Source organism: Caballeronia sp. 11_S32 (assembly GCF_056930355.1).
Map to the genome: position 1 here is coordinate 281,672 of NZ_JBXOWH010000003.1, position 115,343 is coordinate 397,014.

100 protein-coding genes, 1 tRNA gene and 2 riboswitches (2 of these 103 running past the window's edge) are annotated in these 115,343 nt (G+C 63.4%); of the genes, 33 read left to right on the top strand and 68 right to left on the bottom strand.

Going from position 1 to position 115,343, the window contains the following annotated elements; all coding sequences use genetic code 11:
- The 5 genes from fliN to fliR form a co-directional block, all read left to right on the top strand.
- Positions 1-272 carry the 3' portion of a flagellar motor switch protein FliN gene (gene fliN, locus AC1Z32_RS12910; RefSeq protein ID WP_062601642.1) on the top strand. It extends 163 nt beyond the left edge of the window, so only the last 272 of its 435 coding nucleotides appear in the window; its start codon lies beyond the left edge, outside the window; the stop codon is at positions 270-272.
- Positions 269-769, top strand: coding sequence for a flagellar biosynthetic protein FliO (gene fliO / locus AC1Z32_RS12915; RefSeq protein ID WP_483479042.1), 501 nt, complete (start codon positions 269-271; stop codon positions 767-769). Before fliN ends, fliO begins: the two co-directional genes overlap by 4 nt.
- Positions 770-1,019: 250 nt before the next feature.
- The gene (fliP, locus tag AC1Z32_RS12920) at positions 1,020-1,790 is read left to right on the top strand and encodes a flagellar type III secretion system pore protein FliP (RefSeq protein WP_483479043.1); all 771 of its coding nucleotides are present in this window, start codon (positions 1,020-1,022) and stop codon (positions 1,788-1,790) included.
- Positions 1,791-1,800: 10 nt separating this feature from the next.
- Positions 1,801-2,070, top strand: coding sequence for a flagellar biosynthesis protein FliQ (gene fliQ / locus AC1Z32_RS12925; RefSeq protein WP_008352562.1), 270 nt, complete (start codon positions 1,801-1,803; stop codon positions 2,068-2,070).
- A 10-nt stretch (positions 2,071-2,080) separates the two neighbouring features.
- The gene (gene fliR, locus AC1Z32_RS12930) at positions 2,081-2,878 is read left to right on the top strand and encodes a flagellar biosynthetic protein FliR (RefSeq protein WP_483479044.1); all 798 of its coding nucleotides are present in this window, start codon (positions 2,081-2,083) and stop codon (positions 2,876-2,878) included.
- A gap of 715 nt (positions 2,879-3,593) precedes the next feature.
- Here fliR and flgL read toward each other — a convergent pair.
- The 13 genes from flgL to flgB all read right to left on the bottom strand — a co-directional run bounded on the left by flgL (position 3,594) and on the right by flgB (position 16,249).
- Positions 3,594-4,829 carry a flagellar hook-associated protein FlgL gene (flgL, locus tag AC1Z32_RS12935; RefSeq protein WP_483479045.1) on the bottom strand — a complete coding sequence of 412 codons (1,236 nt, stop codon included), beginning with the start codon at positions 4,827-4,829 and terminating at the stop codon, positions 3,594-3,596.
- Between the two features lie 11 nt (positions 4,830-4,840).
- Positions 4,841-6,784: a flagellar hook-associated protein FlgK gene (flgK, locus tag AC1Z32_RS12940; protein WP_483479046.1), complete on the bottom strand. Its 1,944-nt coding sequence runs from the start codon at positions 6,782-6,784 to the stop codon at positions 4,841-4,843.
- A 177-nt stretch (positions 6,785-6,961) separates the two neighbouring features.
- The gene (locus AC1Z32_RS12945; protein WP_483479047.1) at positions 6,962-7,141 is read right to left on the bottom strand and encodes a hypothetical protein; all 180 of its coding nucleotides are present in this window, start codon (positions 7,139-7,141) and stop codon (positions 6,962-6,964) included.
- Between the two features lie 584 nt (positions 7,142-7,725).
- On the bottom strand, positions 7,726-8,478 hold the full coding sequence (locus AC1Z32_RS12950; protein WP_483479048.1) for a flagellar brake protein: 753 nt from the start codon (positions 8,476-8,478) through the stop codon (positions 7,726-7,728).
- A gap of 309 nt (positions 8,479-8,787) precedes the next feature.
- Complete coding sequence (flgJ, locus tag AC1Z32_RS12955) at positions 8,788-9,837, bottom strand: flagellar assembly peptidoglycan hydrolase FlgJ (RefSeq protein ID WP_483479049.1); 1,050 nt, start codon at positions 9,835-9,837, stop codon at positions 8,788-8,790.
- 13 nt (positions 9,838-9,850) lie between these two features.
- Positions 9,851-10,978 (bottom strand): flagellar basal body P-ring protein FlgI, encoded by a 1,128-nt coding sequence (locus AC1Z32_RS12960; RefSeq protein ID WP_483479050.1) that lies wholly within the window; start codon positions 10,976-10,978, stop codon positions 9,851-9,853.
- A 2-nt stretch (positions 10,979-10,980) separates the two neighbouring features.
- Positions 10,981-11,664, bottom strand: a complete 684-nt coding sequence (locus AC1Z32_RS12965) for a flagellar basal body L-ring protein FlgH (RefSeq protein WP_483479051.1) — start codon at positions 11,662-11,664, stop codon at positions 10,981-10,983.
- Positions 11,665-11,690: 26 nt separating this feature from the next.
- Positions 11,691-12,479 (bottom strand): flagellar basal-body rod protein FlgG, encoded by a 789-nt coding sequence (gene flgG, locus AC1Z32_RS12970; protein WP_483479052.1) that lies wholly within the window; start codon positions 12,477-12,479, stop codon positions 11,691-11,693.
- 35 nt (positions 12,480-12,514) lie between these two features.
- Positions 12,515-13,267: a flagellar basal-body rod protein FlgF gene (gene flgF / locus AC1Z32_RS12975; RefSeq protein ID WP_062601631.1), complete on the bottom strand. Its 753-nt coding sequence runs from the start codon at positions 13,265-13,267 to the stop codon at positions 12,515-12,517.
- Between the two features lie 49 nt (positions 13,268-13,316).
- Positions 13,317-14,534 carry a flagellar hook protein FlgE gene (gene flgE / locus AC1Z32_RS12980; RefSeq protein ID WP_062601630.1) on the bottom strand — a complete coding sequence of 406 codons (1,218 nt, stop codon included), beginning with the start codon at positions 14,532-14,534 and terminating at the stop codon, positions 13,317-13,319.
- 46 nt (positions 14,535-14,580) lie between these two features.
- Positions 14,581-15,240 (bottom strand): flagellar hook assembly protein FlgD, encoded by a 660-nt coding sequence (locus AC1Z32_RS12985; protein WP_483481617.1) that lies wholly within the window; start codon positions 15,238-15,240, stop codon positions 14,581-14,583.
- An 89-nt stretch (positions 15,241-15,329) separates the two neighbouring features.
- A complete protein-coding gene (flgC, locus tag AC1Z32_RS12990) occupies positions 15,330-15,755 on the bottom strand; it encodes a flagellar basal body rod protein FlgC (RefSeq protein ID WP_483479053.1) in 426 nt (141 codons plus the stop codon).
- Positions 15,756-15,769: 14 nt separating this feature from the next.
- The gene (gene flgB, locus AC1Z32_RS12995) at positions 15,770-16,249 is read right to left on the bottom strand and encodes a flagellar basal body rod protein FlgB (protein ID WP_483479054.1); all 480 of its coding nucleotides are present in this window, start codon (positions 16,247-16,249) and stop codon (positions 15,770-15,772) included.
- 237 nt (positions 16,250-16,486) lie between these two features.
- On the opposite strand from flgB, the gene flgA reads away from it, so the two are divergent.
- From flgA to flhA, 5 genes are all read left to right on the top strand, one after another.
- Entirely contained in the window at positions 16,487-17,797 is a 1,311-nt protein-coding gene (gene flgA / locus AC1Z32_RS13000; RefSeq protein ID WP_483479055.1) for a flagellar basal body P-ring formation chaperone FlgA, read from the top strand.
- A 179-nt stretch (positions 17,798-17,976) separates the two neighbouring features.
- Positions 17,977-18,300, top strand: a complete 324-nt coding sequence (gene flgM, locus AC1Z32_RS13005; protein ID WP_483479056.1) for a flagellar biosynthesis anti-sigma factor FlgM — start codon at positions 17,977-17,979, stop codon at positions 18,298-18,300.
- Between the two features lie 102 nt (positions 18,301-18,402).
- Positions 18,403-18,837 carry a flagella synthesis protein FlgN gene (locus AC1Z32_RS13010; RefSeq protein ID WP_483479057.1) on the top strand — a complete coding sequence of 145 codons (435 nt, stop codon included), beginning with the start codon at positions 18,403-18,405 and terminating at the stop codon, positions 18,835-18,837.
- Between the two features lie 212 nt (positions 18,838-19,049).
- Positions 19,050-20,258 carry a flagellar biosynthesis protein FlhB gene (flhB, locus tag AC1Z32_RS13015; protein WP_483479058.1) on the top strand — a complete coding sequence of 403 codons (1,209 nt, stop codon included), beginning with the start codon at positions 19,050-19,052 and terminating at the stop codon, positions 20,256-20,258.
- The gene (flhA, locus tag AC1Z32_RS13020) at positions 20,255-22,360 is read left to right on the top strand and encodes a flagellar biosynthesis protein FlhA (protein ID WP_483479059.1); all 2,106 of its coding nucleotides are present in this window, start codon (positions 20,255-20,257) and stop codon (positions 22,358-22,360) included. Before flhB ends, flhA begins: the two co-directional genes overlap by 4 nt.
- Here the strand turns inward: flhA and AC1Z32_RS13025 are convergent, their stop codons facing one another.
- The 7 genes from AC1Z32_RS13025 to AC1Z32_RS13055 all read right to left on the bottom strand — a co-directional run bounded on the left by AC1Z32_RS13025 (position 22,361) and on the right by AC1Z32_RS13055 (position 32,287).
- Complete coding sequence (locus AC1Z32_RS13025; protein WP_483479060.1) at positions 22,361-23,191, bottom strand: DUF7946 domain-containing protein; 831 nt, start codon at positions 23,189-23,191, stop codon at positions 22,361-22,363. It lies immediately after the preceding gene.
- 158 nt (positions 23,192-23,349) lie between these two features.
- Complete coding sequence (locus AC1Z32_RS13030) at positions 23,350-24,738, bottom strand: L-serine ammonia-lyase (RefSeq protein WP_483479061.1); 1,389 nt, start codon at positions 24,736-24,738, stop codon at positions 23,350-23,352.
- Between the two features lie 70 nt (positions 24,739-24,808).
- A complete protein-coding gene (locus AC1Z32_RS13035; protein WP_483479062.1) occupies positions 24,809-25,909 on the bottom strand; it encodes an alginate lyase family protein in 1,101 nt (366 codons plus the stop codon).
- Between the two features lie 113 nt (positions 25,910-26,022).
- Entirely contained in the window at positions 26,023-28,950 is a 2,928-nt protein-coding gene (gene gcvP / locus AC1Z32_RS13040; protein ID WP_483479063.1) for an aminomethyl-transferring glycine dehydrogenase, read from the bottom strand.
- A gap of 64 nt (positions 28,951-29,014) precedes the next feature.
- Positions 29,015-29,395 carry a glycine cleavage system protein GcvH gene (gcvH, locus tag AC1Z32_RS13045; RefSeq protein WP_483479064.1) on the bottom strand — a complete coding sequence of 127 codons (381 nt, stop codon included), beginning with the start codon at positions 29,393-29,395 and terminating at the stop codon, positions 29,015-29,017.
- Positions 29,396-29,458: 63 nt separating this feature from the next.
- On the bottom strand, positions 29,459-30,583 hold the full coding sequence (gene gcvT, locus AC1Z32_RS13050; RefSeq protein WP_483479065.1) for a glycine cleavage system aminomethyltransferase GcvT: 1,125 nt from the start codon (positions 30,581-30,583) through the stop codon (positions 29,459-29,461).
- 116 nt (positions 30,584-30,699) lie between these two features.
- Positions 30,700-30,832: riboswitch (glycine riboswitch) on the bottom strand.
- Positions 30,833-30,843: 11 nt separating this feature from the next.
- A riboswitch (glycine riboswitch) is annotated at positions 30,844-30,954 on the bottom strand.
- Between the two features lie 289 nt (positions 30,955-31,243).
- Entirely contained in the window at positions 31,244-32,287 is a 1,044-nt protein-coding gene (locus AC1Z32_RS13055) for an oxidoreductase (protein ID WP_483479066.1), read from the bottom strand.
- Between the two features lie 141 nt (positions 32,288-32,428).
- On the opposite strand from AC1Z32_RS13055, the gene AC1Z32_RS13060 reads away from it, so the two are divergent.
- Positions 32,429-34,516, top strand: coding sequence for a UvrD-helicase domain-containing protein (locus AC1Z32_RS13060; protein WP_483479067.1), 2,088 nt, complete (start codon positions 32,429-32,431; stop codon positions 34,514-34,516).
- 69 nt (positions 34,517-34,585) lie between these two features.
- On the opposite strand, the gene AC1Z32_RS13065 is transcribed toward AC1Z32_RS13060, so the two are convergent.
- Positions 34,586-35,503 carry a c-type cytochrome gene (locus tag AC1Z32_RS13065; RefSeq protein ID WP_483479068.1) on the bottom strand — a complete coding sequence of 306 codons (918 nt, stop codon included), beginning with the start codon at positions 35,501-35,503 and terminating at the stop codon, positions 34,586-34,588.
- A 314-nt stretch (positions 35,504-35,817) separates the two neighbouring features.
- On the opposite strand from AC1Z32_RS13065, the gene AC1Z32_RS13070 reads away from it, so the two are divergent.
- Positions 35,818-35,893, top strand: a tRNA-Arg gene (locus AC1Z32_RS13070).
- A gap of 267 nt (positions 35,894-36,160) precedes the next feature.
- Here AC1Z32_RS13070 and AC1Z32_RS13075 read toward each other — a convergent pair.
- Complete coding sequence (locus AC1Z32_RS13075; protein WP_483479069.1) at positions 36,161-37,189, bottom strand: Rieske 2Fe-2S domain-containing protein; 1,029 nt, start codon at positions 37,187-37,189, stop codon at positions 36,161-36,163.
- Positions 37,190-37,380: 191 nt separating this feature from the next.
- Here AC1Z32_RS13075 and AC1Z32_RS13080 point away from each other — a divergent pair, with 191 nt between their 5' ends.
- Positions 37,381-38,475: a diguanylate cyclase domain-containing protein gene (locus tag AC1Z32_RS13080; protein ID WP_483479070.1), complete on the top strand. Its 1,095-nt coding sequence runs from the start codon at positions 37,381-37,383 to the stop codon at positions 38,473-38,475.
- Between the two features lie 4 nt (positions 38,476-38,479).
- On the opposite strand, the gene AC1Z32_RS13085 is transcribed toward AC1Z32_RS13080, so the two are convergent.
- The 3 genes from AC1Z32_RS13085 to flhF are packed head-to-tail and all read right to left on the bottom strand — an operon-like array spanning position 38,480 to position 41,912.
- Positions 38,480-39,211 carry an RNA polymerase sigma factor FliA gene (locus AC1Z32_RS13085; protein ID WP_483479071.1) on the bottom strand — a complete coding sequence of 244 codons (732 nt, stop codon included), beginning with the start codon at positions 39,209-39,211 and terminating at the stop codon, positions 38,480-38,482.
- A gap of 18 nt (positions 39,212-39,229) precedes the next feature.
- Positions 39,230-40,132, bottom strand: a complete 903-nt coding sequence (locus AC1Z32_RS13090; protein ID WP_483479072.1) for a MinD/ParA family ATP-binding protein — start codon at positions 40,130-40,132, stop codon at positions 39,230-39,232.
- Positions 40,125-41,912 (bottom strand): flagellar biosynthesis GTPase FlhF, encoded by a 1,788-nt coding sequence (gene flhF, locus AC1Z32_RS13095; RefSeq protein ID WP_483479073.1) that lies wholly within the window; start codon positions 41,910-41,912, stop codon positions 40,125-40,127. Before flhF ends, AC1Z32_RS13090 begins: the two co-directional genes overlap by 8 nt.
- Positions 41,913-42,209: 297 nt before the next feature.
- Between flhF and AC1Z32_RS13100 the strand changes: the two genes are divergently transcribed.
- The 4 genes from AC1Z32_RS13100 (at position 42,210) to AC1Z32_RS13115 (ending at position 45,905) form a co-directional block, all read left to right on the top strand.
- Positions 42,210-43,916 (top strand): thiamine pyrophosphate-binding protein, encoded by a 1,707-nt coding sequence (locus AC1Z32_RS13100; RefSeq protein WP_483479074.1) that lies wholly within the window; start codon positions 42,210-42,212, stop codon positions 43,914-43,916.
- 79 nt (positions 43,917-43,995) lie between these two features.
- The gene (locus tag AC1Z32_RS13105; RefSeq protein ID WP_061146233.1) at positions 43,996-44,259 is read left to right on the top strand and encodes a PepSY domain-containing protein; all 264 of its coding nucleotides are present in this window, start codon (positions 43,996-43,998) and stop codon (positions 44,257-44,259) included.
- 18 nt (positions 44,260-44,277) lie between these two features.
- On the top strand, positions 44,278-44,805 hold the full coding sequence (locus tag AC1Z32_RS13110) for a cytochrome b/b6 domain-containing protein (protein WP_483481618.1): 528 nt from the start codon (positions 44,278-44,280) through the stop codon (positions 44,803-44,805).
- A 221-nt stretch (positions 44,806-45,026) separates the two neighbouring features.
- A complete protein-coding gene (locus tag AC1Z32_RS13115) occupies positions 45,027-45,905 on the top strand; it encodes an NYN domain-containing protein (RefSeq protein WP_483479075.1) in 879 nt (292 codons plus the stop codon).
- Between the two features lie 64 nt (positions 45,906-45,969).
- On the opposite strand, the gene AC1Z32_RS13120 is transcribed toward AC1Z32_RS13115, so the two are convergent.
- From AC1Z32_RS13120 to hemE, 4 genes are all read right to left on the bottom strand, one after another.
- A complete protein-coding gene (locus tag AC1Z32_RS13120; RefSeq protein WP_483479076.1) occupies positions 45,970-47,118 on the bottom strand; it encodes a branched-chain amino acid ABC transporter substrate-binding protein in 1,149 nt (382 codons plus the stop codon).
- 100 nt (positions 47,119-47,218) lie between these two features.
- Positions 47,219-51,154, bottom strand: coding sequence for a trifunctional transcriptional regulator/proline dehydrogenase/L-glutamate gamma-semialdehyde dehydrogenase (gene putA, locus AC1Z32_RS13125; RefSeq protein ID WP_483479077.1), 3,936 nt, complete (start codon positions 51,152-51,154; stop codon positions 47,219-47,221).
- A gap of 463 nt (positions 51,155-51,617) precedes the next feature.
- Positions 51,618-53,870 carry a primosomal protein N' gene (locus AC1Z32_RS13130; RefSeq protein WP_483479078.1) on the bottom strand — a complete coding sequence of 751 codons (2,253 nt, stop codon included), beginning with the start codon at positions 53,868-53,870 and terminating at the stop codon, positions 51,618-51,620.
- A 460-nt stretch (positions 53,871-54,330) separates the two neighbouring features.
- A complete protein-coding gene (gene hemE, locus AC1Z32_RS13135; protein ID WP_483479079.1) occupies positions 54,331-55,428 on the bottom strand; it encodes a uroporphyrinogen decarboxylase in 1,098 nt (365 codons plus the stop codon).
- Between the two features lie 183 nt (positions 55,429-55,611).
- On the opposite strand from hemE, the gene AC1Z32_RS13140 reads away from it, so the two are divergent.
- The gene (locus AC1Z32_RS13140; RefSeq protein WP_483479080.1) at positions 55,612-56,451 is read left to right on the top strand and encodes a transporter substrate-binding domain-containing protein; all 840 of its coding nucleotides are present in this window, start codon (positions 55,612-55,614) and stop codon (positions 56,449-56,451) included.
- A gap of 3 nt (positions 56,452-56,454) precedes the next feature.
- On the opposite strand, the gene AC1Z32_RS13145 is transcribed toward AC1Z32_RS13140, so the two are convergent.
- The 27 genes from AC1Z32_RS13145 to AC1Z32_RS13275 all read right to left on the bottom strand — a co-directional run bounded on the left by AC1Z32_RS13145 (position 56,455) and on the right by AC1Z32_RS13275 (position 87,303).
- Positions 56,455-57,402 (bottom strand): alpha/beta hydrolase, encoded by a 948-nt coding sequence (locus tag AC1Z32_RS13145; protein WP_483479081.1) that lies wholly within the window; start codon positions 57,400-57,402, stop codon positions 56,455-56,457.
- A 620-nt stretch (positions 57,403-58,022) separates the two neighbouring features.
- The gene (locus AC1Z32_RS13150; protein WP_483479082.1) at positions 58,023-59,753 is read right to left on the bottom strand and encodes an AMP-binding protein; all 1,731 of its coding nucleotides are present in this window, start codon (positions 59,751-59,753) and stop codon (positions 58,023-58,025) included.
- Between the two features lie 278 nt (positions 59,754-60,031).
- Positions 60,032-60,457: a F0F1 ATP synthase subunit epsilon gene (locus tag AC1Z32_RS13155; protein ID WP_483479083.1), complete on the bottom strand. Its 426-nt coding sequence runs from the start codon at positions 60,455-60,457 to the stop codon at positions 60,032-60,034.
- Between the two features lie 82 nt (positions 60,458-60,539).
- Complete coding sequence (atpD, locus tag AC1Z32_RS13160) at positions 60,540-61,934, bottom strand: F0F1 ATP synthase subunit beta (RefSeq protein ID WP_483479084.1); 1,395 nt, start codon at positions 61,932-61,934, stop codon at positions 60,540-60,542.
- A gap of 38 nt (positions 61,935-61,972) precedes the next feature.
- A complete protein-coding gene (atpG, locus tag AC1Z32_RS13165; protein ID WP_483479085.1) occupies positions 61,973-62,857 on the bottom strand; it encodes a F0F1 ATP synthase subunit gamma in 885 nt (294 codons plus the stop codon).
- 74 nt (positions 62,858-62,931) lie between these two features.
- Positions 62,932-64,473, bottom strand: a complete 1,542-nt coding sequence (atpA, locus tag AC1Z32_RS13170; RefSeq protein WP_483479086.1) for a F0F1 ATP synthase subunit alpha — start codon at positions 64,471-64,473, stop codon at positions 62,932-62,934.
- Positions 64,474-64,530: 57 nt separating this feature from the next.
- Entirely contained in the window at positions 64,531-65,073 is a 543-nt protein-coding gene (locus tag AC1Z32_RS13175) for a F0F1 ATP synthase subunit delta (protein WP_483479087.1), read from the bottom strand.
- Positions 65,074-65,075: 2 nt separating this feature from the next.
- The gene (locus AC1Z32_RS13180) at positions 65,076-65,546 is read right to left on the bottom strand and encodes a F0F1 ATP synthase subunit B (RefSeq protein WP_483479088.1); all 471 of its coding nucleotides are present in this window, start codon (positions 65,544-65,546) and stop codon (positions 65,076-65,078) included.
- A 134-nt stretch (positions 65,547-65,680) separates the two neighbouring features.
- Positions 65,681-65,950: a F0F1 ATP synthase subunit C gene (gene atpE / locus AC1Z32_RS13185; RefSeq protein ID WP_007180033.1), complete on the bottom strand. Its 270-nt coding sequence runs from the start codon at positions 65,948-65,950 to the stop codon at positions 65,681-65,683.
- An 89-nt stretch (positions 65,951-66,039) separates the two neighbouring features.
- The gene (atpB, locus tag AC1Z32_RS13190; protein WP_483479089.1) at positions 66,040-66,891 is read right to left on the bottom strand and encodes a F0F1 ATP synthase subunit A; all 852 of its coding nucleotides are present in this window, start codon (positions 66,889-66,891) and stop codon (positions 66,040-66,042) included.
- 176 nt (positions 66,892-67,067) lie between these two features.
- Positions 67,068-67,601, bottom strand: coding sequence for an ATP synthase subunit I (locus AC1Z32_RS13195; RefSeq protein ID WP_062601597.1), 534 nt, complete (start codon positions 67,599-67,601; stop codon positions 67,068-67,070).
- Between the two features lie 223 nt (positions 67,602-67,824).
- Positions 67,825-68,961 carry an SLC13 family permease gene (locus tag AC1Z32_RS13200; protein WP_483479090.1) on the bottom strand — a complete coding sequence of 379 codons (1,137 nt, stop codon included), beginning with the start codon at positions 68,959-68,961 and terminating at the stop codon, positions 67,825-67,827.
- Between the two features lie 12 nt (positions 68,962-68,973).
- Entirely contained in the window at positions 68,974-69,876 is a 903-nt protein-coding gene (locus AC1Z32_RS13205; protein ID WP_483479091.1) for a ParB/RepB/Spo0J family partition protein, read from the bottom strand.
- Positions 69,877-69,921: 45 nt separating this feature from the next.
- Positions 69,922-70,701, bottom strand: a complete 780-nt coding sequence (locus AC1Z32_RS13210; protein WP_483479092.1) for a ParA family protein — start codon at positions 70,699-70,701, stop codon at positions 69,922-69,924.
- Positions 70,702-70,778: 77 nt separating this feature from the next.
- Positions 70,779-71,444: a 16S rRNA (guanine(527)-N(7))-methyltransferase RsmG gene (gene rsmG / locus AC1Z32_RS13215; protein WP_483479093.1), complete on the bottom strand. Its 666-nt coding sequence runs from the start codon at positions 71,442-71,444 to the stop codon at positions 70,779-70,781.
- Positions 71,441-73,405 (bottom strand): tRNA uridine-5-carboxymethylaminomethyl(34) synthesis enzyme MnmG, encoded by a 1,965-nt coding sequence (gene mnmG, locus AC1Z32_RS13220; RefSeq protein WP_483479094.1) that lies wholly within the window; start codon positions 73,403-73,405, stop codon positions 71,441-71,443. Before mnmG ends, rsmG begins: the two co-directional genes overlap by 4 nt.
- A gap of 158 nt (positions 73,406-73,563) precedes the next feature.
- Positions 73,564-74,331 (bottom strand): ABC transporter ATP-binding protein, encoded by a 768-nt coding sequence (locus tag AC1Z32_RS13225; protein ID WP_483481619.1) that lies wholly within the window; start codon positions 74,329-74,331, stop codon positions 73,564-73,566.
- A complete protein-coding gene (locus tag AC1Z32_RS13230) occupies positions 74,331-76,115 on the bottom strand; it encodes a branched-chain amino acid ABC transporter ATP-binding protein/permease (protein ID WP_483479095.1) in 1,785 nt (594 codons plus the stop codon). The genes AC1Z32_RS13225 and AC1Z32_RS13230 overlap by 1 nt, the downstream gene beginning before the upstream one ends.
- Positions 76,116-76,119: 4 nt before the next feature.
- Positions 76,120-77,175 carry a branched-chain amino acid ABC transporter permease gene (locus AC1Z32_RS13235; protein WP_483479096.1) on the bottom strand — a complete coding sequence of 352 codons (1,056 nt, stop codon included), beginning with the start codon at positions 77,173-77,175 and terminating at the stop codon, positions 76,120-76,122.
- 147 nt (positions 77,176-77,322) lie between these two features.
- Positions 77,323-78,495 (bottom strand): ABC transporter substrate-binding protein, encoded by a 1,173-nt coding sequence (locus tag AC1Z32_RS13240; protein WP_483479097.1) that lies wholly within the window; start codon positions 78,493-78,495, stop codon positions 77,323-77,325.
- A gap of 280 nt (positions 78,496-78,775) precedes the next feature.
- Positions 78,776-79,942: an ABC transporter substrate-binding protein gene (locus tag AC1Z32_RS13245; RefSeq protein ID WP_483479098.1), complete on the bottom strand. Its 1,167-nt coding sequence runs from the start codon at positions 79,940-79,942 to the stop codon at positions 78,776-78,778.
- Positions 79,943-80,462: 520 nt separating this feature from the next.
- Complete coding sequence (locus tag AC1Z32_RS13250; RefSeq protein ID WP_483481620.1) at positions 80,463-81,434, bottom strand: branched-chain amino acid ABC transporter permease; 972 nt, start codon at positions 81,432-81,434, stop codon at positions 80,463-80,465.
- Positions 81,434-82,318, bottom strand: coding sequence for a branched-chain amino acid ABC transporter permease (locus AC1Z32_RS13255; protein ID WP_483479099.1), 885 nt, complete (start codon positions 82,316-82,318; stop codon positions 81,434-81,436). The genes AC1Z32_RS13250 and AC1Z32_RS13255 overlap by 1 nt, the downstream gene beginning before the upstream one ends.
- Positions 82,319-82,423: 105 nt before the next feature.
- Positions 82,424-83,644 (bottom strand): ABC transporter substrate-binding protein, encoded by a 1,221-nt coding sequence (locus AC1Z32_RS13260; protein WP_483479100.1) that lies wholly within the window; start codon positions 83,642-83,644, stop codon positions 82,424-82,426.
- Positions 83,645-83,719: 75 nt separating this feature from the next.
- Positions 83,720-84,481: an ABC transporter ATP-binding protein gene (locus AC1Z32_RS13265; RefSeq protein ID WP_483479101.1), complete on the bottom strand. Its 762-nt coding sequence runs from the start codon at positions 84,479-84,481 to the stop codon at positions 83,720-83,722.
- Entirely contained in the window at positions 84,478-85,257 is a 780-nt protein-coding gene (locus tag AC1Z32_RS13270) for an ABC transporter ATP-binding protein (RefSeq protein ID WP_483479102.1), read from the bottom strand. The genes AC1Z32_RS13265 and AC1Z32_RS13270 overlap by 4 nt, the downstream gene beginning before the upstream one ends.
- 369 nt (positions 85,258-85,626) lie before the next feature.
- A complete protein-coding gene (locus tag AC1Z32_RS13275) occupies positions 85,627-87,303 on the bottom strand; it encodes a GMC family oxidoreductase (RefSeq protein ID WP_483479103.1) in 1,677 nt (558 codons plus the stop codon).
- Positions 87,304-87,436: 133 nt separating this feature from the next.
- On the opposite strand from AC1Z32_RS13275, the gene AC1Z32_RS13280 reads away from it, so the two are divergent.
- On the top strand, positions 87,437-88,339 hold the full coding sequence (locus AC1Z32_RS13280) for a LysR family transcriptional regulator (RefSeq protein WP_483479104.1): 903 nt from the start codon (positions 87,437-87,439) through the stop codon (positions 88,337-88,339).
- A 108-nt stretch (positions 88,340-88,447) separates the two neighbouring features.
- Positions 88,448-88,978 carry a class IV adenylate cyclase gene (locus tag AC1Z32_RS13285; RefSeq protein WP_483479105.1) on the top strand — a complete coding sequence of 177 codons (531 nt, stop codon included), beginning with the start codon at positions 88,448-88,450 and terminating at the stop codon, positions 88,976-88,978.
- Here the strand turns inward: AC1Z32_RS13285 and AC1Z32_RS13290 are convergent.
- Together AC1Z32_RS13290 and AC1Z32_RS13295 are read right to left on the bottom strand one after the other, a co-directional pair.
- Positions 88,936-89,439, bottom strand: a complete 504-nt coding sequence (locus AC1Z32_RS13290; RefSeq protein WP_483479106.1) for an Lrp/AsnC family transcriptional regulator — start codon at positions 89,437-89,439, stop codon at positions 88,936-88,938. The genes AC1Z32_RS13285 and AC1Z32_RS13290 overlap by 43 nt on opposite strands.
- Before the next feature lie 249 nt (positions 89,440-89,688).
- Positions 89,689-89,919 (bottom strand): DUF3717 domain-containing protein, encoded by a 231-nt coding sequence (locus tag AC1Z32_RS13295; protein ID WP_483479107.1) that lies wholly within the window; start codon positions 89,917-89,919, stop codon positions 89,689-89,691.
- Between the two features lie 172 nt (positions 89,920-90,091).
- Here AC1Z32_RS13295 and AC1Z32_RS13300 point away from each other — a divergent pair, with 172 nt between their 5' ends.
- Positions 90,092-90,778 (top strand): response regulator transcription factor, encoded by a 687-nt coding sequence (locus tag AC1Z32_RS13300; protein ID WP_008352418.1) that lies wholly within the window; start codon positions 90,092-90,094, stop codon positions 90,776-90,778.
- A gap of 80 nt (positions 90,779-90,858) precedes the next feature.
- Positions 90,859-92,313 carry a sensor histidine kinase gene (locus AC1Z32_RS13305; RefSeq protein WP_483481621.1) on the top strand — a complete coding sequence of 485 codons (1,455 nt, stop codon included), beginning with the start codon at positions 90,859-90,861 and terminating at the stop codon, positions 92,311-92,313.
- 52 nt (positions 92,314-92,365) lie between these two features.
- On the opposite strand, the gene AC1Z32_RS13310 is transcribed toward AC1Z32_RS13305, so the two are convergent.
- From AC1Z32_RS13310 to AC1Z32_RS13345, 8 genes are all read right to left on the bottom strand, one after another.
- Positions 92,366-92,827 (bottom strand): SET domain-containing protein, encoded by a 462-nt coding sequence (locus AC1Z32_RS13310; protein WP_483479108.1) that lies wholly within the window; start codon positions 92,825-92,827, stop codon positions 92,366-92,368.
- Between the two features lie 180 nt (positions 92,828-93,007).
- Positions 93,008-94,120 carry an NADH:flavin oxidoreductase/NADH oxidase gene (locus AC1Z32_RS13315; RefSeq protein ID WP_483479109.1) on the bottom strand — a complete coding sequence of 371 codons (1,113 nt, stop codon included), beginning with the start codon at positions 94,118-94,120 and terminating at the stop codon, positions 93,008-93,010.
- 106 nt (positions 94,121-94,226) lie between these two features.
- A complete protein-coding gene (locus AC1Z32_RS13320; protein WP_483479110.1) occupies positions 94,227-94,949 on the bottom strand; it encodes a glutamine amidotransferase in 723 nt (240 codons plus the stop codon).
- A 155-nt stretch (positions 94,950-95,104) separates the two neighbouring features.
- Positions 95,105-95,749 (bottom strand): MarR family winged helix-turn-helix transcriptional regulator, encoded by a 645-nt coding sequence (locus tag AC1Z32_RS13325; protein ID WP_062601574.1) that lies wholly within the window; start codon positions 95,747-95,749, stop codon positions 95,105-95,107.
- A 726-nt stretch (positions 95,750-96,475) separates the two neighbouring features.
- The gene (locus AC1Z32_RS13330; RefSeq protein WP_483479111.1) at positions 96,476-97,588 is read right to left on the bottom strand and encodes a YbdK family carboxylate-amine ligase; all 1,113 of its coding nucleotides are present in this window, start codon (positions 97,586-97,588) and stop codon (positions 96,476-96,478) included.
- A 42-nt stretch (positions 97,589-97,630) separates the two neighbouring features.
- Entirely contained in the window at positions 97,631-98,833 is a 1,203-nt protein-coding gene (locus AC1Z32_RS13335) for a cation:proton antiporter (protein WP_483479112.1), read from the bottom strand.
- 826 nt (positions 98,834-99,659) lie between these two features.
- On the bottom strand, positions 99,660-101,462 hold the full coding sequence (mnmC, locus tag AC1Z32_RS13340) for a bifunctional tRNA (5-methylaminomethyl-2-thiouridine)(34)-methyltransferase MnmC2/FAD-dependent 5-carboxymethylaminomethyl-2-thiouridine(34) oxidoreductase MnmC1 (protein WP_483479113.1): 1,803 nt from the start codon (positions 101,460-101,462) through the stop codon (positions 99,660-99,662).
- Between the two features lie 51 nt (positions 101,463-101,513).
- A complete protein-coding gene (locus tag AC1Z32_RS13345) occupies positions 101,514-102,548 on the bottom strand; it encodes a VTT domain-containing protein (protein WP_483481622.1) in 1,035 nt (344 codons plus the stop codon).
- A gap of 297 nt (positions 102,549-102,845) precedes the next feature.
- Between AC1Z32_RS13345 and AC1Z32_RS13350 the strand changes: the two genes are divergently transcribed.
- On the top strand, positions 102,846-103,124 hold the full coding sequence (locus AC1Z32_RS13350; protein WP_008352404.1) for an HU family DNA-binding protein: 279 nt from the start codon (positions 102,846-102,848) through the stop codon (positions 103,122-103,124).
- Between the two features lie 170 nt (positions 103,125-103,294).
- Here AC1Z32_RS13350 and AC1Z32_RS13355 read toward each other — a convergent pair whose 3' ends face one another.
- Together AC1Z32_RS13355 and AC1Z32_RS13360 are read right to left on the bottom strand one after the other, a co-directional pair.
- Positions 103,295-104,563, bottom strand: a complete 1,269-nt coding sequence (locus AC1Z32_RS13355; RefSeq protein ID WP_483479114.1) for a GTP-binding protein — start codon at positions 104,561-104,563, stop codon at positions 103,295-103,297.
- Positions 104,564-104,697: 134 nt separating this feature from the next.
- A complete protein-coding gene (locus AC1Z32_RS13360) occupies positions 104,698-105,141 on the bottom strand; it encodes a lytic transglycosylase domain-containing protein (RefSeq protein WP_483479115.1) in 444 nt (147 codons plus the stop codon).
- A gap of 605 nt (positions 105,142-105,746) precedes the next feature.
- Between AC1Z32_RS13360 and gspD the strand changes: the two genes are divergently transcribed.
- From gspD to gspL, 10 genes are all read left to right on the top strand, one after another.
- Positions 105,747-108,137 carry a type II secretion system secretin GspD gene (gene gspD / locus AC1Z32_RS13365; RefSeq protein WP_483479116.1) on the top strand — a complete coding sequence of 797 codons (2,391 nt, stop codon included), beginning with the start codon at positions 105,747-105,749 and terminating at the stop codon, positions 108,135-108,137.
- A complete protein-coding gene (gene gspE, locus AC1Z32_RS13370) occupies positions 108,134-109,621 on the top strand; it encodes a type II secretion system ATPase GspE (RefSeq protein WP_483479117.1) in 1,488 nt (495 codons plus the stop codon). The genes gspD and gspE overlap by 4 nt, the downstream gene beginning before the upstream one ends.
- A 4-nt stretch (positions 109,622-109,625) precedes the next feature.
- A complete protein-coding gene (gene gspF, locus AC1Z32_RS13375) occupies positions 109,626-110,843 on the top strand; it encodes a type II secretion system inner membrane protein GspF (RefSeq protein ID WP_483479118.1) in 1,218 nt (405 codons plus the stop codon).
- Positions 110,843-111,256, top strand: a complete 414-nt coding sequence (locus AC1Z32_RS13380) for a type II secretion system protein N (RefSeq protein WP_483479119.1) — start codon at positions 110,843-110,845, stop codon at positions 111,254-111,256. Before gspF ends, AC1Z32_RS13380 begins: the two co-directional genes overlap by 1 nt.
- A 153-nt stretch (positions 111,257-111,409) precedes the next feature.
- The gene (gene gspG, locus AC1Z32_RS13385; RefSeq protein WP_483479120.1) at positions 111,410-111,880 is read left to right on the top strand and encodes a type II secretion system major pseudopilin GspG; all 471 of its coding nucleotides are present in this window, start codon (positions 111,410-111,412) and stop codon (positions 111,878-111,880) included.
- A gap of 14 nt (positions 111,881-111,894) precedes the next feature.
- A complete protein-coding gene (locus AC1Z32_RS13390) occupies positions 111,895-112,383 on the top strand; it encodes a GspH/FimT family pseudopilin (protein WP_483479121.1) in 489 nt (162 codons plus the stop codon).
- Positions 112,383-112,772, top strand: coding sequence for a type II secretion system minor pseudopilin GspI (gene gspI / locus AC1Z32_RS13395; RefSeq protein ID WP_483479122.1), 390 nt, complete (start codon positions 112,383-112,385; stop codon positions 112,770-112,772). Before AC1Z32_RS13390 ends, gspI begins: the two co-directional genes overlap by 1 nt.
- Positions 112,750-113,436 carry a PulJ/GspJ family protein gene (locus AC1Z32_RS13400; protein WP_483479123.1) on the top strand — a complete coding sequence of 229 codons (687 nt, stop codon included), beginning with the start codon at positions 112,750-112,752 and terminating at the stop codon, positions 113,434-113,436. Before gspI ends, AC1Z32_RS13400 begins: the two co-directional genes overlap by 23 nt.
- The gene (gene gspK, locus AC1Z32_RS13405; RefSeq protein ID WP_483479124.1) at positions 113,433-114,551 is read left to right on the top strand and encodes a type II secretion system minor pseudopilin GspK; all 1,119 of its coding nucleotides are present in this window, start codon (positions 113,433-113,435) and stop codon (positions 114,549-114,551) included. The genes AC1Z32_RS13400 and gspK overlap by 4 nt, the downstream gene beginning before the upstream one ends.
- Before the next feature lie 36 nt (positions 114,552-114,587).
- Positions 114,588-115,343 carry the 5' portion of a type II secretion system protein GspL gene (gene gspL / locus AC1Z32_RS13410; RefSeq protein ID WP_483479125.1) on the top strand. 591 nt of this gene lie beyond the right edge of the window, so the window shows 756 of its 1,347 coding nt (coding positions 1-756); it begins with the start codon at positions 114,588-114,590; its stop codon lies off the right edge, out of view.

A 115,343-nucleotide genomic window follows, 5' to 3' on the forward strand; every position in this document is an offset into this window, starting at 1 on the left:
CGTCGACGCGCAACGACATCGACATGATTCTCGACATCCCCGTGCAGATGACGGTGGAGCTCGGGCGTACGAAGATCGCGATCCGCAACCTGTTGCAGCTCGCGCAAGGCTCGGTCGTGGAACTCGACGGCCTCGCGGGCGAGCCGATGGACGTGCTCGTCAACGGCTGTCTCATCGCGCAGGGCGAAGTGGTCGTCGTCAACGACAAGTTCGGCATTCGCCTGACCGACATCATCACGCCGTCGGAACGTATCCGGAAGTTGAATCGATGAAACGCTTCGCCGCCTTGTTGTTTGCTATGCCGCTTCTTGCGCGCGCCGCAGACATGAACGCCGTGAATCACGCCGCGCAGATCGCATCGGGCGTCGGCGCGGGAACGGCGGTGCCGTCGCTCGGCTTCGGCGCGGTGCTGCAGACGCTCGTCGGGCTCGTCGTCGTGATCGGCTTCGTGTTCGGCTGCGCATGGCTCGCGCGCAAGTTCGGCCTTCAGGGCGGCAAGAGGAGCGGCCTCGTCAAGGTAGTGGGCGGCGCATCGCTCGGCAATAAGGAGCGCGTCGCGGTCGTCGAAGTGGGCGATACGTGGCTCGTGCTCGGCGCGGGTCCCGGCAATGTGCGATTGCTGCACACGATGCCCGCCGGTTCGGCGGAAGCCGAAGGCGTCCGTGTTGCGGCGTCATCGTCGGCCGGCAGCTTCGGCGCGCGGTTTCGCGATGCCCTCGCCGGCGAAGCGAACAAGCGTCTTCAGAAGTTCGTGTCGCCGAGCAAGTAAGGCTCTTTTTTCGATGAAGACATCGGGCGTGATCCGCGAGGGTCACGCCCGATGCTCGTTTACAGCGGCTGTTTAGCAATAGAACGAGTTAGCCGGAGTTTCGCCCTCTTTTCGCGCCATCGTTCGATATCGAGGTGGCCGACAATTCAGCCTATCGAAAGAGGCGGGTTCTCATGGTTATCACGTTCGTCGTTCTTCAAGGTCAGCGCATTCTCGATGCTCTCGCGGGCATCGTCGGCGGGAGCAAGTAATGCAGGTCAGTCGCAATATCGTGCGCGGTTTCAAGCTCGCGCTGCCGGTCGTGATCGCCCTGGCGCCGTTTGCGGCGTTCGCGCAGAGCACGGCGGGCCTTCCCGCTTTCAACACGAGCCCCGGCCCGAACGGCGGCACGACGTACTCGCTCAGCGTGCAGACGATGCTGCTGCTGACGATGCTCTCGTTCCTTCCCGCGATGGTCCTGATGATGACGAGCTTCACGCGCATCATCATCGTGCTGTCGCTGTTGCGCCAGGCGCTCGGCACGACGAGCACGCCGCCGAATCAGGTGCTTGTGGGTCTCGCGCTGTTCCTCTCGTTCTTCGTGATGTCGCCCGTTCTCGACCGCGCCTACAACGACGCGTACAAGCCCTTCTCCGAAGGCCAGATCGCGATGGATCAGGCCATGACGCGCGGCGTTGCGCCGTTCAAGCAGTTCATGCTGAAGCAGACGCGCGAAGCGGATCTCGCGCTGTTCGCGCGTATCTCGCATGCCGCGCCGATGAACGGCCCCGAGGACGTGCCGCTTTCGCTGCTGGTGCCTTCGTTCATCACGAGCGAGTTGAAGACGGGCTTTCAGATCGGCTTCACGATCTTCATTCCGTTTCTCATCATCGACATGGTGGTGGCGAGCGTGCTGATGTCGATGGGCATGATGATGGTTTCGCCCACGACGATCGCGCTGCCTTTCAAGCTGATGCTGTTCGTGCTCGTCGATGGCTGGCAGTTGCTGATCGGCTCGCTCGCGCAGAGCTTCGTTTCCTGAGGATTTGAAAATGACGCCGGAATCCGTCATGACGATGGCGCATCAGGCGATGTATGTCGCCTTGCTGCTCGCCGCGCCGCTCTTGCTGGTCGCGCTCGTGGTTGGTCTCGTGGTGAGCCTGTTCCAGGCGGCCACGCAGATCAACGAGTCGACGTTGTCGTTCATCCCGAAGCTGATCGCGGTGGCGGTGACGCTCGTGATCGCGGGGCCGTGGATGCTTTCGACGCTGCTCGACTACATGCGCCACGTTTTCACGATCACGCCCGCGATCACGGGCTGAGTTCGCAGCGATGTTCTCTGTCACCTATGCGCAACTGAATGGCTGGCTCACGGCGTTTCTATGGCCGTTCGTGCGCATCCTTGCGCTGATCGCGACCGCGCCCGTGCTGAGCCATCTCGCGATTCCGATGCGCGTGAAGATCGCGCTTGCGGCGTTCATCTCGTTGATCGTGGCGCCGACGCTTGGCCCCATGCCGCAGGCGACGGTGTTTTCGGCTGCGGGCGTGTGGATCATCGTGAATCAGTTTCTGATCGGCGCGGCTATCGGCATGACGATGCAAATCGCGTTTGCCGCCGTCGATGCGGCTGGCGAGTTCATCGGGCAGCAGATGGGCCTTGGTTTCGCGATGCTTTACGATCCGCGCGCGGGGGGCAATGCGGTGGTGGTGTCGCGCTATCTGAACACCCTCGCGATGCTCGCGTTTCTCGTATTCGACGGGCATTTGCAGCTGATGAGCGCGCTGGTGACGACGTTTCAAAGCGTGCCGATCGAGGCGAATGTCGTGGGGGCGGTTTCGCATGCGCAGGGATGGCGTGTTTTGGTCGGCTACGGCGCCAGCGTGTTTTCCACTGGGTTGCTGCTGGCGTTGCCGATCGTCGCGGCGCTGCTCATCGCCAATCTCGCGCTCGGGATTCTCAATCGCGCCGCGCCGCAGATTGGCATCTTTCAGGTTGGGTTTCCGGTGACGATGCTCGTCGGGTTGCTTTTGTTGCAGCTCATGGTGCCGAATCTCATGCCGTTTTTTCAGCGGATTTTTGATGTGGGATTGGGGGAGGTTCGGCGGGTCGCAGAGGGGATGATGTTTTGAGGCTTGTTGTCGTGGAACTTGCTTTCGCGTCGGTCTATTTGCTCTGCCCCTGTGCGGGGCGGCAGTCACTTTCTTTGCTGCTGCAAAGAAAGTAACCAAAGAAACAGCTATCCCCATCCAAAGTACTTCAGGCCGGCCCCGGCACAGAACCTCGCAAGTGGTCCGGCAGTAGCGAGTGCCCTCACAAAACTCACCGGGCTTGGATCGCGCACGGTCTGCCACATCGCGCCGCTCAACTGACTGGTAAGGCGCCAAATAGCTCCGGCCCGCTTCGCGGCCGACCGGTCCATCGTGTCGGCGCACACTTCCTTGCTAACGCTTCCATCTCACTGCATTCGCCCACCGTTGGTTTCCCCTTGCATACCCTTCGGCAGCGCGTAGCGCTGTGCCGGAGCTATTTGTGCTGAACCAGCGCGCCCAAACAACTAGCTCGTCAGACCGTGCGCGGTCCACGCCCGGCTAGACCTTTGAGGGCACTCGCTACTGCCGGACCACTTGCGCCGTTCTGTGCCGGGGCCGGTGTGAAGTACTTTGGATGGGACAAGCTGTTTCTTTGGTTACTTTCTTTGCAGCAGCAAAGAAAGTGACTGCCGCCCCGCACAGGGGCAGTGCAAATAGACCGACGCGAAACCGGGATCCGGCGAAACAAAGCAAAGCAAAGCAAAACAAAGCACGCCAACAAAAAAGGGAGTAAGGCGTTCTCCCAAACGCCCCATCAACTCCCGATGTAATCAAACAACGACATCTTCTGAATCTGCGAAAACGCCATCTGCGCCGCCTGCAACGAGTTCTGCGTCAGCTCGTACTGACTAATCGCCGACACGAGATCGATGCTCGTCAAATTCGCGATATCGCTCGCCGTCTGCGTCTGGCTCGTCTGCATCGCAGTCTGCGTCGACTGCACTTCCTGCTCGCGTCCGCCGACCACCGTCTGCGTCGCCAGCACGTTGTTGAACGTGTTGTTGATCTTCGTGCCCACGGTCGTCAGCGCATTGGTCAACGCGGCCTGCGCGGCAGGCGACCCCGTCTGCTGCTTCAGCGCGCTCACGATGTTGTCGAGCGTCGCGAAGATGTCGTTGTTCTCCGTCGCCGCCGGGTTCACGGTGAACGTGTCGCCATCCTTGGGCGCGCCCTCGATCGTCACCTTCTGGCCGCCAAGCGTGATGTCCGCCTTGTCCGTGTACGGAACATTCGTCGGCAGCGTGCTGTCCACCGGGTCCGATTCGATCGAATAGGTCGTCGTGCCGTCGGTCTGCGAGACCGCGAACGTGATCGTGTACTTGCTCGCGTTGCCCTTGTCGCTCGTGTCGCTCACGTTCACCGGGCTGATCGTCGCAGTGCCCGAATTCGACGCACCGGCAGCCGACACCGGATCGCTCTCAATCGGCGACACGCTCTGAAAGATCGACACGCCCGTGTCGCTCACCTGCATCGAACGTCCTTCGCTAATCTGCACCGTGCGCTGGCCGAAGTCGCCGTCATACTTCGCGCCCACGCCGGACGGATTGTTCGAGAACGGCGCCGTGCCGCCCTTCAGACCCGAGAAGATGTAGTTGCCGTCGCTGTCCGTGGTGTTCGCGAGGCTGAAGAGCTGATCGCGCAAACCCTGGATCGTATTCGCAACCGAGGTGCGGTCCGCATCGGTGAGCGAACCGTCGCCCGCATGCACGATCTGCGTCTGGATGCTCTGCAGCACGTTGCTCACGTTGTTCAACGTGGAGTCTTCCTGCTGCAGCGACGAAAGCGCCGCCGTCTGGTTCGTGCCGTATTGCGCGAGCGCGCCGCTCTTCAACGTGAGCTGCACCGCCTGCGCGGCGCCCAGCGGATCGTCGGATGCAGTGAGAATGCGCTTGCCCGACGAGATCTGCTGATACATCGAAGCAAGCGTGCTCTGCTGGTCGCTCATCGAAGCGACATTCATGTTGAAGTACTGGGAACTGGAGATACGCATTGCGTTTAGCCTCAGTTGAACATGCCGAGCAGCGACTGGAACAGCGTCGCGGCGGTCTGAATCACCTTGCTGTTCGCTTGATAGAGCTGCTGATACTGGATCAGATTGGCCGCTTCCTCGTTCAGGTTGACGCCCTGCACCGATTGCTGCGCCGATGTCGCCTGAGTCAGAAGCGCGGTTTGCGCCGTGCTCGTCGCCTTGAGCTGATTGGTCTGGTTGCCGATCGTGTTGACGTAGTTCGCGTACGAGCTCGTCAGCGTGTCGGTGCCGCCGCTGAGCGACTTCGCGGAAACCAGGTTCGCCATCGCGAGCGCGTTGGTGCCGTCGCTCGTGCCGCCCTTGTTCTGCGCGATCGTGAACGTGTCGGTGTCCTTCGGCGTGCCGCTGATGGTCGCCGAGACGCCGTCTCCGACGACCGTCATGCCCTTCGACGCATCGTAGGGAATCGTCGTGCCGGCAGCGTAGTCGGTGCCGTCCACCTTCACCGCCACATTCGCCGTGAAGCCGTTCGCCGTTGCGTCGTACTTCAGGTCGATCTCGGACGGGAGCGGGCTCTTCGTCACCGTCGCCGATGAAATCGAAGCCGTGCCGGTGTTCGTGGTCGCCGCCGATGTCACCGCGGGCGATGCCGCCGCGATCGCCGCGCCGTTGCTCGTCGTGAGCTTGAAGCCGTCGAGCGCGGCGCGCGTCGGCTGGATCGTGAACGAATCGCCCTTCTGAGCGTCGCCCAGCGCGGATATGTCGATGTTCAGGCCGCCGATGTTCTTCGCGGTTTCCGTGGCCGGATCGATCGTGCCGAGCGTCTGGCCGCTCGCCGGGTCCGTCACCGTGTATTTGCTGCCGTCGTAGGTAACGGTGAAATCGTTGGCGGGCGGCTGCGTGCCATCGACGATCGTCGCGGTCGGCACGCCGGTGCCCTTGTTGCGCGCGTTGGCGATGATATTCGGAGCGCTGGTCGCGAACAGCTTGCCGCCCGCCTGGCCGTTCAGATCGAGCCCGAGCGCGTTCTGATCGTTGAGCTGATTGGCGAAGCTCGTGGCGATGGCGCCGAGTTGCGCCTGCGCCGGATCGAGCGTGTGCGTGCGGAAGTCGATGAGACCGCCGATCACGCCGCCCGTTAGCGCCGAGTTTTCGATGTATTGCGTCGTCGCGGCGGTTTGCGTCGACCCGTCGCGATTCTGGAACGCGACGGAGAGCTCGCTCGGATCGGACGGCGAAGGCACCGTTTGCAGCCCGTATTGCGTATTGCCGACGACGAGCGGTTGCCCGTTGCCGATGAAGACATTGAAATTGCCGTCCTGCTGCACGACCTGCACACCGATCATCGAGCTGAGGTTCGTGACGAGCTGATCGCGTTGATCGAGCAACTGGTTCGGCTGCTGGCCACCGGCGCTGGCAATGTTGATCTGCTTGTTGAGATCGGCGATCTGTTGCGAGTAGCTGTTGATCTGCGAGACGGCGCTCGTCAGTTGCGTGTTGACGCTCTGACGCAGTTGATCGTATTGCTCGCCTGCCGAGTTGATCTGATCGGCGAGCGTTTGCGCGTTGCTCATTAGCGATTGACGCGCCGCCGTGCTGCTCGCCGAGTTCGCGACGGACTGCAGGCCGGAAAAGTAATTGGTGATGCCTTGCGCGATGCCCTTGGTCGGATCGCCGACGAGGTTGTTCAGTTGCGAGATCAGCGAGAAATACGTGCTGGCCGCGCTGCTCGACGCTTGCGTGTTGTTGACCTGCGTCGTGAGGTACTGGCTGTATTGACGCGTGACGGTGACGGCCTGAACGCCGCTGCCGAGATAGCCCGAGCCGGTGAACTGCCCGGAAGACTCCTGGTACGAGACTTTTTCGAGCGTGTAGCCCGGCGTCGCGGCGTTGCTGATGTTCTGCCCCGTCGTCGTCAGGCCCCACTGGGCCGCATTCAGACCGGAAAGACCAATGCTGAAAATGTTATTGGACATGCGTGAATCCTGGTGAGAGCGCTGCCGCTCGGCTGATATGTATATCGGCCGGTTGCCGGGGAAATTGAGCTTTTTGCGGATGGGGCTCCCTGGCGGGAGATGGGCGGGTTTTGCGATGAGGCCATTATCGGAGGGGGGCGGCAATGGCTATTGCGCGAAGAGCGTGGGGTTTTGGGGTTATTTCTTCGGTTTTGCTTTTGCTTTTGCTTTTGCTTTTGCTCTTGCTCTTGCTTTTGCTTTGTTTTGTTTCGCCGGATCCCGGTTTCGCGTCGGTCTATTTGCTCTGCCCCTGTGCGGGGCGGCAGTCACTTTCTTTGCTGCTGCAAAGAAAGTAACCAAAGAAACAGCTATCCCCATCCAAAGTACTTCACACCGGCCCCGGCACAGAAGATGGTATGTGGTCCGGCAGTAGCGAGTGCCCTCACAGGCCTAACCGGGCTTGGACCGCGCACGGTCTGACTAGCTAGTTGTTTGGGCGCGCTGGTTCAGCACCATATAGCACCGGCACAGCGCTACGCGCTGCCGAGCGGTGTGCAAGGGAAACCAGCGGTAGGCAAATGCAGTGAGATGGAAGCCTTAGCAAAGAAGTGTGCGCCGCCCCGATTGACCGGTCGGCCGCGAAGCGGGCTGGAGCTATTTGGCGCCTTACCGGTCAGTTATGCGGCGCGATGTGGCAGACCGTGCGCGATCCACGCCCGGTTAGGCCTACGAGGGCACTCGCTACTGCCGGACCACTTGCTATCTTCTGTGCCGGGGCCGGCATGAAGCACTTTGGATGGGGATAGCTGTTTCTTTGGTTACTTTCTTTGCAGCAGCAAAGAAAGTGACTGCCGCCCCGCATAGGGGCAACGCGAATAGACCGACGCGAAATTGGGATCCGGCGAAAGCGAAAGCAAAAGCGAAAGCACACCGAACCCCAAAAACCAGCGACCGAAGCGAGCCTACTTCGCCAATGACCGCCGCTTCATTTCCAACTGAGTAATGAGCCGCTGCAGCGTATTCTCCGCCGACCCTGGCATCGAAACAAACTTGAACCCGATCGTATATCGCCGATCACCCTTCGGCGTCGTCGACTCGCGATGCGAAACAAGCATCATGTCCAGCGTCACGCGACCATTCGCACTGAAATGCAGCTCAGCATCCTGAATCACGATGCCTATCTCGAGATCCGCGACACGCTGATCCGTCGTCCGCAATGCCACACCGCCCAGCGACAAATCATGCACCTCGAAGCGGAATCGCTCCCCATCCGGCAGCGTGCCCGTGCACATATATGGATCGAGCACCGGCGCCTCGACGCGGAAATACTCGCGCCGCTGCATGTAGTACAGCACCGGCGGAAATTCCGCCTCGAATGCGGGATGCCCGTCGAACGTCGTCTCGCGCGGCGGCGGCGTCGTGAACTCCACGCGCACACCCTCCGGCGCCGCGTTGAAAATGAGCCTCTGCGAAGCGAGCACGCCGCGGTTCTGATCCGCCACGCCGCCCCAGTCGAATGTGAATCGATGCGCGGTCACGTCGACATCGAGCAGACGCGTAACGATCTGCCCCTCGCCGTATTGCGCCGTCAGAAAGTCCCCGCGATTGGCGAGATTGCGCAGCGCCACGCCGATTTCCAGCGGATTGCGCCGGCCGAAATCCACGATCGGCGCGATGTCCTCGTCGGCAACGTCATGTTTGTGATTGGTGTTCATGGTGCTAGCCGTGTGCAGTGTGCCCGCGCGCCGCCCAGGCCCCCCCGAACGTCGCGCGTCGTCCGAACCCCGATTGGTCCGGCACTTCGATTATTCAGGTTAGCGGCATACCTCTTTAAAAGTTTAGGGTCGCGCGATGAAAAATGTATGTGGTGCGCCGTCCCCAGAAACGTAAAACGTTTGCTGCCGTGCAAGGTCCGAACATACGCGCTTTCCGCACGCCGCAAAAGGCGCGCGCGATGCCTTCTTTAGCAAGAAGCCGGCCGCAAACATCCGCTGATTGCGTGGATACCGCAGCGCGCCGCTTCGTCAGACGATCTGACGCATGATAGAAATGAGCTTCTTCGCGTATTGCGGGTCGGTCGCGTAGCCCGCCTTCTGCATGCCGTGCGCGAAGCCCGCGACATCGCGCGAAGCCTGGATCACCGGCGCATAGCGCGGATTGTTCTTGATGACGCTCGCGTAATCAGTGAGCGCTTCCTCGTACGAATCGTAGGCGCGGAACTTCTCGACGACCTTCTGCGGCCGGCCGTTCACATACTCGGTCGTGACCGAATCGACGGTCTTGCCGCCCCAGTCCTTCGTCGCCTTGATGCCGAAGATGTTGTGGCTCGTCGCACCATTCGAATGCTTGATCTCGCGCTTGCCCCAGCCGGATTCGAGCGCCGCCTGACCGATGATGAAGCGCGCCGGAATGCCCGTCGCCGCGCTCGCGGCCTGCGCCGGCACGGCGAGGCGATCGACGAACGCGTTGACCTTGTCCGAACCGTTGCCGCGCACGGGCGGCTCGAGCGAATCCGCTGCGGAATAGCCCTTGCCCGCGAGCGACGCGTTGCTCTTGCTGGCCTGCGCCGCCGCGTAGGCCTTCGCCATCGCGTTCATCGCGGCGAGGTTGCCCGCGTTCGCTTCGAGGTCGCCGCCGCCGCCCGACATGCCGCCGAGCGCCTGCATCGCGTTCATCGCGCCGGCGCCGCCCGAGGCGTTCGCGCCGGCCTGCGCGCCCGAATTGCGCATCAGTTGCTTGAGCATCATGTCCGCGACGCCAATGCCCTTCGACGACATCTGCTGCGACAACTGTTGATCGAGCATCGACGTGAACGACTTCGTATCGTTCGATTCGAACGGGCTGTCCGAAGGCGTCGCGTCACGCATGCTCTTCAGCATCATCTGCGTGAAGACGGCGTCGAACTGCTTCGCGGCTTCCTTCAGTCCTTGTTGCGGATTCGCGCCCGCCTGCGCGCGCAATGCATCGAAGCCCTGAGTGTCGAGCGCGAAACGGTTCGACAGGTTCGACAAGCCGCTCGTCGTATCGGTCGATGCCAACGCGGTGCTGGCGATGCCGGTCGTGTTCGAGTTCATGAGCCTTCGTTCCTTAGATGATTTCGAGGTCTGCGCGCAGCGCGCCCGCGGCCTTCATCGACTGAAGGATCGAGATGAGATCCGCCGGCGTCGCGCCGAGCGCGTTGAGCGCCTTCACGACATCGGCGAGATTCGCGCCGGCGCTCAGCATCTTGAGCGCGCCGCTGTCCTGCTTCAGTTGAATCGACGATTCCTTCGCCGCCACCGTCTGGCCGTTCGAGAACGCGCCCGGCTGGCTTACGGCCGTCTTCGTGTTGATGACGACCGAGAGATTGCCGTGGGCGACCGCGCAATTCTGCAGCGTGACCATCTGATTCATCACGATGGAGCCCGTGCGCGCATTCAGAATCACCTTCGCGGCGGCCTGCGCCGGACGCACGTCGATGTTCTGCAGTTGCGCCATGAACGACACCTGCTCGCTCGCGTCCTGCGGCGCGCGCAACTGGATGGTGCGGCCGTCGAGCGCGAGCGCCGTGCCCATGCCGAACTGGTTGTTCACCGCCGCGACGATGCGCTGCGTGGTGTCGAAGTCCATCTCGCGCAGTTCCATCTGCATGACGCCGCCCTGCTGCTGCAACGCCGACGGCACCGCGCGCTCGACGATCGCGCCGCCCGAGATACGTCCCACCGCGAGCTGGTTCACCTGTACCTTGCTGCCGTTCGCGCTCGCGCCCGCGCCGCCGACGACGAGGTTGCCCTGCGCCATCGCGTACACCTGGCCGTCGGCGCCCTTGAGCGGCGACATGAGCAGCGTGCCGCCGCGCAGGCTCTTCGCGTTGCCGAGCGACGAAACCGTCACGTCGATCGCTTCGCCCGGGCGCGCGAACGGCGGCAGCGTCGCCGTGACCATCACGGCGGCGACGTTCTTCAACTGCATGTTCTGCGTCGTCGCCGAGTTCACCGTGATGCCGAGGTTGCCGAGCATGTTGGTGAGCGACTGCGTCGTGAACGGCGTTTGCATCGTCTGGTCGCCGGTGCCGTCGAGACCGACGACGAGACCGTAGCCGATCAGCGGATTGTCACGCACGCCCTGGAACGAGACGAGGTCTTTCAGGCGCTCGGCGCGCGCATGCGGCGCAGTGCTGATTGCAACCAGCGCGGCTGCGAGCGAGAAGGAAAGGAAACGAAGAAGCGGATTCATGATCAGAACGGCGCGACGTTGAGGAAGAAGCGCTGCAGCCAGCCCATGTTCTGCGCTTCATCGATATAACCCTTCGCCGAGTATTCGATCTTCGCGTCGGCGACTTGCGTGGAGAACACGGTGTTGCTGCCCGAGATCGTCGTCGGATTGACGACGCCCGAGAAGCGCACGAATTCGTTGCCCTGGTTGATGAGCATCTGCTTTTCGCCGCTCACCATCAGGTTGCCGTTGGGCAGGACCTCCGTGACGGTGACGGTCAGCGTGCCGCTGAAGGTGTTGGCCGCGCTCGCGCCGCCCGTCGCGGTGAACTTGTTCGCACCGTTCGCGGACAGGTTCGTGTTGTTGAACAGACCACCGAAGATGCCCGGCGTCGTCGGCACCGCGAACGAGCCATTGCCCGCGCGGTTGGTATTCGCCTGCGACGACTTCGTCGCGTTGACGTTTTCCGAGATCACGATGGTCAGGATGTCGCCCACGTTGCGCGGACGCTGGTCTTCGAAGAGCGGCCGGCCGGCATAGCCCGCGTTGTAGATCGCGCCGGGCGAACGCGTGCCGACGGGCGGCTGCGGCGGACGCGCGGTCATCGGCTGCTGGACGATCGGCTCTTTCGGAATGAGGCCGCACGCGGCGAGCGCTGCAACGAGCGCGGCCAGCGAAGCGCGCGAGAGGATTCGGGTAGGCGACATCTTGGTGACTCTGGTTAAGCGTGACTTCAAACCTGCATCTGCGAGAGCGTCTGCAGCATCTGGTCGGACGTGGTCACGGCCTTGCTGTTGATCTCGTATGCGCGCTGGGTCTGGATCATGTTGACCAGCTCCTGCACGACGTTCACGTTGGACGCTTCCACATAACCCTGCTGCAGCGAGCCCGCGCCGTTCAGGCCCGGCTGCGACACGTTCGGCGCGCCCGAGCTGCCCGTTTCGGAGAACAGGTTTTCGCCGCGCGCTTCGAGACCGGCCGGGTTGATGAAGGTCGCGAGCTGGATCGCGCCGACCGTCGTGCTGGCGGTGCTGCCCTGCTGCGTGATCGACACCGTGCCGTCCGAACCGATCGTGATCGACGTCGCGTTTTGCGGAATCGTGATCGCAGGGTTCAGCTGATAGCCGCTCGACGTGACGAGCTGGCCTTGCGCGTTGGTCTGGAACGAGCCGTCGCGCGTGTAGGACGTCGTGCCGTCGGGCATCGTCACCTGGAAGAAGCCCTGGCCGTTGATCGCAACATCCTTCGAGTTGCCCGTCTGCTGCAGGTTGCCCTGCGTGTAGAGGCGCTCGGTCGCGACCTGCTGCACGCCGGTGCCGAGCTGCACGCCCGATGCGAGCTCGGTCTGCTGCGTCGAGTTCGCGCCCGGCTGGCGCGTGGTCTGATACAGCAGATCCTCGAACACCGCGCGCGAGCCCTTGAAGCCGTTCGTGCTCACGTTGGCGAGGTTGTTCGAGATGGTGTCCATCTGCGCCTGCTGCGCATTCATGCCGGTCGCGGCGATATAGAGAGAGCGATTCATGTTCTTTCGTTTCCTGTATGGCTTGCGTGCGCCGCTTAGGAGAAGTTGAGCAGCTTGTTGGCCGACTGTTCGTTCTGATCCGCCGATTCCATCAGCTTCGTCTGCATCTGGAACTGGCGCGCGTTGGTGATCATCGAGACCATCGCGGCGACCGGATTCACGTTGCTGCCTTCGAGCGCGCCGCCGGCCACGACGACGCTCGGGTCCGCGTCGGCGGGGTCGCCGCTTGCGGTGCGAAAGAGGCCGTCGTCGCCGCGCGTGAGCGTCGCCGGGTCGGGGTTCACGAGCTTCAGTTGATCGACCACGGCGATCGCCGTCGGCGGGTCGCCTGGAATCAGCGCGGAGATCGTGCCGTCTTTCCCGATAGTGACTTCCGCGCCCGGCGGAATCGACAGCGGACCGCCGCCGCCCAGCACCGGCAGGTTGTTCGCCGTGACGAGCTGGCCGTTCTGATCGACGTGCAGGTTGCCCGCGCGCGTGTACGCCTCGCTGCCGTCCGCCGCCTGCACGGACAGCCAGCCGGGGCCCTGAATCGCGACATCGAGCGGATTGCCGGTTTGTTGCACCGGGCCCGCCGAGTAATCCGCATTCGGCGTCGACGAGAGCACGAAGGTGCGCGTCGTGCCATCGGCGGACTGGTTCTCGAACGACATCGGCACCTGGCGGAACGCCGCGAGCTGCGCCTTGAAGCCCGTGGTCGACGTGTTCGCGAGGTTGTTCGCCACGACGGCCTGCTGCTCGAGCGCCTGGCTGGCGCCGGTCATCGCGGTGTAGATCAGACGGTCCATGAATCGCTTCCTTCTTCCCTGATGCGTCTATTTCGCGTGCGAACGGTGCTTACAGATTGATCAGCGTCTGATCGACCGTCTGCTGCGTCTTGATCGTTTGCGCGTTCGCCTGATAGTTGCGCTGCGCGGTGATCAGATTCACGAGCTCGCTCGTCAGATCCACGTTGGAGTTCTCCACCGCGCCGCCTTGCAGCGTGCCGTGGTTGGTCGAACCGGGCACCGACACTTGCGCCGCGCCCGAAGCCGCGGTCTGCGCGTACACGTTGCCGCCGAGGTTCTGCAGGCCGTTCTGGTTGTTGAAGTTGGCGATCGCGATCTGGCCGAGTGCCTTGGTTTCGCCGTTCGAGTAGTTGCCCGTCAGCATGCCGTCGGTGCCGACCGTGAAGCCCGTCAGCTCGCCCGTGCTGTTGCCGTCCTGATGCAGGTTCGTGAGGCCGCTCTTCGCGCCGTACTGCGTCGTGCCGGAAAGATCGAGCGTCAGCGATTGCGTCGCGCCGGCCGTCGCGCTGGCGCCGTCCGGAATCGTGAACGTGAAGGTCTTGCCCGAGGTCATGTTGCCCGACGAATCGAACGTGACCGGGCCGAGATCCGTCTTGCCCGCGACGGGGTCGCCATAGCTCGCGAACGCTTCCCACGTGTTCGTGCTCGACTTCGTGAAGTACACCGACACCTTCTGCGTGCCGCCGAGCGAGTCGTACACATCCACGGACGTCGACGCGTTGTACGTGTTGCCGTTGGTCGGATCGAAATCGGCCGCGGCCTTCACGTCGTCCTGCGAGTTCAGGTTGAACGCGGCGGTGATCTTCTTCGTGGCCGTCGGCGCGATGTTCGCGGTCGGCACCGTCAGCGGCACCGTGCTCGCGCTGTTGACGACGCCGCCCGAATCCGCCGCATAGCCCATCAGTTGCAGGCCCGCCGAGTTGACGATCTTGCCGCTGTCATCGAGATGGAACACGCCGTTGCGGGAGTACACGATCGAGCCGTTGTTCGACAGCTGATAGAAGCCGTTGCCGTTGATCGCGACATCGAGCGCCTGGTTGGTCGTCGTGATCGTGCCTTGCGAGAACTGCTGCTGCACTTCGGCGAGACGCGTGCCGATGCCGATCTGGTTGCTGACGGCCGTGGCCATCGAGTTCGCGTACATGTCGGCGAACTGCGCCGCGCCCTGCTTGAAGCCGACCGTGTTCGCGTTCGCGATGTTGTTGCCGATGACGTCGAGGTCGCTCGATGCGGCGCCCAGACCGCTCAGTGCTTGTTGGTAGCTCATGTGTTTCTCTCCAGCGAGACCGCGCTCGCCCTAAAGGAATGGGGAATCAGAGAATCGAAGCGACGCTCGTCAGCGCAACCGTCGAGCCGTTCGCGAGCTTGAGGCCCGGCGCGCCGCCCGACATCTGCACGACGCTCTGCACCTGCGAAGCCGAGAGCGTCGTCGCGGTCGCCTGCTGGCCGTTGATCGTGCCTTGCGCGGTGATCGTGTAGCTGCCGTCGGCGAGCGTGTTGCCCTTCGAGTCGACCGGCTTCCAACCCGTCACCGGCACGACGCCCGCGCCTTGCGCACCGAGATCGAGCGTGTTGACGATCTGGCCCGACGAATTCTTCACGACGATCTGCAGGTCGCTGACATCGTTCGCGAGCTGCACGCCGAAGCTCGACGACGCGCCGCTCGACACCGTCATCGCATTGCCCGGCGCGAGCACGTTCGAGCCGATGAGCAGCGCGGCCTGCGTCTGCTGCCCGGCGGAAAGCTGCGTCGCGAGCGAGGACAGCGACGTGTTCAACTGGCCGATGCCCGTCACCGTGTTGATCTGCGCGAGCTGCGAGGTCATCTGCGAGCTGTCGGCGGGGTTGGTCGGGTCCTGGTTCTTCAGTTGCGTCACGAGCAGCGTGAGGAACGTGTTCTGCAGATCCGACGCCGATTGCGCGCCGGTCGCCGAGGTCGACGAACTGGTCGCGCTTTTCGACGCGCCGTTCATCGTGTCGAGCAGGGTCTGCGACACAGTCGTGCCGTTGCTGCCGATGGTTGTGCTGGAGGAGCTCACGTTGGGTTCCTTGAATGTCTCTATCAGGTTCCGATGGTCAAAGTCTTGAGCATCAGTTGCTTGGCGGTATTGAGCGTTTCGACGTTCGCCTGATAGGAACGCGACGCGGAAATCATGTTGACCATCTCCTGCACCGGGTCGACGTTGGGCAGCGTCACGTAGCCGTCCGCGTTCGCCGCGGGATTGCTCGGGTCGTAGCTGGTTTTCATCGGGCTCGGATCGTCGATCACGCCCGTCACCTGAACGCCGCCGACCTGCTGGCCCGACGAGGTGCGCGCGCCGCCGAGCGGGTCGACCGCGAACACGACCTGCTTCGCCTTGTACGGCTGGCCGTCCGGGCCGGTCGTGCTGTCCGCGTTCGCGAGGTTCGACGCGGTGACGTTCAGGCGCTGCGCCTGCGCGGACATCGCCGAGCCGGCGACGTTGAAGATGTTCATCAGGGAAGGCATACGTTCTCGCTTCTTTAACTGTTGGACGTGATCGCCGAGAGCATCGACTTGATCTGCGAGCTCAGCACCGTCATGCCCGCCTCGAAGTGCAGCGCGTTGTCCGCGAACTGCACGCGCTCGGCGTCGAGATCGACCGTATTGCCGTCGAGCGACGGCTGGCTCGGCACGCGGTAGCCGAGCTTGCCGTAGTCGTCGCTCGGGCCGCCCGACGCTGCAAGCGTCGACGTGCCGCTCATGTGGCCCTTGGCCGTCGTGGCCATGCCGCCGCTCGCGCTCACGCTGACGGGCTGCGCCATCTTGAGCGTCGTGTTATTGGATGCGCCGCCGCCCTGCTTGAGCGCACCCGCGAGCGCGCTCGAGAAATCGACGTCGCGCGCCTTGTAGCCGGGCGTGTCGGCGTTGGCGATGTTCGACGACAGCAATTCCTGCCGATACGCGCGCACATCGAGCGCCTCACGGCCAAAGGCGAATTCCTTGTCGAGTCTGTCTAGCATTGCGGTTTCTCCTGTCGGCAGCGCCGAGGCCTTTTTGCATGACACGCATCTTAGGAGCGGCGCGCAATAACTAATCCGACGAATAACCGGGAAACGGGGCCTCTATTCGACGCTTGCCCGCGCCAGCCGATATCTAGAATTCGTTTCGTGGCCGATGGCGGGTTTGTTTTGCGCGATCGGCACGCCGGAAACGCCGCGATGTTCGCGGCTCGATCGAATCAGGTACGGAGAAAAGTGATGAGCAGGTCCGCGAAGCGTGCATCGAACCCTACGGCTCGCGCCGCAGCGACGTTCGCGCGCCGCACGCTGCGCGGCCTGGCCGGCGTGTCGCTTTTCCTGAGCGTCGGGGCAAGCGCGTATGCGCAGCAGGCTGACGGCCCGATCGTCATTCCCGGCAACGCGGAAACCAATCCCGCCGCCGCAGCCGATATGGCGAAGAGCCTGGGTGCGCCGGTTTCGCGCGCACCGGCTGCCGTGTCGGCGATGCCCGCGCCTGAGATCGCGCGCCCGAGCGGCTATCGCGCCGCGACGAAAGCCGCCGACGCCGCGATGCGCAACGCCGCGCTCGAACTGGAAGCCCGCGCCGACGCCGCCGACGATTCCATGAACGACGCGAACGGGATGATCGTGATTCCCGGTCCGGGCGAAGCGAAGCCCGTTCGTGCCGCCGCGCCGGTTGCGCCGGTTGCGGCGCCCGCGCTTGCGAAAGTCCCCGCCGCTTCGGCTTCGCGCGATGTGACGCCCGTCGTCGTCACGCGCGACGATGGCATCGCCCGCAACGCCAATGCAAAGCCTGTCGCGGCCAGCCCCGCGACGCCCGTCGCCGCCGCGTCGCCGATGCGGCGTGTCAGCTTCAATCCCGCTGCCGCAACCGCCGCCGCTCCGGCCGCCGCCGCGTTGCCGCAAGCGCCCGGCACGCCCGCCGCGATGCAGGACGGTGAATCGATCCGCCTCGTCGCGCTGAATTTTCTCCAGCAGCAAGCCGCAGGTTTGCCCGGCAAGGTCGAGATCACCGTCACGCCCGTATTTCCGCGCGGCCTCGCCGCCTGCTCCTCGCTCGATCCCTTCATGCCGACCGGCGCGCGCCTCTGGGGCCGCATGACGGTCGGCGTGCGCTGTGTCGGCGAGCGTCCGTGGACGCTGTACGTCCAGGCACGCGTGTCGATCAACGCCACTTACTATTCGGCCGCGCGCGCCATCGCGCCGGGCGAAGTGCTGAGCAACGCCGATCTGATCGCCCGCGACGGCGATATCACCGCGATGCCGCAAGCCATCGTCACCGATCCGGCGCAGGCCGTCGGCGCGGTCGCCCTGTCGCGCGTGCCCGCCGGCCTGCCGCTGCGCACCGACATGCTGCGCGCGGCGAGCTCGGTGGCGATAGGCCAGAACGTGCGCGTGGTCGCAGGCGGGTCCGGCTTCTCGATTTCGGCCGAAGGCACTGCGATGAACAACGCCGCGCCCGGCCAGCAGGTTCGTGTAAAGACCGCCGGCGGCCAGATCATCACCGGCATCGTGAAGGACGCTCAGACGGTGGAAGTGTCGCTGTAAATGGCGAAGTGTTCGGTCCCCCACGTTTGTTTCATTTTGTTGCAAATGCGCTCGAAGCCCGTCACATAAGGCTTTCATAGCGATGAGCACGCCGATCGGCAGTTGGCTGTTCCCCGGCAGGGTAAAGTTTTCAAGCACCCTCGCCGATAAAGGACTCAACACGTTCGGGAATGGACATCGTGAAGATCGAATCGAATAGCAACACCACGCTGGCAGGCCTTCAAGACAACCTGCAACGCGCGTCGCAAAGCGACGCCAAGGGTGCCGCGAGCACCGTGCAATCAGGCGCGAGCCCGGCGCAGAATTCGACGGTGAGCCTGTCGCCGCTGTCGAGCGACCTGCGCGCATCGAACGGCTCTGACATCGATACGGCGAAAGTCGAATCGATCAAGGCCGCGATCCGCGACGGCAGCCTGAAGATGGATACGAGCAAGATCGCCGACGGCATTCTGAGCACTGCCCGCGACCTGCTGCAAACGAGAACCCCGCCGACCGGCGGCTGAACGCAGTGAACCGGCTGCGCCTGCAGGAAGCAGGCGCGCGGCAGGCGGCGTTCATCGCACCGGGCGGCTTTTTGAAACCGCTTCTGCTTTATGAGCGATGCAATGAGAGACGCCCTGCTTGCCACCGTCACCGAAGAAGTCGCCGCTGTTCAGGCATTCGAATCCCTCCTCGTCGATGAGGAAAAAGCGCTGATCGCCGCGCAGCCGCTTCCGGCGCTGCCCGGGATCGTCGAGAACAAGACCGCGCTCACCGAACGCATCTCGGCGCTCGAAAAAGCGCGCGACGAACAGTTGAACGCGCTCGGATTCCCCGGCGGATTCGTCGGCATGGAAGCCGCCGTGGCCAGCGACGGCGCCCTCGCCGAGCAATGGGCGCTGCTCACCGCCGCCGCCCGCCGCGCGAAACAGGGCAACAACAACAACGGCGTGCTGATCAGAACGCGCATGGAATACAACCGCAAGGCGCTCGCCGCCTTGCAGGTCGCGCCGTCGAAGGCCGGGTTCTACGGCCCGGACGGCCGCGTGCCGGGCGCCTGATCGCCCCGACGCTTCATCGACAAAGCGGCGCGTACTTCTTGCGAGGCACGCGCCGCTTTCGTTTCCCGCGCTTTCATCTAGCGAATAACCCCCTTTTCACCGGCCTTATCCGTCGATGGCCGCTCGACGCCTTCCGCAATAATCGCTTTCATCAAAAAGCGGCTTCGCGCCGCTTGCATGTGGAAACGATGCAAGGAACGGAGTAAGGCCCGGTGGCAGAAGAAAGCGATCTCGAAAAAACCGAATCAGCCACTCCCAAGCGCCTGGAAAAGGCGCGGGAGGAAGGCCAGGTTGCGCGTTCACGCGAGCTCGCGTCTTTCGCGCTGCTCGCGGCGGGATTTTTCGGCGTGTGGGGTCTGTCGGGTCCGATCAGCCAGCATTTGCAGTCGATTTTGCGCGGCGCCTTCACCTTCGATCACGCGACCGTGCTCGACACGCGCCAGATGATGATCGGCGCGGCCAACGCGGGCAAGGAAGGATTGTTCGCGGTGCTGCCGGTGCTGGTGCTCACGGGATTCGCCGCGCTCGCCGCGCCGATGGCGCTGGGCGGCTGGCTCATCACGACCAAGCCGCTCGCGCCGAACTTCGGGCGGCTCAATCCGATCAGCGGCCTCGGCAAGATTTTCTCCGTGCAAGGGCCGGTTCAGCTCGGCATGTCGATGTTGAAAACGATCGTCGTCGGCGGCATGGCGGGATCGGCAATCTGGAGCCGCAAGGCCGAAGTGCTCGGCCTGCTGACGAAGCCGCTCGATCTGGCGCTCGCCGATGCGATGCACCTGATCTTCGTGTGCTGCGGCATGGCGATCGGCGGGCTGTTTCTCGTCGCGGCCGTCGATGTGCCGTATCAGCTCTACTCGCACGCAAAGAAGCTGCGCATGAGCAAGGAAGAAGTGAAGCGCGAGCACAAGGAAAGCGAAGGCGACCCGCACATCAAGGGCAAGATCCGCCAGCAGCAGCGTGCGGCCGCGCGTCGCCGGATGATGCAGGCGATTCCGACCGCCGATGTCATCGTCACGAACCCGACGCACTTCGCCGTCGCGCTCAAGTACACCGATGGTCAGATGCGCGCGCCGAAGGTCGTCGCGAAAGGCGTGAATCTGGTCGCGGCGCGCATCCGCGAACTCGGACGCGAGCACAACGTGCCGCTGCTCGAAGCGCCGCCGCTGGCGCGCGCGCTGTATCACAACGTCGAGATCGACCGCGAGATTCCGGGCGCGCTCTACGGCGCGGTCGCGCAGGTGCTGGCGTGGGTCTACCAGCTCAAGCGCTACAAGGAAGACGGCGGTATCGAGCCGGAAGAACCGTCCGATCTCGACGTCCCGAAAGAACTCGACAAAGGCGGCGTTTCCGACGCCGATGCCGACCAGGAAGCCGCGGAGGCCCTGGCTGGCGACAACACTGACAAGGGAGCCGCAGCATGAACGCGCGCGCTGGATTTTTCGCCAAACGGCCCGACGCGCTGGGCACGCAGAACTTGCGAGCCCTCGCCGGCCCGATCCTGATCTGCATGATCCTGGGCATGATGATCCTGCCCTTGCCGTCGTTCCTGCTCGACTTGCTGTTCACCTTCAACATCGCGCTGTCGGTGATGGTGCTGCTCGTCAGCATGTACACGCAAAAGCCGCTCGATTTCGCAGCGTTCCCGAGCGTGCTGCTGTTCTCGACGCTGCTGCGGCTTTCGCTGAACGTCGCGTCGACGCGTATCGTGCTGCTCGAAGGCCACACCGGCCCCGATGCCGCGGGTCAGGTGATCGAATCGTTCGGCCACTTTCTCGTCGGCGGGAATTTCGCGGTCGGTATCGTCGTGTTCGTGATTCTGATGATCATCAACTTCATGGTCATCACGAAGGGCGCGGGACGTATCGCGGAAGTGGGCGCGCGCTTCACGCTCGATGCGATGCCCGGCAAGCAGATGGCCATCGACGCCGATCTGAACGCCGGTCTTATCAACGAGGAAACCGCGAAGAAGCGCCGTCTGGGCGTCGCGCAGGAAGCCGAGTTCTACGGCTCGATGGACGGTGCGAGCAAGTTCGTGCGCGGCGATGCGATCGCGGGCTTGCTGATCATGGTGATCAACGTGGTGGGCGGGCTGATCGTCGGCATGCTCCAGCACGACATGGACTTCGCGCACGCGGCGACCAATTACACGCTGCTGACCATCGGCGACGGCCTCGTCGCGCAAATTCCGTCGCTCATCATCTCGACGGCGGCGGGCGTGATCGTGTCGCGGGTCGCGACCGAGGAAGACATCGGCACGCAACTGACCGGCCAGTTGTTTCAGAACCCGCGCGTGCTGATGATCACGGGCGTGATCATCGGCATCATGGGTTTGATTCCGGGCATGCCGCACTTCGCGTTCATCCTGCTCGGCGGCGGTCTCATCTACGCCGCGCGCACGATGAACAAGCGCGCCGAGGCAAAGAAGAAGAGCGCCGTCACCGATGTCACGCCGCTCGCGGCAAGCGCCGCAGCTGCGTCGGCGGAGAATGCGGAGGCGAGCTGGGAGGATGTGTCGCTCATCGATCCGCTCGGGCTGGAAGTGGGCTATCGCCTGATTCCGCTCGTCGACCGCAACAGCGACGGCGAGTTGCTCAAGCGCATCAAGGGCATCCGCAAGAAGTTCGCGCAGGAAATCGGCTTTTTGCCGCCGGTCATTCACATTCGCGACAATCTCGAACTGCGGCCGAATGGGTATCGCATTGCGCTGAAGGGCGTGGAAGTAGGCGTCGGCGAGGCGTTTCCGGGGCAGTGGCTCGCGATCAATCCGGGGCAGGTTTCGGCCGCGCTGCCCGGCAACCAGACGACTGACCCGGCGTTCGGCCTGCCCGCCGTGTGGATCGATACGAATCTGCGCGAACAGGCTCAGGTCTACGGCTACACCGTGGTCGATGCAAGCACGGTCGTTGCGACGCATTTGAACCATCTCGTCGTGACGCATGCGGCCGAGCTGCTCGGACGTCAGGAAGTGCAGGCGCTGCTGGAGCGAATCGGCAAGGACACGCCTTCGCTCACGGACGATCTCGTGCCGAAGGTGCTGTCGCTCACTACGCTGCAGAAGGTGCTGCAAAATCTGCTCGACGAAAGCGTGCCGATCCGCGATATGCGCACGATCCTCGACGCGCTGCAGGAACACGCACCGCGCATGTCCGATCCGCACGATCTCACGGCGGCGGTGCGTCTCGCGCTGGGTCGCGCGATCACGCAGCAGTGGTATCCGGGCACCGACGACTTGCAGGTGATGGGCCTCGATCCGACGCTGGAGCGTGTGCTGTCGCAGGCGTTGTCGACGGGCGCGAATCCGGGGCTGGAGCCTGGGCTCGCGCAGACGCTGATGAATTCGACGCAGAACGCGATCATGCGTCAGCAGAATCTGGGCTTGCCGCCGGTGTTGCTGGTGCAGCATTCGCTGCGGGCGATGCTGGCTCGCTTTCTCCGGAGAAGTCTGCCGCAGTTGAAGGTGCTGTCGTACGCGGAAGTGCCGGATACGCGGAATGTGAAGGTGGTGAATCTGATTGGGGCGTGATTACGCCCGCGCCGGTTCCGCGTCATGCTCCGATGAATCGGAGATATAGAGCCTGACGGCATTGCCTTCCATGTCCAGCTCCGCCTTCGCGAGAAAGCGGAGCGGATCGGCTGAAGCCATCGCCTGCACGTAACGGTTGTTCGGTCGATTGAAGAGCGGATCGATCACCAACGCGGGGATGCGTGCGGTGTCTCCATCCAGCGTGACTCTGCACGCGCCGGTTGACATGTCGAACTCCGAGATCACGCCGACGTATGGCGTGCTCTCGGATATCACGGTGTCCGCGCTCCCGAACGCGCGCTTGTGATCCGCGCTCAGGGTCAAGAAGCGGTCTCCCTCGGTATAGAGATCGATTCGACTGCACGAGCGCTCGATTGGGCTAAGCGCCTGGCGTGCCGCGGGATGCAAGGCGTCGGCGAGTTTGTCGAACATGCTTACCATCTTGTCCACGGTGTTCGTCAGCATCGCGAGACTATCTCGATTGTTCTGCAAAGACTTTTGTAGTGCTTCGTTCAAGTATTTCATTTGACCTTGCTCGCGTCGGGAGAATACATACTGAACCACGACAGCAAGAACGGCCCCGAACGCGCCAGACCACAGTTCCTTGCTAGTCGCCATGCTTTTCACCATTGCCAGAACTTCGAAGCACCGATGTTCTGCGACCGGAGAACAAACCACACGGACATCGAGCGCTTCGAGATGCGTGTTGAGTTCGCCCGTCAGCAAGGCATTGGAGCACAACGCGAAGATGCGTGCTAAGCCCTGAATGGACTGTCCAAGCTGATTCAGATCTATCTCATGCGATGCGGCATCGTTGCCTTCGTATCGCACGCTGATGGTGGAGAGACAGTGCCACTTCGCGATTTCGAAGACTTCAACCATTGCTTGTTCCCTTCGATGACTAATGTCGTCATCCTAAGCAATGGATTCGACGCCGGTAATCGGCCGAATGGACGTCTTGCGCCGCCCCTCGGCCCGATATAAGCGCCTCAACACTCCACAATATTCACCGCCAGCCCGCCACGCGAAGTCTCTTTATATTTGGTCTTCATATCCGCGCCGGTCTCCCTCATGGTCTTGATGACCGAATCGAGCGAAACATAGTGCGAACCATCGCCGCGCATCGCCATGCGCGCGGCGTTGACGGCCTTCACCGATCCCATCGCGTTGCGCTCGATGCACGGAATCTGCACCATCCCGCCGACCGGATCGCACGTCAGCCCGAGGTTATGCTCCATGCCGATCTCCGCGGCATTCTCGACTTGCGCGGGCGTCCCGCCGAGCACGGCGGCCAACGCGCCCGCCGCCATCGAACAGGCAACGCCCACCTCGCCCTGACATCCCACTTCCGCGCCGGAGATGGACGCATTCATCTTGTACAGAATGCCGATCGCCGCCGCAGTCAGCAGAAAATCGATCACGCCCTGCGTGTTCGATCCCGGCACGAACCGGTCGTAGTAATGCAGCACAGCCGGAATGATGCCCGCCGCGCCGTTGGTCGGCGCCGTCACGACTCGCCCGCCGATAGCGTTCTCTTCGTTCACGGCGATCGCATAGAGATTGATCCAGTCGATCATCGAAAGCGGATCGCGCAGCGCGTGCTCCGGCTTGCCCGCCAGCGCCTTGTATAACTGCGGCGCGCGGCGCTTGACCTGAAACGGCCCCGGCAAGTGCCCTTCCGCGTCCGGATTGTTGATGCCGCACCCACGCGCGACGCAGTCCTGCATCACATCCCAGATGTGCAAAAGCCCGGTGCGGATTTCATCCTCGCTGCGCCAGACGCGCTCGTTTTCCCACATCAGCTGCGCGATGGATTTGCCCGATTCCGCGCACATCTTCATCAGCTCGTCGCCGGTGTGGAACGGATACGGCAACTGCTCGTGCGCCGTCAGCACCGCCGTGTTCGCCGCGCCCGCCGTCACGACAAAGCCGCCGCCCACCGACAGATACGTCGCTTCGCGCAGCAACGCGCCGTTGGCATCGAACGCATACAGCTTCATGCCGTTCGGATGCTCCGGCAACGCCTGCCGATAGAACGCGATGTTCTCTTTGATCGTGAACGGAATATCGCGCGTGCCGAGCAGCGCGAGCGTCTTCGAGCTACGCACGGCCTCCAGGCGCGGAACGATGCTCGATGCATCGACGGTATCGGGCGCGTCGCCCATCAGGCCGAGCATCACGCCGCGGTCGGTGCCGTGGCCCTTGCCCGTCGCGCCGAGCGAGCCGTACAGCTCGCATTTCACCGATGCCGCCGAGTCCAGCAGCCCGTCGCGCTCGAGCCCTTGCGCGAACATCAATGCCGCGCGCATCGGTCCGACGGTGTGCGAGCTCGAAGGTCCGATGCCGATCTTGAAGAGGTCGAATACGCTGACTGCCATGATTGCTCCTGTCGACCCGAATCGGCACTTCAGCGCTTGCCCGGGTCTCGTACAAAGTTGCTCGTAAGAATCAACGCGCCGGCAGCGGCAGACACACCGCGAGCCACGCGGGCGGCGTCGGTGCGAGCCGCAAGGCGACCGGCGCGTAGCGGCCATCGAGACGGGCCGCAAGATGAAAGAGTTCCGCCGAGTTCTTCGGATCCCATTGACCCGAAAATCCCGGCAATCCGGCCTCGCGGCGCTTGGCGTCGAAAGGCACCGACGAGCGCACGAACTCATTATGCGTCTTCGTGCCGAGCGCGTACGGCGTGAGCCAGTTGAGCGCTTCGGCAAGGGTCGCGCCCGACTGGGCGCGCTCCGGCAGCCAGTTGCGGTTATGCCGTCGCGCGGCGAGCGCCGCCGTCACGAGCGGTTGAAGATCGTAGGTGACGTAGCGCAGCGCATCGCGTTCGGCGAAATCGACTGTTGATCCATCTGGCGCGATGTTGTCGCCGATATGCTCGACGAACAGCCGCTGCGCCGCGTTGATGAGCTTGCGGTCGTCGATGGTGAACGCGCCCATCGCCACCAGCTTCACGCGATGGCTCTGCCAGTTGTTCCGATAATTGCCCGTGAGCGGACGCGGTTGCTGGTCCATATCGGCGATATAGCCTTTCACCATCTTCGCGATGAACGCGTTCGCCGCATTGCGCGTCTTCACCGGCAAGGCGCTCGCCGTGAGGTCGTACGCGAGAATCAGCGATTCGAAGTTCGTCTCGTCGATGGGGTTGAAGCTCGGCTGGTAAGTGGTCGTCCACGCGAACAGGAAGCGGTCGACGAGCCGCAAATAGCGCTCGTCGCCTGTGGCTCGCCACGCGAGCGCCGCATCGCGCATCAGGCCGAGGTCTTTCTCCGCTTCGACGCTCTCGTCGTAAATGCCTTCGTGCGGCAGCGTGCCCTCGGTATGCAGCTTCGCGCGCGCCTTCGGCTGGTCGTTCACGTGTGATTGCACCATCTTCACCAGCGCTTTCACGCCGGGATCGGCGTTGGTGCGTTCGCTCGTCTGCATCGCGGGCGCGGCGCAGAAATTCATCGCCGCGTGAGCGCATGACATGCCGAACGCCAACAGCGCGGCCAGCGCCGTGCGCGTCCTGAAACGGCTCTTGTTCACCTCTCGCACCTTCCGCGCCATGCGAACTCCTTGATTGGCTTTGGTCCGGGGTGAGATGTTAGCCGGTCTGACGCGCGCCGCGATACCGCCCGACAATGCTTTACGCTTCCTTCATTGCCGGGCGGCGTGCTTCCTTATTCCGCGTAGTCGGAAATCGGCACGCACGAGCACATCAGGTTGCGATCGCCGTACGCGTTGTCCGCGCGGCCGACCGGCGACCAGTACTTGCGCGTCACGAGCGACTTCACCGGGTACGCCGCCGCTTCGCGCGTGTACTTGTGCGTCCACTCGTCCGAAGTGACGACGGCCGCCGTGTGCGGCGCGTTCTTCAGCACGTTGTCCTCGCGATCGGCGCGGCCTTCTTCCACCGCGCGGATTTCCTCGCGGATCGCGATCATCGCGTCGATGAAGCGGTCGAGCTCTTCCTTCGATTCCGATTCCGTCGGTTCGACCATCAGCGTGCCCGGCACGGGGAAGCTCATCGTCGGCGCGTGGAAGCCGTAGTCGATCAGGCGCTTCGCGACGTCGTCCACCGAGATGCCGCTCGATTCCTTGATCGGCCGCACGTCGAGAATGCACTCGTGCGCGACAAGCCCGCCCGGGCCGCTGTACAGCACCGGATAGTGCGGCGCGAGGCGCTTGGCGACATAGTTCGCCGCGAGAATCGCGCTTTCAGTGGCGGCGGTGAGGCCTTGCGCGCCCATCATCGCGATGTACATCCACGAGATCGGCAGGATCGCGGCCGAGCCGTACGGCGCCGACGACACTGCGCCGATGCCCGCTTCGTCGCGCTTGTAGCCGCTGGAGACCTGATTCGGCAGGAACTTCGCCAGATGCGCGCCGACCGCGACCGGACCAACGCCCGGTCCGCCGCCGCCGTGCGGAATGCAGAAGGTCTTGTGCAAGTTCAGATGCGAGACGTCGCCGCCGAACTGGCCGGGCGCGCAGAGACCGACCATCGCGTTCATGTTCGCGCCGTCGACATACACCTGGCCGCCGTGCGAATGCACGATGTCGCAGATTTCGCGGACATTGCGCTCGAACACACCGTGCGTGGACGGATACGTGATCATGATCGCCGCGAGGTTCGCCGAATGCTTTTCGGCCTTCGCCTTCAGGTCTTCGATATCGACGTTGCCGTTCGCATCGCACGCGACGACGACGACCTGCATGGCCGCCATCTGCGCCGACGCCGGATTCGTGCCGTGCGCGGACGCCGGAATCAGACACACATTGCGATGTCCTTCGCCGCGCGACTCGTGATACGCGTGAATGATGAGCAGGCCCGCGTACTCGCCCTGCGAACCGGCGTTCGGCTGCAAGGAAACCGCCGCGTAACCCGTGCACGCGACCAGCATCTGTTCGAGCTGATCGATCATCGTGCGATAGCCGAGTGTCTGCTCGGCGGGCGCAAACGGGTGAATCTGCGCGAACTCGGGCCACGTCACCGGCAGCATTTCAGAGGTCGCGTTGAGCTTCATCGTGCAGGAGCCGAGCGGGATCATCGTGCGGTCGAGCGCGAGGTCCTTGTCGGCGAGGCTGCGCAGATAGCGCAGCATTTCGTGCTCGGAGTGATGGCGGTTGAAGACCGGATGCGTCAGGTATTCGCTCGTGCGATGCAGTTCGGCCGGCAGCGAATCGGGCGCGGCCTGGTCGAGCGCGTCGATATCGAAGGTTTCGGTCTTGCCCGCCACTTCTGCGAACAGCGCGAAGAGCTTGAGCAGATCGTCGCGCGTGGTGGTTTCATCGAGCGATACGCCAACTTGCGTCGCGCTCACGTGGCGCAGGTTGATGTGCGCGGCGTGCGCGGCCTGATGCAGCGCGGTCGTGTTCGAGCCGCTGTCGATGGTGACCGTATCGAAGAACGTTTCGTTGGCGATCGTGTAGCCGAGCTTGCGCAGACCCGCCGCGAACACCGACGCGACGCGGTTCACACGCAATGCGATCGTCTTCAGGCCGCGCGGGCCGTGATAGACGGCGTACATGCTCGCCATGATCGCGAGCAGCGCCTGCGCCGTGCAGACGTTCGACGTCGCCTTTTCGCGGCGAATATGCTGTTCGCGCGTCTGCAGCGCGAGACGCAGCGCGGAATTGCCTTGCGCATCGACGGTCACGCCGACGAGACGACCCGGCATCTGGCGCTTGAATTCATCGCGCACGGCCATGTAAGCCGCGTGCGGGCCGCCGAAGCCGACCGGCACGCCAAAGCGCTGCGTATTGCCGATCGCGACATCCGCGCCCCATTCGCCCGGCGGCGTGATGAGCGTCAGTGCGAGCAGATCCGCCGCCGCGACGACATGGCCGCCCGCCGCGTGAATCGCTTCGGTCAGGGCGCGATAGTCGAGCACGTCGCCTTGCGCGCCGGGATATTGCAGCAGCACGCCGAACGCGTTCGCGCTCGCGGCATCCGCGGCCGGGCCGACCTTCACCTCGATGCCCGCCGGCTTCGCGCGCGTCTTCACCACTTCGATGGTCTGCGGCAGCACGTCATCCGCGACGTAGAAGACGTTCGACTTCGGCTTGCCGACACGTTGCAGCAGCGTCATTGCTTCAGCGGCGGCAGTGGCTTCGTCGAGCAGCGACGCGTTCGCCATCGCGAGGCCCGTCAGGTCCATCACCATCTGCTGGAAGTTCAGGAGCGCTTCGAGGCGCCCTTGCGAAATCTCCGGCTGATACGGCGTGTATGCCGTGTACCACGCCGGATTTTCCAGCACGTTGCGCAGGATCACGGCCGGCGTGTGCGTGCCGTAGTAACCCTGGCCGATATAAGTCCGAAACACCAGGTTCTCGTCCGCGAGCTTGCGCAGCGACGCGAGCGCTTCCGCCTCGCTCTTCGGCTGCGTGAACGCGCCGAGCGGCAGCGTTTCCTTGCGGCGGATCGATTCAGGAATCACCGCGTCGATGAAGGCCGCGCGCGATGCGAAGCCGAGCGCGTCGAGCATCGCGCGCTGGTCTGCTTCGTCGGGGCCGATGTGCCGCTCGGCGAATGCATCGTGGCATTCGAGCGCGGCGAGTGACAGGGAGGTGCGGTTCATCAGGCGATCCGGGTGTTCGAGCTTCATGTGAATTCCTGCGAATGGCGGCACCTTCGTTGCGGGAAGGAACCGCCTTCGTCGATTGAGAGAGTTATTCGCCGATCGACTTGCCGTAGCCTTCGGCGTCGAGCAGCTTGTCGAGAGAGGCGTCGCCTGCCGGCTTGATCTTGAAGAGCCAGCTTTCGTACGGCGCGCCGTTCACCTGATCGGGCGTCGCGGTGAGCGAGTCGTTCGCGGCGACGATCTCGCCCGACACCGGCGCGTAGATATCGGATGCGGCCTTCACCGATTCGATCACGGCGATCGCATCGCCCGCCGCGACGGTCTTGCCCGCCGCCGGCAGCTCGACGAACACGATGTCACCGAGCGCTTCCTGCGCGTGATCGGTGATGCCGACGGTCAGCGTGCCGTCGGATTCGGTGCGGACCCATTCGTGCGATTCGGTGTATTTCAGATCGGCCGGGATGCTCATTGGATGCTCCTTGCGTGGTTCTTTCGTGAGGTTCTTGATAGGAGGGAACGGGCGCGACGGCGCTTATGAAAGTTCGACGAGAACCTTGCCGTTGCGCACGAACGGAAGTTTTACCACGCGCGCGGGGAGTTGCTTGTCGCGGATGACGACCTGCACCGTGTCCCCGACGGCAACAGCGGTCGGGACGCGTGCGAACGCGATCGATTCCTGCATCGACGGCGAAAACGTGCCGCTCGTGATTTCGCCCTCGCCGTGCGGCGTGACGACTTTCTGATGCGCGCGCAGCACGCCGCCCGCCTTGCCGTTTTCCTTGATGAGCACGAGTCCGACGAAATTCGCCTTCGAGCCGTGCGCCTCGAGTGCCGAGCGTCCGACGAAATCGCGCGGCGCTTTCAGATCGACGGTCCATGCGAGGCCGGCGTCGAGCGGCGAGACCTTCTCGTCCATGTCCTGGCCGTAGAGGTTCATGCCGGCTTCGAGGCGCAGCGTGTCGCGCGCGCCGAGGCCCGCGGGCTTCACGCCCACGGCGGCGAGCGCGTTCCACAGCGCTTCCACGTGCGTCGCCGGAACGACGATCTCGAAGCCGTCCTCGCCCGTGTAGCCCGTGCGGGCGAGCATCAGCTCGCCGAATTGCGTCGACGGAAAAACGACCGCATTGAACGGCTTGATGTCCTGCGTTTGCGCACGCGTATCCGGCAGCACTTGCCAGGCTTTTTCGCGCGCATTCGGGCCTTGCACGGCGATGATCGCGAGATCGCGGCGCGGCGTGATGGACAGATTGAATTCGCCTTCGGCATTCAATTGCCCGAACCACGCGATGTCCTTCTCCGCCGTGCCCGCATTCACGACGACGCGAAAGCTCGTCTCGGAGAAGTAGTAAACGATGAGATCGTCGATGACGCCGCCGTCGCCGTTGAGCAGGCACGAGTAGAGCGCCTTGCCCGGCGTCGTGAGCTTGTCGACGTTATTGGCGATTGCGTACTTGAAGAATTCGCGGACGGCTTCGCCCTCGAAATCGACCACGCGCATGTGCGAAACGTCGAACATGCCGGCATCCGTGCGCACGGCGCGGTGCTCGTCGATCTGCGAACCGTAGTTGACGGGCATGTCCCAGCCGCCGAAGTCGACCATGCGCGCGTTGAGCGCGAGGTGAGCGGCGTGCAAGGGCGTGTGTTGAAGAGAAGTCATCGGGGCCTCGGTTCGCGAAACAAAAAAGGCCACGCAGCGCGCTTTTGCCTGCCGAATGCGCCTGCGCTCGCTGCCGTTGCAGCGCGCAAGGTGCATACCGGCTGGCGGTTGCGATGCGTGACCCCTCTGTCCTCGGTACCTGAGAGATTGCGCGAACCGTGCACGGTCGTGCCGCGGTTCATCGCGCGCCCCTTCGGTGGGCAACTGGCTCGTTCGACGAAGCCGCTGCCGCTCTCCAGAGTGCGAGGAAATTGCTTTCCTCGACGCCGTCGGTCCTTTTGCCTGAGAGTTTGCGGGTATGCCCCTTCGGCGGCGCGGCGTCCGCTGTCGTGCTGACAAGCGGCGGCCACGCGCTCTCCCGACGCGTGCGGCAGAATTTACGCGACCGAATTGGGGTTGTCAAACGGATTCGGACCGCAGCGATTGACTGTCCGATCGATCCGTATCGGCTTAGCCGAACGGGCCCGCGCGGCGAAGAATCGAACCGCTTTGTTTCAAATACGGGGAAATTTGCCGCAATCGCGCGCGTATGCTGGACGATTCGTCATCTTTTCCCCAGACCGCATGCCGGCCACCCTCACCATCGATGGCGTCACGTAGTTGGGCGAAAGCGTGTCGGTGCACGGTGGACGCTCCGGAAGCATCCACCGGCGATAGACGTCACTGGCGCGCGAACGGCACGCGCCGCCCTTCGGCGTCGCTCTGAATGGCCAGCTCGATGATCGTCATCGTATCGACCGCGTCCTGCGGCGAGACCGGAAATGGCTTCCTATCCTGAATCGCCGCCGCCAGCGCCCGATAAAACTCGATATATGCGCCGTCCTTCGTGGCGAATTCGTGACGCAGATCGAGGTCGCCATCGACTTCGCGCAGCACGCCCGGCGGGTTCTTCGCGAACTCCGGATTGCCCGGCCGCATGCCCGAACGCAGCTGATCTTCCTGAGTATCGAGCCCGTTCTTCACATAACTGCCGCGCGTGCCATGAATCGCGAAGCGCGGCGGTTCCAGCGCGGCGAGCGCGCTCGCGTGCAGGATCACTTCCTTGTCGCCGTAGCCGAGCACGAGATGCACGTAGTCCGGCGCGTGCGCGTGATCGCGGTGCGCCTTCACGAACGCCGTCACCGTCTGCGGCGCGCCGAAGAGCGTCAGCGCCTGATCGATCAGATGCGGCCCCAGATCGAACAGCAGCCCGCCGCCGCGCTCCGCCTCCTCGCGCCAGCGCTGCGGCACTTTCGGGCGGAAGCGGTCGAAATGCGATTCGTAATGCGTGATGCGCCCGAGCCGCCCGCTTTCGACGAGCGCGCGCACCGTCATGAAATCGCCGTCCCAGCGGCGATTGTGGAACGGCGCGAAGATCAGGCCTTTCTGCTGCGCGAGATCGGCGAGCGTGCGGGCGTCGCGCGCGGAGAGCGTCACCGGCTTGTCGACGACCACGTGCTTTCCCGCCGACAACGCCCGATGCGCGAGATCGAAGTGCGTGTCGTTCGGCGTCGCGATGACGACGCATTCGAGACCGTCGACGGCGAGCAGCGCGTCGAAATCCGCGACAATCTGCGCGTTCGGATAATCGGCCTGCGCGCGCTCGGCCTGGCTCGTCGCGATAGCCGTCACTTCGGCGCGGCCGCAGTGCTCTATGACCGGCGCGTGAAACGTCGCGCCGGCGAGTCCGTACCCCATTACGCCGACTTTCAGTGCTGTGTTCATGCGGGCATCGTCCTGTCGTGAATTCGGTCGGATATTGTGGCACGAACGAGGGCCGGAACCGCGCCGGTTCTATCGTGTTAACATCGCGCTCTCCTCCATGCGCCGGTCCGCCGCGCGCGCCAGATATCCAAGCCCAATACGATGTCCGCAGGTCTCAACGCCGCGCAAAGCGAAGCCGTGCGCTATCTCGACGGTCCCTGTCTCGTGCTCGCCGGCGCGGGCAGCGGCAAGACGCGCGTGATCACGCAGAAGATCGCGCATCTGATCGAAGGACGCGGCTTCGAGCCGAAGCACATCGCCGCGCTCACCTTCACGAACAAGGCCGCGCTCGAAATGCGCGAGCGCACCGGGAAACTGCTCGAAGGCAAGACGCTCACGACGCCCGGCAAGGAAGGCCGCAAGATTCCCGTCAATCAGTTGACGATCTGCACATTCCATTCGCTCGGCGTGCAGATCATGCGGCAGGAAGCGGAGCACGTCGGACTGAAGCCGCAGTTCTCCATCATGGATTCGGACGACTGCTTCGGCATGGTTCAGGAGCAGCTCGGCACGACCGACAAGGGTTTGATCCGCAAGATCCAGTCGATCATTTCGCTGTGGAAGAACGCGATGGTGTCGCCCGATCAGGCCTCCGTGCTCGCGAGCAACGAGGACGAGCATCAGGCGGCGATCGTCTATCGCAGCTATGCGGCCACGCTGCACGCGTATCAGGCGCTCGATTTCGACGATCTGATCCTGCGCCCCGCGCAGCTTTTCGCGGAGAACGAGCAGATTCGCGAGAAGTGGCAGAACCGCCTGCGTTATCTGCTGATCGACGAATATCAGGACACGAACGCGTGCCAGTACGAACTGGTGAAGCTGCTGGCCGGCCCGCGCGCGGCGTTCACCGCCGTGGGCGATGACGATCAGGCGATCTACGGCTGGCGCGGCGCGACCATCGAAAACCTCGCGCAGCTCGGCAAGGATTTCCCGAAGCTGCACGTCATCAAGCTGGAGCAGAACTATCGCTCGACGGTGCGGATTCTGACGGCGGCGAACAACGTCATCGCGAACAATCCGAAGCTGTTCGAGAAAAAGCTGTGGTCCGAGCACGGCATGGGCGACACGATCACCGTCACCGGCTGCAACGACGAGGAGCACGAGGCGGAATCCGTCGTGTTCCGGCTGTCGGCGCACAAGTTCGAGCGGCGCACCCAGTTTCGCGATTACGCGATTCTTTATCGCGGCAACTTTCAGGCGCGCATCTTCGAGCAGGTTTTGCGGCGCGAGCGCATTCCGTATGTGCTGTCGGGCGGGCAGTCGTTCTTCGACAAGGCCGAGATCAAGGACCTCATCGCGTATCTGCGTCTGATTGCGAATCCCGACGACGATCCCGCGTTCATCCGCGCGATCACGACGCCGCGGCGCGGTGTCGGCAACACGACGCTCGAAGCGCTCGGCGCGTTCGCGGGCGCGGCGAAGGTGTCGCTGTTCGAGGCGGTGTTCATGGGCGGCATCGAGGCGCGGCTGTCGGCGCGGCAGGTCGAGCCGCTGCGCACGTTCTGCGAATGGATCCGTCGATTGTCGGACCGCGCCGCGCGCGATCCCGCGACCGAAGTGCTCGACGACATGATGGAAGCCATCCATTACGAGTCGTATCTCTACGACGCGTACGACGAGCGTCAGGCGCAGTCCAAGTGGCAGAACGTGCTCGAGTTCCTCGAATGGCTCAAGCGCAAGGGCACGAAACCGGAGGCCGCGCCCGGAACGGAACAGACCGGCTACGACACCGCCGACGGTTTCGCCGATGAAGGCAAGAACCTGCTCGGCCTGATCCAGACGGTCGCGCTGATGTCGATGCTCGAAGGCAAGGAGGAAGATCCGGACGCGGTGCGGCTGTCGACCGTGCACGCATCGAAGGGGCTGGAGTATCCGCACGTGTTTCTGGTGGGCGTCGAGGAAGGCATCATGCCGCATCGCGGCGGCTCGGACGACGACGCGCCCATCGACGATTCGCGCATCGAGGAAGAGCGCCGGCTGATGTATGTGGCGATCACGCGGGCGCAGCGCAGCCTGCATCTGAACTGGTGCAAGAAGCGCAAACGCGCGCGGGAGACGGTGGTGTGCGAGCCGTCGCGCTTCATCCCCGAGATGCTGCTCGACGATGCGCCGCCGCCGACGAAGGAAGAAGCGCCCTTGTCGCCGAAGGATCGCATGGCGATGCTCAAGGCGATGTTGCAGAAGAGTTGATCTCTTTGCGCTTCAAATAAGAAAACCCTGCGCCACGACGACGCAGGGTTTTTTGTTTCGGCTCGAGCGTTACTTTGCCGCGTTGACCATGTAATCGACGGCCGCCTTCACATCCGCATCCGGTGCGTTCGATCCGCCCTTCGGCGGCATCGCACCCTTGCCGTGCAACGCGTAGTTGTAGACGGTGTCCATCGGCTCCTTGAGGCGCGGCGCCCATGCGGCCTTGTCGCCGAACTTCGGCGCATTGAGCACGCCGGCCGCGTGACATGCCTGGCAGACCTGCTCGTAGAGCGCCTTGCCGGCCTGGGCTGCGTCGGCGCTTTGCGCGCCCGCTGCCGGCGCCGCCGATGCGGTTTGCGGCACGGATGCGAGCGCCGCCACGGCGGCGGCGGCCTGCGCGTTTTCGTTCGAACTCGCGCCCGCCGGGGCCGATGCGCCTCCGGCACTCGCTGCCGGCGCCGATGCGCCCGCGCTGGCCGCCGCGCCCGGCGCGGGTTGCGCGGGTTCGGCGAGCTTGCCGCCGCTGCCGTTCGCCATATAGACGACAGCGCGCGCGATTTCGAAGTCGCTGTAATCGTCGGGGCTGGTGCCGCCGCGCGCGGGCATCGCGCCCTTGCCGTTGAGCGCGTTGTGCAGGAGCGTGTCGTAACCTTCGCCGATGCGCGTGCCCCATGCGCCGGCATCGCCGAACTTGGGCGCGCCTGCGGTGCCTGCCGCGTGACAGGCCGAGCACACCGCTTTATAGACTTCCTCGCCTGTCTTGTAGACGCGCGGCGCGTTGGCGTCGCGGATATCGACCTGCGCGGCGGGCGCGATGCGCTCCTTGACCGAGGATTCGAGATCGGTGCCGGCGCCGGTGCGCGTCGCATTGTTCACGTAGACGGCCAGCAGGATGATGATGGCGACCGGGATGCCGAATCCCGCGATGACCGCGGCGATGAGTTGGCCGGGTGTCTTGATCGGGGCTCCGTGGGGTGCTTCGCTCATGCTTGTCTCGTCTCCCGTTTTTTGGTGTGAGTCGGTTCAGTGACAGCGTGACAGCTACCGCATTGCGCTTGGGCGCGCCTTGGGGAAAGGCACGGTCGATTATAGACGGAACGCTTAACTGTCGGCGCGGGGTGGCCGGCGCGGCGGAGCGGGCGTTTACCCGAATCGTGTGAGGCTTCCGGCGTCTTGTCGCGCGGGCGCGTTCGACCCCGTGCGATGGACGAAGTCATGGAAAACAGGTATCCTCTCGGATTCGCATGGGCCTTGCAGCCGACTTTCGGCGTGTGTCTTTCCCCCGCAAGCCCTTCTCCGATGCGCCCGTAGCTCAATGGATAGAGTACTGCCCTCCGAAGGCAGGGGTTGCTGGTTCGATCCCAGCCGGGCGCGCCAAGAATTCCGCTTCAACTAAATCGGCAACAACCAGCACGCGCAGTTGTGTTGTCGGACTCATCCATCCGCCGGTTCGAATAATATTCCTGTCGTTCCCCTTGGCAGTACGCCGTCCACCTATCCAGGACGCGCCGAACCCTTGGGCGTTTTCACGTCACGAGACGGGATCTGCCTACGGCAGTGCTGATAAACGGTGCTTACATCCTCAAGCGATTCCGCAGTCCGAATCAACGAATGTGGCCGTCGCGATATGACTATCCGCCTGGATCAACGATTGCCAGAAAGAGCCGAGGTCGGCGCCGCACGAAGCACCGTCCCCCACCCGAACCCCATCCCCGCCAGCCACCTGCGATAAGCCACCGCCATCCGGTCACAGCGCTGATGCAACTCCGCATCGAGATCGAGCGGCAGGCATCGAGGCCACTGCGACTCCACGATCGGCGTGTCCTGCGTCAGGATCTCCATGTTGAAGTCATAAAGCTCCTGATCGGAATGCGTCGTGTCATCCTCGTGGATGGAAACGAGCCACGCCCGCGTCTCCGTCTGCGTCACGGGCGATGCCGCCAGCATGATATGCAACGCCCCCAGGCCACCGCCCGCCATCTTCGTGAGCGTCGCAATCATCGGCCGCTTCACGCGATACACATACTCGATCATCGCGCCGCCGCCTTGCCCCGGAATGCCCGCGGGCTGCCAGTATCGGCACTGCCGCGCCTCCAGCCCTCCATCGGTCACAAGGACTTCATAGTCAGGCACTTCCGTATGCGCGTCTTCGCCGAGAATGCCCTCGTGCACGAACGAAAAGTGCGCCATGTCCAGAAAATTCTCGACGACGCGCGGCGCCGATGACCTCACCATCTGCGGCGCGAGATTGATGCGCCGGCCGCCGGGAATCGCGGCTTCGGGAAAAAAATCGAGCGCATGAGCAGGCTCGCCGAAGCACATCCAGATAACGCCGTACTTCTCCTCGCTGACGTACGTCGTCGTGCAGACACGCTTCGATGGACGCAGCGACGGATTCGACGGAATCCGCAAACACTGTCCCTCGATGTCATAACGCCATCCGTGATACGGACACACGATCTGATCGCGCATCACGTGCCCGAGCGACAACTGCGCGCCCCGATGCGGACAGTAATCGCGCCACACGTGCGCCGCGCCGACGCTGTCGCGCCACACGACGATCCGCTCATCGGCGACGATGAACCCGCGCGCCCCGCCCTCCGGCACGTCGTCGCTATTACAGACCGGCAGCCATTCGGCCGTTAATGAGGCTGAGGAAGATTCGTCGCGCATCACGGTGAATCGGAAAAAGTCGTTCGAAAGCCGTTCTTACACGAAACACAGCGTCTTCGCAAAACGTTGCAAAATAGCGGATCGCTCGCTCGGTGCAATTCGATGCCACTCCATCCCACCGATGCCATGCGACGGGGCCGCAGTACATAACAGCAAGATAAAAGAAAGAAATCACCATCCAGGGGTTCAGTATGGAGCAGGCGCATCAACCGGCACGCCGGGCTTATGCCTTCGCATGGTCCGAGCACCGGAATCCCGAACGCGAGCAGGCCACGCTGCGGGTCTGGATGGGTGCGGCGGTTCTTCTGGCATACGGCATCTACGCGTGGCTCCATCCGTCGCACGATGCATCGATGGTCATGCGCATTGTCGCGCTGTACGTGTCTTATGGCGCCGTCACGCTCTTGATCGTCAGCCGCATGCGCTCGCCTTCGGTGAAGCGTCTCACGGCGACGACCATCGCCGATCAGACGCTGCTCGGGCTCGCGCTCGCCGCGGGCGGCGCCATCGGGCTGCCGCTCATCTGGGTGATGTTCTGGTTTCTGATCGGCTCGGGATGCCGCTATGGCAAGCGCACGCTCGCCGTTTCATGCGCGACGGCGCTCGTCATCGTCGTGGCGCTCGCGCTCTGGCAGCCGTGGTGGCATGCGAATATCCCCGCCGCTATCGGGCTGGGCCTGAGCGTGCTGGGCGCATCGGTGTATCTGAGCGTGCTCGTCGACCGGCTCGGCAACGCGAATCGGGATCTCGCGCGTCAGGCATCGACCGATCCGCTCACCGGCCTGTCGAACCGTTATGCGCTGGAGCAGATCGTCGATCGCGCGATGTCCGCGCCCGAAGCCGATGGCGACAGCGCCACCGCGCTCCTCCTCATCGATCTCGACGGCTTCAAGGAAGTGAACGACACCTACGGCCACGCCGTCGGCGACATGCTGCTGCAGGCCTTCGCGCAATCGCTCGGCAAGCGCATGCGCAAGACCGATACCATCGCGCGTCTGGGCGGCGACGAGTTCGTCGTGCTCGCGCATCAGGTGCGCGATCCCGCCGCGGTGCTCGCGATGGCCGACAGCATTCACTCGGTGCTCGCCGCGATCACCTCGGTGCAGGAGCGGCCGGTGTCGGTCTCGGCGAGCATCGGCGCATGCCTGCTTTCCAGCGCGACGGCCGCGCATCAATCCGGCATGACCGCCGTGCTACGCGCCGCCGACCGCGCGATGTATCGCGCGAAAAGTCTCGGCGAAGGCAAGACCGTGTTCGCCGAGACGCGCGACTTCGAAATGAACTAAAGCATCAAGCCTCGACGCCCGTCCACGCCTGCTCGCGCAGCTTCGCGCGAAGACGCGCCACCGCCTGGCTGTGCAACTGGCACACGCGCGATTCGCTCACTTCCATCACCGCGCCGATTTCGCGCAAGTTCAGGCCGCGTTCGTAATAGAGGCTCATCAGCAGCTTCTCGCGCTCGGGCAGCTTGTCGATGGCCTCGATCAGCGCGCCGCGCAAGCTGTCGTCGAGCAACGCCGAAAGCGGATCCGAACGGTCGACGCAATAACGGTCGAGGAACGGCTCGTCGTCGGCGGAGCGGTCGAAGTCTTCGTAGTAGATCAGCTGGCTGCCGTGCAAGTCCTGCAGCATCGACTGATACTCGGGAAGCGGCATGTTCATGTGCTCCGCGATCTCCGTCTCGCTCGCCGAGCGGCCGAGGTTCTGCTCGACCTTGTGCACCGCCGATTCCACTTCGCGCGATGTCTTGCGCATGCTGCGCGGCAGCCAGTCGTTCGCGCGCAGCTCATCCAGCATCGCGCCGCGAATGCGCTGGCTCGCGTAGGTCTCGAACTGCGCGCCTTGATCTTCCTTGTAGCGGCTCGCCGCGTCCATCAGGCCGATCATGCCGGCCTGGATGAGATCGTCGAGATCCACGCTCGCCGGCATCTTGGCGACGAGTTGAAGCCCCAGCCGGCGAACGAGCGGCGCATATTTCGTCAGCACGTCCGACTGTGAGAGTTTGCCTTGGGCGTTATACATCTTGGTCACCTATCTTGATCACATCGACGCCGTGCTGCTCATTGCATGCTCGGAAAGCCAGGCTTCCCGCACGCCGTGACCAGAGTCGCCTACCGGAATGCGCGCGTTTCTCTGGCTCTCCGTCTTCGCCGGATAAGGCGCGGGACGCATCGGCCAGTGCAGGAGCTCCGCCGCGATCGCGCGGTAGTCGCGCGCCGCGGCCGTGGCCGGGAACGCTTCGACTGCGCAGCGCGAGAGTTCCTTCGCCCGAGCGACGCGCGCATCCTCGGACACATACCCCGCCTGCACGAGCGACACGGCCAGATACCGGCTCGCGACGCCCGACAGGTTGTCGAACGCGACCGCCGCGTCGGCCGGGTTCTGCACGTGATTGATGAGCACGCGGAACTGGCCGATCGCGTGGGCGTAGTGCAGGCGCTTCATGCACGCATACGCCTCGGTGATCGCCGACGCGGCCACCCGCGTCACGACGAGAAAGTCATGCGCCTGCGCCGCGAGGGTCGACAGCGCGCCGTGGCGATCGAGCTGCGCATCGATCAACACGATGTCCGCCGGACCGTCGAGCAAGGCGCGGCACTGCGCGGCGTCGTGAACGATGCGCTCGTCGCGCGGCGCCGCGATCAGCGAGAAGCCGAACGGCGTGCGCTCGACGGTATCCGCCAGCGTGCGCCGTCCCGACATCACCGCGGCGAGCGCGCCTGCATCGGACAGGCCCAGCATGCGGCTCACCGATCCCGCGTCGCGATGCTCGTCGATCACGAGCACGTCCTTGCCGTGCACGGACAGCGCCGCGCCGAGATTCAACACCGCCGACGTGCATCCGATGCCCGCCGGCCCGCCCGCGACCGCCACCACGCGCGAACCGGCGCGCGTGAGGAGCCGTCGCAGACCTTCCGCCTGGTCGAGCACGAACTTATCCAAAGCGCACCTCATGCATGTCGGTCGTGGCGCGCGCGGACAACGCCGAGAGCAGCGCCGGCACTTCCTCGTCCTGCGGCACGAACGGCGAGCCGTCGCGCGGAATGCAGAACGCGCTCTTGATGAGAAAGCGCTTGGTCGCGACGTACAGGTTCTCCGGCACCTTCTGGCCGGTCGACACGTAATGCACGGGCAGCTTGTAGCGGATGACCGTATCGAGGACACCGCCGAGATTCGTGGCTTCGTCGAGCTTCGTCAGGATGCAGCCCGCGAGCGGCGGCTGATCCGGCGCGCTCTTGTAGGCCTGCACGACTTCGTTGAGCGTGTCGCCGTGGCTCGTCGCGTTGAGCAGCAGGATGCGCTGCACCGGATGACCCGCGCCGCACAGCATCGCGATCTGGTCGGAGACCATGCGGTCGCGCTGGCTCATGCCGATCGTGTCGATCAGCACGATATGTTTGTTGCGCAGCTCGGACAGCGCGAGCTGGAGGTCGGCGCCGTCCTTCACCGCGTGCACCGAAACGCCGAGAATCTTGCCGAAGATGCGCAGTTGCTCGTGCGCGCCGATACGGTAGCTGTCGGTCGTGAGCAGCGCTACCTTGCTTGCGCCGAAGCGCATCACGCAGCGCGCAGCGAGCTTCGCGGTGGTCGTCGTCTTGCCGACGCCCGTCGGGCCCATCAGCGCGAACACGCCGCCGCGCTCCATCAGCGCGTCTTCGCTGTCCATCACCGGGATGTTCGATTCGAGCACTTGCTGAACCCATTCGAGCGCGCCTTCCACGCTCTCCATCTCGGGCATGTTGTCCATCATCATGCGCACGAGTTGCGCGGAGAAGCCGGCGGAAAAGAGGCGCTTGGTCAGCGCGCCGCCCGTCGGATTGCGACGCTGGCGCTCGCCCCACATGAGACCGGAGAAGTGCTCTTCCATCATCGAGCGCATCGACGAGAGCTCGTTCATCACCGTTTCGTTGACGACCTGCTCCATGCGCGCGCGGATCGCTTCGGTGACGACGGCCGCCGCGTTCGCGGGCAGGCCTTCGAACGCGCTTTCCGGCGCGGCGTGTGCAGCGTGTGCAGCGGGCGCATCGGCGCGCGGCGCGCTCGCGTTTATCTTCTGCGCGGCGCGGCGCGCGGCGGCTTGCGCGGCTTCGCGAGCCCAGTCAGGGGTTTCGACCTTCGACTCGACGGCTGCTTCGGCACGCTTCGCCTGCGCTTGCTGACGCAGCGCGTACTTGCCCGCTTCCGCCGTTTGTTCGGCGCGCGGCTCTTGCACGGACACCGTCTTCGGCACGCCCATGCCGCGCGCGATCGCGGCGGATGCCGTGAGCGGCCGGTTCGACGGCATCGTCGCCTGCTGCGCGATGCGCTTCGCGTGCTCGATCAGCCACGGATTCGAATCGGCCATCGTGCGCGGCGCTTCGTCGTCGGATGCGGTTTCGTTCGATCGGGCGTGGTCTTCTTCATCGTCGATGTCGGTGTTCGCGCCGAAGACCGACGAGAACACGTCGCCGCTCGCATACGGATTCGCGGCTGGCTGCTTCATCGGCATCGCGGCGGCGGCGGCGGCGGCCAGCGCGGCGCGCGACGTGCCGGCCGAGCGCACTGCCTGCTCTTGCGCTGCGGGCGAAATCGATGCGATATCGCTATCCGCGACGCCGACGATCTCGACGGAGCCGTCATCGAGCGTGCGATTCGACAGCACCACGGCATCGGGTCCGAGCGCTTCACGAACCTGGCGCAATGCGTCGCGGCTGTTCGCACCGATGAATTTACGAATGTCCAAACTTGCCCCCGATGAGGTGAGACTGCGATCTTTGCTAGGCGGGCCCGCCTGGCTCATTGCCGTGCCCGCTTTTCAGTGAGGCCATTATTGCGAACTTCCCCTTTTGTCCATCGCTGGATAAAGGGTGAGAAAAAGGGGTATTTCGGCTGATGGAAACGCGACGGCGCGCTCTTCGGAAAAAGATTCCGTCTCGCGCTTTTCCGGACACGCGCGCGACGGCGTAAGCTCTAGGGTCTGTTCGCCCACGATCCGGCTCGCCTCGAGACGCGTCCGGACATTCCAAGGAGACTTCTTCGCATGGCGTCCGCTGTCCCCTCCGCGCAATCCGCAGCTCCCCAAGGTCAAACCACCGGCGCGCGCCTCGTCGTCGATGCGCTCGTGCATCACGGCGTCGAACGCGTGTTCTGCGTTCCCGGCGAGAGCTTTCTCGCCGTGCTCGATTCCCTGCACGACGAAACCTCGCAGATTCAGACGATCGTCTGCCGTCACGAGGCGGGCGCGGCGAACATGGCCGAAGCGGTCGGCAAGCTGACCGGGCGGCCGGGCATCGCGATCGTGACGCGCGGCCCTGGCGCTACGCACGCGTCGATCGGCGTGCACACCGCGTTTCAGGATTCGACGCCGATGATCCTGCTCATCGGCCAATGCGCCCGCGATCACATGGATCGCGAGGCGTTTCAGGAAATCGACTATCGGCGGATGTTCGGGCAGATGGCCAAATGGGTCGCGCAGATCGACGATCCACGCCGCGTGCCGGAATACCTGAGCCACGCGTTTCACACGGCGACGTCGGGCCGCCCGGGTCCTGTCGTGCTCGCGCTGCCGGAAGACATGCTGACCGAAACGGTCGACGCCGCGCCGCCCGCGCCGCGCTATCAGCGCGTGGCGGCGTCGCCGTCGGCGGCGCAGATCGAACGCCTGCGCGAAGTGCTCGCGAGCGCGAAGAAGCCGTTCGTGATCGCGGGCGGCAGCGGCTGGACGGCCGAGGGGACGCAGGATTTCGCGCGCTTCGTCGAGCAATGGAAGCTGCCGGTGGGCTGCGCGTTCCGCTATCAGGACACGCTTTCGAACGAGCATCCGAACTACGCGGGCGATGTCGGTCTCGGCATCAATCCGGCGCTCGCCGCGCGCGTGCGCGACGCCGACGTGCTCTTCGTGCTCGGCCCGCGCATGGGCGAATCGACGACGGGCGGCTACACGCTGCTCGACATCCCGAAGACGAAGCAGACGCTCATCCACGTGCACCAGGGTGCGGAGGAGCTCGGGCGCGTGTACAGCGCCGATCTGCCAATTGTCTCGGGCATGCCGGAAATCGCGTCGATGCTCGCCGCGCTGACGCCCCCCGCGAACATCGCGTGGGGCGGCGAAGTCGAGACCGCGCGCGCCGCGTACCTCGAATGGCGCAAGCCCCGCCCGATGCTCGGCGACGTACAGCTCGGCGAGATCATGCGTCAGCTCGCGGAAACAATTCCCGCCGATTCGATCCTCACGAACGGCGCGGGCAATTACGCGACGTGGCTGCATCGGCACTATTCGTATCGGCACTTCCGTTCGCAGGTCGCGCCGACGAGCGGAGCGATGGGTTATGGCGTGCCCGCCGCGATTGCCGCGAAGTCGCTTTACCCGGAGCGCACGGTGATCGCGTTCGCGGGCGACGGCTGCTTCATGATGTCGAGCCAGGAAATCGCCACGGCCATGCAATATCAGTTGCCGGTGATTTTCATCGTCGTGAACAACGCGCAGTACGGCACGATCCGCATGCATCAGGAGCGCCATTACCCGAATCGCGTGCACGGAACCGGGCTCACGAACCCGGACTTCGTCGCCTATGCGCGCGCGTTCGGCGCGCACGGCGAGCTCGTCGAGACGACGGATCAGTTCATGCCCGCGTTCGAACGCGCGCGAAATTCCGGTCTGCCGGCGCTGATCGAAATCCGTATTCCACAGGATCAGAGCACGCCGGGCGCGACACTCGAACAAATTCGCCAGCAAGGCCAGCGCTAAGCGACAAACTTTCAATCTTCTTGCAGCACACTCCCGGTGGCAGTAGAGTAGCCAGTTCAAAAACCATTGGGAGTTAGCGATGCTGAAGGTTCTGGCTTTGTCGTTGGCATTGGGTTTCTCGGGCGCGGCGTTCGCGAAGGCGGACTGCACGGCGCACCCGAAGAGCGAGTGGATGAAGGAATCGGATGCCAAGGCGCAGCTCGAAGCGCAGGGCTACAAGATCCGCAAGTTCAAGGTCGACGGAAACTGCTACGAGATCTACGGCCACAACAAGGACGGCAAGAAGGTCGAGATCTATTACGACACGAAGACGCTGGCCGTCGTGAAGTCGGAAGTCGAGTAAGCGTCTCTCTTTTCGATGATGACGCCCGTGAAAGTCTGGGATCGCTGTGTCCGGCTCACGCACTGGACGGTCGCGGGCATCGTCCTCTGGAATCTGTTCGGCCCGACGGATGCCACACATCGGCTGCTCGGGTATGCCGCGGCGGGGCTCGTCGTGGCGCGCATCGCGTGGGGATTCGTCGGATCGCGGCCAGCGCGCTTCTCCGCGTGGTGGCCGACGCCCTCGCATCTCATCGGCTATCTTCGCTCGCTTGCCGCGGGCAAACCGCTGCATCACCTCTCGCACAATCCGCTCGGCGGGTTGATGGCGCTCTTTCTGTGGCTCCTGATTCTCGGGCTCGCAGTGTCGGGCTGGACCATGCGTCTCGATGCGTTCTGGGGCGAAGAGTGGCCGCAGGACATTCACACGTGGCTTTCCATCGCGCTCGAGGTGTGCGTCTGCGTGCATGTCGCCGCAGCGGTGCTGATGAGTTTCTGGACGCGGGAAAATCTTATTCGGGCGATGGTGACCGGCTATAAGCGCCGGAATACGACTCCGGAAAGCTGATTTTTCATCCAGATTCCTGATGATTATCTGCCGGAAAACGTGAATCCATGCCGGTCAGCTTTATTTATTCTCCCAAAACTATATCCCGCTGAGTTAGTAAGCATTTCTTAGTATTGATTTCACGCCCGTCACTCGTCAATATTTGTCCTGCTCCCTGGAGGAGCACGTTCCTTGAGCCTCCTTCAACGTGTCAGGCAATGTCAAATCCTACAAGACGATTCATGAGAGTCGGCGTGTTCTATGACGGCAACTATCTCGACCTTGTCCGAAAGTACTACATGCACCACAACAAGAAGAACGCGTGGATTTCGGTGCGCGGGCTTCACGAATACATCCGCTACAAATTCGCCGGCGAAGAAGGCATCGATTCGGCTGATTGCCAGATCACCGAAGCACATTACTTTCGCGAGCGATTCTCGGCTCGGCAAAACATGGAGAAGGCATCCGAGACGCTATACGACGAACGCGTGCTCGACGACATCCTGATGAAGGAACGTGTCACCACGCATTACATGCCGGTGAATTTCGTGGGCAAAGAAGGCAGCATCGACATATGGCTCGCGCTCGACGCGTTCGATATGGCCGTGCATCAACGGTTCGACGTCATCGCGCTCATCGCCGGTGACGCCGCTTATATTCAGCTCGCGCGCAAGCTCAAGGCACTCGGCATGCCGGTGCTGGTGCTCGGCTGGACATTCGCCTACGACACGGCAAGCGGAGAGCAGAAAGGCACGCGGCCGAGCCAGTTGCTCCTGAATGAGGCGAAGTATCCGGTCATGATGTCGGACGTGATCGACCGGATGGACAGCGCGCAGGGAGAGGAAAAAGAAGCGTTGAGCTCGCTGTTTCAGCGCCGCAAGAGCGCGGCGCAATCCATCGGCGCAGACCACGATGACGACTGGAAAGTCGGGACCATCGCCCACGTGCAAAACGGATACGGGTTCATCACGCCGGAGGGCGCCAGGGAAAACCTGTTTTTCTATTGCTCGGCATTGATCGACACCGATTTCGACGAGCTCTACAAAGGCATGGAAGTGAGCTTCCTGAAAGGCATGGGGCACAAAGGTCCGGCTGCCGTGAAGGTCCGGACGACCCAATGACAAACGGCCCGGCCGCAAACGCGGACCGGGCCGTTGGAGTCAAGCCTGCGTTAGCAGGCTCGCCTTACTTGCCGCCCACGCTCTGCAGCGTCGTCCACTTCCCGCCGACGACCTTGTACAGCGTAATGCCGCCGTTCTTCAGATCGCCCTTCGAGTCGTACGACAGGTGCTTCGCCGTCACGCCCTGCATGTCGGTCTTCGCGAGGAACGGCAGGTACTTCGCCGGATCCGTCGAGTTAGCCGCCTTCATCGCCGTGAACATCGCCATTGCGCCGTCGTATGCGTACGGCGAGTAGGTCTGCACGTCTTCGTTGAAGCGCTTCTTGTACTTCGCCGAGTAGTCCGCGCCGCCCGGCATTTCGTCCATCGGCAGACCGGCGAGCGATGCCACCGTGCCGTCAGAAGCGTCGCCCGCGATCTTCAGGAAGGTGTCCGTCTTCACCATTTCGCCCGCCATCAGCGGCGCGCGGAAGCCGAGCGTCTTCATCTGCTTGACCATCGGGCCGGCTTGCGAATCCGCGCCGCCGTAGTACACGAGGTCCGGGTTCGTCGACTTGATCTTGGTCAGAATCGCCTTGAAGTCCACGGCCTTGTCGTTCGTGAACTCGCGCACGACGATCGTGCCGCCCGCAGCCTTCGCCGCCTTCTCGAACTGGTCGGCGAGACCCTGGCCGTAAGCCGTGCGGTCGTCGACGATCGCGATCTTCTTCACCTTGAGGTTCTTCACCGCGAACTCACCTGCGACCGAGCCTTGCTGCGTGTCGGAGGTCATCATGCGGAAGGCCGTCTTGAAACCTTGCGTCGTGTATTCGGGCGCCGTTGCCATCGCGATTTCGGGGATGCCCGCGTTCGCGTAGATGCGCGAAGCCGGGATCGTCGTGCCCGAGTTGAAGTGGCCGAGCATGCCCTTGATGCCGTCATCGACGAGGCGCTGCGCGACGGTCGTGCCCGTGCGCGGGTCGGCCTGGTCATCGGCCGAATTCAGCACGATGCGAACCGGCTTGCCGCCGATCACCGGCTTCGTGGCGTTGAAATCCTCGACGGCGAGCGTGATGCCGTTCTGCATGTCCTTGCCGTAGTGCGCCTGAGCGCCCGTCAACGGTCCTGCGTAACCAACCTTCACTTCCTCGGCTTGCTGCGCAACAGCGGTCCCCGCGACCGAGAGGCCGGCGAGCGTCATGGCTACTGCCAGCTTGGTCATCGTGTGCTTCATAGCTTCTCCTGGTTCCAGTGTGGATGGCAGCTTGTGCCGGGATCGCCGTGCCCGCTGCCGCTTGTTTGAATTCGTTTGAATCGAGCGCTCGAGGGATAACTCAACCGATCGTCATCAAATTCGCATTACCGCCCGCCGCCGCCGTGTTCACGCTCACCGAGCGTTCCGTCAGCAGCCGTTCGAGCGCGTAGTCTTCGCCGTCGTGGCCTGCGTCGGCGAACGCTCCCGCAGCCACGCCCTGCACCGATACGATCGGTCCCGGACGCTTCGCGACTTCCTTCACGAGCGACAGCAGTTCATCGCTGTCGCCTTCGAACAGCACGGCGTCGAAGTCGGCATTGACGTCGCCCGCCTTCTTCACGAACGCGAACGGCTTGAGCGATGCCGGCAGCGATGCCGTCAGCTGCTCGCCCGCCGAGCCCGAGAACAACGCCTTGTTGCCCGTCGCGAGCACGGCGGCCAGTTGCGCGCGCGCGCCGCTCGCCGTCGCCGCTACGCACAGCACCGTGCCGCGCGCGCCGAGCGTGTAGGTGTTGCGCTCGCCGGTCGGACCGTTCAGCACCGCCGTCGCGCCCGCCATTACATGCTGCAGATAGCCGTCGCAGCGCGCGGCCGTCTGCGGATCGCGTTCGCCGATCGCCCAGTCGCGCAACGCGGTGAGCGCCGCGGCGGGCGTGTCCTTCGAGGCAGCCTGATCGACCACGAGCGTGCTCGCGAGCGACTTCGGCAAGCCGGTCGGGCGCTTCGCCAGCAGACGCTGCAAGTACAGCGCGCCGCCCGCCTTCGGCCCCGTGCCCGACAGCCCTTCGCCGCCGAACGGCTGCACGCCGACCACCGCGCCGATCACGTTGCGGTTCACGTAGATGTTGCCCACGTGCGCCCGAGCGATCACATGCGCGATGGTTTCGTCGATGCGCGTATGGATGCCGAGCGTCAATCCGTAACCGGTCGAGCGAATTTGGTCGAGGAGTTTATCAAGGTTCGAACGGCGGTAACGCACCACATGGAGGACAGGGCCGAACACTTCGCGCTTCAGTTCGTCGATGCTGTCGAGCTCGATGAGCGTCGGCGGCACGAACGTGCCTTGCGCGCAGTTGTCGGGCAGCGGCAGTTGCGTGACATTGCGGCCCTTGTCGCGCATTCCGGCGATATGCGCATCGATGCCGCGCTTCGCGTCGCTGTCGATCACGGGACCGACGTCCGTCGAGAGGCGATCCGGATTGCCGACCGCCAGCTGATTCATCGCGCCGGTCAGCATTTCGAGCGTGCGATCGGCGACGTCGTCCTGCAGGCACAGCACGCGCAGCGCCGAGCAGCGCTGGCCGGCCGAATCGAACGACGACTGCAGCACGTCCGCAACCACTTGCTCCGCGAGCGCCGACGAATCGACGATCATCGCGTTCTGGCCGCCGGTTTCGGCGATCAGCGGAATCGGGCGGCCGTCCGGATCGAGGCGCTCGGAGAGCGTCTTGTTGATGAGGCGCGCGACTTCCGTCGAGCCGGTGAACATCACGGCGCGCGTGCGCGCATCGGCAACCAGCGCCGCGCCCACGGTTTCGCCGTTGCCCGGCAACAGTTGCACCGCGCCCGCGGGCACGCCCGCTTCGCGCAGAATGCGCACGGCTTGCGCGGCGATCAGCGGCGTCTGCTCGGCGGGTTTCGCGAGCACCGGATTGCCCGCCGCGAGCGCGGCCGCGACCTGACCCATGAAGATCGCGAGCGGGAAGTTCCACGGGCTGATACACACGACCGGACCGAGCGGACGATGCGTATCGTTCGAGAACTCGGCGCGGATCTGCGAGGCGTAGTAGCGCAGGAAATCGATGGCCTCGCGAATTTCCGCGATGGCATTCGCCAGCGACTTGCCGGCTTCGCGCACGACGAGGCCCATCAGCGTGTGCATCTGCGCTTCGAGCAGATCGGCGGCGCGCGCGAGGCAATCGGCGCGATCTTCGACGGGCGTCGCCTGCCAGATCGGCGCGGCGGCGACCGCATTCGCGATCGCGGCGCTCACCTGCTCGGACGACGCTTCCACCACCGTGCCGACGAGATCGCGCAGATCCGACGGATTGCGCACGTCGCGCGCGATGCCGTTGCCGACGAAGCCGCCTTCGAGCATCGGCTCCGCGCGCCACGGATGATTCCCGCTCGCAAGCAGCGCCGATGACAGCGACGCCAGTCGATGCTCGTTCGAGAGATCGAGGCCCATCGAGTTGGAGCGCTCGTTGCCGTAGAGCTGGCGCGGCAGCGGAATCTTCGCGTGCGGCGCGCCGAGCGGCGTGATCTGCTGCGCTTCGTCGATCGGATCGCGCACGAGGTCCTTCACCGGCACGGATTCATCGGCGATGCGGTTCACGAACGACGTGTTCGCGCCGTTCTCGAGCAGGCGGCGCACGAGATACGCGAGCAACGTTTCGTGCGTGCCGACCGGCGCATACACGCGGCACGGGCGGTTGAGCTTGTCGCGGCCGGTCACTTCTTCATAGAGCGGCTCGCCCATGCCGTGCAGGCACTGGAATTCGTACTGGCCGGGATAGTAGTTCTGTCCCGCGAGGTGATAGATCGCGGAAAGCGTGAACGCGTTGTGCGTCGCGAATTGCGGATAGACGGCATCCGGCGCACCGAGCAGCTTCTTCGCGCACGCGAGGTACGAGATGTCGGTGTAGATCTTGCGCGTGTAGACCGGATAGCCCTCGAGGCCATCGACCTGCGCGCGCTTGATTTCGGTGTCCCAGTACGCGCCCTTCACGAGGCGGATCATCAAACGATGACGGCTGCGGCGCGCGAGATCGATCAGATAGTCGATCACGAACGGGCAGCGCTTCTGATAACCCTGCACCACGAAGCCAATGCCGTTCCAGCCCGCGAGTTCCGGATCGAAGCACAGCGCTTCGAGCAGGTCGAGCGAGAGTTCGAGACGGTCCGCTTCTTCCGCGTCGATGTTCAAACCGATGTCATAGCGGCGCGCGAGTTGCGCGAGCGAGCGCACGCGCGGCAGCAGCTCGTTCATCGTGCGTTCCTGCTGCGCACGCGAGTAACGCGGATGCAGCGCGGAGAGCTTGATCGAAATGCCCGGGCCTTCGTAAATGCCGCGCCCGCCCGCTGCCTTGCCGATCGCGTGGATCGCCTGCTCGTAGGACGCGTAGTAGCGCTGCGCGTCTTCTTCCGTCGTCGCGGCTTCGCCGAGCATGTCGTAGGAGTAACGGAAACCGCGCGCTTCGTACTTGCGGCTGTTGGCGAGCGCTTCGGAGATCGTCTCGCCGGTGACGAACTGCTCGCCCATCAGGCGCATCGCCATGTCGACGCCCTTGCGGATCAGCGGCTCGCCGCCCTTGCCGATCAAACGCGTCAGCGCCGAGGACAAACCCGCTTCGCTGTTCGTCGTCACGAGCTTGCCGGTGATCATCAGGCCCCACGTCGCCGCGTTCACGAACAGCGACGGCGCCTGGCCCATGTGCGATTTCCAGTCGCCCTTGCTGATCTTGTCGCGGATCAGCGCGTCGCGCGTGGCGCGGTCGGGAATGCGCAGAAGCGCTTCGGCGAGGCACATCAGCGCGACGCCTTCCTGGCTCGACAGCGAGAACTCGTGGATCAGGCCTTCGACACCGCCGCCCGAGCTTTTCGCGCGCAGCGCTTCGACGAGCTTCGTCGCGAGCTTTTCGGTTTCGGCGGCGACAGTCGCGGGCAGGCGCGCCTGGCCGATCAGGAACGGCACGCACTCCGGCTCCGGCCGGCGATACGCCGCCGTGATCGCCGCGCGCAGCACGGACTGCGGCTGCACGTTCTGCGCGAAATCGAGGAAGGGATGCGGCGCGCCGTCCTCGTCGCCATCGACGGGTGCGGCGTCGGCCATTTCGGACGAGCCGTTCGCGCCCGACAACTCGGGCGGAAGCTGGCCGTGCTCGATGCGTTCGAGGTAGGCGAAGATCGCCTGCTTGATCAGCCAGTGGGGAGTGCGCTCGAGGCGCGTCGCGGCATCTTTCAGCCGGGAACGCAGCAGATCGTCGACTTTGACGCCTAGGGTTGTGCTCGCCATATTTCCTTCGTTTGCCGGTCGTGCCCACCCGGCCAAAGACCAAAAAGTTGGCGAATCGTACTCCGCTGATATAAAAGGTGCAACCGAGATTTTCGCTATGGTTGCACCACGATGAAACCCTTGCGGCACAAGGCTTTGCGCGGTGTGCCGCTGGCTGGCCGCTCGCGGTCGTCGCCTAGTATTTTCCCTAGTCCGATTATTTTTGAGGCAAGCCCTAAGTAAATGACCAGCATCGCCGATATAAAACGCATCGCGCCGGCGCGGCGCAGCGTTCGCGGTCAACTCACCGCGATTTCGGGGAGAGCAACGAGCATGAGCACTTGGATGGTGGTGGCCGGGGTTTGGGCGATGTTGGCGGGTTGCGCTGTGTTGTTCGTGCGGGGCGCTTCGGTGCGTCATCGCCGGATGGAGGACGCTCACGGAGACCTCGACGCGCCCGCGCCGATGCTTGGCGCGCCTGAACTCAAACGTCCAGCGGATCGACTTCGACACTCCAGCGCAGCACGCCCCTGAGCGAGCGCAGCACCGGCTGCCATGCGCGCAGCGACGCCTGAAGCGCGGCCCGCGACGCGCTTTCCAGCAACAACTGCGCGCGATGGACGTTGAACACTTTCACGATGGTGAGCGGCACGGCGTCATAGACCGTCACGCGGTCCGCACCGGGCAGCGGAGCAAAGGCCGCCGCCGCTTCCGCCAGAAACGCGAGCGCGGCTTCCAGCGTGCGGCCTTCGGCGCGCAGCATCGCCTGATAGACGAAGGGCGGAAGACGCGCGTCGCGCCGTTCGGCGAGCGTCGAGTTGGCGAAGCCCACGTAATCCTGCCGCGATAGCGCCTGATACAGCGCGTGACGCGGATAGCGCGTCTGGATCATCACTTCGCCGGGCAGGCCAGCGCGGCCCGCGCGGCCGCTTACCTGCGTCAGTTGCGCGAAGAGCCGTTCACTTGCGCGGAAGTCGTGCGAGAAGAGCGCGGTGTCGGCATTGAGCACGCCGACGAGCGTCACGCGGCGGAAATCGTGGCCCTTCGCGATCATCTGCGTGCCGACGAGAATATCGACTTCGCCCGCGTGCACGCCGGAAAAGAGCGCCTGCGCGCTGCCCTTGCGGCGCGTGCTATCGGCGTCGATACGCAGCACGCGCGCGCCCGGCACCACGCTCGCGAGCGTTTCCTCGACACGCTGCGTGCCGCGGCCCATCGGCGCGATGTCGATATTTCCGCAATCCGGACAGGACTTCGGAATACGCGACTCCCATCCGCAGTGATGACAGCGCAGCGCGCGTTCCGGCTTGTGAAGCACCGCGTAGGCGCTGCAGCGCGGGCAACCGGCGACCCAGCCGCACGCGTCGCAAGAGAGGATCGGCGCATAGCCGCGCCGGTTCAGGAACACGAGACTCTGCTCGCCGCGCTCGACGCGCATCTTCAACGCAGCGATGAGCGGCCCCGCCAGCCCTTCGACCGACGCCCGGCCGCGTCGTCGCTCCTCTTCCAGATCGATCAGCCGCACCGCCGGCAACGCGGCTTCCGCGACGGCGCGGCGCGTGAGCGTCAGCCGCGTGTAGCGCCCCTGTTCTGCCTGCCACCAGGTTTCGAGCGACGGCGTCGCCGATCCGAGCACGACGGGAATATCCAGTTGCTTCGCGCGATAGATCGCCAGATCGCGCGCGGAGTAGCGCAGGCCTTCCTGCTGCTTGTACGCGGGATCGTGTTCTTCATCGACGACGATCATTGCGAGCGTTGGCATCGAGGCGAGAATTGCGAGGCGCGTGCCGAGCACGATGCGCGCGCTGCCCGTATGCGCGGCGAGCCAGTTGCGCGCGCGCTCGCCTTCGGCGAGTCCGCTGTGCATCGTGACGATCGAGCCGTCCGCGAGCGCCGCGAAACGTGCGCGGAACGCGGCCTCGAACTGCGGCGTCAGGTTGATTTCGGGAACGAGGACGAGGGCCTGCGCATCCGGCCGCGCGGAGAGCAACGCCGCGAGCGCGTGCAGATACACCTCCGTCTTGCCGCTGCCCGTCACGCCGTGGAGCAGGAACGGCGCAAAGCCTTGCGCACCGGAGACGGCCTCGACCGCTTCGCGTTGTTCGTCCGTCAGCACCGGCAACGGCGCGGCGCCGGTCGGAGCGGCGAGCGTGTGTGCGGCCGAGTCGGGTTCGATGGTGTCCGGGGTCGCAAGCTCGATCCAGCCGCGCGCGAGCCAATCCTCGAACGTCGCGCCCGCTTTCGGATGCAGCGCGCGGGCATCGGACAGGCCGAGCGACGGCTGCTCCGCGAGCGCTTCGGCCAGACGGCGCAGTGCGCTCGCGCGCGCGGGCAATTCGCCGGGAAGACGCTCGCGCCCCTCCGGCAAAAGGCGGTAGCGCGGCTCGACAGCGAAGAGACGATCCCAGCGCGATGCGTCGCGCAACGCCTGAGGCAGCGCAGGCAACGCGACTTCTCCCAAGCCGCGCTGGTAGTAATCGGCGGCGAAGCCGGCAAGCGCGATCCAGGTATCGGCGAGCGGCGCGCAGCGATCGCAGATTGCGGCGACGCTGCGGAGCTTGTCGACGGGCACGTCGCTCGACGCGGTGATTTCGCAGATCATCCCGACGACTTCGCGCCGTCCGAACGGCACCAGCACCAGCATGCCGGCAGCAGGCGCGACCGGAAGCGCATAGCGGTAGTCGAACAAGACCGGCATGGGCTGGTCTATGGCGACGCGCACGAAGACATCCGTCATCGCCCATCGCTCCATGGACAGCGGCTTGACATGCGCGCGGGCTTCACCCGGACGAAGTTAAAGTTAAACATCAGAATCGCCTGTAAACCGCCGATTATTTTTGGTTTTCCGATGCTTTCCACAGGCCTGTGGATAACTTTGTTGAGAAGTGCGGCCGAGCGCGCGGCAAACAATGTCAGGAAAGCCTTATGTGCGCTGGCCCACATTTCGGGCGAAGCACTAGAAATTCTTTATAAATCATGGACTTATAGCACACATAGAGACACGTTATTGGTTGCTCACAGCCATACGTCTGATGGCGCGCCGCAGCGAACAAAATGTGCATAAGTTCAGTCTTGACATCGCAGGACGCCGCCAGAGACGGGCGATCCGGACAGAATGCTCCCGCCCCCGATAGATCGCGCCGGTACTTCGAGGTTGCGCTGCAGCATGCGTCCGTAACACCGGCTTTCGTACGCACTTAGCGCGTGGGCTGCCCGGCCCGCATGGCGCGGCTGTGCCGATGAACTTCGTCGACGAGCTCCGCGACGTGCTCGGGCGGTGTGAATTGCGAGATGCCGTGCCCCAGATTGAAGACGTGGCCCGGAAAATTCCCGAAGCTTTCGAGCACGGCGCGCGCTTCGGTGCGGATCGCCGCAGGCGGCGCGAACAGCACGCTCGGGTCGATATTTCCCTGCAACGCCACGCGCGAGCCGACGCGCTCCCGCGCCGTGCCGAGGTTCATCGTCCAGTCGAGGCCGACCGCATCGACGCCGGTGGCGGCGATTTCCTCGAGCCACAGCCCGCCGCCCTTCGTAAAAGTGATGACCGGCACGCGTTCGCCGTCGTGCTCGCGCTTGAGGCCCGCGACCACCTTCGCGATGTATTCGAGCGAGAAGCGCTGATACGCGCCATCGGCGAGTGCACCGCCCCACGTGTCGAAAATCATCACGGCCTGCGCGCCGGCTTCGATCTGCGCGTTGAGATACGCGGTCACGGCTTGAGCGTTCACGTCGAGGATGCGGTGCATCAGGTCCGGACGCGCATAAGCCATCGATTTGACCGTGCGATGATCGTCCGAGCCACCGCCCTCGACCATGTAGCAGGCGAGCGTCCATGGACTGCCCGAGAAACCGATAAGCGGCACTTTCTGGCGGCCTTGCGCGTCGGTGAGCGCTCGGCGGATCTGGCTCACGGCGTCGGTGACGTAGGAGAGCGTCGCGCCGATATCCGGCACCGCGAGGCGCTTCACGTCGTCTTCCGTGCGCACGGTGCGCTCGAAACGCGGACCTTCGCCCTGGACAAAGTTCAGGCCGAGGCCCATCGCGTCGGGGACGGTGAGGATGTCGGAGAAGAGGATGGCGGCGTCGAGCGGAAAGCGTTCGAGCGGCTGGAGCGTCACTTCGGTCGCGTAGTCCGGATTCTTCGCGAGGCCGAGAAAACTGCCCGCGCGGGCGCGCGTCGCGTTGTACTCCGGCAGGTAGCGTCCTGCCTGGCGCATCAGCCAGATCGGCGTGTAGTCGGTCGGCTGGCGCTGGAGCGCGCGCAGGAAGGTGTCGTTCAGAAGAGTGTGTGCCACGTCGCTCGATGCTGAAGGCAAAGAATCATCCATTCTACCGGAGCGGCCGGGCGTTTTCGTTGACTGAGCCCGGCAATTCGGGAAGTCTCATGCATCGCGGCCTATGCCGTTTGACCGAGTGTTCAGACACCCAAAGGCCTCGTTATGATCCACGGGCCGATACAACTAAAACCAGGAGAATCGATGCAACGCAAGTCTGTCAGTCTCGCCGCCTCTGCCTTTGTCATGTCGCTTGCGCTGGCGAACGTCGCGCAGTCTCAAACGGTTCAGGCCGGCACGGTCGCGGGCACGAAGCCCGCCGCGTCCGCGCCCGTCGCGGCAAGCTCGCGGCTCGACGATGTCCTCGCGCGCCACACGCTGCGCGTCTGCACGACGGGCGACTACAAACCCTATTCCTTCCTGCGCCCGGACGGGCAATTCGAGGGCATCGACATCGATCTCGCGGAGAGTCTCTCGAAATCGCTCGGAGCGAAGGCGGAATACGTGAAGACGTCGTGGTCGAACCTGATGAACGATTTCGTCGCGAAATGCGATATCGCCGTGGGCGGCGTCTCGACCACGCTCGAGCGGCAAAAGCGCGCATTCTTCACGGAGCCGTATATGGAAGACGGCAAAACGCCCATCGTGCGCTGCGACGACGTGGAGAAGTATCAGACCGTTGCGCAGATCGATCAGCCGAACGTGCGCACCATTGTGAATCCGGGCGGCACCAACGAGCGCTTCGCGAAGCAGTACTTTTCGCACTCGCAGCTGATCCAGTATCCAGACAACGTGACGATCTTCAAGCAGATCCTCGAAGGCAAGGCCGACGTAATGGTCACGGACGCATCGGAAACCCTGCTCCAGCAGAAGCTCAATCCAGGCCTGTGCTCGGTGCATCCGGACAAACCGTTTCAGTTCGGCGAGAAGGCGTATCTGCTGCCGCGCGGCGATGTACCGTTCCAGCAGTATGTCGATCAGTGGTTGCACCTCGCCCGGTCGTCGGGCGAGTTTCAGGCCGTGTATGACAAGTGGTTGAAGTAGCCTTCAGCGTTCGGCGCGCATGAGTTCGCCCGTGCGCTCGCCGATCTGGCGCAGCCAGCCGAGCGCGGCCTCCGACTGCGAATGCATGCGCCCGAACCCGTGCGTCATGTCTCGGGCGTCGATCATTTCCGCTCGGCCGCCGTTGGCTTCCAGGAAGCGCTTGAGCTCAATGGCGTCGTCGTAGAGCGGATCGTAGCCCGCCGCGACGACGAGCGCGGGCGCCGGCGTGCGCTCGAACGGTTCGGAGAGCGGGAACGCGCGCGCGTCGTGCTCATGCGGCGTTACACCGGACAGGAACTGCGTCCAGTACCATTTCATTTCCGCGTTCGTGAGGCCTGGCCCATTCGCGTTCGCGATGCAACTGGGACTCTCGAACTGGCGCCGCATCACCGGATAAAGCAGCAATTGCAAGCTGACGAGGCCAGCCACGCGCTGATTCGCACCGCGCGCCGCGACGACCGACAAATGCGCGCCCGCGCTGTCGCCGCCCACGGCCAGCCGATCGGTCGCGAAACCGAGCCGCGAACGGTGCTCCGCGAGCCAGATCAACGCGTCGAGCGCGTCCTCGCAGGGCGCGGGAAACGGATGCTCGGGCGCGAGCCGGTAATCGACGCTCACCACCGCGCATTGCGAATCCTGCGCGAGCCGCTCGACCAGACCATCGTGCGTATCGAGATCGCCGACCACCCAACCGCCGCCGTGGAAGTACACGAGGAGCGGCAATGGGCCGCGCACGGCTTTGGGCTTGTAAACGCGCGCGCCGAGCGTGCGGCCTTCGAGCGGAATTTCGATGTTGTCCGCTGTCACCGCCACACCGCGGTCTTGGGCGTACGCTTTGGCCACGCTGCTGAAACGCTCTCGCACTGCTCGCGCGTCCGCATCCGGTCCGAGAGCCGGGAATGCCTCGTCAACGGCGCGGTAGTATCGGAGCAAGGCTGCGTCGATGGTCATGCGTGTCTCCATGATGTCTTTTGATTGAATACTTGGTCGTGACGAGGACTTGCTCATCGATTTCATGCGTCCACACGTTCGATTTTGCCGAAAAATTAGAATAATCGCACGAGTCCGAAAATCTCTATTTATCGCTCAGGTCAGGCCGATCGAATAAATCATCCGAATAACAGACAATATATCCGTGAAAATCAGGAGAATTGCGCGAGAAAATTTCCTCTGAGCCTTGTAGGACGCGGGTTACAACCTGAAACACTTTGTTACGGCGACTCGGAATCAATTCGCCCACAATCTGTTCAAACGGTTTCAACACGGATGTATTCGGGCACGCTGTACGAAAGTCGCGTGATCCGATGGCCGACTTTGGTCGAAGCTCTCTGTCAGGGGCATCCTTGTTGGGATCGTTCTTCGAATGCATGCATTCGAAACATCCCACGTTTGGTCTCCTCGCGCTAACCCCGTAGCGTGTGGTTTTTAGCGGGCTCCAGGCCCGCTTTTTTTTCGCCCGGACAAACGTTTGCGCGATTCGGGAAATCAAGGGTGCGAACATTGCATCCCATGCTAAAAGGGAGCGCCGCAGCGCTCCCTTTTTTCGTTTGTCGTCCCTGCTTGCTGTGAGTTCAGGCCGTCTTGGCCTCGGCGAGCTTCAATTCGTCGATCATGCGTGCGCGCATCACGAACTTTTGCGCCTTGCCAGTCACGGTCATCGGCAATTCGTCGACGAAACGGATGTAGCGCGGAATCTTGTAATGCGCGATCTGCCCCTGGCAAAACTCGCGGATCTCCTCCTCGCTTGCCTGCTCACCCGGCCGCACGACGATCCACGCACACACTTCCTCGCCGTATTTCTGGTCTGGGACGCCGAATACCTGCACGGACTGCACCTTCGGATGGCGAAACAGAAATTCCTCGATCTCTCGCGGATAGATGTTCTCACCGCCGCGAATCAGCATGTCCTTGAGACGCCCGACGATATTGCAATAGCCTTCGGCGTCGAGCGTCGCGAGGTCGCCGGTGTGCATCCAGCCGTCGACGATCGCCTCGCGCGTCTTGGCGTCGTCGTCCCAATAGCCTTTCATCACCGAGTAACCGCGCGTGCAGAGTTCGCCCGTCTCCCCAACGGCCACGATATTGCCCGACGGATCGACGATCTTCACCTCCAGGTGCGGCTGAATACGTCCGACGGTCGTCGTGCGTTTGTCGAGCGGATCGGTCGTCGAGCTCTGGAACGACACCGGGCTCGTCTCCGTCATGCCGTATGCGATCGTGACTTCGCTCAGATGCATCTTCGAGACGACGCGCTTCATTGTTTCGATCGGGCACGGCGAGCCCGCCATGATGCCGGTGCGCAAGCGGCTCAGGTCGTATTTCCCGAAGTCAGGATGATCGAGTTCGGCGATGAACATCGTCGGCACGCCGTGGAGCGCGGTGCAGCGCTCTTCGTGGACGGCGGCGAGTGTCGCGCCGGGATCGAACGCCTCACCAGGAAAGACCATCGTGCAGCCGGTCGATACGCATGCCAGCACGGCCAGCACCATGCCGAAGCAGTGATAGAGCGGCACCGGGATGCAGAGCGAGTCCTGCTCGGTGAGGCGCATCGCCATCGCGATGTAGCGCGCGTTATTGACGATGTTCCGGTGCGTGAGCGTGGCGCCCTTCGGATTGCCGGTCGTGCCGCTCGTGAACTGGATGTTGATGGGGTCGTCCGGACCGAGCTTCGCTTCGAGCGCGTCGAGCTTCCCGCCGTCGGCTTGCGCGCGGCCGGTGCGCATCACATCGTCGAAATTGAGCATGCCGGGCGTTCTGCCTTCACCCATGCGGATTACCGCGCGCAGTTCCGGCAGCTTGGCCGCGTGCAGCGCGTTCGGTTCAGACGAAGCCAGCTCGGGCGCAAGCGCCTGCAGCATCTCCAGATACTTCGACGTCTTGAACTGCTCAGCCGCGATGATCGCCTTGCAGCCGACCTTGTTCAGCGCATATTCGAGCTCGGCCAGGCGATACGCCGGGTTGATGTTCACCAGCACCGCGCCCATGCGCGCAGTGGCGAACTGCGTGAGCAGCCATTCGGCGCGGTTCGGCGACCAGATCCCTACTCGATCGCCCGGCTGAATACCGAGCGCGAGGAGACCGCTCGCCAGTACGTCGATTTCGTTCGCGAACTCGCGCCACGTCCAGCGAATGTTCTGCTCGCGGAACACGACCGCCGGGCGATCGGCGAACCGGCCGGCAGTGTCGAGAAGAAACCGCGAAACAGTTGCGTCGCTCAACGGAATATTGGTCGCGCCGCGAACGTAGGAAATGCCGTCGCGTGGTTCGATCTGCGCGCCGGCCTGCGTCGGTTCAGTTGCCATCGATAGTCTCCGCCAATGTGAATCGCCGCCCGATGTAGGCTAAATGGAGGCCATTGTGCAACGCAAGACGCGCCTGAGCATTGAGTGTTTCCCCGCAATGCCGATTCGAGGCAATCAATGAAAACCGCATTGAATCATGGGCTTACTCGAAATCGACAAGACAGCCACATAACCGATATGCAGATATGCGTGCGCGATTTGCCGATTTGGAGCATAAAAAAAGCAGCCCGAAGGCTGCTTTCCTTAAACTGCTGAACGCCGCTTGGCGCGCGTAACGCTCAGTGCTTCGCGTGCGCCTTGCGCAGACGCTGGATCGCCGCGAGCTGAGCCGTCGCGTACGCGAGTTCCGCTTGCGCGGTCGCATACTCGAGTTCCGACTTGTTGTCCTGAATCGCTTCCTCGGCGCGTTTCTTCGCCTGCTCGGCCTTCGCCTCGTCGAGATCGGCGCCGCGGATGGCGGTGTCTGCGAGCACGGTCACGACGCCCGGCTGGATTTCGAGAACCCCGCCTGCAACGAACACGAACTCTTCCGAACCGTCTTCCGCCTCGATGCGCACCGCGCCCGGACGAATGCGCGTGATGAGCGGCGTGTGACCCGGCAGAATGCCCAGCTCACCCGCTTCGCCCGGCAGCGCGACGAACTTCGCCTGGCCCGAGAAGATTTCCTCTTCCGCGCTGACGACGTCTACCTTGATGGTTGCCATATGTGTCGACTCCTGTCGTCGTCAGTGTCATTCGAGGACGCCAGCGCGATGCGTTGGCGTCCGCCTGAAAAACACCCGACCTTTACTGGATCTTCTTGGCCTTTTCGAAGGCTTCGTCGATCGTGCCGACCATGTAGAACGCCTGCTCCGGCAGATGATCGCACTCACCTTCGACGATCATCTTGAAGCCGCGGATGGTTTCCTTCAGCGGCACGTACTTGCCCGGCGAGCCCGTGAACACTTCCGCAACGTGGAACGGCTGCGACAGGAAACGCTGGATCTTACGAGCGCGGGAGACCGACAGCTTGTCTTCCGGCGACAGTTCGTCCATGCCCAGAATCGCGATAATGTCGCGCAGTTCCTTGTAGCGCTGCAGCGTCTGCTGCACGCTGCGCGTGATCGTGTAGTGCTCTTCGCCGATCACGTGCGGGTCGATCTGACGCGAGGTCGAATCGAGCGGGTCCACTGCCGGATAAATACCCAGCGATGCGATGTCACGCGACAACACGACGGTTGCGTCCAAGTGGCCGAAGGTCGTAGCCGGCGACGGGTCGGTCAAGTCGTCCGCAGGAACGTACACGGCCTGAACCGACGTGATCGAGCCGGTCTTGGTCGACGTAATACGCTCTTGCAGCTTGCCCATTTCTTCAGCCAGCGTCGGCTGATAACCCACTGCCGAAGGCATACGGCCGAGCAGAGCGGACACTTCCGTACCCGCCAGCGTGAAACGATAGATGTTGTCGACGAAGAAGAGAACGTCGAGACCTTCGTCACGGAAGTGCTCAGCCATCGTCAGACCCGTCAGCGCGACGCGCAGACGGTTGCCCGGCGGCTCGTTCATCTGGCCGTACACCAGCGCGACCTTGTCGAGAACGTTCGAGTCCTTCATTTCGTGATAGAAGTCGTTCCCTTCACGGGTACGCTCACCCACACCGGCGAACACGGAGTAACCGCCGTGCTCCTTCGCGATGTTGTTGATGAGTTCCATCATGTTCACGGTCTTGCCCACGCCAGCACCGCCGAACAGACCCACCTTGCCGCCCTTCGCGAACGGGCAGATCAGGTCGATAACCTTGATGCCGGTTTCGAGCAGTTCCGTCGACGGCGACAAGTCTTCGAACGAAGGTGCTTGCTGGTGGATCGAACGCGTCGTTGCCGAGTCGATGGGACCGGCTTCGTCGATCGGACGGCCGAGCACGTCCATGATGCGGCCCAGAGTCGGCTTGCCGACCGGCACGCTGATGGGCTTGCCCGTGTTCTTGACCATCGTGCCGCGGCGCAGGCCGTCGGATGCACCCAGACAGATGGTGCGGACCACGCCGTCGCCCAGCTGCTGCTGGACTTCGAGCGTCAGTTCGGTGCCTTCCAGAATGAGCGCGTCGTAAATCTTCGGCATTTGCGCGCGCGGGAATTCCACGTCGATAACGGCGCCGATGCACTGTACGATCTTGCCTTCTACCAAAGCAGTAGTACTCATCGCATTTCCTTTAGATACTGTGTTCTTTCACGCGGCCGTCAGACCGCTGCGGCGCCGCCGACGATTTCCGACAATTCTTTCGTAATCGCGGCCTGGCGGCTCTTGTTGTAGACGAGCTGCAGTTCGTTGATCACTTGCTTTGCGTTGTCGGACGCGGCCTTCATCGCGACCATGCGCGCGGATTGCTCCGACGCCATGTTTTCCGCGACCGCCTGATAGACGAGCGCTTCGACGTAGCGCACGAGCAACTCGTCCACCACGGTTTGCGCGTCCGGCTCGTAGATGTAATCCCACGAAGTCTTCGGCGTCACGCCGTCTTCATCCTTCGCGTGAAGATCATCCACCGACAACGGCAGCAGCTGCTCGATCACCGCTTCCTGCTTCATCGTATTGATGAAGCGCGTGTACGCCAGGTACACCGCGTTGATCTTGCCTTCCGAATACAGGTCGAGCTGCACCTTGATCGCGCCGATCAGCTTTTCCAGATGCGGCGTGTCGCCCAGTTGCGTGACTTGCGACACGACCTTGGCCTTCAGGCGATTCAGGAAGCCGAGTCCCTTGCCGCCGATCGCCGAAGCTTCGATCTGAACACCGCTCTGATCGAGTTCCTTGATCTTGTTCAGCGACGCACGCAGGATGTTCGTGTTCATGCCGCCGCACAGACCCTTGTCGGTCGTGACGAGGATCAGGCCGGCCGTCTTCACGCCCTCGTTCTTCACCATGAACGGGTGACGATACTCGGGGTTCGCCGCGCTCATGTGCGAAGCGATTGCGCGGACCTTGTCGGCATACGGACGGGCGGAACGCATACGCTCCTGGGCGCGGCGCATTTTCGATGCGGCGACCATTTCCATCGCTTTCGTGATCTTGCGCGTGTTCTGCACGCTCTTGATCTTGCCGCGAATTTCCTTCATTCCAGCCATTGCTTACTCCTTGATCGAAGCCGCGCGATGTTGCATTTTCAACGCCGACATCGCGCGTTGCTCCTCTATCCCGATCAATAAGCGCCCGACTTCTTGAAGTCCTTCAGCGCGGCATGCAGTGCGCCTTCGTCGTCCTTCGACAAGTCTTTGTTGTCTTCGATGCGCTTCACCAGGTCGGCGTGCTTCGTCTTCAGGAATTCGCGCATGCCCTTTTCAAACGGCAGCACTTGCGAGACTTCCAGATCGTCGAGATAGCCGTTGTTGGCCGCGAACAGCGCAACCGACAGTTCCCACACTTGCAGCGGCTGATACTGCGGCTGCTTCAGCAGTTCCGTCACGCGGCGGCCGCGCTCCAGCTGCTTGCGGGTGGCTTCGTCGAGGTCAGACGCAAACTGCGCGAACGCAGCCAGTTCACGATACTGCGCGAGGTCGGTACGGATACCGCCCGACAGCTTCTTCACGACCTTGGTCTGAGCCGCACCACCAACGCGCGACACGGACACGCCGGCGTTAATAGCCGGACGGATACCCGCGTTGAACAGGTCGGTTTCAAGGAAGATCTGGCCGTCCGTAATCGAGATCACGTTCGTCGGAACGAACGCGGTCACGTCGCCGGCTTGCGTTTCGATGACGGGCAGTGCCGTCAGCGAGCCGCTCTTGCCCTTCACTTCGCCGTTGGTGAACTTCTCGACGTACTCTTCCGAGACGCGAGCAGCACGCTCGAGCAGACGCGAGTGGAGATAGAACACGTCACCCGGATACGCTTCGCGGCCCGGCGGGCGGCGCAGCAGCAGCGAGATCTGGCGATACGCCCAGGCTTGCTTGGTCAAGTCGTCATAGACGATCAGCGCATCCTGGCCGCGATCGCGGAAGTATTCGCCCATCGAGCAGCCGGCGTACGGCGCGAGGTATTGCATCGCAGCCGATTCCGAAGCCGAAGCCGCCACGACGATGGTGTAAGCCATCGCGCCGGTTTCTTCGAGCTTGCGCACCACGTTCATGATCGACGAAGCCTTCTGGCCGATCGCGACGTAGATACAGATGAGGTCCTTGCCCTTCTGGTTGATGATCGCGTCGACGGCCACCGCGGTCTTGCCGCACTGACGGTCGCCGATGATCAGCTCACGCTGGCCACGGCCGATCGGCACCATCGAGTCGATCGACTTCAGACCCGTTTGCACCGGCTGCGACACCGACTTACGCCAGATCACGCCCGGAGCGATCTTTTCGATCGCGTCGGTCATCTTCGCGTTGATCGGACCCTTGCCGTCGATGGGGTTGCCCAGCGCATCGACCACGCGGCCGATGAGTTCCGGACCGACCGGCACTTCGAGAATGCGGCCCGTCGTCTTGACGATGTCGCCTTCCGAGATGTGCTCGTACTGACCGAGAATAACGGCGCCGACCGAGTCACGTTCGAGGTTCAGCGCGAGACCGAAGGTGTTGCCCGGGAATTCGAGCATTTCGCCCTGCATCACGTCCGACAGGCCGTGGATACGCACGATACCGTCGGTCACGGAGATCACGGTGCCCTGGTTGCGAACGTCCGCGCTCGCTTCAAGGCCCTGGATCCGGCTCTTGATCAGCTCGCTGATCTCAGAGGGATTGAGTTGCATTATTCGCTCCTGATAGTCAATTCTGTTGCGTGCCAGCTAGGCGCTTCTCTTGAAGCGTCAGGCGGTCAGAGCCGTCTGCATGCTGGCGAGGCGCGCGCGGACCGAGGTATCGAGCACTTCGTCGCCAACCGTCACGCGAACGCCGCCGATCAGCGACTGATCGACCGAGACGATCGGTTTCAGCTTGCGCTCGAACTTGCGTTCGAGGCTTGCAACGAGGTCGTTCAACTGTTCGCCTTCGAGGGGGAACGCGCTCACGATGTGAGCATCGGCAGCACCTTCACGGGCGTTCTTCATCTCGTCGAACTGGACGGAGATTTCCGGCAGCAGGGGCAGGCGATGGTTTTCCACCAGCATGCCGACGAAGTTCTTCGCCTGAGCGTTGCCTTGCGCGAGCGGCGACTTCACTGCGGCGAGCAGAAGGTCGACGACTTGCTGGCGGCTCACCTTCGGGCTCGAGGCGACCGATTCCACTTCGGGCAGACGCGCAACCTGAGCCAGCTCTCCGACGAAGGTGGACCAGCCCGCGAGATCGCCGGCTTCGGCCACGCGGAACAGCGCTTCTGCGTAAGGACGAGCGATGGTTGCAAGTTCGGCCATGATCAGAGCTCGGTTTTGAGTTGATTCAGCAGATCGGCGTGAGCCTTCTGATCGACTTCGCGCTTCAGAATTTGCTCGGCGCCCTTGACGGCCAGCGCCGCGACTTCGGCACGCAGCGATTCACGCGCCTTCACGATTTGCTGGTCGGCGTCAGCCTTGGCTTGCGCGAGAATGCGCGCGGCTTCGGCCTGAGCATTGGCCTTGATTTCTTCTGCGACTGAGGCAGCACGCTTTTCAGCGTCGGCGATACGTTGCTGGCCGTCGTTGCGCGCTTGTGCGAGCTCCTGGTCGACGCGCTTGTGCGCTGCTTCGAGTTCCGCTTTGCCCTTGTCGGCGGCGGCGAGGCCGTCGGCAATCTTCTTCGAGCGCTCGTCGAGGGCGTTGATCAACGGCGGCCACACGAACTTCATCGTGAACCACGCGAGGATCAGAAACACGACCATTTGCGCAAACAGGGTTGCGTTGAGATTCACGGTGTTTCCTTAAACGTTGCTTGATCGGAGGGGAAACGGTTAAAAGGCGCTCATCGGCTTGTTGAGCTCGATCAGCGCCTCACCCGTTCCGTTCTGGCGTCTTTAAAAAGTCAGACGCACACTTCCGAGGAACCTCAGCCTGCGAGCTTCGAGAGCAGCGGGTTCGCGAACGCAAACAGCATTGCCACACCAACGCCGATCAGGAACGCCGCGTCGATCAGACCAGCCAGCAGGAACATCTTGGTCTGCAGCGGGTTCATCAGTTCCGGCTGGCGGGCGCACGCTTCAATGTACTTGCCGCCCATCAGACCGATACCGATACAGGCGCCGATTGCACCCAGGCCGATGATGATGCCGATACCGATGGCGGTCAGACCTTGGATGTTGGCGATGAAAGCTTGCATGATCACTCCTTTGATTAAAGACTTTGGAACTGGATTTATAAAAACGAAAAACCTAAAACCTGAACGATTCCGGAACGTGCCGCAACGCGTCAGTGTGAGTCATGCGCCTGGCCGATGTACACCAGCGTCAGCATCATGAAAATGAACGCCTGCAACAGCACGATCAGAATGTGGAAGATCGCCCAAACCGTGCCGGCTACGACATGGCCGATGAAACCGAGCACCGAAGCGTCCGCACCGAACGTCCACATGCTGCCGAGAAGCGCGATCAGCAGGAACAGCAGTTCGCCGGCGTACATGTTGCCGAAAAGCCGCATGCCGAGCGAAACCGTCTTGGCGACGAACTCGATGATGTTCAGCGCGAGGTTCGGAATCCACAGCAGCGGATGCGCGCCGAACGGAGCGGACAGCAGCTCATGCACGAAGCCGCCTGCGCCCTTGATCTTGAAGTTGTAGTAGATCATCAGGACGAACACGCCCAACGCGATGCCGAGTGTGCCGTTGAGGTCAGCCGTCGGAACGATGCGATGGTGGGGCAGGGCATGCTCGAGACCCAGCCAGCCGATGATGCGCGGCGGCAGATCCACGGGGATGAAGTCGAGCGCGTTCATCAGGGCGACCCAGACGAACACGGTCAGCGCGAGCGGGGCGATGAAGCGGCGGCTGCCGTGGATCATCGACTTCGACTGGTCTTCGACCATTTCGACCAGCATCTCGATGGCGCACTGGAAACGGCCGGGAACACCGGACGTCGCCTTGCGTGCAGCAAGACCGAGAATGACGATGGTCACGACGCCGCATACGATCGACCAGAACAGCGTGTCGAGATTCCAGACGTGGATATCGAAGATCGACGTCTGTGCATGCGTGGAAAGATTCTGTAAGTGGTGCGCAATGTACTCGGACGGATCCAGAGCGTGCGTTCCTTCGCTAGCTGCCATATCGTTAAAGCCACCCAAATTGTCAAAAATCTTTCGCCGCATCTCGCTCCGAGCCGCCGCTTCGCGTTGCGGCTCCGGGTCGAGAGGCCCGAGTGCGGAACCTGGTCCGCACCTGTTCATATGTGATGCTACTTACAATACGTGCTGCAGGCACTTACGTGGGACGTCAAGAATCGTCACCGCAGCGCCATTGCAACCCAGTAAGTCTTCAAAGCAACGATGTACGTGACCAACAACGGCAGCCACAACGCGCTCTTGTACCAGTACGCGACGGCCACGAACATCGCGATCGTCGCTCCCATCTTGAGCGCTTCGCCGATCATCCAGCTCATGATCGTCTCCGCGCCGCTCTTCGCTTTCAGGCGCGCAGCGAACAAGGCGCTGGGCACCCAGCAGATCGCTCCCCCCAGAAAGGCCGACAGCGCAGCATCGCCCGGCGGCTTGTAGAACAGCCACCACAACAGCGTCGCACCCAGGGACAAAACCATTTGCGCTGCCACGACCCGATACGGCGTGACACGCGATGGACGACTCACTTCGGGGCCAAACAGCTTCTCTGCCTGATCCCGCGTGAGCGGAACGATATTGTTATCTTGCGCCTCGGCATCCCACGAGTCGCCAGACGAACTGCGCGGCTGATTTCCGGAGGCGTTTGCTGCGCCGGTTGCGTGAGCGTCCGGCGCTCGATTTTCCTCTCGCACCGTCTTCAAACCTTCAACCAAAAGTCCGGGGAAATCACCCTGCGCTTTCGCTGCGCTTTCGAGGTGGCCTAGCTGATAAATCCGGGGGATTGTAAGCGATTGTTGTCACGGATTCAATAGTTTAGGTGTGTCAAAAGCCAAGCGGACGAACCTTAAAAATCGGTCTCAAAAGCGAGATTTTTCTTGCAATTGCAAGGAGATTTTCAGTCGATCCTCAAGCCGCCGGTGAGCGTCAAACGAGCGCCCAACCGATGACGATTGCCACGATCCAGAACGGTATCGACACGATGTGGAACGGCATCCACATGCCCTTCTCGCCCGATAAGCGCACGGCGATCAGATTCGCCAGCGAGCCGATCGCCACGCCGAAGCCGCCGACGCTCACGCCAAACGCGAGCGCGCGCCAATCCTTGGAGAACTCCGCGAGAACGATCGCCGCGGGCACGTTGCTGATCGCCTGCGAAAGCACGGCACCGGCCGCGTACGCGCGCACAGGCGTACCCACGCCGAGTTGTGCGATCGCCGCGTGAATCGATGGCAATGCGGCCGCGCTGCGCAGCACGATGAACATCAGCACGAAGATGAGCAGCAGCAGCCAGTCGATCTTGAATACGACTTCGCGTCGCCATAGCAGAAAGCCAGTTGCGAGTATGGCCAGCGCAGGGCCGGCGTGATGCGCATCGGCCATTGCGACGAACACCGCGAACGCAAGCACGCTCACGCCGCACAGAATGCGATCGACACGATGCTCTTCGATATCGCCGGACAGATCGAGCGGCTCGGCGCGGAACATCGCGAAAGTGACGACGCCGAGCAGCGCCATCAACGCCGCGCACAGCGGCAGCAGCGCCCACACGAACGCGGGGAAGCCGACACCGCTCGTCTGCCAGAGGAAGAGGTTCTGCGGATTGCCAAGCGGCGTGAGGATCGAGCCGGCGTTGACCGCGAGCGCGATCACGATGACGAGCCGCTTGAGCGGCAATGGCGCGAGCTTGTGCAGCGACAAGGCGAGAGGCACGACCGCGAAGAGCGCGACGTCGTTGGTCAGCACGGTGGACAGACCCGCCGCCAATGCAACGAGAAGCAGTGCGAGCGTCCGTTCGCCGTGAATGTGATGCACCAGCCGATGCGCCGCCCACATCAGGAATCCTGAAAATTCGATCGCCTTGGTCAGAATCAAGAGGCCGGCGAGCGTGAGCACCGTCTGCCAGTCGACGAGACCGGGCAGCGAAATCAACGGGCGCGGATGCGCGATTTGCAGCACGATCAGCGCGAACACGAGGATCGCGAGAACCGGCTCTTTCGAGACGGCTCCCCAGATGCGCGCGAGATAGTCGGAACGGGTGCGCTTGACGTTGAAGTCGGACAAGATGCGCGTGAATCAGGCAGCCGGAGCCGGCGTTTCGATGCTCCCGCGCAGCTTCGTCAGGATGCCTTCGAGCGAGTCGAGCGTGCCGAAATCGATCGTCACCTTGCCGCGCCCTCGCCCGCCAAGTTTGATCTTCACGTTCGCGGACAGCAGGTCAGACAGCTCTTCTTCGAGACGGCGCGTATCACGCCCGCCGTCGTTTGCAGCGCGTACTTTTGTCGCAGGCGCTTCCTTGGTCGTCGCCGCGACAAGCCGTTCCGTTTCACGCACCGACAAACGGCGATTCACCACGTGGTTGGCGAGCTGGATTTGCGTCGCGGCGTCGACCGCGAGCAACGCGCGCGCGTGGCCCATGTCGAGATCGCCGGCGAGCAGCATCGTTTGCACGGGCGCCGCAAGATTCAGCAGACGCAGCAGGTTCGAAACGGCACTGCGCGACCGACCGACCGACTCGGCCGCCTGCTCATGTGTGAAGCGAAATTCGTCGAGCAGACGCTGGATGCCCTGCGCCTCTTCCAGCGGATTCAGATCCTCGCGCTGAATATTTTCGATCAGCGCCATCGCGGCGGCAGCCTGATCTGGCACGTTTTTCACCAGGACAGGCACTTCATCGAGCCCGGCGAGACGCGCGGCGCGGAAACGCCGCTCGCCCGCGATGATTTCATAGTGGTCGTCGCCGACCGAGCGCACGAGAATGGGCTGCATCAGGCCTTGCGCCCGGATGCTCGCAGCGAGTTCCTGCAGCGCGCCCTCGTCCATGCGAGTACGCGGCTGGTATTTGCCGGCCTGCAACTTGTCGAGCGACAACACCGAGGGCGTGCCCTCGCCGCGTACGGCTTCCGTAATATCGACGCTGCCGCCGAGCAATGCGTCCAGGCCTCTGCCCAAACCCTTCTTTTTCATCACAGCGCTCATTTCGGTTCCTCCGTCGGCGTGCTTCGCCGCATCGAATGGGTTGGCTTAGTTGACGTTGAGCGCGCGAACGCGCTCGATCATTTCCGTGCCGAACTGGATATACGCCTGGGCACCGCGCGACGACTTGTCGAACACGACGCCCGGCAAGCCGTAACTCGGCGCTTCCGCCAGGCGCACGTTGCGCGGGATCACCACGTCGAACAGCTTGCTGCCAAAGTGTTCCTTCAACTGGTCCGACACTTGTTGCTGAAGCGTGATCCGGGGATCGAACATCACGCGCAGCAGGCCGATGACCTTCAGGTCGCGATTGAGGTTCGCGTGAACCTGCTTGATCGTGTTCACGAGGTCGGACAAGCCTTCCAGCGCGAAGTATTCGCACTGCATTGGAATCACGACGCCATGCGCCGCGCACAACGCGTTGAGTGTCAACAGGGATAGTGCCGGGGGGCAATCGATCAGCACGAAGTCATAGTCATCGACTACATCCTCGATCGCGGCGCGCAGGATGCGCTCGCGATTTTCCATGTCCACGAGCTCGACCTCGGCGCCCGCGAGTTCGCGATTCGCCGGCAGCACGTCATACCCGACCGCCGAAGGACGCGTGCGGGCATCGCGCAGCGTGACGCCATCGACGAGCACCTCGTAGACCGTGTTTTCGCACGCCGCTTTGTCGATGCCGCTGCCCATCGTGGCATTGCCCTGCGGGTCCAGGTCGATCAGCAGTACGCGTTGCCCGAGCCCGGCGAGGCTCGCCGCGAGATTGACCGCGGTCGTGGTCTTTCCAACGCCGCCCTTCTGATTTGCGACGCAGAAGATTTTTGCCATCGTTTAGTGTCCTCGTTTTTTCGCTGTCAGAAGATCAGCGTGCCTGGAATGCCGAATGGAAACCGTGCGGCGGACCGTCATGCTGGCTCGACCGCAATTTCGACGAGATGCCGCTCCGCGTCGAGCATAGGAACCTTCAGGCGCTCGACGCCGAGTACCACGGCGCCCGACGGCAAGCGCGCGGCTTCGGCATCGGGCTTGACGCCTTTCATCGCCAGGATCCGTCCATCGTCGGCAACCAGATGACGCGAAAGTGTAACGAAATCGGAGAGTTCTGCGAATGCGCGCGACACGATTACATCGAATTTTTCCGGCACTTCGATGCCCGGACGTAAACTTTCGACGCGGCCGGTCACGACCGACAGATTGTTCAGACCCAACTGCACTTTAGCTTGCGACTGAAATGCGGTTTTCTTGTGAACGATATCGTTCAACGTGACTCGCAATTCCGGCAGCGCGATGGCCAGGACGATGCCAGGCAGCCCGCCTCCGGAGCCCACATCCAGCGCCGCTCGCGGTTTACGTGCGGACACGGCCGGCACGATCGCAAGCGAATCCAGGATGTGTTGAATCACCATCTGCTGCGGGTCGCGAATCGCCGTCAGGTTGTAGACGGAGTTCCACTTGCCGAGCAGCGCAACGTAATCGAGCAATTTCTGCGTTTGCGATGACGACAGCGCAAGGCCGAGTTCGGCGACGCCCGTTTCGAGCGTCGTCGCCAGAGATAAATTGCGCTCCGTCATTGAACCGCCGTCGTGTTATCGGCTGTCGAATCATCGCCCGCCGAATTGCGGCCACGACGGCCGATGCCCCGCTTCAAATGCACCATCAGAAGCGAAATCGCGGCGGGTGTGATACCGGAGATACGCGAAGCCTGACCAATGGTCTCCGGGCGATGCTGAATAAGCTTCTGACGCGCTTCGAAGGACAAACCACGGACTTCGTTGTAGTCGATGCCTTCCGGCAAACGCGTGTTTTCCTGCGCGCCATTTCGAACGATTTCGTCCGCTTGCCGGTCGATGTAACCCTGATACTTCACACCGATCTCGATCTGCTCCTTGATCTGAGCGAGCAGCACCGGGTCTTCGGCGAGGGCCGCTTCGGGGCCGCAAGCGCCTTCGCGCAGAGCACAGATTCCGTCGTACGAAACACCAGGACGCCGCAGAAGATCGGCGAGGCTGTATTCGTGGTCGATCGGCTTGCCCAGCAAGGCGGTCGCCTCCTCCGCAGGAAGCGTCTTCGGATTCACCCACGTCGAACGAAGCCGCTGTGTTTCACGTGAAACAGCGTCGCGCTTACGGCTGAACGCGTCCCAGCGGACGTCGTCCACGACGCCAATTTCGCGGCCGATCTCAGTCAGACGCATATCGGCGTTATCTTCCCGCAGCGAGAGACGATATTCCGCACGGCTCGTGAACATCCGGTACGGCTCGGAGACGCCGCGTGTGACGAGATCATCCACCAAGACGCCCAGATAAGCTTGATCGCGACGCGGCGACCACGGTTCCTTTCCTTGAACCTTCAAGCCTGCGTTGATTCCCGCCAGCAATCCCTGCGCGGCTGCTTCTTCGTATCCGGTCGTACCGTTGATTTGGCCCGCGAAAAAGAGACCGTTGATGGCTTTCGTTTCCAGCGACGCCTTCAACGCGCGCGGGTCGAAGTAGTCGTACTCGATTGCATAGCCCGGACGCAGAATATGCGCGTGCTCGAGGCCACGCATCGAGCGCACAAGGTTCAACTGCACGTCGAACGGGAGACTCGTCGAGATTCCGTTCGGATAGAACTCATTGGTGGTCAGCCCTTCCGGCTCAAGGAAGATCTGATGCGCTTCCTTCGACGCGAAACGATGGATTTTGTCCTCGATCGACGGGCAGTAGCGCGGGCCGACACCCTCGATAACGCCCGTGTACATGGGCGACCGGTCCAGACCGGAGCGGATGATATCGTGCGTCTGGACGTTCGTATGCGTGACCCAGCACGGCATCTGACGCGGATGCTGCTCCACGCGCCCAAGGAAAGAGAACACCGGAACCGGGTCGAGATCGCCCGGTTGTTCTTCCAGCTTCGAGAAATCGATCGTACGGCCGTCGATGCGAGGCGGCGTCCCCGTCTTGAGGCGCCCCTGCGGCAGCTTCAGCTCCTTCAGACGCGCGGACAGCGACACCGCAGCCGGATCGCCCGCCCGTCCGCCGACATAGTTATTCAGGCCAACGTGGATCTTGCCATCCAGGAAGGTACCGGCTGTCAGCACCACGGCGCGAGACCGGAATTGCAAGCCAACCTGCGTCACCGCGCCAACGACGCGATCGCCTTCCACCATTAAATCGTCGACGGCCTGTTGGAACAGCCACAAATTCGGTTGATTTTCGAGCCGATGACGAATCGCCTGCTTGTACAACAGACGGTCAGCCTGCGCACGCGTCGCGCGTACAGCGGGACCCTTCGACGAGTTGAGGATCCGGAACTGAATGCCTGATTCGTCCGTTGCGGCAGCCATTGCGCCGCCGAGCGCGTCGACTTCCTTGACGAGATGGCCTTTGCCAATGCCGCCGATTGACGGATTGCAGCTCATCTGTCCCAGCGTCTCGATGTTGTGGGTCAAAAGCAGTGTTTTGCAGCCCATGCGCGCCGAGGCGAGCGCGGCCTCAGTGCCCGCGTGACCGCCACCGACGACGATCACATCAAATTCTGTGGGATAAAGCATTGGAGATCTCGTGTGCGAACGACACGAACCTGAAGAGAGAATAGCTTTGAATTATAACGGCTTCTTCGTCGCCCCGAATTCGGCCGACCGGCCTATGGCGAAAAAAATGGCGTGTTTCACGTGAAACACGCCATCTCAAAATGCTGAAAACGCCGGGTTTAGGCCGTCTTCTTCGTCAGCCCCAAGTACGTTTCGATAACTTGCGGGTTGTGCTGAAGCGCGTCAGCGTTGCCTTCAAGCGCGAATTCACCGGTCTCGAGTACGTACCCGTAGTCCGAGATCTGGAGCGCCGCGCGCGCATTCTGTTCGATCAGAAGCGTCGCGACGCCCGTCTGACGAAGCGCGCTGATGATGTGAAAAATCTCCTTCACGATCAGCGGCGCGAGCCCGAGACTGGGTTCGTCCAGCATGAGCAGTTGTGGCTTGCCCATCAGCGCGCGACCAACGGCTAGCATCTGCCGCTCACCGCCCGACAACGTCCCTGCCGCCTGTTTCCGACGCTCCTTCAGACGCGGAAATAACGCGAACACGTGGTCGAGTTGATCGAGATAGTTTCGCTCGCCGGCCCGCTTACGCCGATACGCGCCGAGCACGAGGTTGTCTTCCACCGCCATCGTCGCGAAGAGCTCTCGCTTTTCCGGCACGAGGCACATTCCACGTGAAACACGGCGCTCGATCGCCAATGCGGAAACATCCTCGCCGAGATAGCGCACGGAGCCCTTTGCGTGACCCGTTTGGGGTAGAGCGCCCATGATCGCGTTGAGCAGCGTCGACTTTCCCGCGCCGTTCGGCCCAATCACAGAAACGATCTGCCCTGCTCCGACTGTCAGCTTGCCATCGTGTAACGCTTCGACTTTGCCGTATCGGACGGACAAACCTTCCACCTGCAAAATCGGGTTGCCCACTGCGTTCGATTCCTTCGCCATCATTCCACCCCGCCCAGATACGCTTCGAGCACCGCAGGATCCTTCTGCACGTCCGTTGGCAGTCCTTCCGCGATCTTCGTGCCAAATTCCATCACGACCAGCCGATCCGTGAGGTTCATCACGAAGTCCATATCGTGCTCGACCAACAGAATGCTCATTCCTTCCGCGCGAAGTTTTCGCAGCAAATCGGCGAGTTGCAGCTTTTCCTGATAGCGCAGACCGGCGGCGGGTTCGTCCAACAGCAGCAGAGTCGGATCGCAGCACAGCGCGCGTGCGATTTCGAGAATCCGCTGCTGACCCAGCGCGAGACTGCCCGCTTCGCTGTAGGTATGCTTTTCCAGCCCCACGCGCGCGATCTGCTTCGCAGCCTCAGACATGAGCCGTGCCTCTTCCGGCGCGTTCAGCCGCGCGATGCTGCGCCATACGCCCGTATTGCCACGCAAATGCGCGCCGATCGCAACGTTTTCGAGCACCGTCATCCCCGGAAGCATCTTGACGTGCTGAAACGTCCGTCCGATGCCCCGCTTCACGATCTCACGCGAAGTCAGCTTCTCGATGCGCTCGCCATGGAAACTGATCGCGCCGCTCGTGGCCTGCAGCACGCCAGTCACGAGGTTGAAGGTCGTCGATTTGCCTGCGCCGTTCGGTCCGATCAAACCGATGATCTCGCCCGCCTTTACCTCGAAGCTCACGTCGTTGACGGCGACCAGTCCGCCGAACTGCTTGCGCGCCTTATCGACAACCAACAACTGCTCGCCGACCTGCGGTTTGCTGCGCTGCGGCAACGGATCGCGATGATCAGGCACGTGGGCGCGCGGGCCGCGCGGGAAGATGCGCGCGACGAACGGCCAGACGCCCTGCCGCGCATATTGCAGGAGCAGCACCATCACCACGCCGAAGACGATGATCTCAAAATTGCCGTTCGCGCCGAGCAGCTTGGGCAGCAGCGTCTGCAGATAGTCCTGAAGAACGGTGAGGATCGTCGCGCCGAGAATCGCACCCCACACGTGCGAGATGCCGCCGACCACCGCCATGAACAGGAACTCGATGCCGTGGTTCAGCCCGAACGGCGTCGGGTTCACCGCCCGCTGCAAATGCGCGTACAGGAAGCCCGAAATGGCGGCCAGAACCGCCGCATAGATGAAGATCACGACGCGCATCCACGCGGTGTTGACCCCCATCGCTTCGGCCATCGTGCCGCCACCGCGCAGCGCGCGAATCGCGCGCCCCGGGCGGCTATTAAGCAAATTTTGAACAGAAATGACTGCGAGCAGCACTACGACCCAGATCAGGTAGTAGATGCTTCGGCCCGATTCGAGCTCCCAGCCGAACAGACTGAGCACGGGAATCCCGTTGATGCCGTCGTACTTGCCGAGCAGCTCCATGTTGCCGAACAGATAGAACAGCGAAAGCCCCCACGCAATCGTCCCGAGCGGCAGAAAGTGCCCGGAAAGACGCATCGTGATAAGCCCGAGCAGCAGCGCGATGAACGCCGTCAGCACGACGCCCGCGATCAGCGCGAGCCACGGCGAGACGCCGTAGCGCGTCGTCAGGAAGGCCGTCGCATAGGCGCCTACGCCGACGAACGCGGCTTGCCCGAAGCTCGTCATCCCGCCGATGCCCGTCAGCAGCACGAGCCCGATGGCGACGATCGAATAGAGGCCGATGTAGTTCAGCAGCGTGATCCAGTACTCGGGCACAGCGACCGGCCTCGGCAGGATCGGCAGCGCAAAGACGACGAGCAGGAAAACCCAGAAAAATCGATATCGATGCAGGAATTTCATCGGCTTACTCCTCGTCCTCATCCGAATGCGGGCTCGCCAGGCTTCGCCACAGCAGGACCGGAATAATCAATGTGAAAACGATCACCTCCTTGTACGCGCTCGCCCAGAACGACGAATACGATTCCAGCAGGCCCACCAGCAGCGATCCCGCCGCCGCGAGCGGATAGCTCACCAGACCGCCGACGATTGCGCCCACGAAGCCCTTCAGGCCGATCAGGAAGCCCGAGTCGTAGTAGATCGTCGTGATCGGCGCGACGAGCACGCCGCACAGCGCGCCGAGGCCCGCCGCGAGCGTGAACGCGAGGCGCCCCGCCTGCGTCGTGCCAATGCCGACGAGACGCGCGCCCAGCCGGTTCACCGAGGTCGCGCGCAACGCCTTGCCGGAGATGGAGCGGTCGAAATAGAAGTACAGCGCGACGATCAGCACGACCGCCGTGCCGACGACCCACAGGCTCTGCCCCGAGATCGACACGCTGCCGAGATTGAACGTGGCGTCCGAGAAGGCGGTCGTGCGCGAGCCTTCCGCGCCGAACATGACGAGCCCGAGACCGACCATCGCGAAGTGCACCGCCACCGCCACGATCAGCAGCAGCAGCGTGCTCGCCTCCGCGATCGGCTCATACGCGAGCCGATAGACGAACGGTCCCATCGGCACGACGATAAGGAGCGTCAGCGCGATCTGCGCGACCATCGGCAGCGTCTGTGCGAAGACCGCCTGCGTGAGCGCCCAGACGGCGACGGGAAACAACACATACTTGCCCGCCAGCACCGCAAGCAGGCGCCCGACCTGGTGATATCGCGCAGGATGCCGTACGATGCCCGCCACTTCGGCGACGAAGCAGCCCACACCCATCGCGATGAGCAGATAGCAGGTCGCGGGCAGCTTCTGCGTTTGCAGCGCGGCCAGTGTGAGCGCGCCGTACGCGACGAACTCGCCCTGCGGAATGAAAATGACGCGTGTCACGGAGAACACGAGCACCAGGGCGAGCGCGAGTAGCGCGTAGATCGCACCCGTGGTGATCCCGTCCTGCGCGAGGATCGCCGCAATCGATAAGTCCATACTTCCTCTTCGGAGCTTCTTGTGAAACAGGCCGACTGAACAACGCCCGCCGGAACATGGTCAAAGCGGCGCGCCGTTGCCGGTGCGCCGCCCGTTCATCTTGAAAATAAGCAGCAAGAACGCGCAATGAAGCGCGTCCTGTCAGGCTCAGTCGTTCAGCAACTTCCACTTGCCATCGACGATCTGCACCATCACGCGAGCGCGATTGTCGAAGCCGTTGTGATCGGTCGGCGTCGTGTTCATGATGCCGTGCGAAACGGGCAGATCCTTCAGGTTTTCCAGCGCGGCGCGCAGCGCTTCACGGAACTCCGGCGTGCCCGGCTGGCCTTTCTTGAGCGCCTCGGGAATCGCGCGCTGAAGCATCTGGCCGGCGTCCCATGCATGACCGCCGAACGTCGAGAGCGAACCCGCGCCGTACGCCTTCTCATACGCGTCCTTGTAGGCCGCAGACGACTTCTTCACCGGATTGCTCTCGGGCAATTGCTCGGTCACGAGCACCGGACCGGCGGGCAGAATCTCGCCTTCGCAATCCTTGCCGCACACGCGCAGGAAGTCGTTGTTCGCGACGCCATGCGTCTGGTAGACCTTGCCCTTGTAGCCGCGCTCCTTCAGCGCCTTCGCCGGCAGCGCCGACGGCGTGCCCGCGCCCGCGATCAGCACCGCATCCGGGTTTGCGCCCATCGTCTTCAGCACCTGGCCCGTCACGGACGTGTCCGTGCGGTTATAGCGCTCGTTCGTGACGATCTTCAGCTTGTGCGCATTCGCCGCCGTGTTGAAGACGTTGTACCAGCCGTCGCCGTACGCATCCGCGAAGCCGATGAAGCCCACCGTCTTTACGCCGTGCTTCTCCATGTAGCTCGCGATCGCATCGGCCATCAAGGCATCGTTCTGCGGCGTCTTGAAGACCCACGCCTTCTTCGCGTCCATCGGCGAGATGATCGCGGCCGACGCAGCCATGGAAATCATCGGCGTCTTGCCGGCGGCGGCCGGGTCGATCATCGCGAGCGAGTTCGGCGTCACGGTGGAGCCGACGATCGCATCGACGTGATCTTCGTCGATCAGCTTGCGCGTGTTCTGCACGGCGCGGCTCGTGTCCGAACCGTCATCGAGCACGATCCATTCGACCGACTTCCCGCCGATCTCCTTCGGCAACAACGCGACGGTATTTTTCTCGGGAATCCCGAGCGATGCCGCCGGCCCCGTCGCCGAGAGCGTCACGCCGATCTTCACTTGCGCGAACGCCGCGCCCGCACCCATGAGCGCGCTGCCCGCGATGGCGAGCGCGATGCTCGTCCTGATCCATGCCTTCTTCGTTTTCATTGCTTGTCTCCAAACGCGACTTGCTGTTCACGCACCCCTGCGGTGCGCTGCTGCGAGTTGTTATCGATGCCGCTGCCTTGGGCTAACCAAAGAGCCGCCCCAATCTATTTACCGCGCTACTGCGTGCCAAGGCTGGTTTTCCCTGACCGTTGCGCCGCCGCGGGCGAGGCTTTTGCGCCCTCTCCTTCCGCTGCGGCTTCTCACTGCACGACACAGAAAAAAAGGCGCGTTGTGTTGCTAACGCGCCTTTGTTCTTCGAATTAATTCATATGCGATTCCGTCAGTTGCCCGAGAGCTTCCACTTGCCGCCGACGATCTCCACCATCACGCGTGCGCGCTGGTCCAGTCCGGAGTGGTCATTGGGGCTCATGTTGAAGATGCCGTGCGATGCGGGCAGATTCTTCGTCTCTTCGATAGCCGCGCGCAATGCTTCGCGGAACGCCGGCGTGCCGGGCTGGCCTTTCTTCAACGCGACGGGAATCGCGCGCTGCAGGATGAGGCCCGCGTCCCACGCGTGACCGCCGAAGGTCGACACCGAGCCCGCGCCGTACGCGCCTTCATACGCCTTCTTGTAAGTGAGTGCGGCCTGCTTCACGGGATTGCTGTCGGGCAGCTGCTCCGCGACGAGCAACGGACCCGCCGGCAGGAACGTGCCTTCGCAATCCTTGCCGCACACGCGCAGGAAGTCGTTATTGGCGACGCCGTGCGTCTGATAGATCTTGCCCTTGTAGCCGCGCTCCTTGAGCGTCTTCTGCGGCAGCGCGGCCGGCGTGCCCGCCCCCGCGATCAGCACCGCGTCCGCGTTCTGCGACATCATCTTGAGCACCTGGCCCGTCACCGATGCGTCGTTGCGCGCGAAGCGCTCATTGGCGACGACCTTCAGCTTCGCGAGATCGGCGGCTTTCGAGAACTCCTTGAACCAGCTCTCGCCATAGGCATCACTGAAGCCGATGAACGCCACCGTCTTCACGCCATGATTCGCCATGTGCTGCGCGATCGCGGTGGCCATCAGGATGTCGTTCTGCGGCGTCTTGAAGACCCACGCCTTTTTCGCGTCCATTGGCTCGACGATGCTCGCGGCCGCGGCCATCGAGATCATCGGCGTGTGCGTTTCGGCGGCGATGTCGGTCATCGCGAGCGAATTGGGCACGACCGTCGAACCGACGAGCGCATCGACGTGATCTTCGCTCGTCAGCTTGCGCGCGTTTTTCACGGCCTGGGTGGAATCGGTGGCGTCGTCGAGGACGATATATTCCACCTTTTGCCCGGCGACTTCCTTGGGCAACAGTGCGATGGTGTTCTTTTCCGGAATGCCGAGCGACGCCGCCGGACCCGTTGCCGAGACCGTCACGCCGATTTTCACGTCCGCCAAAACCTGATTGCTGAATACCGCCGATAATGCCGCGACGGCCATTGCGACCGTCTTGCCGCGTAAAGCCAACTTCATTGATTTGCGCCCCGTAAATCGTGTTTCTGCGTAAAGAACTGCTTGCGAATAAGCCCGTGATTCGCGCCCGCCTGAAATCGCCGACCAACGGGTCGGGAAATGCAGTTTAGCGGACGAAAGTGCCGCGCAGCAAGCTTTTTGAAGGGTTTCCGGCGCGTTTTGGCGTTGTTTTTCAATGCCTTGGCATCGTCGCCGCGCGAGTGGCGAAACCCTCGGGAAAACCCCGCTCAAAATGCCGCGCGGGATTTATTCGTATTATCGACGGGCAAATAAAAAAGCGCTGTTGGACTCATCCAACAGCGCTTTCGGTCGGGCACTTTGTGCCTCATGTCTCCTCGTTCTCCACCTCAAAAAATCTGGGTGCAACAGAACTAGGACGCATGTTAAAGAACGCAACACTGCGCGACAACCTAGCATTTACCCTAGTGGTGCAGAAAAGCACCTCAACGGGGCGTATTTCTTGCAATACAGCGCGCATCTCGCAAATGCCCGATTCGTTCGTATTTCAAACTAAATCGCTTCAACTCTGCAGCGGACGAACCCGCGCGACGATCTCCCCGACGATCCCGCGACGGAATGCCAGCACGCACGCGATGAAGATGAGGCCGGTCACGATCGTCACCGATTCACCGAGCGAGTTGAACCACGACACGCCCGTCAGCCGCGCGATGCCGCTGCCAATGTCGCCGAGCCTGTCTTCCAGCGCGACGATGATCGCGGCGCCGAGCAGCGGCCCGAACATCGTGCTCATGCCGCCGACGAGCGTCATCAGGACGACGAGGCCGGACATCGTCCAGTAGGCGTCGCCGAGCGTTTCGAAGCCGAGCACGACCGTCTTCAACGAACCCGCGAAACCCGCGAGACCCGCCGAAAGCACGAACGCGAGCAGCTTGTAGCGCGACGTGTCATAGCCGAGCGAGATCGCGCGCGGCTCGTTCTCCTTGATCGCGATCAGCACTTGCCCGAACGGCGAATGCACGATGCGCACGATCAGCGCGAACGCGAGCAGCATCACGACGAGCACGACGTAATAGAGCGTGATGTCGCTGCCCAGATCGACGATGTTGAAGAGCTTGCCGCGCGGCACGCCTTGCAGACCGTCCTCGCCGTGCGTGAAGGGCGCCTGCAGGAACACGAAGTACACCATCTGCGCGAGCGCGAGCGTGACCATTGCGAAGTAGATGCCCTGGCGCCGAATCGCGAGCAGCCCGGCGACGAGGCCGAGCAGCGTCGCCGCGGCGGTGCCCGCGATCACGCCGAGCTCCGGCGTGAAATTGAGCGTCTGAATGGCGTAGCCCGTGACATAGCCGGCGGTCGAGAGGAACATCGCGTGCCCGAACGAAAGCAGCCCCGTATAGCCGATCAGCAGGTTGAACGCGGCCGCGAAGAGCGCGAAGCACAGCACCTTCATCATGAACACCGGATACACGCCGACGAACGGCGCCGCGATCAGCCCGATCAGCAACAGCGTGTAGAGCGCTTTTCTCTGCATCATTTTTCCTTGCCGAAGAGTCCTGCCGGGCGAATCATCAATACGATCGCCATGATGACGAAGACGACCGTCGCGGACGCTTCCGGATAGAACACGCGCGTGAAGCCTTCGATCACGCCGAGCAGCAGGCCCGTGAGAATCGAGCCCATGATCGAGCCCATGCCGCCGATCACGACGACCGCGAACACGGTGATGATCATCGACTGGCCCATCAGCGGCGACACCTGAATGACCGGCGCCGCGAGCACGCCCGCGAACGCCGCCAGCGCCACACCGAAGCCGTACGTGAGCGTGATCATCATCGGCACGTTGATGCCGAAGGCCTCGACGAGCTTCGGGTTCTCCGTGCCCGCGCGCAGATAAGCGCCGATGCGCGTCTTCTCGATCACGAACCACGTCGCGAAGCACACCGCGAGCGACGCCACGACCACCCAAGCGCGATAGTTCGGCAGGAACATGAAGCCGAGATTGGTCGCGCCGGAGAGCAGCGAAGGCACGTCATAAGGCTGGCCCGACGATCCGTAGATGGAGCGGAACACGCCTTCGATCACGAGCGTGAGGCCGAAGGTGAGCAAGAGCCCATAGAGATGATCGAGCTTGTAGAGCCAGCGCAGCATCGAGCGCTCGATGACCACGCCGAACAGCCCGACGACGATCGGCGCGAGCAAGAGCATCGCCCAATAGGGCACGCTGAGATATGAGTAGCCCATCCACGCGAGCATCGCGCCCAGCATGAAGAGCGCGCCGTGCGCGAAATTGATGACGTTGAGCAGGCCGAAGATCACCGCGAGCCCGAGGCTCAGGATCGCGTAGAACGAGCCGTTCACCAGCCCGAGCAGCAGCTGGCTCATCATTGCGGCGAGGGGGATGCCGAATATTTCCATTGAACCTGCCGTCAGAAACGTGTTGACGCGGGTGCGTCGGCGAGCGGCCTTCTTCGGCCGCCGCCGCGCGAACGCGTTATTGCCCCATGAGGCATTACCGGACGCTTACTTCCAGAGCTTGCAGCGCGACTCTGCCTTCGTGCCGAACGCCTGATCGCCCGGAATCGTCGCGGTGATCTTGTAGTAGTCCCACGGCTCCTTCGATTCCGACGGCTTCTTCACTTCCATCAGGTACATGTCGTGGATCATCGAGCCGTCTTCGCGGATATAGCCCTTCGCGTAGAAGTCGTCGACCTTCGTCTTGCGAAGCTGCGCCATGACCTTGTCGCTGTCGGTCGTGCCCGCCGCCTTCACCGCGTTCAGGTACGTCATGACAGCGGAGTAGTCCGCGGCCTGCAGGCTCGACGGCATCTTCTTCATCTTGCCGAAGTAGCGCTGCGACCACTTGCGCGTGTTCTCGTCCTTGTTCCAGTACCAGCTGTCCGTCGCGACGAGGCCTTGCGTCGTCTCGAGCCCGAGGCTGTGGATATCGTTGATGAAGATGAGCAGCGCGGCGATCTTCATCGACTTGTTGATGCCGAATTCCTTCGCGGCCTTGATCGCGTTGATCGTGTCGCCGCCCGCGTTCGCGAGGCCGAGCACCTGCGCCTTCGATCCCTGCGCCTGCAACAGGAACGACGAGAAGTCCGACGCCGACAGCGGATGGCGCACTTCGCCGAGCACCTGGCCGCCGTTTGCCTTCACCACGTCAGCCGTGTTCTTTTCCAGCGCCTTGCCGAATGCGTAGTCCGCCGTCAGGAAGTACCACGATTTGCCGCCCTGCTTCGTCACCGCGGAACCGGTGCCTTTCGCGAGCGCCATCGTGTCGTATGCGTAGTGGACGGTGTAGGGCGAGCATTGCTCGTTGGTCAGGTTGTCCGCGCCCGCGCCGATGTTGATGTACGGCGTCTTCTTCTCCGCCGCGACCTGCGCGGTGGACAGCGCCGTCGCCGAGTTCGTGCCGCCGATGATCACGTTCACGCCATCGCGGTCGATCCATTCACGCGCGCGCGATGCAGCGATATCGGCCTTGTTCTGGTGGTCCGCATAGACGAGCTCGATTGGCTTGCCGTTCACCTTGCCGCCGAAATCGGCGATCGCCATGCGAATGGCTTCGAGGCCGCCCGGTCCGTCGATGTCGGCATACAGGCCCGAAAGATCCGTGACGAAACCGATCTTCACGCTGTTGCCGTCGGCGGCATATGCACTGCTGCTCATCACCGCCACACTCGCCGCCGCAGCCGCAAAGCACAGAGTAGAGAGGCGCGCGAGGGTCTTCTTTTTCATTCCAGTCTCCATGAGTTTTGATTTGATGCGGTATTACTGGTGTTGCCCTTCTCAACCTGCCGTGCCACGCGCCGCTCAGACTCCGAGCAGTTCGTGCAGCACCGGCATCTTCGCTTCGAGTTCCCCCGCGCCGAAATGCTCGACGATGTTGCCGTGCTCCATCACGTAGAAGCGGTCCGCGAGCGGCGCCGCGAAACGAAAATTCTGCTCGACCATGACGATCGTGTAGCCGCGCGATTTCAGCATCAGGATCATGCGCGCGAGTGTCTGCACGATGACCGGCGCAAGCCCTTCCGAAATTTCATCGAGCAGAAGCAGATTGGCGCCGGTGCGCAAAATGCGCGCCACGGCCAGCATCTGCTGTTCGCCGCCCGAGAGACGGGTGCCCTGGCTTGCGCGGCGTTCCTTCAGGTTCGGGAACATCGAGTAGATCTCGTCGAGCGACATCGCCTCTTTGGCGTTGCCGATGAGCGGCGGCAACAGGAGGTTTTCCTCGCAGGACAAGCTCGAAAAAATGCCGCGCTCTTCCGGACAATAGCCGACCCCGTAATGCGCGATCCTGTGCGTGGCGAGGCCGATGGTTTCGGTTCCCGCGACGCGAATCGAGCCCGTGCGCCGTCCCGTCAAACCCATGATGGCGCGCAGCGTCGTCGTGCGGCCCGCCCCGTTGCGGCCGAGCAGCGTGACGACTTCGCCGCGACTCACCTTGAGATCCACGCCGTGCAGAATGTGGGATTCCCCGTACCACGCCTGCAGGCCCGAAATTTCCAGCGCGGGAACATTGCCCGCCGCGCCGTTCGCCTCGCGCGAGCGGCGCTCTTCCACGATCGTACTCATGCATGCGCTCCGGTGAGCGCCGCATCGGCGCTGCCCATGTAGGCTTCCATCACGAGCGGATTCTTCGACACTTCCGCGTAGCTGCCTTCGGCGAGCACTTCGCCGCGCTGAAGCACGGTGATGGTGTCGGAGATGCCCGCGATCACGTTCATGTTGTGCTCGACCATCAGGATGGTGCGGCCCGCCGACACTTTCTTGATGAGCGCCGTCACGCGATCGACGTCCTCGTGACCCATGCCTTGTGTCGGCTCGTCGAGGAGCATGAGCTCGGGCTCCATCGAAAGCGTGGTCGCGATCTCGAGCGCACGCTTGCGGCCGTACGAAAGCTCGACGGTCTTGGTATCGGCGAAATCGGTGAGGCCGACTTGCGTGAGCAGATCCATCGCGCGGTCGTTGAGTGCATCGAGCGAGCGCTCGCTGCGCCAGAAATGAAACGACGTGCCCAGTTGCCGCTGCAAGCCGATGCGCACGTTCTGCAAGACCGTCAGGTGCGGAAACACGGCGGAAATCTGAAACGAGCGGATGATGCCGCGCCGCGCGATATGCGCCGGGCGCTCCCGCGTGATGTCCGTGCCGTTGAAAACGATCTGGCCCGCAGAGGGTTCCAGAAACTTCGTGAGCAGGTTGAAGCAGGTGGTCTTGCCTGCGCCGTTGGGTCCGATCAGCGCATGGATCGAACCGCGGCGAACGCGCAGGTTCACGCCATTCACGGCCGTGAAGCCTTTGAATTCCTTTGTGAGCCCTCGCGTTTCCAGAATGGTGTCGCCGAGAATCATGTCCCCTTCCATGCGAAGTGAGGCGCTGGGCAAAACCCCGTTCACCTGCGCCTTATTTTTTCTTTCCGCGAGCACCGGACGTTGTCTCCATTCCGGTACTGCTTCGCTTCGTGCATCGCTGTTGCGCCCGCACAAAGTGTGCACGCGATATGCCGAGCATCACTTGATCCGGGGCCATTGTCGCGCCAATGATGCAGCGCAATCATTGGGATTTGCACTAACTAACGAATTGCTTGGAGCCTTGAGGATGCACGCAACCGGGGCATGGAGAGTGCTTATTCTCCGTGCATATAAGCATTGCATCGCAGCGTCATGCGCGCGCCATGTACGCGTCATCCCGACATAAGAAGTGCGCGCGTCACCTCTTTGTCATGCAAGCGCGGTCGCGATCACTTCCTGCGTTTCGATACCGCGCCTGTCTTCGCGAATCATGTCGCTCGCGCGCTCGGCGATCATGAGCGTGGGCGAGTTGGTGTTGCCCGATGTGATCGTCGGCATCACCGATGCATCGACCACGCGCAAGCCCCGCACGCCGATCACGCGCAAGCGGCTATCGACGACCGCGCCCGGATCGTTGTCCGTGCCCATCCGGCATGTGCCCACAGGATGGAAGATCGTCGTGCCGACCTTGCCCGCGGCCTCGACCAGTTCTTCCTGCGTCTGGAACTGGATGCCGGGAAGAATTTCCTCGGGCGCGTATTGCGCCATTGCGGGCGCGCTGACGATGCGCCGCGTGAGACGCAGCGAATTCGCGGCGACTTCGCGATCGCGGTCCGTCGACAGATAGTTCGGCGCGATGAGCGGCGCCGCATGCGCATCCGGCGATTCGATATGCACGCTGCCGCGCGATGTCGGACGCAGGTTGCATACCGATGCCGTGAACGCGTTGAATGGATGCAATGGCTCGCCGAATCGTTCGAGCGACAAGGGCTGAACGTGATACTCGACATCGGAGCGCGTGATCGATGCATCGTCGGGATTGGACTTCGCGAACGCGCCGAGCTGCGAGGGCGCCATCGACATCGGGCCGCTTCGCATCAGCGCGTATTGCATGCCGATGAAAAGCTTGCCCCACCAATGCGCCGACAATGTATTGAGCGTGCGCACGCCGCTGACCTTATAGGCCATGCGCAATTGCAAGTGGTCCTGCAGATTTTCGCCGACGCCGCCAAGACTCTTCACGACATCGATGCCCAGACGCTGCAGACGCGCACCATTGCCGATGCCCGACAACTCCAGGATCTGCGGCGAATTCACCGCGCCCGCGCTGAGAACGACTTCGCAACGCGCACGCGCGATGTACTCGACATCGCCGCCGCGATACTCCACGCCGACGCAGCGCGTGCCTTCGAATACGAGCCTTTGTGTGTGCGCGCCGGTGATCGTCGTGAGATTGGGGCGCTTCATCGCTTCGCGCAAAAAGGCTTTCGCCGCGTTCCAGCGTATGCCGCCGCGCTGATTGACTTCGAAGTAACCGACGCCGGTGTTGTCGCCGCGATTGAAGTCATCGGTCGCGGGAATGCCGCTTTGCTGCGCGGCTTGCGCGAAGGTTTCGAGAATCTTCCACTTCAGGCGCTGCTTCTCGACGCGCCATTCGCCGCCCGCGCCATGCCATTGATTACCGCCGCCGTGATGGTCCTCGCTGCGCATGAAGACAGGCAGCACGGAATCCCAGGACCAGTTCGGATCGCCGCTGATATGCGCCCAGTCGTCGTAATCTTCGCGCTGGCCGCGCATGTAGATCATGCCGTTGATCGACGAGCATCCGCCGAGCACACGTCCGCGCGGATACGACAGCGTGCGCCCGTTGAGCCCCGGCTCCGCTTGCGTCTTATAGAGCCAGTCCGTGCGCGGATTGCCGATGCAATACAGATAGCCGACCGGAATGTGAATCCAGTGATAGTCATCCTTGCCGCCCGCTTCGAGCAGCAGCACATTCACGTCGGGATCTTCGGTGAGGCGATTCGCGAGCACGCAGCCTGCCGTGCCCGCGCCGACGATGATGTAGTCGAATTCGCCTTCGAGCTTGCGCGCGTCCTGTTTCATCGTTGTCTCCTGTGCCGGCTCGATTGCGCCGCGGCATCGTGCTTCGTCTGATAACCCGAGCGTACTGCCGGACACGACGCCGAATCCAATGAGATATGTTCAACAGCGATATAAGACGCGCTAATATCAGCCGATGGACTACACCCTCTTGCGCGCTTTTCTCACCGTCGCACGCGAAGGCAATCTGACGCGTGCCGCGGCGCGATTGCATCTCACGCAGCCGGCCGTCAGCTTGCAGATCAAGAACCTGCAGGAGATGCTCGGCGTGGTGCTGTTTTCGCGCACGTCGCATGGCCTGCTGCTCACGCGCGACGGCGAAGCGCTCTTGCCACACGCCGAACGCGCGCTCGCCGCCGCCGCCGATGTACAACGCGCCGCTGCTGCGCTGCGTCACGAAGTAAGCGGCACGCTGCGCATCGGCACGATCCTCGACCCGGAATTTCTGCGCCTCGGCGGCTTCCTGCGGCAACTGGTGGAAACGCATCCACGGATCGAGACGTCTTTGCGGCACGGCATGTCCGGTTGGGTGCTGGAGCGCGTGAAGGCGCGCGAACTGGACGTCGGCTATTACATCGGCGATCCGGTCATCGACGGCACGCGCGAAGGCGAGCGCTTTCACGTCGTCAGGCTCACGCCGTTCATCTATCGCGTGCTCGCGCCCGCCGGCTGGCACAACCGCGTGAACAAGGGCAAGCGCAACTGGGCCGCGCTCGCCAAACTGCCGTGGATCTGGACGCCGCCCGAGTCCGCGCACAACCGCCTTCTGTCGCGCATCTTCCGCGAAGCGGGCGCGATGCCGGTGATCGTCGCGGAAGTGGATCAGGAACCGTCGATGCTCGATCTCGTGAAATCGGGTGTGGGTCTTTCGCTCGCGCGGGATTCGATTGCGCTCGCGCAGGCGCACGCGCACGCGCTGACGATCGTCGAAGGCGTCACCGTGCCGACGCAGCTTTCGTTCGTCACGCTCGCGGAGCGCCGCGATGAGCCGGCGATCGCGGCCGCGCTGCGACTGATCGACGCGCAATGGTCCGTCTAAGTGGAAATCCCGACGCCGCGCGCGAGTTCGTTCAAGCGAGCTTCATCGATTCTTTGCTAGTCTGAGCGTTCGCTGATCCATCCAACTGAGTACGTTCGAGGAGTCTTCATGGCACGCAACATCGAGATCAAGGCGCGCGCGCATCAATTCGAGCAACTGCGCGAGCGCGCGGCCGAGCTCGCCACCGACGCGCCGCTGGTGTTTCGCCAGCAAGACTTCTTCTACGATGTGCCGGCCGGACGCCTCAAGCTGCGCCAGTTCGACGACGGCACGCCGTCCGAGCTGATCTTCTACCAGCGCGACGATCGCGACGGCCCGAAAGTCTCGTACTACACCCGCAGCCCGGTCACGAATCCGGAAGCGATGCACGCGCTGCTCGCGCAAGCGCTCACCACGCGCGGCATCGTTTCGAAGGAGCGGCATGTGTATCTCGTCGGGCGCACGCGGATCCATCTGGATCGCGTGGACGGCCTCGGCGATTTCATCGAACTGGAAGTGGTGCTCGCCCAGGATGACGACGAAGCCGGCGGCGAAGAAGAAGCGCACGCGATGTTCGCGCGTCTCGGCGTCGCGCAGACCGACCTCGTGCCGCTCGCTTACGTGGATTTGCTGAGTCCCGAGGCGTCGTCGGTGAGATGAGAAAGCGGTAGCGGACCGTTGCGCTTGAACGTCGTCAGCACGATGTTCGAGCGCACGCTATCGACGCCCGGCACGCGCATCAGCTTCTTCATCACGAAACCCGAGAGCGCATTCAGGTCCGGCGCGACGATGCGCAGCAGATAGTCCGCGTCGCCCACTGTTGCGTGGCATTCGAGCACTTCGGGCAGCATCTCGATCTGCTGCTGAAACTGCTCGATGACCGAATCCCCGTGATGCTTCAGTTTCAGGCTCGTGAACGCCGTCACGCCGAGACCCAGCTTCTCCGGCCGCAAGACTACCCGATACCCTTCGATGACACCGGTCGCTTCGAGCCGCTGCAAGCGCCGCCCGATCTGCGACGGCGAGAGTGGCACCTGCTCGCCCAATTGCTGATGCGTGGCGCGTCCGAAGCGCTGAAGCACGTCGAGCAGGGCGAGGTCGAAATGATCGAGTTCGAGCATGAGGCGGATATGCGCGCGAGCGATGATGAGTGCGACTTTATCGCATCGAGGCTGCCGTGCTCACAAACCCTTCGCGCAAAAGGGCCGTTTCACGCCTATATTACTAATTGATTACCGAAGCAAACAAGGTAACGCGTGTGTTACCAACCATGACACTGCGAAAAGGGGGGAATCGCGTGGAATTGCCGGAATCCGGAACAATTGGAAGCATTCGAACAGCGAAAAGAAAGCTTGGGTGTCAGATAACTTTCAGTCCCGAATGCCATTGTTGAAGCGCTCGTAAGCTTCCCATGCGGCGCGCGCCTCGTCGTCCAGTTGCTCGGACGGCAGGCTTGACTGACGCTGTACAATCAGCAGCGCATAGGGCCTGGACAACGCACTCGCCTCCTTGCAGAGGCTGAGTTCGTCGCCGCTCGAAGGGGAGCGGCCGCGCCAGTAGTTGATGGCGGCTTCGAGTTCGTTGATCGAGATGACAGCCATGTCCGGGCAGAAATACATTCGATGTACGGCCCCTCGCGGCTCTGAGGAAAACGGCCGCGCAACGCCGCATGAGATGTGAGTTTTAAACCGGCTCGAGCCCGCGCCGCTTCGTCGTGCATGTCACCGACCGCCCCGCCCGCTCGAGCTCAACCCATTGTACTTGAGCGACTCCATGCGAATCCTTCTGATCGAAGATGACCGCCCCATCGCGCGCGGCATTCAAAGCAGCCTCGAACAATCCGGCTTCACAGTCGACATGGTGCACGACGGCATCTTCGCCGAGCAGGCGCTTGCGCAGAACCGCCATGAACTCGTCATTCTCGATCTCGGCCTGCCGGGCATCGACGGCATGACGCTGCTCTCGCGCTTTCGCCAAGGCAACCGCCACACGCCGGTGATCATTCTCACCGCGCGCGACGAACTGCACGACCGCGTGCAAGGCCTGAACAGCGGCGCCGACGACTACATGCTGAAGCCCTTCGAGCCGCAGGAGCTCGAGGCGCGCATCCGCGCCGTCATGCGCCGCAGCGGCCCGCACGGTGACGTGCCGCGTCCGGAAGTGTCATTGGGCGGACTGCGCCTGTCGGGCGTGGATCGCCGCATCTTCAACGACGAGCGTCCGCTCGAACTGTCGCCGCGCGAATTCGCGGTGCTCGAAATGCTGCTGCTGCGCCACGGCCGCGTCGTGAGCAAGGCGCAGTTGCAGGATCATCTGACGCACTTCGGCGGCGATCTCGGCGATACGGCCATCGAAGTGTATGTGCATCGCGTACGCAAGAAACTCGAGAACACGCGCGTGGAAATCGTGACGGTTCGCGGGTTCGGCTATCTGCTTCAGGAGATCCGGCAAGCGGCGTAATGCTTCTGCCGTAGACCGCCTTGCGATTTCCCACCCGCCGCGCGGGCGATCAGCGTTTCGCCCGCGAAGACTGGCTCGATCTGGCGCGATCGAAAGCCACCGAAACGCCGGCGCCGCCGAGCCTGCGGCGCACGCTGCTGCGCCGCCTCGCCGCACCGCTTTCCCTGCTCGCGCTGATGAGCGGTCTCATGGCCTACTGGCTCGCGTGGCAATACACGCAGCACGTGGTCGACCGCTCGCTCGCGGATCTCGCCACCGCCATCGGCAAGCAGATCCAGCTCGCGGGCGTCGATGCGCCCGTCACCGTGCCGCCGCTCGCGCAGGCGATGTTCTCCGATCCCGTCGAGCAGCTCATCTACCGCATCAGCACGGGCGACGAGGAAATCGCCGGAGAGCCGGAATTGCCGCTGACGGGCACCAGCGTGCGGCGCATTCACTACGCATACGTCTTCGAGACGCACTTTCAGGGCGTCTCCGTGCGCGCGGCGCAAGTGCGCGTGCCACAGCCGACCGGCAACCCGATCGTCGTCGAGGTGGCGCAGCGCGTGGGCTCGCGCTATCGCATCGCGGTGGAGTTCCTGATCGCGATCATGATGCCGCTCGCGCTGTTGCTGCTCGCCGGCTGGGTGATCGTATGGCGCGTGGTGAATCAGCAGTTGAACCCGCTCACCGATCTCGCCGACACGCTCAATCAGCAGACGCACATTTCGCTCGAACCCGTCGACGAGACCTACGTGCCGAGCGAAATCCGTCCGCTCACGAGCGCGATGAACGGCCTGCTCGTGCGCCTGCAAACCGCGCTCGACGCGCAGCGCAAGTTCATCGCCGATGCCGCGCATCAACTGCGCACGCCGCTGACCGCGGTCAAGCTGCACGCGGAGCAGGCGCTCAGCTCGCGCGATCCCGCGAAGGCGATCGAAGCGGTGAAGGAGCTGCGCGCGTCGGCGGATCGCGCGGTGCGGCTGTCGAATCAGCTGCTTTCGCTCGCGCGCGCCGAGCCGGGCGAGCAGGCCGCCCGTTTCGCCGATTTCGATCTCGCCGCGCTCGCCTTCGAAACCGGCGCGGAATGGGTGCCGCGCGCGCTCGCCGCGCACGTCGACCTGGGTTTTCAGCGCCTCGACGATCCCGAGAACGAGCATCCGATGATCGTGCGTGGCAACATCGTGCTCGCCCGCGAAGTGCTTGCGAATCTGATCGACAACGCGCTCAAGTACATTCCGCCGTTTCGCGGCGAAGGCGCGCGCATCACGATGACCGTCTCCGAGTGGCAGGACGCGAACGGCCGCCGCTTCGGCGAAGTCGTCGTGGAGGACAACGGCCCCGGCGTTCCGCCGGATCAGCAGCCGGATCTCTTCAAGCGCTTTTTCCGTGGCGATGGGCAAAGCGTGGAAGGCGGCGCGGGCCTCGGCCTTGCGATCGTGCACGACATCATGGTGCTGCACGGCGGCACCGTGCATTACGAGGATGCGCCCGAAGGCGGCGCGCGCTTTATCGTGCGCATGCCGTTGAAGGAAGCAAAGCCCGCCGAGGAATGAAAAAGAGCCACTCCCGTGGCTCTTTCGAATCGAAGCGTCGCGTATGAGCGGCCTACTTCTTCTTTTCCTTCTTCACCGCGAGCATGGTGCCGCGGCACTTCTTCGCGCCGCACCGGCACTCGTATTCCTTCTTCAGCTTTTTCGTGATGCGCCCTTCGATGACGAGCCCGTAGTCGTAGTTGAGCTCCTCATCCGGCGCGATGTCGCGCAACGCGTGAATGAACACCCGGCCTTCGACTTCCTCCGCCTCACAGTTCGGCGCGCACGAATGATTGATGTACTTCGCGCTGTTGCCTTCGATCTTGCCGTCGATCACGCGGCCGTCGTCGAGTGCGAAGTAGAACGTGTGATTCGGCTCGTCGGGATTGTGCGGATGACGGCGCAGCGCTTCCTTCCACGATATGCGCTCGCCCTTGTACTCCATCACCTGCTCGCCCGCAGCAATTCGCTTCACGGCAAACACGCCCTTGCCGTGCACGCCGGAGCGGCGAACGGTGACCCTGCGTGAACTCATCGAATGAATCCTTAAATAACGCTTCGCTCCCGCGCGCTCGGGATGAACATCGGGATGAAAAAAAACGCGGTGACCTCTGAGGCGCCGCGTTCGCTCGGTTGAACGCGAGCGCTCAACACACCGGTATCCTACACTCCCGGCGCGCGAAAGCTCAACCGTCCTGGCGATGCTCCATACTTTTCAACGTTGCCCGATGGTGATCTCGCCGAAGAGGTGCTTCTGTTCGCGCGGCTGCGAGCGCCAGTATTGCGGCGGCGCCGTGACGCTCGCGCCGAGCTCCGCGGCAGCATGCCACGGCCAGCGCGGATCATAGAGCATCGCGCGCGCCATCGCGACGAAATCCGCCTTGCCGCTCGCGACGATCTCCTCCGCTTCCTTCGCCTCGGTGATCAGACCAACCGCGATCGTAGTCACGCCGGTTGCCTCCTTCACGGCCTGCGCGAACGGCACCTGATAGCCGGACGACAACGGAATCTTCTGCAACGGCGACACGCCTCCCGACGACACATCGACCCAGTCGACGCCGCGCTTCTTCAGCTCCGACGCAAACGCGATCGTATCCTCGATATCCCAGCCGCCTTCGACCCAATCCGTCGCGGACACGCGCACGCCGACCGGCTTGTCGGCGGGAAACGCGGCGCGCACGGCATCGAAGATTTCGAGCGGATAACGCATGCGATTCTCCCGCGAGCCGCCGTATTCGTCGGTGCGCTGATTCGAAAGTGGCGAGAGAAACTGATGCAGCAGATAGCCGTGCGCGCAATGCACTTCGATTCCGTCGATGCCCAGCCGCGCCGCACGCTTCGCCGACGCGACGAACGCTTCCTTCACGCGAATGAGGCCGGCGGCATCGAGCGCGAGCGGCGGCGTTTCTTCCGGCTTGTGCGCAATGGCGGACGGCGCGTAGGTCATCCAGCCGCCATCGGCGACGGAAATGAGTTGCCCGCCTTCCCATGGCTTGCGGCTCGACGCCTTGCGGCCCGCGTGCGCCAGCTGCATCGTCACGGGAATCTTCGAATACTGGCGGATGGCAGCCATCACCGGACGCAACGCGGCTTCGGTGACGTCGTCCCAGAGGCCGAGATCGCCCGGCGTGATGCGCCCGTCCGGCTCGACCGCCGTCGCCTCGATGAACAGCATGCCCGCGCCGGACAACGCGAGCTGGCCCAGATGGATCATGTGCCACGCCGTGGCCTCGCCGCGCTCGGCGGAGTACTGACACATCGGCGACACGAAGATGCGATTCGGGATGTGGAGGCTGCGTAAGGTCGTGGGAGTGAACAGCGCGCTCATGGGGAAGACTCGTCGCAAGAAAAGGAGCGATCGAGAATAGCACCGCGGTTTCTTTCGTGCACAGCCATCGCGCCGGGTCACGCGCAATGGTTCATACCATCACACGTCAGCGAGCCGGCACGGTGAAGCGGTCGAGCCACTCGCCGAACATCGACCGGGCCGCGCGCTCGAGATTCGCGCCGTGGCGGGCGGTGTCCTCGCGCAGCGCGGCGACCGTCGTGCCGCTTCTTGCGATATCGCCCGGATAGGTGACGAGCCAGCTCTCGAAGCGCTCAACGAGCACTTCGGGATGACATTGCAGCGCGAGCACGTGCTCGCCCCACGCGAACGCCTGATGCGCGCACGCTTCGGTGGACGCGAGCAGCGTCGCATCCTTGGGCAGATCGAAGGTATCGCCGTGCCAGTGAAACACGGGAACGGGCGCGCCGTCGGCCTCGAGATGGCGCAACGCGGATGCGCGCCCGGCATCGGTCAGCGTGAGGGGCGACCAGCCGAGCTCGAGCTTGCCCGACGAATACACCCGCGCGCCGAGCGCCCGCGCGATCAGCTGCGAGCCGAGACAGATGCCGATGGTCGGCAAGCCGGCCGCGATGCGCTTCTCGAGCATCGACAGAAGCGGCGCGAGATGAGGGTAGTGTGCATCCTCATACGCGCCGATCGGGCCGCCGAGCACGACGAGCAGGGAAGGATCGAGCGGATTGGGCGCGTCGATACGGCCGCGCCCGACATCCAGATAGCGCACCAAATGGCCGCGATCGCCGAGCACGTGTTCGAGGCTGCCCAGATCTTCGAAATAGACGTGGCGAATCGCCAGAACTTCATCTTTCATCGGCGGCTTTCCGTAGGTCGGCTGTGCATGGCTCAGGACGAAGTGATGACGAGCCGCGCCTCGCGGCGAGGCGCGACGGGCACAGTCTAACCGACTCGCCGCTGCCTCACAGCGCCCGATGACGCCACATCTCGCTTACCCGGTGAGCCTGCCGGTCAGGCGACCTGCGCGAAGACCTTCCAGCTCTTTTTCTGCGTGGCGACGTCGGCTTCTTCGTATACCGAACAGTCGAGACGCAGATCGGTGTCAGCCATGTCGATCTGCAGAAGCGCGCAGTGATGCGGCGTCTTCTTCGGATTCTTGCTGGCTTCGAAGTGCGAGCAGGACAGGCACATGCGGTGCGCCGGAATCTGCTGCTGCGACTCGAGCTGACGGATCGTCTTGAGCAGCGTGCGATAGAACGCCACCTGCTCGTCCTCGCGCAGCGTGCCGACCGCTTTCGAGAGGAAGTCCGGCCATTGCAGCGCCTTCTTCGCCGCCGTGCGGCCGCGCGCGGTCAGACGCACCGCGAGCGCGCGGCCGTCGTCGATCGCCCGACGCTTCTCGACGAGACCCTTGCCTTCGAGCGTGCTCACCGCATCGCTCGTCGTGGCGGCGGTCAGCGCCGTTTCACGCGCGATCTCCCCGAGACGCATCGGCCCCTTACGCTGCATCAGCAGAACGAGAATTTCACCCTGGGTCGGCGTGAGCCCCGCGCCTTCCGCCCATTCCCATGCCTGGCTGCGCATCGCGGTGCTCAGCCTCAGCAGGCCGTGGGTCACCCGCCCCGTCGCCTGCTCTCCGTAAACGCCTTCACTCATAGTCTTTCGCTTGTTGTTCCGCTTATGGTTTTGACGGCATGTTCGCACTACCGCCGCGAACACCTCTTTCGAAACGCCGCCCGCAGAAAGTACTCCGAACCCCTTGCGAACTGCACTCCGCTCTCGGTCCCCGCCGTCTCAAAATTCAGGCGTGCCAAGCCAATTGGCCATACCCGATTGGGGACATTGCAACCCTCTTCGTTATGCGCCGTCTTATGTTCCTGCTCGTGGCGCTATTCTCCTGCCGACTATAACGCTATATCAGCAGAGCCGCCATTCTAAGCGACATAGAACAAACGTACACCTTAATTATCCACGCAGAACTGTGGATAACCCGTGGAAAAACGTCTTCTTTGTATGTGGACGTATTCTTGATAACACTCGACGCCGTATCGGCGCCTTTCTGTTGTCCAGAATGTCATGCCGCGGCGCACGCGCAATCCCTGTGCTTATCGTCGCGCTAGTGCGTTGACTTTGCACCATTTTTTGACGTTTTCCACAGCAAGGCCCGTCCCTTGTTAACTACTATTACGGATGTGTACGGATTTCCTGAAGTAAACCTTAGCGTCGCGCTATCGGTTCCGCTTCAAACGTTGCCGCGAGCGCTTTATTCCCGTTGCTCGTCATGCACATGTTTCATACGCGCCAAAGAAAAAGGCCGCTTCGATTCGCTTCGAAGCGGCCTTTCATCGTGATTCGCTGATCCTTGTTAGCGCAAGCGGAGCGTTATCGGCGCCACTGGAGGCATTGCTGCCTAACCGCCTCGTGTAGCGACTTTTCCTTGTGCACCACGTCGCGCAGCCAGGTCGCGTCGTTGATGCCGCGCGCGATATCGGCGACCTGCGCGAGCGCGGCCTGCGAGCCGAGCGCTTCCGCGTGCGGCGCGAGCACGTCGAGCGTCTCGAGAATGTCCTCGCCAATGGTGCGCCGCTCGCCCGTCTGCGGATGGATGCACGTCCCTTCCAGCCCGAAGCGGCATGCCTCGAAGCGGTTGAAGGTGTAGACGAGGTAGTCGTCCTCGCGCGGCGTGAGCGGCTTGTCGAGCAGCAGATAGCGCGACAGCGTCTGGATGTAGCAGGCGATCGCCGCGGCCTTGTCCACCGAAAGCGGCGTGTCCATCACGCGGACTTCGATAGTGCCGAAGCCGGGCTTCGGCCGGATATCCCAGTAGAAGTCCTTCATGCTGTTCACGACGCCCGTGTTGACCATCTTCGAGAAGTATTCCTCGAAGCTGTCCCAGGTGAGCACGAACGGCGCGCGGCCCGACAGCGGGAACGCGAACACCGAGTTCAGCCGCGCCGAGTGGAAACCCGTATCGACGCCCTGAATGTACGGCGACGAGGCCGAAAGCGCGATGAAATGCGGGATGTAGCGCGACATCGAATGCAGCAGGAAGAGCGCGCTGTTCGGATCGGGGCAGCCGATGTGCACGTGCTGGCCGAACACCGTGAATTGTTTGGCAAGGTATCCGTACAGCTCGGAGATGTACTGAAAGCGCGGTGCGTCGTAGATCTGGCGATCGCTCCACTGCTGGAAAGCATGCGTGCCGCCGCCGGCCAGGCCGACGTTCAGCTGGTCCGCCGCGGCGACGAGCACGTCGCGGATGCTGCGCAGATCGGTGACGGCCTGCTCGTGCGTCGTGCAGATGCCGGTCGACAGCTCAATCATGCTTTCGGTGATCTCCGGCGTGATGTTGCCCGGAATCTTTTCGTCCTTGATGAGACGCATGAGGTCCGACGCGGCGCGGGTCAGATCATAGTCGTGCGTGTTGACGACCTGGATCTCCAGCTCGACGCCGAACGTGAAGGGTTCGGAGTTGATGAAAGGTTCGAGTGCCATGACGCCTCTTGAATGATCAATGCTTGAGCAGGCGCGGCGCGGTTATTCGCGCCGTTCGCCCACCGCCGACAAGCTGCGGTAAACCAGGAAAGGCGCCACGATCTGCAGCACGACGATCGAGCACATGACGATCGCGCGCAGCGTCGGATCGTAGTCGGGATAAAGCACGTACATGTCGTCGACGAGCAGATACGCGAGCGCCGACATCGGTGTCAGCGCGACGCCGAGCGCCGCGCCCTGCTTCAGGTTCAGCCCGCTCGGCTTCGCGAAGATCAGCACGCCGACGAGCTTGCCGATGAAACGCGCGAGGATCAGCCCGAGCGCCGCGACGCCGCCGAGCGCGATGTCGCGCCAGTGGAACGACGTCAGCGTGAGCGCGAAAAGAATCACGGTGAGCAGCCATCCGGCGGAGCCGAAATGCGACGGCCACAGTTGCGGCCGTTCGTCGGCGTTCTTCACGATGATGCCCGCGGCGAGCAGCGCGAGAATCGTCGAGAGCTTGAAGATGTGCGCGACCGCGATCGCCAGCAGCACGAGCCCGAAGAGCGCGACGAACGAATGCTCGTCGTTCGCGGGCAGGCGCCGCACCAGCAGGTTGCAGGCGCGCGCGAGCAGGAACGCGAGCACGAGCGAGCCGATCAGCAGGTAGAACGGCTGAAGGAGCGTCGCGAACGTATTCCCGTAGATCTCCTGATGCAAGACGCCGGCCGCAAGCTTCTCGACGACCACCGCATACATGCTGTTCAGCGCCGTCAGCGTCATGAGGCGCTGCGTGACCTGGCCTTCCGCGCGCAGCTCGGTCTTCAGCTGAATGACCATCGCGGGCGACGTGGCCATCGCGATGGCCGCGATCACGATCGAGGGCATCGTCGGCACGTTGATCAGCATCAGCGCGATCAGCACGAGGCCGAAGGTCAGCGTCGATTCGGCGATGCTCGACAGGATCAGATACGGATTGCGCCGGATCCAGCGCAAATCGAGCCGGCCGCCCAGTTCGAAGAGCAGCAGCCCGAGCGCGACATCGAGCAGCGGCCGCGACAGGCCGCCCGCGCTGGCGTCGATCACGCCGAGGCCCGCATTGCCGGCGATTAGCCCTATAACCGCGAAACCGGTGATGCGCGGCAGACGCCACGCACGCCATAGCAGCTCGCCGGCGAGTCCCGCCGTGACGAGCGCGAGCCCGGCCCACAGAATGGCGTCGGGTTCGAGCGGCCACGTGGGCAAAAATGAAAATGCCGAATTCATCGTATTGGCTTCTCCTTCGTTGCTGCTTGCTGCTGCAGGGCGTGCACGTTCCGTTGCGTGACTGGCGTCCGCGGCGCGCGCTCGCAGGCGAGGCGCATCCGCCCGGCCAGGCGAGCGTTGGTTCATTCAGGCGAAACGAAATGCGAACGAACACGGCGTCACGGTCGGGCCGTGCACGAATTAGACGACGCGTCCGGCTGGCAGCGAAGCGCCCTACATGCTCTCAATGTCGCACCGGACATCCCGGATACGTATGACACGAGGAACGCATGGGGCGCTCGCCCGGATGCCGGGCCGAACACAGTGAACGACGATGCGGCTTGGTATCAGATTCTTGGCGCGCAACCATCGTTCCGTTGAAGCGGTCGCCGTCTCGACGGCGCGACGCAGGAAGAAGCGCGATTGTGCCATACCTCGGAACCCCTGACAGAAAGTCCAAGCTGATGATTCTTATGAAGTAAAAGCGACCGCCGAGCCCGGACCAGGATGGAAAGGCTGACCGGTAGCCGGTTTCGCGGCATCCGGACTTTTGGTTTACGGCTGGCCGATGGCCTCGCCGTCAGATGTTTACAGGTTTACTTTATATAAACGTAGTAGTGGTTAACAAGCACCTGCTTTTTCTGTGGATAACACCGCTTTCGTCTTTTCATTCAATCGTTTGGAAAAAGCAGAAGCGGGCCGTAAACATGTTGGTGCCGCGCGGTGAACCCGGAACAACTTTGGGGCGCGTAAACCGGAGGCCTCAGTTGTCCCGTTTACGTGCACAACGCGTTCACATGTCTTCCGCCTGCATTCCGACGGGTTATCCACAGCACCACGGGGACAACTAAGCTGCGCCGATTTCCCCATGACGCAATGCACGTAGCAAAAAGCGGGCTGGGTCGATGGCTTCGGCAAGCTCGCGCTCGATCGGCCAAGGCTCGCCTTCGATCTGCGATGCGATGAGCTCGGCCGCGAGCGTCGCCCAGACGAGACCGCGCGAGCCGAACGCGAACGCGCCATAAAGTCCCGGCATGCGCGGCAGGTCGAGCGGCCATGCGCCCGACAGTTGACGCGCATCGCGTCGCGCGGCGTTTTCGTCGGCGAGCTGGCCGATCATCGGCATGCGGTCGCTCGTCACGCAGCGAAACGCGACGCGGCCCGCGCGGACTTGCGTCGGCGCACGCGCGAGCTGCGGCAACATGCCCGCGACGCGCAAGATGTTCTCGAGATGCCCGGCATCGCGAATCTCGCGGTCGGGATCGTCGATGTCGTAGGTCGCGCCGATCAGCGCGCCATCCTTGCCGAGCGGCACTGCGTACCCTTCGCCGATCACCGGCATGCGCAATGCGTCGAGCGCGCCCGGAGCGAGCACGGTGAGCTGGCCGCGCACGCTGCGCGTCGGTTCGCCATGGAGAGTCGCGAGCCGCGCGGCGTCGTGCGCATTGGCGAGCACGATGACCGGCGCCTTCGCGATCTCGCCGCCGTTCGCGTCGAAGGTTCGCCAGACGCGGCCATCGTGCGCGATGCGCGCAACTTCCGTGTTCATGCGCGGCGTGACGAGCGCGGACGCATCGGCGAGCTGCGCCGCGCATATCGCCGCGGGCGAGATTGCGCCGCCGTGCGGAAAGAACCAGCCGCCGCGCGCGACCTCGACGCCGGCAGTGCGCGATGCATCGTCGCGGGTCATCGGTCGCACGTAATCGCGCGGATACGCGAAGCGCGCGATGGCGACGGCGAGCGCATCGGCGTCTTCCTGCGTATCGGCAATCTGAAGCAGGCCCGCGCCGCTTCGCGACAAGTCGTGATGCGCCGCTTCGAGCGCTTTCCATCGACGCAAGGTGTAGAGAAAGCCGGCGCGCGTGAGGCGCGCGGCGACGCTGTCGTCGCGCCAGACGATAGGATGAAACACGCCCGCCGGATTGCCCGATGCATCGCGTGCGGGCAGCGCGTGGCGATCGATCAGCGTGACCCGCCAGCCGCGTGCCGCGAGACGTGAGCTCACCGCGCAACCCGCGAGGCCCGCGCCGATCACGATGGCGTCGCGCGCGTTCGCATCGGAAGGAAGCGGCGGCTCGTGACGCCGCACGCGCCAGCGCGGTGCGAAGCGTGCGGTGAGCCGCGCGTTCGTCGCGGACCATGAACACTCGAATCCCGATGCGGCCAACGCGCGCTCGAGTTGCATCTGCACATCTCCGGCAGCGGTCGTGCTGACCGTCGCGCCGTCGCCGGCAAAACGCGCGAGCGATTTGCACAGCTTGCGCGGATCGCCGGCTGGATCGAGATGGAAAGCGTCTGCCCGTAGCCAGAGTTTCGCGAGCATTTCCTGCGCGTCGTCACCGATGGCCAGCGTGAGCACCACGCGCCCCTTATCGAACTCGAGCCGATGCACGCCCGGCACGCGCATCGGCCACGCGCGTGCGAGTTCGGCGGCGAGCGGCGATGCGTTATCGGCCGAAGGCGCATTGTCCAGCGCGGCGAGCGGCGCAAGCGCGACGACGTGCAGTCGATCGCAACGCGCTTCGTCATCGCGCCAGCGTTGCCACAGAGGCAGGAAGACACTGAACGTCGTATCGACGAACGTGAAGACGCGCTTGCGCCGCCAGCGCGCAGGAAGATCGTGCGGCGCGAAAAGCAGGGATTCGGTCATGCGATAGATGAAGAGACCGCGCGCCGCGTGAGGCGGATGCGCGATGAAAGATCAAACGGATGAAGACTTGGCGATGCCATGCGCTGCGCCGTTCGCGGCGTCTTCGATCATCAGCGGCTCGAGCGCGTAACCCGCCGCGCGCCATGCTTCGAGTCCGCCGAGCAGCGGCGCGACATCGGTGAAGCCATGCGCGGTCAGTTCCTTTGCCGCGAGCGCCGCCGACACTTCGCTCGGGCAATCGCAATACGTCACGAGCTTGCGGTCGCGCGCGATGTCCGCGAGCTGCGATGCGGCATCGTCATGCAGCAGCAATGCGCCGGGAATGGCATACGGATCCATCGCGCGACGCTCGCGACGGCGCACGTCGATGACGAGCGGCGGCAGCTCGCCCGTGAGCAGCGCGCGCAGCGTGGCGATATCGATGCGCGCCATGCGCAACCTGCGCAACAACGACACGCGCTGCCACCAGCGCACCGCGAGATAGAGCGCGAGCGCCATGCCCGCGAGCACGATCACGCCGCGCCCGAACAGGTCGAGCCAGGCGAGCGCGCTATCGACGAGATCGGCGAACATCGCGCCGAACACCACGCCCGTGCCGGACCACAGCAGCGCGCCGAGCGCGTCATAGAAAAGAAAGCTGCCGAAGCCGATGCCGGTCGCGCCCGCGACGGGAATCGCGAGCGTCGACAGTCCGGGGATGAACTTCGACAGCGCGAGAATGCGCACGCCGAAGCGTCCGAAGAAGTCGAGGCTGCGGTTCACGCAGGTATCGCGCGAGATGGAGAGCTTGCACATGAAGCCGAGCACGCGGCTGCCGTAGCGGCGCCCGAGCCAGAACCAGAGCATGTCGCCGATGAGCGCCGCGATGCTGGCCGTGACGACGATCGCAACAAGCGGCCCGAATGCCGCCGATGGGAAGAGCGAAGGCAAGCCCGAAACGGCGCCCGTCGCGAAGCTCGCAGAGACGGTGATCGCACCCGTCAAAGCCAATGTGGGCAAGGCTGGGAGCGGAAGGCCGAGGCACTCGAGCAGAACGTTGGCAAAAACCAACGGCAGGCCGTATTCGATGATCAGCTCGCGTAGCATGGATCGCACCCAGATGTCCTACGCCAAAAAGTCGGCCGGGAGCCCCGAAAATATAAGGGTAAATCTTTGAAACCCTTGTCCTGATTGGGTTTGCGCTGCGCTATCATACCAAGCGCCGCGTACAGAGGCGGCGTGAAGGCGACGATGTGGAGCAACGCCGGTGAGATGGCGCGAAACAACGCCGATCCGTCGGGCGGGCACGCCAGAAGGCCGTCCCTACTCGACTGCACGGCTTGCGCACGTATAATCGGCGCGTTCGCGCTGTTCGTGTCAACCTAAACTGATAAAGGAACCTTAATGAACAAACAGGAATTGATCGACGCCGTAGCCGCTCAGACCGGCGCCAGCAAGGCTCAAACCGGCGAAACGCTGGACACGTTGCTCGAAGTGATCAAGAAGGCTGTCTCGAAAGGTGACGCAGTGCAGTTGATCGGCTTCGGCAGCTTCGGCTCGGGAAAGCGCGCAGCGCGCACCGGCCGCAATCCGAAGACCGGCGAATCCATCAAGATTCCGGCCGCAAAGACGGTCAAGTTTACGGCTGGCAAGGCATTCAAGGACGCAGTGAACAAGCGGTAAGCTTCTTGCCGATTGTGCGGCTACCAAGGGTAGCCAGTTGTACATGACCCGCCTTCGGCGGGTTTTTTTTCGGCTGTGCGTTTCGGTTCACGTTGCGGTTCACGTTTCGGTTCACGTTGCGGTTCACGTTGCGGTTGCCGGCTCGACATGGCATCGAGCCGGCGCAGCGATCAATGCCGATGATCCTCGCAGTCGCAATCCGGTCCATGGTCGTGATCGTGATCGTGATCGTGGTCGTGCTCGTCCACGTCCCATGCAGGGAACGGATCGGCGAAGCGTTGCCAGCCATCGGGGCCGAGCGCCCATTCGTCGTCGCTCAAAAGACATGCATCGAGCTTGTCCTGCCAAGCGGCAGGATCGAGATTCAGGCCGATCAGAACGAGCTCCTGCCGACGATCGCCGATGCTGTTGTCATCCGGATCGCCATACCATTCCGCGACGATCTCCGCTTCGAGTTCGGGGTCGTCGGTCGGCCATTCGCTGCGATCCTGCGCCGCCCACCACACGCCTGCCGGACCATGCCGCACCGTGCCGCCCGCCTGCGACAGCGAGCCGCCGACATCGCTTCGCGTCGCGAGCCAGAAGAAGCCCTTCGCGCGCAACACGTCCGGCCATTCCTGATGCAGCAGATTCCACAATCGTTCGGGATGAAACGGCCGGCGCGCGCGATACACGAAATGGCCGACGCCGAACGCATCGGGTTCGTCGCTCGATGGATCCTCGCCATTGAGTATCGCAAGCCAGCCGGGCGCGCTCGCGGTCGCATCGAAATCGAAGCGGCCGGTGTTCAGCACTTCATCGGGCGGCACGTTGCCCGACTGCGTTCGCACCTGAATCGCGCGAGGATTGAGGCCATGCAGAACGCGCGCGACTTTCTCGACTTCGTCGGCGCCGGCGAGATCCGTCTTGTTGATGACGATGACATCGCAGAATTCGATCTGCTCGACGAGCGTCTCGACGACCGTCTTGCCGTCTTCTTCATCATGGTCCGCCGACGGAAGGCCACGCTCGGCGAGCGAATCGGAAGAGGCGTAGTCGCGCGAGAAGTTCGCGGCATCGATCACGGTGACGAAGGTGTCGAGCTGCGCGCGGCCCGCGAGTGTCGCGTCGTCGTCGTCGCCGAATGCGAGATGCTCGGCGATCGTTATCGGATCGGCGATACCCGACGATTCGACGATGACCGCATCGAACCGCTGCTGTTCCGCGATCCATGTGATCGCGTTCTCGATGGCTTCGATGGACCGGTCGCTCAGGCTCAACAGCATGCAGCCGTTGGGCAGGTCGGTGCTTTGCCGGTCCGCGCCCGCGGCGACCTTGCCGCATGTGACGGCCGCGAGCCGCACGCCTTCGGCGTTGGCGAGCAAGGCATCGACGAGTGTGGTCTTACCCGCGCCGGTGAATCCCGATAGCACGGTGATGGGCAATGGCGTGTGGTTCATCGCAGTAAAACGTGACGGGGAATGGAGCGCGCGAGCGCGTGCCCGCGCTGCCGTTCGGGCAACGCGGGCGATCGAATAGGGGATTTTGCATCAAATGCGCCGGACGCGGCGCGGGAGGAGTGGACGCGGCCTGATCAGCGCGTAGCCTGAACCAGCTTCCAGCGGCGAAGGATCTCGATGATCTGCGCCGAGTACTTGTCGCGCAGCGCCGGTGTTTCGGAATGGTAAGCACCGACCGCCTGCCACGAATTGCCATACTTGTTCATCTTCTGGCGCAGATGCCACGCCGCGATGTACACGCTCTTGCACGGCTCCATCAGCGTGCCGCTCGAGATGCCGTACTGCGAGAGCGTATTGAGGTGGATGGAGTTGATCTGCATCAACCCGTAGTCGGTCGAGCCGTTGGCGTTCTTGTTGATGGCGTCGGGCTTGTTGTGGGATTCCTGCCAGGCGATGGCGCGCAGGATGAGCGGGTTGACCTTCTGATACTTCGCCGCTTCGTCGAAGCAGTCCGCGCGCGCGGAGCCGGCCGCGAGTAGCGGCCCGCATATCGCAAGCAGTTGCAGGGTTCTCTTCATCTTCTCTTCTACTCCATCCGCCCATGCGGAACGTCATGCCGCCGTTGCGGCGCCTTGGCGCCAACGCCAACAAATCAACGTCCGCGGCCGAGCTGAATGGGGGAAAACCCGCCCTTTTTGTCACCGCCCGGAATGCGGAACCGACCGTATCATACCGGCTGACGATTCAGGCCATAAGTTGGCTATCAGACATAGGCCCATTGCACCGACCAAAGGCTGCTTGCGAGCAAGCATATCGGCCGGTCGGATGGCCGTGTTCTAAATGTATGAATAATAAGACTTCTGGACGGGTTACAATTCGGCTCCCGCGTACATCGGCCGAAGCCTGGAATCGCCCAGATACGGTCTATCGGCAAGTTATTCGAAAGCTTGAGCGCGCTGGAACTTGTGTCGAACGAGCAGCGGCAGGGCAACCTGATCCGGAACGAATTGGCACAATTTCGTTACACAAAGCTGTTATCGTCATATTTTTTAAAATGATCGCGGTGGCCCGGGTCTGCCCGAACCACGCCGCGGTAGGCGGCGCTCTCGGCTGACGAGCGATGCTGCCTTGGCCGGCTCTTCGAAGACCCGGCTCTGACATCACATCCATGAGAAGACAACCTATGGCACTGCGTCGCATGGCGACGGCACTGCTGGCGGCGGGACTTATCGTCGCGCAAGCCGCGCACGCGCAAGTGACGTTGAATTTCGTCAACGCGGACATCGACCAGGTCGCGAAAGCGATCGGCGCCGCCACCGGCAAAACGATCATCGTCGATCCCCGCGTCAAGGGGCAACTGAACCTCGTCTCGGAGAACCCGGTTCCCGAGGAACAGGCGCTGAAGACACTTCAGTCATCGCTGCGCATGCAGGGCTTCGCGCTCGTGCAGGATCACGGCGTCCTGAAGGTCGTGCCCGAGGCCGACGCCAAGCTCCAGGGCGTGCCGACCTACGTCGGCAACGCGCCGGCCGCGCGCGGCGATCAGGTGATCACGCAGGTCTTTCAGCTGCGCAACGAATCGGCGAACAACCTGCTGCCGGTGCTGCGCCCGCTGATCTCGCCGAACAACACGATCGCGGCCTACCCGGCCAACAATACGCTCGTCGTCACCGATTACGCCGATAACGTCCGCCGCATCGCGGGCATCATCGCGGGCGTCGACACCGCGGCCGGAAGAGCGGTGGATGTCGTCACGCTGAAGAACGCGAACGCCATCGACGTCGCCGAGCAGATGAACAAGCTGCTCGATCCCGGCACGGTAGGCAGCACCGACGCGACGCTCAAAGTCACCGTCACGCCCGATGCGCGCACCAACTCCCTGATGTTCCGCGCATCGAGCAGCGCGCGTCTCGCGGCGGCCAAGCAACTGGCGCAGAAGCTCGACGCGCCCACCACGCAGCCAGGCAACATGCACGTGGTCGCGCTGCGCAATGCCGACGCGACGCGCCTCGCCAAGACGCTGCGCGGCATGCTCGGCAAGGGCAGCAACACGGACAACACGTCGGGTTCCAATACCGGCTCGAACACCTTCGGCCAGAGCGGCGGCGGCCTGAGCAATTCGTCGACGTCCACGGGTCAGTCCGGCATGCCGCCCCTGCCCGGCGGTCTCAGCGGCAGTTCGGGCAGCGGAAACAATCCGATGTCCGGCAGCGGCGGCAACCGCGACTCGAGCTTCTCGTCGAACAAGGAGAACGAGTCCGGCAACGAACAGGGCGGCGGCATGATCCAGGCCGATGCCGCGACGAACTCGCTGATCATCACCGCGCCCGATCCGATGTACCGCAACCTGCGCGCCGTGATCGACCAGCTCGACGCGCGCCGCGCGCAGGTCTACATCGAGGCGCTGATTGTCGAACTCTCGGCTACGACCGGCGCGAATCTCGGCATTCAATGGCAGGGCCTGCTGCTGTCGAACGGCGGCAACAACGCGCTGTACGGCAGCTCGAGCTTCGGCAGCGGCAACACGAACATCGTCGATCTGACCTTGCAGGGCAACGCGATCGCGCAGAATCCGTCCGCGATCACATCGACCACCGGCCTTCTCGCGCAAGGTCTCAACATCGGCCTGCTGCACCGCTTCGGCAACCTGTTCGGTCTCGGCGGGCTGCTGCAGGCGCTGTCGACGTCGTCGGACGCGAACATCCTGTCCACGCCTAACCTCATTACACTCGACAACGAGGAAGCGAAGATCGTCGTCGGCCAGAACGTGCCGGTCGTGACGGGCTCCTACGCCACGCCGACGGCCAACGCCGCGACCTCGGTCACCGCGTTCAACACGTTCGATCGCCGCGACGTCGGCGTAACGCTGCACGTGAAGCCGCAGATCACGGACGGCGGCGTGCTCAAGATGCAGATCTATCAGGAAGATTCGAGCGTCGATAACGGCACGAAGAACGATCCCGGCGGCGTGACCATCAACACGCGCTCGGTGCAGTCGACCATCCTTGCCGACGACGGCGAAATCGTCGTGCTGGGCGGCTTGATGCAGGACCAGTACAACAATAACAACAGCAAGATTCCGCTGCTCGGCGATATTCCGTTCATCGGCAGCCTGTTCCGCAGCGAAAGCAAGACGCGCACGAAGACCAACCTCATGGTGTTCCTGCGCCCGGTGATCGTGCGCGATCAGTCGACCGCCACGCAGATCGCCAACACGCGTTACGACTATCTGCGTCAGCAGCAGTACGGCTCGACGACAGACAACCGTCTCATCAAGGATCAGAATGTGCCGGTGATGCCGCCGAAGCCGCTCGGTCCGAGCGAGGGCGGCGGCGCGCCGGCCCAAAACCTGCTGGACTGGAGCAACACGACGCGCGGCCCCGGCCCGAGCACGACGCTGCCGCAGAATCCGGAAGCGGGTCCGGCGCCGCAGGGCGGCACGTATCCGCCGCCCGCGCCGCAGATGCCGCAGCCGGGCGCGCCGTCCGGTAACGGCGCGGCCAACTACGCGGTGCCGAACAACCAGCCGAGCGCGAAATCGCTCGACGGCAACCAGCCGGGAGTACCGCAGTGACCACGGTCAACGATGCAGTCGAGAGCGCGAACGACGCGGCGTCGCCGCTGGCGGCCCGCCTCGTGCCCTATGGCTTCGCGCGCAGCGGGCAGATTCTGCTCGCGCATCAGCACGCCGACAGCATCGAAGTGTGGATCAGCGAGCGCACGTCCGACGCAGCGCTCGCCGAGGTCGCGCGCAATTTTGGCGCGTTGTCGATCGTGCGCAAATCCGCCGACGAGCTTGCCGCCTCGATCAATTCGGCCTACGCGCGCAACGACGGCAGCGCGGCGCAGGTGGTCGGCGAAGTGGAAGGCGAAGTCGATCTGTCGCGCCTGATGCAGGACATTCCGGAAGTCGAGGACTTGCTGGAATCCGAGGACGACGCGCCGATCATCCGCATGATCAATGCGCTGCTGACGCAGGCGGCGCGCGAGCAGGCGTCGGATATTCACATCGAGCCGTTCGAGAACGCGTCGGTCGTGCGCTTTCGCGTCGACGGCACGCTGCGCGATGTCGTGCGCCCGAAGAAGGCGCTGCACGGCGCGCTGATCTCGCGTATCAAGATCATGGCGCAGCTCGATATCGCCGAGAAACGCTTGCCGCAGGATGGCCGCATCACGCTGCGCGTGGGCGGGCGTCCCGTCGATGTCCGCGTATCCACGCTGCCGACTGGCCACGGCGAGCGCGCGGTGCTGCGTCTCTTGGAAAAGGACGCGCAGCGCCTGAATCTCGAAACGCTCGGCATGGCGCGCGACACGCTCGTCAACTTCGACAAGCTCATCGGCAAGCCGCACGGCATCGTGCTCGTGACCGGCCCGACCGGCTCCGGCAAGACGACCACGCTCTACGCGTCGATGTCGCGGCTGGAGACCACGACCACCAACATCATGACGGTGGAAGATCCGATCGAATACGACCTGTCGGGCATCGGTCAGACGCAGGTGAACGAGCGCATCGGCATGACCTTCGCGCGCGCGTTGCGGTCCATTCTGCGTCAGGATCCGGACATCATCATGATCGGTGAAATCCGCGACCTCGAAACCGCGCAGATCGCGGTGCAGGCGTCGCTCACCGGCCACCTCGTGCTCGCGACGCTGCACACGAACGATGCCGCCTCCGCCGTCACGCGTCTCACCGACATGGGCGTCGAGCCGTATCTGCTCGCTTCGTCGCTGCTCGGCGTGCTCGCGCAGCGGCTCGTGCGGCAGCTGTGTCCGGCGTGCAAGGAAGAGCGCGTCGAGGAAGACGGCACGAAGCATTACCATCCCGTCGGCTGCGACCGATGCGGCCAGTCGGGCTATGTCGGCCGACGCGGTGTCTATGAACTGCTGCTGATCGACGACACGATCCGGCCGCTCATCCACCGCAACGCCGCGGACGCGGAGATTCTCGAAGCCGGCCGCAAGCAGGGCATGCGCACGCTTCGCGAGGACGGCGACCGCTGGCTCGCGGCAGGCGTTTCTTCGCTGGAAGAAGTGTTGCGCGTGACGGGCGGGGATTAGACGTATGCCGGCATTTCGTTTCGAAGCGATCGACTCGGCGGGCAAGACGCAGAAAGGCGTGCTCGACGCCGACAGCGCCCGCGCCGCGCGCAGTCAGCTGCGCACGCAAGGGCTGACGCCGCTCGTCGTCGAGGCGGCGGGCTCGCGCACGCGCGGCGAGCGTCAGCAAAGGCTTTCGCTCGGGCGTCGTCTGTCGACGCGCGAGCAGGCGATTCTCACGCGCCAGCTCGCGAGCCTGCTGATCGCCGGACTGCCGCTCGGCGAAACGCTTCAGGTGCTGACGGAGCAGTCCGAGCGCGACTACATCCGCGAGCTGATGGCCGCGATCCGCGCGGAAGTGCTCGGCGGCCACTCCTTCGCCAACGCGCTCGCGCAACATCCGAAGGACTTTCCCGAGATTTATCGCGCGCTCGTCGCGGCGGGCGAGCACACCGGCAAGCTCGGGCTCGTGCTGTCGCGTCTCGCGGATTACATCGAGCAGCGTAACGCGCTGAAGCAGAAGATCATTCTGGCGTTCACGTATCCCGGCATCGTGACGATCATCGCGTTCGGCATCGTCACGTTTCTGCTGAGCTATGTCGTGCCGCAGGTCGTGAACGTGTTCGCAAGCACGAAGCAGCAACTGCCTTTTCTCACCGTCATGATGATGGCGCTTTCCGCCTTCGTCCGAAGCTACTGGTGGGCGGTGCTCATCGGCGTCGCGCTCTTCGCGTGGCTGGTGAAAAGCATCCTCTCGCGGCCCGGGCCGCGCATGTCGTTCGACCGGTGGCTGTTGACGGCGCCGCTCATCGGCAAGCTGGTGCGCGGCTATAACACCGTGCGCTTCGCCAGCACGCTCGCGATCCTGACCGCCGCCGGCGTGCCGATCCTGCGCGCGCTGCAGGCGGCGGGCGAAACGCTCAGCAACACGGCGATGCGCAACAACGTCGACGACGCCATTGTGCGGGTGCGCGAAGGCTCCTCCCTGTCGCGCGCGCTCGGCAACACGAAGACGTTTCCGCCGGTGCTGGTCCATCTGATCCGCTCCGGCGAAGCGACTGGCGACGTCACCTCGATGCTCGACCGCGCCTCCGATGGCGAAGCGCGCGAGCTGGAACGCCGCACGATGTTCCTGACGAGCCTGCTCGAACCGCTGCTCATTCTCGCGATGGGCGGCGTCGTGCTGGTGATCGTGCTCGCGGTGATGCTGCCGATCATCGAACTGAATAATCTGGTGCAGTAATGAACGCCCTGCAAACTCGCCTGCTAACGCTTGCCGCCCTCGCGCTCTTCTGCGTGACGGTGACGTACTGGGTCGTCACGCTGACCTCGCGCCAGACCGCGCCGCTGCCCGCCGCCGCCGCAACGCGCGCGCCGTCGGTCGAACAGGCCGCGACGATCTTCGGCGGACGGCTGGAGCGTCAGGCCAATTCGGATGTGCATCTGTTCGGCATTCTCGCGCTGCAGGGCGGCGCCGCCGCGATCGTGAGCTACGGCGGCGAGCCGGCGCGCGCGGTCTCGCTCGGCGGTCCGCTCACGCAAGGCGTGAAGCTCTCGGAAGTGCGCGCGCGCTCGATCATCATCGATCGCAACGGCGTGAAATCGGAGATCTTCCTGCCGCAGAATCCGCCCGGGCCCACAATCTGGGTGCGCTGAGCGCGACGCGATGCCTCGTACGGGCACGAATCACGCGGTGAAAGCACATCGATAGAATGAGCGGCGGCTTCGTCTGAATGCGAAGCCGCGCGATTTTTTAATCACCGGGCATGAGGCCCGGAAACGAAATCTTCAATACAAGAGGTAGCAGTCATGCAAATGTGGACCCAACGCCGCATGCGAATCCAACAAATTCAGGCGCAAGGTCGTCGCCAGCGCGGCTTCACGCTGATCGAAATCATGGTCGTGATCGCGATTCTCGGCATTCTCGCCGCGCTCATCGTGCCGAAGATCATGAGCCGCCCGGACGAGGCGCGCCGCGTCGCCGCGAAGCAGGACATCGGCACGATCATGCAGGCGATGAAGCTGTATCGTCTGGATAACGGCCGCTATCCGACGCAGGAGCAAGGCTTGCGCGCGCTGATCGAAAAGCCGTCTACCGAGCCGCTGCCGACCAACTGGAAGGATGGCGGCTACCTGGAGCGCCTGCCGAACGATCCGTGGGGCGGCCAGTATCAATATCTGAATCCGGGTGTGCACGGCGAAATCGACGTGTTCAGCTACGGCGCGGACAACAAGGCGGGCGGCGAAGGCAACGATGCCGACGTCGGCTCGTGGCAATAAGCCTCGGGAAGTAGATGAAGGAAAGCAGCGTGAACAGGCACCGACAAGCCAGGCGCAACGCAGGCTTCACGCTGCTCGAAATGCTCGTCGTGCTCGTGATCGCGGGGCTGCTCGTGTCGCTCGCATCGCTGCAGCTGACGCGCAATCCGCGCACCGATCTCAACGAGGAAGCGCAGCGTCTCGCGCTGCTCTTCGAATCGGCGGGCGACGAAGCGCAGGTGCGCGCGCGGCCGATCGCGTGGCAGCCTATCGACGGCGGCTTTCGCTTCGACATCCGCACGGAAGACGGCTGGCGTCCGCTGCGCGACGATCTGCTTCGCCCGCGGCGCTGGGAAGGCGGCGTGACCGGCGTGTCGATCCATTTTCTCGATTCCGACAAGTCGGTGAGCCGGCTCGTGTTCGGCACCGAGGCCATCGATACGCCGATGGAAATCACACTGGTCTCGCCGGCGGGCCGCGCGACCATCGTCAGTGGCGGAAACGGCCGCTTTCAGGTGCGATGATGCGCCAACCTCGTCGACATCAGCCTGGCTTCACGATGATCGAAGTGCTCGTCGCACTGGCGATCATCGCGGTGGCGCTCGCCGCTTCGATGCGCGCGGTCGGCTCGCTCGCGACGGGCGAAGCAGACCTGCATCGGCGGCTGCTCGCGGGTTGGAGCGCGGACAACGAGCTCGCGCAGTTGAAGCTCTCGCGTCAGTTTCCGGCGATCGGTTCGCGCACCTTCGACTGCTCGCAGGGCAATCTGAAGCTCAGCTGCACGCAGCGCGTGAGCCAGACGCCGAATCCGATTTTCCGGCGCGTCGAGATGCTCGTTTCGACGCCCGGCCGCTCCGGTTATCTGGCGCAAATGGTCACGGTGGTGGCGAATGAAACGAACCGCTCGCTCTGACCGCCGCTTTCGCATCGGCAACGGGCAGCGCGGCTTCACGCTGCTCGAGATGCTGATCGCGATCGCGATTCTCGCGGTGATCGCCGTGCTGTCGTGGCGCGGGCTCGACTCTGTGATTCGCGGCCGCGCGACCATCGAGAATTCGATGGAAGACGAACGCATCGTCGCGCAGTTGTTCGACCAGATGCGCATCGACGCGCGCCAGGCCGCAACCGACGACGAAGCGGGCCAGCCTGCCGTGCAGATCGGCAACGGCTCGCTGCAGATCGTGCGCGGCGTGTTCGCGCAGGGTGTGGCGCCACGTCTTCAGGTCGTGCGTTACCGGCTGTCGGACGGGCGCATCGTGCGCTTCGCATCGCCGCCGCTGTCGAACGTGGGCGAAGTGCGCCGCGCGCTGTCCTCGGGCGACGGCGCCGACGGCTGGAGCGCGGTGCCGTTGATGGGCGGCGTGGCCACGCTCGCGACGCGCGTCTATATCCCGGAAAAGGGCTGGACGACGCGCATGAACGACGTGCTCTCGCAGATCAACCAGAACGACAACAACCTGAAGGTGCCGCAACTCGGCAATGCGCCGCTGGCGCGGGCGGTGTCGGGCATTCAGGTCGCGGTCGGCGCGCGCAGTCTGCAAGTGCCGCTCACGCGTGTGTTTCTGGTCGGAGAATGACGATGCGAGCGCACAGGCCAAGGAAGAAGCAACGCGGCGTCGCGATCATCAGCGCGCTGCTGGTCGTATCGCTCGCGGCCATACTGGTGTCGGGCATGTTGTGGCGTCAGCAGGTGCAGATTCGCCGCATCGAGAATCAGCGGCTGCTCGCGCAGGCGCAATGGATTTCGCGCAGCGCGCTCGACTGGACGCGCCTCATCCTGCGCTCGGAAGCCGATACCTCGCCGACAGTCACGTATCTCGGCGGCGTGTGGGGCGTGCCGATCGCGAAGACGAAGCTGTCGGATTTTCTCGGGCAGATCGGCGAAGTGCGCGCGCAGCAAGGCGCGTCGACGTATTTGTCCGGCTCGATCGAAGATGCGCAGGCGAAGTTCAACCTGCGCAATCTGGTGTCGACGCCCACGCCCGGCGTGCTGACCATCAACGTCGCGCAGATTCAGGCGTTCCAGCGGCTGCTCGCGATGCTCGGCATTAACGGATCGCTCGCGAAGACCGTGGCGCTGCAGATGCGCGCGGGCCTCGCGCGCTCCGCGACGCGCTTTCAGACGCAGACCGGCAACAGCCCGACGGGCGCGACCGGCCAGAGCGCCGAAGCGACGATGGCGGCAATTGCGCAAGGCGGCGGCATGGGCGGCGGCAACTTCACCGACGATCCGGGCCTGAAGGACGCGGACAGCAACGCGCCGGTCGCGCCCTTGCAGATGATCAGCGTCGATTCGCTGCTCGACGTGCCGGGTTTTTCGGCGGAAGCGGTCGCGAAGCTTCGCCCGTTCGTCACCGTGCTGCCGACGACGACCGCCGTGAACATGAACACCGCGCCCGCCGAAGTCGTCGCGGCTGTCGTGCCGGGGATGAATCTGTCGCAGGGACAGGCTTTCGTCGCGCGCCGCGAGACGGTGTTTTTTCACGATGTCGGCAACGTGCAGCTCGCGCTGACCGGGGCGGGCGTCAAGACGGTGTCGATCGACCCGAACGAGATGGACGTCACCACGAAGTATTTCGTGATTCACGGGCGCGTCGAACACGAACGCGCGCAACTGGAGCGCACGACGCTCGTCTATCGCGATCCGACGACGCATACGACGCGCATCGTCTATACGCGCGACACGCTTTGAAGACGTGCCGCAGTCATTGTTGAGAGGAAGTGGCCTTTGAGCACACTGATCGTTCTATTACCGCCGCGCGATCCCGCGGTGCGCTCGGAAGAGTGGCATCTGCCGGATCTGCCGTTTCTGCTGCTCGACAAGCGCGGCGAGCCGCAACGCAGCGGCCGCGCGGCGCTCGGGCTTCTGCCGCGCGCGAGCGCGACCGTGCTGATCGTCGCCGCGCGCGACACGCTTCTGCTCGCCGCTTCCGTGCCGCCGCTCAAGGGGCCGCGCTTGCGGCAGGCGCTGCCGAACGTCGTCGAGGATCAGCTGATTCAGGATCCGCAGACGTGTCATATCGCCGTCGATCCGGTCGAACTCGCGGATGGCAAGCGCGTCGTCGCCGTGATCGATCGCGGCTGGTTCCGCTTCGTGCTCGGCGCGTTCGCGGGCGCGGGGCATCGCAACGTGAAGGCCGTGCCCGCAATGCGCTGCCTGCCGGTTCCGGCCGCGGCGCCCGTCGAGGAAGCCGCGGAAGGCGAAGAGCCGGAAGCCCCGCCGACGCCGTTCGTCGCGGGCCTGCTGGGTCACGTCGTCTCCACCGCGCCCGCGCTGATCGGCGAAATGGTCACGCCCTCGCCCGCCGTGGCCGGCGCGCCGCGCATCGAAATCGCGATTGCGCGCGGCGAACGCGCGGCGCTCGGCGAAGGCCTCGCGCTGCCCGCCGACTCCATCGAGGCGACGCTCGGAGCGCTCGCGGGCGCTCATCCCGCGACGCTCTATTCGCTTGTCGATCTGCCCGGCGACGAGCCGCGTCTGTCC

Excerpts from the sequence above, each read along its gene's own strand:
- fliO (WP_483479042.1), top strand. The coding sequence starts at position 269 with ATGAAACGCTTCGCCGCCTTGTTGTTTGCTATGCCGCTTCTTGCGCGC.
- fliP (WP_483479043.1), top strand. The coding sequence starts at position 1,020 with ATGCAGGTCAGTCGCAATATCGTGCGCGGTTTCAAGCTCGCGCTGCCG.
- fliQ (WP_008352562.1), top strand. The coding sequence starts at position 1,801 with ATGACGCCGGAATCCGTCATGACGATGGCGCATCAGGCGATGTATGTC.
- fliR (WP_483479044.1), top strand. The coding sequence starts at position 2,081 with ATGTTCTCTGTCACCTATGCGCAACTGAATGGCTGGCTCACGGCGTTT.
- flgL (WP_483479045.1), bottom strand. The coding sequence starts at position 4,829 with ATGCGTATCTCCAGTTCCCAGTACTTCAACATGAATGTCGCTTCGATG.
- flgK (WP_483479046.1), bottom strand. The coding sequence starts at position 6,784 with ATGTCCAATAACATTTTCAGCATTGGTCTTTCCGGTCTGAATGCGGCC.
- AC1Z32_RS12945 (WP_483479047.1), bottom strand. The coding sequence starts at position 7,141 with ATGGGGATAGCTGTTTCTTTGGTTACTTTCTTTGCAGCAGCAAAGAAA.
- AC1Z32_RS12950 (WP_483479048.1), bottom strand. The coding sequence starts at position 8,478 with ATGAACACCAATCACAAACATGACGTTGCCGACGAGGACATCGCGCCG.
- flgJ (WP_483479049.1), bottom strand. The coding sequence starts at position 9,837 with ATGAACTCGAACACGACCGGCATCGCCAGCACCGCGTTGGCATCGACC.
- AC1Z32_RS12960 (WP_483479050.1), bottom strand. The coding sequence starts at position 10,978 with ATGAATCCGCTTCTTCGTTTCCTTTCCTTCTCGCTCGCAGCCGCGCTG.
- AC1Z32_RS12965 (WP_483479051.1), bottom strand. The coding sequence starts at position 11,664 with ATGTCGCCTACCCGAATCCTCTCGCGCGCTTCGCTGGCCGCGCTCGTT.
- flgG (WP_483479052.1), bottom strand. The coding sequence starts at position 12,479 with ATGAATCGCTCTCTCTATATCGCCGCGACCGGCATGAATGCGCAGCAG.
- flgF (WP_062601631.1), bottom strand. The coding sequence starts at position 13,267 with ATGGACCGTCTGATCTACACCGCGATGACCGGCGCCAGCCAGGCGCTC.
- flgE (WP_062601630.1), bottom strand. The coding sequence starts at position 14,534 with ATGAGCTACCAACAAGCACTGAGCGGTCTGGGCGCCGCATCGAGCGAC.
- AC1Z32_RS12985 (WP_483481617.1), bottom strand. The coding sequence starts at position 15,240 with ATGAACGGCGCGTCGAAAAGCGCGACCAGTTCGTCGACCTCGGCGACC.
- flgC (WP_483479053.1), bottom strand. The coding sequence starts at position 15,755 with ATGCCTTCCCTGATGAACATCTTCAACGTCGCCGGCTCGGCGATGTCC.
- flgB (WP_483479054.1), bottom strand. The coding sequence starts at position 16,249 with ATGCTAGACAGACTCGACAAGGAATTCGCCTTTGGCCGTGAGGCGCTC.
- flgA (WP_483479055.1), top strand. The coding sequence starts at position 16,487 with ATGAGCAGGTCCGCGAAGCGTGCATCGAACCCTACGGCTCGCGCCGCA.
- AC1Z32_RS13010 (WP_483479057.1), top strand. The coding sequence starts at position 18,403 with ATGAGAGACGCCCTGCTTGCCACCGTCACCGAAGAAGTCGCCGCTGTT.
- flhA (WP_483479059.1), top strand. The coding sequence starts at position 20,255 with ATGAACGCGCGCGCTGGATTTTTCGCCAAACGGCCCGACGCGCTGGGC.
- AC1Z32_RS13030 (WP_483479061.1), bottom strand. The coding sequence starts at position 24,738 with ATGGCAGTCAGCGTATTCGACCTCTTCAAGATCGGCATCGGACCTTCG.
- AC1Z32_RS13035 (WP_483479062.1), bottom strand. The coding sequence starts at position 25,909 with ATGGCGCGGAAGGTGCGAGAGGTGAACAAGAGCCGTTTCAGGACGCGC.
- gcvP (WP_483479063.1), bottom strand. The coding sequence starts at position 28,950 with ATGAAGCTCGAACACCCGGATCGCCTGATGAACCGCACCTCCCTGTCA.
- gcvH (WP_483479064.1), bottom strand. The coding sequence starts at position 29,395 with ATGAGCATCCCGGCCGATCTGAAATACACCGAATCGCACGAATGGGTC.
- gcvT (WP_483479065.1), bottom strand. The coding sequence starts at position 30,583 with ATGACTTCTCTTCAACACACGCCCTTGCACGCCGCTCACCTCGCGCTC.
- AC1Z32_RS13055 (WP_483479066.1), bottom strand. The coding sequence starts at position 32,287 with ATGAACACAGCACTGAAAGTCGGCGTAATGGGGTACGGACTCGCCGGC.
- AC1Z32_RS13060 (WP_483479067.1), top strand. The coding sequence starts at position 32,429 with ATGTCCGCAGGTCTCAACGCCGCGCAAAGCGAAGCCGTGCGCTATCTC.
- AC1Z32_RS13065 (WP_483479068.1), bottom strand. The coding sequence starts at position 35,503 with ATGAGCGAAGCACCCCACGGAGCCCCGATCAAGACACCCGGCCAACTC.
- AC1Z32_RS13075 (WP_483479069.1), bottom strand. The coding sequence starts at position 37,189 with ATGCGCGACGAATCTTCCTCAGCCTCATTAACGGCCGAATGGCTGCCG.
- AC1Z32_RS13080 (WP_483479070.1), top strand. The coding sequence starts at position 37,381 with ATGGAGCAGGCGCATCAACCGGCACGCCGGGCTTATGCCTTCGCATGG.
- AC1Z32_RS13085 (WP_483479071.1), bottom strand. The coding sequence starts at position 39,211 with ATGTATAACGCCCAAGGCAAACTCTCACAGTCGGACGTGCTGACGAAA.
- AC1Z32_RS13100 (WP_483479074.1), top strand. The coding sequence starts at position 42,210 with ATGGCGTCCGCTGTCCCCTCCGCGCAATCCGCAGCTCCCCAAGGTCAA.
- AC1Z32_RS13105 (WP_061146233.1), top strand. The coding sequence starts at position 43,996 with ATGCTGAAGGTTCTGGCTTTGTCGTTGGCATTGGGTTTCTCGGGCGCG.
- AC1Z32_RS13110 (WP_483481618.1), top strand. The coding sequence starts at position 44,278 with ATGACGCCCGTGAAAGTCTGGGATCGCTGTGTCCGGCTCACGCACTGG.
- AC1Z32_RS13115 (WP_483479075.1), top strand. The coding sequence starts at position 45,027 with ATGAGAGTCGGCGTGTTCTATGACGGCAACTATCTCGACCTTGTCCGA.
- AC1Z32_RS13120 (WP_483479076.1), bottom strand. The coding sequence starts at position 47,118 with ATGAAGCACACGATGACCAAGCTGGCAGTAGCCATGACGCTCGCCGGC.
- putA (WP_483479077.1), bottom strand. The coding sequence starts at position 51,154 with ATGGCGAGCACAACCCTAGGCGTCAAAGTCGACGATCTGCTGCGTTCC.
- AC1Z32_RS13130 (WP_483479078.1), bottom strand. The coding sequence starts at position 53,870 with ATGACGGATGTCTTCGTGCGCGTCGCCATAGACCAGCCCATGCCGGTC.
- AC1Z32_RS13140 (WP_483479080.1), top strand. The coding sequence starts at position 55,612 with ATGCAACGCAAGTCTGTCAGTCTCGCCGCCTCTGCCTTTGTCATGTCG.
- AC1Z32_RS13145 (WP_483479081.1), bottom strand. The coding sequence starts at position 57,402 with ATGACCATCGACGCAGCCTTGCTCCGATACTACCGCGCCGTTGACGAG.
- AC1Z32_RS13150 (WP_483479082.1), bottom strand. The coding sequence starts at position 59,753 with ATGGCAACTGAACCGACGCAGGCCGGCGCGCAGATCGAACCACGCGAC.
- AC1Z32_RS13155 (WP_483479083.1), bottom strand. The coding sequence starts at position 60,457 with ATGGCAACCATCAAGGTAGACGTCGTCAGCGCGGAAGAGGAAATCTTC.
- atpD (WP_483479084.1), bottom strand. The coding sequence starts at position 61,934 with ATGAGTACTACTGCTTTGGTAGAAGGCAAGATCGTACAGTGCATCGGC.
- atpG (WP_483479085.1), bottom strand. The coding sequence starts at position 62,857 with ATGGCTGGAATGAAGGAAATTCGCGGCAAGATCAAGAGCGTGCAGAAC.
- atpA (WP_483479086.1), bottom strand. The coding sequence starts at position 64,473 with ATGCAACTCAATCCCTCTGAGATCAGCGAGCTGATCAAGAGCCGGATC.
- AC1Z32_RS13175 (WP_483479087.1), bottom strand. The coding sequence starts at position 65,073 with ATGGCCGAACTTGCAACCATCGCTCGTCCTTACGCAGAAGCGCTGTTC.
- atpE (WP_007180033.1), bottom strand. The coding sequence starts at position 65,950 with ATGCAAGCTTTCATCGCCAACATCCAAGGTCTGACCGCCATCGGTATC.
- atpB (WP_483479089.1), bottom strand. The coding sequence starts at position 66,891 with ATGGCAGCTAGCGAAGGAACGCACGCTCTGGATCCGTCCGAGTACATT.
- AC1Z32_RS13205 (WP_483479091.1), bottom strand. The coding sequence starts at position 69,876 with ATGAGCGCTGTGATGAAAAAGAAGGGTTTGGGCAGAGGCCTGGACGCA.
- AC1Z32_RS13210 (WP_483479092.1), bottom strand. The coding sequence starts at position 70,701 with ATGGCAAAAATCTTCTGCGTCGCAAATCAGAAGGGCGGCGTTGGAAAG.
- rsmG (WP_483479093.1), bottom strand. The coding sequence starts at position 71,444 with ATGACGGAGCGCAATTTATCTCTGGCGACGACGCTCGAAACGGGCGTC.
- mnmG (WP_483479094.1), bottom strand. The coding sequence starts at position 73,405 with ATGCTTTATCCCACAGAATTTGATGTGATCGTCGTCGGTGGCGGTCAC.
- AC1Z32_RS13225 (WP_483481619.1), bottom strand. The coding sequence starts at position 74,331 with ATGGCGAAGGAATCGAACGCAGTGGGCAACCCGATTTTGCAGGTGGAA.
- AC1Z32_RS13230 (WP_483479095.1), bottom strand. The coding sequence starts at position 76,115 with ATGAAATTCCTGCATCGATATCGATTTTTCTGGGTTTTCCTGCTCGTC.
- AC1Z32_RS13235 (WP_483479096.1), bottom strand. The coding sequence starts at position 77,175 with ATGGACTTATCGATTGCGGCGATCCTCGCGCAGGACGGGATCACCACG.
- AC1Z32_RS13240 (WP_483479097.1), bottom strand. The coding sequence starts at position 78,495 with ATGAAAACGAAGAAGGCATGGATCAGGACGAGCATCGCGCTCGCCATC.
- AC1Z32_RS13245 (WP_483479098.1), bottom strand. The coding sequence starts at position 79,942 with ATGAAGTTGGCTTTACGCGGCAAGACGGTCGCAATGGCCGTCGCGGCA.
- AC1Z32_RS13250 (WP_483481620.1), bottom strand. The coding sequence starts at position 81,434 with ATGCAGAGAAAAGCGCTCTACACGCTGTTGCTGATCGGGCTGATCGCG.
- AC1Z32_RS13255 (WP_483479099.1), bottom strand. The coding sequence starts at position 82,318 with ATGGAAATATTCGGCATCCCCCTCGCCGCAATGATGAGCCAGCTGCTG.
- AC1Z32_RS13260 (WP_483479100.1), bottom strand. The coding sequence starts at position 83,644 with ATGAAAAAGAAGACCCTCGCGCGCCTCTCTACTCTGTGCTTTGCGGCT.
- AC1Z32_RS13265 (WP_483479101.1), bottom strand. The coding sequence starts at position 84,481 with ATGAGTACGATCGTGGAAGAGCGCCGCTCGCGCGAGGCGAACGGCGCG.
- AC1Z32_RS13270 (WP_483479102.1), bottom strand. The coding sequence starts at position 85,257 with ATGATTCTCGGCGACACCATTCTGGAAACGCGAGGGCTCACAAAGGAA.
- AC1Z32_RS13275 (WP_483479103.1), bottom strand. The coding sequence starts at position 87,303 with ATGAAACAGGACGCGCGCAAGCTCGAAGGCGAATTCGACTACATCATC.
- AC1Z32_RS13280 (WP_483479104.1), top strand. The coding sequence starts at position 87,437 with ATGGACTACACCCTCTTGCGCGCTTTTCTCACCGTCGCACGCGAAGGC.
- AC1Z32_RS13285 (WP_483479105.1), top strand. The coding sequence starts at position 88,448 with ATGGCACGCAACATCGAGATCAAGGCGCGCGCGCATCAATTCGAGCAA.
- AC1Z32_RS13290 (WP_483479106.1), bottom strand. The coding sequence starts at position 89,439 with ATGCTCGAACTCGATCATTTCGACCTCGCCCTGCTCGACGTGCTTCAG.
- AC1Z32_RS13295 (WP_483479107.1), bottom strand. The coding sequence starts at position 89,919 with ATGGCTGTCATCTCGATCAACGAACTCGAAGCCGCCATCAACTACTGG.
- AC1Z32_RS13300 (WP_008352418.1), top strand. The coding sequence starts at position 90,092 with ATGCGAATCCTTCTGATCGAAGATGACCGCCCCATCGCGCGCGGCATT.
- AC1Z32_RS13310 (WP_483479108.1), bottom strand. The coding sequence starts at position 92,827 with ATGAGTTCACGCAGGGTCACCGTTCGCCGCTCCGGCGTGCACGGCAAG.
- AC1Z32_RS13315 (WP_483479109.1), bottom strand. The coding sequence starts at position 94,120 with ATGAGCGCGCTGTTCACTCCCACGACCTTACGCAGCCTCCACATCCCG.
- AC1Z32_RS13320 (WP_483479110.1), bottom strand. The coding sequence starts at position 94,949 with ATGAAAGATGAAGTTCTGGCGATTCGCCACGTCTATTTCGAAGATCTG.
- AC1Z32_RS13325 (WP_062601574.1), bottom strand. The coding sequence starts at position 95,749 with ATGAGTGAAGGCGTTTACGGAGAGCAGGCGACGGGGCGGGTGACCCAC.
- AC1Z32_RS13330 (WP_483479111.1), bottom strand. The coding sequence starts at position 97,588 with ATGGCACTCGAACCTTTCATCAACTCCGAACCCTTCACGTTCGGCGTC.
- AC1Z32_RS13335 (WP_483479112.1), bottom strand. The coding sequence starts at position 98,833 with ATGAATTCGGCATTTTCATTTTTGCCCACGTGGCCGCTCGAACCCGAC.
- mnmC (WP_483479113.1), bottom strand. The coding sequence starts at position 101,462 with ATGACCGAATCCCTGCTTTTCGCGCCGCACGATCTTCCTGCGCGCTGG.
- AC1Z32_RS13345 (WP_483481622.1), bottom strand. The coding sequence starts at position 102,548 with ATGCTACGCGAGCTGATCATCGAATACGGCCTGCCGTTGGTTTTTGCC.
- AC1Z32_RS13350 (WP_008352404.1), top strand. The coding sequence starts at position 102,846 with ATGAACAAACAGGAATTGATCGACGCCGTAGCCGCTCAGACCGGCGCC.
- AC1Z32_RS13355 (WP_483479114.1), bottom strand. The coding sequence starts at position 104,563 with ATGAACCACACGCCATTGCCCATCACCGTGCTATCGGGATTCACCGGC.
- AC1Z32_RS13360 (WP_483479115.1), bottom strand. The coding sequence starts at position 105,141 with ATGAAGAGAACCCTGCAACTGCTTGCGATATGCGGGCCGCTACTCGCG.
- gspD (WP_483479116.1), top strand. The coding sequence starts at position 105,747 with ATGGCACTGCGTCGCATGGCGACGGCACTGCTGGCGGCGGGACTTATC.
- gspF (WP_483479118.1), top strand. The coding sequence starts at position 109,626 with ATGCCGGCATTTCGTTTCGAAGCGATCGACTCGGCGGGCAAGACGCAG.
- AC1Z32_RS13380 (WP_483479119.1), top strand. The coding sequence starts at position 110,843 with ATGAACGCCCTGCAAACTCGCCTGCTAACGCTTGCCGCCCTCGCGCTC.
- gspG (WP_483479120.1), top strand. The coding sequence starts at position 111,410 with ATGCAAATGTGGACCCAACGCCGCATGCGAATCCAACAAATTCAGGCG.
- AC1Z32_RS13390 (WP_483479121.1), top strand. The coding sequence starts at position 111,895 with ATGAAGGAAAGCAGCGTGAACAGGCACCGACAAGCCAGGCGCAACGCA.
- gspI (WP_483479122.1), top strand. The coding sequence starts at position 112,383 with ATGCGCCAACCTCGTCGACATCAGCCTGGCTTCACGATGATCGAAGTG.
- AC1Z32_RS13400 (WP_483479123.1), top strand. The coding sequence starts at position 112,750 with ATGAAACGAACCGCTCGCTCTGACCGCCGCTTTCGCATCGGCAACGGG.
- gspK (WP_483479124.1), top strand. The coding sequence starts at position 113,433 with ATGACGATGCGAGCGCACAGGCCAAGGAAGAAGCAACGCGGCGTCGCG.